This window comes from Prevotella sp. Sow4_E9_plate (assembly GCF_052116205.1).
Lineage (GTDB): Bacteria > Bacteroidota > Bacteroidia > Bacteroidales > Bacteroidaceae > Prevotella.
Genome location: NZ_JBQKLN010000013.1, coordinates 1 through 91589, shown reverse-complemented (window position 1 = coordinate 91589; position 91589 = coordinate 1). Strand labels below are relative to the sequence as shown.

67 protein-coding genes and 1 pseudogene are annotated in these 91589 nt (G+C 44.9%); 35 read left to right on the top strand and 33 right to left on the bottom strand.

Translation table 11 applies throughout. The features are described from left to right. Positions 1 to 298 precede the first annotated feature (298 nt). A complete protein-coding gene (locus ACTQ53_RS07215; protein WP_441932577.1) occupies positions 299 to 802 on the bottom strand; it encodes a hypothetical protein in 504 nt (167 codons plus the stop codon). A gap of 84 nt (positions 803 to 886) precedes the next feature. Further along, positions 887 to 2605, bottom strand: coding sequence for an AAA family ATPase (locus ACTQ53_RS07210; protein WP_295345933.1), 1719 nt, complete (start codon positions 2603 to 2605; stop codon positions 887 to 889). Positions 2606 to 2887: 282 nt separating this feature from the next. On the opposite strand from ACTQ53_RS07210, the gene pdxS reads away from it, so the two are divergent. Together pdxS and pdxT are read left to right on the top strand one after the other, a co-directional pair. Beyond that, positions 2888 to 3763, top strand: coding sequence for a pyridoxal 5'-phosphate synthase lyase subunit PdxS (gene pdxS, locus ACTQ53_RS07205; RefSeq protein WP_117587530.1), 876 nt, complete (start codon positions 2888 to 2890; stop codon positions 3761 to 3763). Next, entirely contained in the window at positions 3763 to 4332 is a 570-nt protein-coding gene (gene pdxT / locus ACTQ53_RS07200; RefSeq protein ID WP_295345934.1) for a pyridoxal 5'-phosphate synthase glutaminase subunit PdxT, read from the top strand. The genes pdxS and pdxT overlap by 1 nt, the downstream gene beginning before the upstream one ends. Positions 4333 to 4521: 189 nt before the next feature. Here the strand turns inward: pdxT and ACTQ53_RS07195 are convergent, their stop codons facing one another. Continuing rightward, positions 4522 to 5823, bottom strand: coding sequence for a UDP-N-acetylmuramoyl-tripeptide--D-alanyl-D-alanine ligase (locus ACTQ53_RS07195; protein WP_264950910.1), 1302 nt, complete (start codon positions 5821 to 5823; stop codon positions 4522 to 4524). 143 nt (positions 5824 to 5966) lie between these two features. Here ACTQ53_RS07195 and ACTQ53_RS07190 point away from each other — a divergent pair, with 143 nt between their 5' ends. The 6 genes from ACTQ53_RS07190 (at position 5967) to ACTQ53_RS07165 (ending at position 11881) form a co-directional block, all read left to right on the top strand. Further along, entirely contained in the window at positions 5967 to 6188 is a 222-nt protein-coding gene (locus ACTQ53_RS07190) for a hypothetical protein (RefSeq protein ID WP_006847579.1), read from the top strand. A gap of 347 nt (positions 6189 to 6535) precedes the next feature. Continuing rightward, positions 6536 to 7381 (top strand): dihydropteroate synthase, encoded by an 846-nt coding sequence (folP, locus tag ACTQ53_RS07185; RefSeq protein WP_441932576.1) that lies wholly within the window; start codon positions 6536 to 6538, stop codon positions 7379 to 7381. Further along, a complete protein-coding gene (cdaA, locus tag ACTQ53_RS07180; RefSeq protein ID WP_294969323.1) occupies positions 7378 to 8148 on the top strand; it encodes a diadenylate cyclase CdaA in 771 nt (256 codons plus the stop codon). Before folP ends, cdaA begins: the two co-directional genes overlap by 4 nt. A 300-nt stretch (positions 8149 to 8448) precedes the next feature. Beyond that, positions 8449 to 9495 (top strand): phosphate acetyltransferase, encoded by a 1047-nt coding sequence (gene pta, locus ACTQ53_RS07175; protein WP_294969320.1) that lies wholly within the window; start codon positions 8449 to 8451, stop codon positions 9493 to 9495. 46 nt (positions 9496 to 9541) lie between these two features. Next, a complete protein-coding gene (locus tag ACTQ53_RS07170; protein WP_441932575.1) occupies positions 9542 to 10744 on the top strand; it encodes an acetate kinase in 1203 nt (400 codons plus the stop codon). Between the two features lie 90 nt (positions 10745 to 10834). Continuing rightward, positions 10835 to 11881, top strand: coding sequence for a sugar kinase (locus ACTQ53_RS07165; protein WP_441932580.1), 1047 nt, complete (start codon positions 10835 to 10837; stop codon positions 11879 to 11881). 94 nt (positions 11882 to 11975) lie between these two features. Here the strand turns inward: ACTQ53_RS07165 and ACTQ53_RS07160 are convergent, their stop codons facing one another. The 5 genes from ACTQ53_RS07160 to efp all read right to left on the bottom strand — a co-directional run bounded on the left by ACTQ53_RS07160 (position 11976) and on the right by efp (position 15641). Continuing rightward, positions 11976 to 12740, bottom strand: a complete 765-nt coding sequence (locus tag ACTQ53_RS07160) for a UDP-2,3-diacylglucosamine diphosphatase (RefSeq protein WP_294699038.1) — start codon at positions 12738 to 12740, stop codon at positions 11976 to 11978. A gap of 61 nt (positions 12741 to 12801) precedes the next feature. Next, positions 12802 to 13122, bottom strand: a complete 321-nt coding sequence (locus ACTQ53_RS07155) for a metal-sulfur cluster assembly factor (RefSeq protein WP_153122355.1) — start codon at positions 13120 to 13122, stop codon at positions 12802 to 12804. Between the two features lie 132 nt (positions 13123 to 13254). Further along, a complete protein-coding gene (radC, locus tag ACTQ53_RS07150; RefSeq protein WP_294969314.1) occupies positions 13255 to 13944 on the bottom strand; it encodes a RadC family protein in 690 nt (229 codons plus the stop codon). An 8-nt stretch (positions 13945 to 13952) separates the two neighbouring features. Then, positions 13953 to 15011 (bottom strand): glycosyltransferase, encoded by a 1059-nt coding sequence (locus ACTQ53_RS07145; protein WP_441932574.1) that lies wholly within the window; start codon positions 15009 to 15011, stop codon positions 13953 to 13955. A gap of 63 nt (positions 15012 to 15074) precedes the next feature. Beyond that, positions 15075 to 15641 (bottom strand): elongation factor P, encoded by a 567-nt coding sequence (gene efp / locus ACTQ53_RS07140; RefSeq protein ID WP_294969307.1) that lies wholly within the window; start codon positions 15639 to 15641, stop codon positions 15075 to 15077. 221 nt (positions 15642 to 15862) lie between these two features. Here efp and rpmH point away from each other — a divergent pair, with 221 nt between their 5' ends. From rpmH to ACTQ53_RS07065, 15 genes are all read left to right on the top strand, one after another. Further along, complete coding sequence (gene rpmH, locus ACTQ53_RS07135) at positions 15863 to 16018, top strand: 50S ribosomal protein L34 (RefSeq protein ID WP_004351099.1); 156 nt, start codon at positions 15863 to 15865, stop codon at positions 16016 to 16018. A 161-nt stretch (positions 16019 to 16179) separates the two neighbouring features. Then, complete coding sequence (locus ACTQ53_RS07130; RefSeq protein ID WP_441932573.1) at positions 16180 to 16902, top strand: PASTA domain-containing protein; 723 nt, start codon at positions 16180 to 16182, stop codon at positions 16900 to 16902. Positions 16903 to 17053: 151 nt separating this feature from the next. Continuing rightward, positions 17054 to 18115: an RluA family pseudouridine synthase gene (locus tag ACTQ53_RS07125; RefSeq protein ID WP_441932579.1), complete on the top strand. Its 1062-nt coding sequence runs from the start codon at positions 17054 to 17056 to the stop codon at positions 18113 to 18115. Positions 18116 to 18120: 5 nt separating this feature from the next. Further along, positions 18121 to 19116, top strand: a complete 996-nt coding sequence (locus tag ACTQ53_RS07120) for a D-alanine--D-alanine ligase (protein WP_264950905.1) — start codon at positions 18121 to 18123, stop codon at positions 19114 to 19116. A gap of 165 nt (positions 19117 to 19281) precedes the next feature. Beyond that, positions 19282 to 20430, top strand: coding sequence for a 1-acyl-sn-glycerol-3-phosphate acyltransferase (locus tag ACTQ53_RS07115; RefSeq protein WP_441932572.1), 1149 nt, complete (start codon positions 19282 to 19284; stop codon positions 20428 to 20430). Between the two features lie 452 nt (positions 20431 to 20882). Next, entirely contained in the window at positions 20883 to 24134 is a 3252-nt protein-coding gene (locus tag ACTQ53_RS07110) for a SusC/RagA family TonB-linked outer membrane protein (protein ID WP_441932571.1), read from the top strand. Between the two features lie 19 nt (positions 24135 to 24153). After that, positions 24154 to 25962 (top strand): RagB/SusD family nutrient uptake outer membrane protein, encoded by a 1809-nt coding sequence (locus tag ACTQ53_RS07105; protein ID WP_441932570.1) that lies wholly within the window; start codon positions 24154 to 24156, stop codon positions 25960 to 25962. 32 nt (positions 25963 to 25994) lie between these two features. After that, positions 25995 to 27518: a hypothetical protein gene (locus ACTQ53_RS07100; protein WP_441932569.1), complete on the top strand. Its 1524-nt coding sequence runs from the start codon at positions 25995 to 25997 to the stop codon at positions 27516 to 27518. 167 nt (positions 27519 to 27685) lie between these two features. Beyond that, positions 27686 to 28891, top strand: coding sequence for a PDDEXK nuclease domain-containing protein (locus ACTQ53_RS07095; protein ID WP_441932568.1), 1206 nt, complete (start codon positions 27686 to 27688; stop codon positions 28889 to 28891). Between the two features lie 393 nt (positions 28892 to 29284). Further along, on the top strand, positions 29285 to 29902 hold the full coding sequence (locus tag ACTQ53_RS07090) for an HU family DNA-binding protein (RefSeq protein WP_264950898.1): 618 nt from the start codon (positions 29285 to 29287) through the stop codon (positions 29900 to 29902). 23 nt (positions 29903 to 29925) lie between these two features. Beyond that, entirely contained in the window at positions 29926 to 30510 is a 585-nt protein-coding gene (locus ACTQ53_RS07085; protein ID WP_294969286.1) for a DUF4369 domain-containing protein, read from the top strand. A 58-nt stretch (positions 30511 to 30568) separates the two neighbouring features. Next, a complete protein-coding gene (locus ACTQ53_RS07080; RefSeq protein ID WP_294969283.1) occupies positions 30569 to 32140 on the top strand; it encodes a DUF6057 family protein in 1572 nt (523 codons plus the stop codon). Continuing rightward, entirely contained in the window at positions 32137 to 33606 is a 1470-nt protein-coding gene (locus ACTQ53_RS07075; RefSeq protein ID WP_294969279.1) for a hypothetical protein, read from the top strand. The genes ACTQ53_RS07080 and ACTQ53_RS07075 overlap by 4 nt, the downstream gene beginning before the upstream one ends. A gap of 27 nt (positions 33607 to 33633) precedes the next feature. Then, entirely contained in the window at positions 33634 to 35469 is a 1836-nt protein-coding gene (locus ACTQ53_RS07070) for a DUF6057 family protein (RefSeq protein ID WP_441932567.1), read from the top strand. Between the two features lie 27 nt (positions 35470 to 35496). Then, positions 35497 to 36990 (top strand): hypothetical protein, encoded by a 1494-nt coding sequence (locus tag ACTQ53_RS07065; protein ID WP_294969273.1) that lies wholly within the window; start codon positions 35497 to 35499, stop codon positions 36988 to 36990. A 111-nt stretch (positions 36991 to 37101) separates the two neighbouring features. On the opposite strand, the gene ACTQ53_RS07060 is transcribed toward ACTQ53_RS07065, so the two are convergent. The 6 genes from ACTQ53_RS07060 to ACTQ53_RS07035 form a co-directional block, all read right to left on the bottom strand. Beyond that, positions 37102 to 38577, bottom strand: coding sequence for a TolB family protein (locus tag ACTQ53_RS07060; protein WP_441932566.1), 1476 nt, complete (start codon positions 38575 to 38577; stop codon positions 37102 to 37104). A gap of 39 nt (positions 38578 to 38616) precedes the next feature. Further along, positions 38617 to 40311, bottom strand: a complete 1695-nt coding sequence (locus ACTQ53_RS07055) for a DUF6057 family protein (protein WP_441932565.1) — start codon at positions 40309 to 40311, stop codon at positions 38617 to 38619. Positions 40312 to 40414: 103 nt separating this feature from the next. Further along, the gene (locus ACTQ53_RS07050) at positions 40415 to 41434 is read right to left on the bottom strand and encodes a Rid family hydrolase (RefSeq protein ID WP_441932564.1); all 1020 of its coding nucleotides are present in this window, start codon (positions 41432 to 41434) and stop codon (positions 40415 to 40417) included. 122 nt (positions 41435 to 41556) lie between these two features. Further along, positions 41557 to 42519, bottom strand: coding sequence for an acetylornithine carbamoyltransferase (locus ACTQ53_RS07045; protein ID WP_441932563.1), 963 nt, complete (start codon positions 42517 to 42519; stop codon positions 41557 to 41559). A 230-nt stretch (positions 42520 to 42749) separates the two neighbouring features. After that, positions 42750 to 44081, bottom strand: coding sequence for a glutamate-5-semialdehyde dehydrogenase (locus tag ACTQ53_RS07040; RefSeq protein WP_441932562.1), 1332 nt, complete (start codon positions 44079 to 44081; stop codon positions 42750 to 42752). A 233-nt stretch (positions 44082 to 44314) separates the two neighbouring features. Beyond that, on the bottom strand, positions 44315 to 45472 hold the full coding sequence (locus ACTQ53_RS07035) for a PDDEXK nuclease domain-containing protein (protein ID WP_441932561.1): 1158 nt from the start codon (positions 45470 to 45472) through the stop codon (positions 44315 to 44317). A 518-nt stretch (positions 45473 to 45990) separates the two neighbouring features. On the opposite strand from ACTQ53_RS07035, the gene ACTQ53_RS07030 reads away from it, so the two are divergent. After that, a complete protein-coding gene (locus ACTQ53_RS07030) occupies positions 45991 to 47118 on the top strand; it encodes a lactonase family protein (RefSeq protein WP_441932560.1) in 1128 nt (375 codons plus the stop codon). A gap of 33 nt (positions 47119 to 47151) precedes the next feature. On the opposite strand, the gene ACTQ53_RS07025 is transcribed toward ACTQ53_RS07030, so the two are convergent. Further along, positions 47152 to 48768 carry a DUF6377 domain-containing protein gene (locus ACTQ53_RS07025; protein ID WP_441932559.1) on the bottom strand — a complete coding sequence of 539 codons (1617 nt, stop codon included), beginning with the start codon at positions 48766 to 48768 and terminating at the stop codon, positions 47152 to 47154. Positions 48769 to 49098: 330 nt separating this feature from the next. On the opposite strand from ACTQ53_RS07025, the gene ACTQ53_RS07020 reads away from it, so the two are divergent. Together ACTQ53_RS07020 and ACTQ53_RS07015 are read left to right on the top strand one after the other, a co-directional pair. Continuing rightward, positions 49099 to 51378, top strand: a complete 2280-nt coding sequence (locus tag ACTQ53_RS07020; protein WP_441932578.1) for a TonB-dependent receptor — start codon at positions 49099 to 49101, stop codon at positions 51376 to 51378. A 64-nt stretch (positions 51379 to 51442) separates the two neighbouring features. Beyond that, positions 51443 to 53623 carry an alpha-galactosidase gene (locus tag ACTQ53_RS07015; protein WP_441932558.1) on the top strand — a complete coding sequence of 727 codons (2181 nt, stop codon included), beginning with the start codon at positions 51443 to 51445 and terminating at the stop codon, positions 53621 to 53623. 460 nt (positions 53624 to 54083) lie between these two features. Here ACTQ53_RS07015 and ACTQ53_RS07010 read toward each other — a convergent pair whose 3' ends face one another. The 12 genes and pseudogenes from ACTQ53_RS07010 to ACTQ53_RS06955 form a co-directional block, all read right to left on the bottom strand. Further along, on the bottom strand, positions 54084 to 54857 hold the full coding sequence (locus ACTQ53_RS07010) for a transposase (RefSeq protein ID WP_441932557.1): 774 nt from the start codon (positions 54855 to 54857) through the stop codon (positions 54084 to 54086). 212 nt (positions 54858 to 55069) lie between these two features. Next, on the bottom strand, positions 55070 to 55492 hold the full coding sequence (locus tag ACTQ53_RS07005) for a DUF6398 domain-containing protein (protein ID WP_006847547.1): 423 nt from the start codon (positions 55490 to 55492) through the stop codon (positions 55070 to 55072). 92 nt (positions 55493 to 55584) lie between these two features. Next, positions 55585 to 56613, bottom strand: a complete 1029-nt coding sequence (locus tag ACTQ53_RS07000; protein WP_441932556.1) for a virulence RhuM family protein — start codon at positions 56611 to 56613, stop codon at positions 55585 to 55587. A 26-nt stretch (positions 56614 to 56639) separates the two neighbouring features. After that, a pseudogene (gene proB / locus ACTQ53_RS06995) lies at positions 56640 to 57407 on the bottom strand (glutamate 5-kinase); the annotation flags it as partial. Between the two features lie 9 nt (positions 57408 to 57416). After that, a complete protein-coding gene (locus tag ACTQ53_RS06990) occupies positions 57417 to 57926 on the bottom strand; it encodes a hypothetical protein (protein WP_235391047.1) in 510 nt (169 codons plus the stop codon). Positions 57927 to 57939: 13 nt separating this feature from the next. After that, on the bottom strand, positions 57940 to 59598 hold the full coding sequence (locus ACTQ53_RS06985; RefSeq protein ID WP_294972494.1) for an AMP-binding protein: 1659 nt from the start codon (positions 59596 to 59598) through the stop codon (positions 57940 to 57942). Positions 59599 to 59608: 10 nt separating this feature from the next. After that, entirely contained in the window at positions 59609 to 60163 is a 555-nt protein-coding gene (locus ACTQ53_RS06980) for a helix-turn-helix domain-containing protein (protein ID WP_117587364.1), read from the bottom strand. Between the two features lie 23 nt (positions 60164 to 60186). Next, complete coding sequence (locus ACTQ53_RS06975) at positions 60187 to 60969, bottom strand: pyrroline-5-carboxylate reductase dimerization domain-containing protein (RefSeq protein WP_295345922.1); 783 nt, start codon at positions 60967 to 60969, stop codon at positions 60187 to 60189. 123 nt (positions 60970 to 61092) lie between these two features. Continuing rightward, positions 61093 to 63168, bottom strand: a complete 2076-nt coding sequence (locus ACTQ53_RS06970) for an outer membrane beta-barrel protein (RefSeq protein ID WP_441932555.1) — start codon at positions 63166 to 63168, stop codon at positions 61093 to 61095. A 21-nt stretch (positions 63169 to 63189) separates the two neighbouring features. Then, entirely contained in the window at positions 63190 to 64248 is a 1059-nt protein-coding gene (locus ACTQ53_RS06965) for a tetratricopeptide repeat protein (RefSeq protein ID WP_441932554.1), read from the bottom strand. A 12-nt stretch (positions 64249 to 64260) separates the two neighbouring features. Next, positions 64261 to 64782: an energy transducer TonB gene (locus ACTQ53_RS06960; RefSeq protein ID WP_441932553.1), complete on the bottom strand. Its 522-nt coding sequence runs from the start codon at positions 64780 to 64782 to the stop codon at positions 64261 to 64263. A gap of 5 nt (positions 64783 to 64787) precedes the next feature. Further along, positions 64788 to 65156, bottom strand: coding sequence for a LytTR family DNA-binding domain-containing protein (locus ACTQ53_RS06955; protein WP_089544447.1), 369 nt, complete (start codon positions 65154 to 65156; stop codon positions 64788 to 64790). Positions 65157 to 65934: 778 nt separating this feature from the next. Between ACTQ53_RS06955 and ACTQ53_RS06950 the strand changes: the two genes are divergently transcribed. The 4 genes from ACTQ53_RS06950 to ACTQ53_RS06935 all read left to right on the top strand — a co-directional run bounded on the left by ACTQ53_RS06950 (position 65935) and on the right by ACTQ53_RS06935 (position 71135). Further along, a complete protein-coding gene (locus ACTQ53_RS06950; protein WP_298560046.1) occupies positions 65935 to 67506 on the top strand; it encodes an ATP-binding protein in 1572 nt (523 codons plus the stop codon). A 101-nt stretch (positions 67507 to 67607) separates the two neighbouring features. Continuing rightward, positions 67608 to 67871, top strand: a complete 264-nt coding sequence (locus tag ACTQ53_RS06945; RefSeq protein WP_246031356.1) for a nucleotidyltransferase family protein — start codon at positions 67608 to 67610, stop codon at positions 67869 to 67871. Beyond that, a complete protein-coding gene (locus ACTQ53_RS06940) occupies positions 67855 to 68064 on the top strand; it encodes a HepT-like ribonuclease domain-containing protein (protein WP_294970991.1) in 210 nt (69 codons plus the stop codon). The genes ACTQ53_RS06945 and ACTQ53_RS06940 overlap by 17 nt, the downstream gene beginning before the upstream one ends. A 944-nt stretch (positions 68065 to 69008) precedes the next feature. After that, entirely contained in the window at positions 69009 to 71135 is a 2127-nt protein-coding gene (locus tag ACTQ53_RS06935; protein WP_337946726.1) for an outer membrane beta-barrel family protein, read from the top strand. 161 nt (positions 71136 to 71296) lie between these two features. On the opposite strand, the gene ACTQ53_RS06930 is transcribed toward ACTQ53_RS06935, so the two are convergent. The 5 genes from ACTQ53_RS06930 to argR form a co-directional block, all read right to left on the bottom strand. Beyond that, positions 71297 to 72439 (bottom strand): aspartate aminotransferase family protein, encoded by a 1143-nt coding sequence (locus ACTQ53_RS06930; RefSeq protein ID WP_441932552.1) that lies wholly within the window; start codon positions 72437 to 72439, stop codon positions 71297 to 71299. A gap of 108 nt (positions 72440 to 72547) precedes the next feature. Next, complete coding sequence (argC, locus tag ACTQ53_RS06925; protein WP_441932551.1) at positions 72548 to 73549, bottom strand: N-acetyl-gamma-glutamyl-phosphate reductase; 1002 nt, start codon at positions 73547 to 73549, stop codon at positions 72548 to 72550. Position 73550: 1 nt separating this feature from the next. Further along, complete coding sequence (locus ACTQ53_RS06920; RefSeq protein ID WP_089544441.1) at positions 73551 to 74753, bottom strand: argininosuccinate synthase; 1203 nt, start codon at positions 74751 to 74753, stop codon at positions 73551 to 73553. 75 nt (positions 74754 to 74828) lie between these two features. Next, on the bottom strand, positions 74829 to 75434 hold the full coding sequence (locus tag ACTQ53_RS06915) for a GNAT family N-acetyltransferase (protein WP_203041610.1): 606 nt from the start codon (positions 75432 to 75434) through the stop codon (positions 74829 to 74831). 32 nt (positions 75435 to 75466) lie between these two features. Continuing rightward, positions 75467 to 75955 (bottom strand): arginine repressor, encoded by a 489-nt coding sequence (gene argR / locus ACTQ53_RS06910; RefSeq protein ID WP_153121964.1) that lies wholly within the window; start codon positions 75953 to 75955, stop codon positions 75467 to 75469. Between the two features lie 293 nt (positions 75956 to 76248). On the opposite strand from argR, the gene ACTQ53_RS06905 reads away from it, so the two are divergent. The 5 genes from ACTQ53_RS06905 to ACTQ53_RS06885 all read left to right on the top strand — a co-directional run bounded on the left by ACTQ53_RS06905 (position 76249) and on the right by ACTQ53_RS06885 (position 89111). Beyond that, positions 76249 to 77598, top strand: a complete 1350-nt coding sequence (locus ACTQ53_RS06905; protein WP_441932550.1) for a glycoside hydrolase family 28 protein — start codon at positions 76249 to 76251, stop codon at positions 77596 to 77598. A gap of 101 nt (positions 77599 to 77699) precedes the next feature. Further along, positions 77700 to 81059, top strand: coding sequence for a SusC/RagA family TonB-linked outer membrane protein (locus ACTQ53_RS06900; protein WP_441932549.1), 3360 nt, complete (start codon positions 77700 to 77702; stop codon positions 81057 to 81059). A gap of 24 nt (positions 81060 to 81083) precedes the next feature. Further along, positions 81084 to 82703 carry a RagB/SusD family nutrient uptake outer membrane protein gene (locus tag ACTQ53_RS06895; protein WP_294970979.1) on the top strand — a complete coding sequence of 540 codons (1620 nt, stop codon included), beginning with the start codon at positions 81084 to 81086 and terminating at the stop codon, positions 82701 to 82703. A 103-nt stretch (positions 82704 to 82806) separates the two neighbouring features. After that, positions 82807 to 85521 carry a GH92 family glycosyl hydrolase gene (locus tag ACTQ53_RS06890; protein WP_441932548.1) on the top strand — a complete coding sequence of 905 codons (2715 nt, stop codon included), beginning with the start codon at positions 82807 to 82809 and terminating at the stop codon, positions 85519 to 85521. Between the two features lie 29 nt (positions 85522 to 85550). Continuing rightward, positions 85551 to 89111 (top strand): GH92 family glycosyl hydrolase, encoded by a 3561-nt coding sequence (locus ACTQ53_RS06885; RefSeq protein WP_441932547.1) that lies wholly within the window; start codon positions 85551 to 85553, stop codon positions 89109 to 89111. Positions 89112 to 89357: 246 nt separating this feature from the next. Here the strand turns inward: ACTQ53_RS06885 and ACTQ53_RS06880 are convergent, their stop codons facing one another. Continuing rightward, positions 89358 to 90107, bottom strand: a complete 750-nt coding sequence (locus ACTQ53_RS06880; protein WP_153121954.1) for a Bax inhibitor-1/YccA family protein — start codon at positions 90105 to 90107, stop codon at positions 89358 to 89360. Between the last annotated feature and the right edge of the window lie 1482 nt (positions 90108 to 91589).

Below are 91589 nucleotides of genomic sequence, written 5' to 3'. Positions count from 1 at the left end.
AAATTATGTAACTTTGCAGCCGAAAAGGCTTCCCTGCTGGGGGCATGCCCCCAGCAGGGAGTGGGAATGAAAGTTAAGAACAAGCCTTGACACAGTTTAAATTACACCCCCCCATTTTATTATAAATAGAATAAATGTACCTGATAATCAGTTGTATTGTGTTTTTCTGCAGACTTTGTATTTTAGACCGTGTTTAGTTCTATTATTGAAAAATATTTCCACCTGTACGGTTGACTTTTTTGTATAGCTTCATTTTGCTAATTACTTTTCCACCAAAAAGTAGTGTATTTACTTTTGCCTATGGATTTTTTTTTTGCGGAGTAAAAATTTCCACATATGTTTTTAAGTTACTTTTTCCGTAGCTCAAATGAAGTTCTCGATATGGGATAAATATCTCTAAATTAGTATAAGTTGTAGTATCCCACCCTGGTGTGATGTAAGTTCCTGCACTAACTTGTCCATCCGCAGCACGATAGGAGTGGTTGATATCCTTCAATGCTTTCCCATCTTCGTAAAAGAAGTAGGCATTTACTTCACATTTTTGTTTTTTATAGCCTTCTATATCAAATGATACAACGACTTTCATCCCTTTTTGACCATTTTGATACAAATTATGTTCTGTTGTAATATTTTTGAATACAACTTTACTTATTGATGTACTAGGTCTATTTGGCTTAATAAAACTATAACGAGATTTGTTCGCATTTAAACATGAGGCAAGCTTGTCAAACATTGCATTAAAAGCTGTTCCGACCAAATCGTAGTCCTTGACCAGGGAAAGGTGGTTGAGGTTGGCAACCATGAATCTTTAACCGCCAAGCGAGGGGCATATTATAATCTTGTGAAGAATCAGTTGGAATTGGGAAACTAGTTGCTAAGGCCGGCTTTAGCATTCCTCTACCTTCCATAACTCGTTACCTTTATATATAATAGCAATCTTGTGTATTGGCTTGCCGCTCATCATCTGTGGCAATCTTGCGTCTCGCGCATATTGGTCTAATTGCGCCTTTGCTTCTTCTAAAGCCTTCATGCCTTCTTCGTCAGTATCGCCCGACTTCAGGTATTTCAATTCCAAGAGATAAGTATGCGCTACCTCTGGGAAACGGGTAAGGTCAGGAATCATTGTCAAGTCGCAATAGCCACCATTCAGTTCCATCTCTTGGATAATATAATAGTAGCCGCTATGGTTGAGATAGGCTGCGATGAAACCCTGCAGGTTGCGCTCAGCCTGGATGCTGGAGTGGAGGCTGGTGCAATTCTTATAACCTTCGGCGATATACTCGATGGCAGGTTTGATGTCGCCATCCAGTGCCATCACATCGTATTGGTCGGCAAGATGGTTGTTGTTGATCTTTGAAACGGAATCGTACTCATCCAATACATAGTCATAGTATTGGCGGCGTACATTCTCGTTAGGGATTCCTAGCTTCACTCTTCTGCCACGCTTGCCGATAATGGTCAGCATACCGTAATAATAAAGCAGGCTAGGGAAGAGCCCCGGGTCTATCAGGGCTTCCGCAGGAAAGCTCTCTCGCAGTTCTGCCCAAATGTATCCTTGGTTGATGATTTCCTTCAGCACGCTCTTGCGGTCGCCCTGCAATTTGTCTAAGAAGATAATCTTCTTCATCTTGGCATAGTCGGTCATGGTGTTCGGATCAATCATCTCTTCCGGAGCCTTTCCGAAACGGATATAGTTGCGGAGATAATAGATTACCATATCCGAATTGAACATCTTTGGGTCTGTCTCCAAACTGTCCTTTGCGAAACAATAGTTGTCATACCAAGGCTTCATGTCTGTAATCAGCTGGTCGGTGGGAACCTTGATAAGACCTACTTCTCTGTAATATTCTATCATCTCTCGCACCTCGTTCTCGCTGAATCCCAGCATCATATTGAACATCGGGTCCATGGATAGGTTGGTTCCGATGTTATAGCCGCTATTGAGGTCGTTCACTGTTACAGGACTTACACCCATCATCAGGATACGATGGAACATTCCCTTGAATAACTTGAAGAAATCACGATAGAAACCCTGGGCATGGGTTAAGGCATGATATACGGCTTCGCCCTCATTGCTCAAGACATTGTTGGTGAAGTTGTCGTACTCGTCGATGATGAGATAGAGTTGTATGCTTTTGGCATTCGCCCAGACGTTTATCAAGTTCAATTTCTGTGCTGCATCCTTAGCTGCCTTAAACTCTCCTAAGAAAGAAGGCTGATAATACTTGGCGTATTTTTCTGCAAAACCATTCAGCACAGTTTCGCAATAGGCATTAAAGTTCTTCTCCAGTCCGTCTTTTCCGGCAGCTGCCTTAGAGAAGTCGAAGAACAGTACCTGATATTTACCTTGTTTTTCTGTGGGTTGTTTTTCTATCCAGGTATCTTTGAATGTGGTATGAAACGAGTCTTTCTTCTCGATGTCGTAGTATGCCTGAATCATGGTAAGGAATACGCTTTTGCCAAAACGGCGTGGGCGGATGAGATAGAGAAAGTCTCCTGCTTCCTCCATCTTGGGTATAAACATCGTCTTGTCTGTCAGAAATCTGTTCTGATTCTGAATCCAGGTAAAGTCGGCTATGCCGTAAGGTAATCTCTTGTAATCCATACGCTTCAAAGTTTATTTGGGGCAAAGTTACAACAATTTATTGAATGCCGCAAGTTTTTTGAGAGAAATCTGATGGACTAGTGTTTCATCCCACATTCCTGTCGGTTTATCTTAGCAGCACCATCTGTGTAGAGCTTTGTATATTTCGGAATATAGCTTATACTTTTGCGAATCATCCTTTATACAAAATGACTCAATGTTTGCAGAATTTGGAACTTTTTTCTGCTGTTTCTCCGAAAAGTGTTTCCTTTGCAGCCGTAAATAGATAAAATTAAAAGAATTATGGCAGAAAATAGACAAGAATTGAACCGCAACTTGGCTCAGATGCTCAAGGGTGGTGTGATCATGGACGTAACAACTCCAGAACAGGCAAGAATCGCAGAGGCAGCAGGTGCATGCGCAGTAATGGCTTTGGAACGTATTCCGGCTGACATCCGTGCAGCAGGTGGTGTTTCTCGTATGAGCGACCCTAAGATGATTAAGGGTATTCAGGAGGCTGTTTCTATCCCTGTAATGGCTAAGTGCCGCATCGGTCACTTCGCTGAGGCTCAGATTCTTCAGGCTATCGAAATCGACTATATTGACGAGAGCGAGGTGCTCTCTCCAGCAGATAACGTTTATCACATCGACAAGACTCAGTTTGACGTACCGTTCGTTTGTGGTGCCAAGAACCTGGGCGAGGCGCTCCGCCGTATCGCTGAGGGTGCTACCATGATCCGTACCAAGGGTGAGCCAGGAACAGGTGATGTGGTTCAGGCTGTTACCCACATGCGTATGATGCAGAGCGAAATCCGTCGCCTGGTTTCTATGAGCGAGGATGAACTTTACGAGGCAGCCAAGCAGTTGCAGGCTCCTTACGACCTGGTGAAGTATGTTCACGAGAACGGCAAGTTGCCAGTGGTTAACTTCGCTGCTGGTGGTGTGGCTACTCCAGCTGATGCTGCCCTGATGATGCAGCTCGGTGCTGAGGGTGTATTTGTAGGTTCTGGTATCTTCAAGAGCGGCAATCCTGCTAAGCGTGCACAGGCTATCGTGAAGGCTGTTACCAACTACAACGACCCTAAGATGCTGGCTGAGTTGAGCGAGGACCTCGGCGAGGCAATGGTAGGTATCAATGAGCAGGAGATTGCTTTGCTCATGGCTGAAAGAGGTAAGTAATGAGAATAGCAGTTTTAGCTTTACAAGGCGCTTTTGCTGAGCACAGACAGAAGTTGGCTCAGCTGGGCGTGGATAGTTTTGAGGTTCGCCAGTTAAAGGATTGGGATCAGCCTAAGGATGGCTTGATTATTCCGGGCGGTGAGAGTACCACCCAGGCGAAGCTCTTGAATGAACTGGGATTGATGGAGCCTGTGAAGGAGGCGATTGCTGTCGGCTTGCCTGTTTATGGAACCTGTGCCGGTTTGATTCTTCTTGCCAAGAAGATTGAGGGCGAGCCTAGTCAGCGCATAGCTTCGATGGACATCACGGCTTTGAGAAATGCCTACGGTCGCCAGTTGGGCAGTTTCTACATCGAGGCTCCGATGAAGGGCATCGAGGGCAACATCCCAATGACTTTCATCCGTGCTCCTTATATTAAAGAGGTGTGGGGAGATGCTGAGGTTCTGGCGGAGGTAGATGGCAAGATTGTGGCTGCCCGCCAGGGTAACCAGCTGGTTACTGCCTTCCATCCGGAATTGAACAAAAGTCTTGAAATTCATAAGTATTTTCTGGGGATGTGCAGCAAGTAGGCTTCATCCTATATTGGAACTTACTTCGTTGACCGATGGAATAGGCTTCATGGGCACATGAAGCTACATAGCAAAGTATCTTAGGATACATTGCCAAGTATCTTAAGATACATGAGCAAGTATCCTAAGATACTTTTTTGTTCTTCTTTATATCCTTGAAATCAATTTTTCAGGGTGCATTCAAATGTCTTATAACAACTCCGGAAGCTGGAAGAGCTTCACGCTGTTACTGCCCTTGATGAGGATGTAATGGTCGTGAGGCTGGTTCGCCTTGAGCGCTTCCTTCACTTCCTCTACATTCTGGAACTTGCGGTAGCTGCATGGAATATCCTTGAACTCATCGCCTACCAGCCATACATTCTCCAGACCGGCTGCCTGCAACTGGTCTACTACCTTCTGGTGCTCCTCGTGGCTCACTTCGCCGAGTTCGCCCATCTGTCCGAGAATCGCCATCTTGTGAGGTACATCCATCACGCGGAAGTTCTCGATGGCGGCAGCCATACTTGATGGGTTGGCATTGTAGGCATCTACCACCAGCTTATTGTGCGCCGTCTCTTCCAGCTGTGAACGGTTGTTGCTTGGGATGTAGTTCTCCAGAGCATGATCTATCTGCTGAGGCTTCACGTCGAAATGAAGACCGATGGTGATGGCGGCAAGCATGTTGTCGATATTGTAGGAGCCGATGAGATGAGTCTGAACCTCATGCCAGTCGAAACTCTCGGTGCGCCAGCGGAACTTCAGGAATGGAGCGCAGGAGATGACTTCTCCCCATACATCGCAGTTTTCGTCCTTGCCGTAGGTGATGAGGCGGTTGATGTTGCGCTGCTCAGCCATCTGCATCAGATGCTCGTTATCTGCATTAATGAAGACGAGGGCATCGTTGGCTGCGAGGTAATCATAGAGCTCTCCCTTGGTCTTCTTCACGCCTTCGAAGCTTCCGAATCCCTGCAGATGGGCACGGCCCACATTGGTAATCATACCGCAGGTAGGTTCCACGTATTCCACGAGCTTTCGGATGTCATCAGGATGGGAAGCACCCATCTCTACAACGGCAATCTCATTCTCTGGTGAGAGACGGAAGAGCGTCTTTGGTACGCCTACATCATTATTGAAGTTACCCTGGGTGAACATTACGTTGAACTTCTCGCCGAGAACGGCAGAGACGAGTTCCTTGGTAGTAGTCTTGCCGTTGGTTCCGGTGATTCCTACTACAGGAATATCGAAGTGGCGGCGATGTTCACGGGCTAGTTCCTTGAAGGTGGTGAGGCAGTCCTCTACGAGGATGTAGCGCTCGTCGCCCTCCTTGGCATACTCTTTTTCATCTACAATCACATAGGCACAGCCTTTCTCCAATGCCATGTCGGCAAACTTGTTGCCATCAAACGATGCGCCCTTCAATGCCAGGAAGATGCTGCCCTCTGGGCAGTCGCGGCTGTCAGTGGTAATCACTGGGTGCGCTTGGTAAATCTGATAGAGTTCTGAAATATCCATAGTCTATAACTGTTATTTTGGGTGCAAAAGTAATCTAAATTATGGACATAACAAACAATTTTCCCAAAAAATGATGGTAATCTCGAATATTCTTTCTATTTTTGCAGAAATATTCGATGAATCTTTAGAAAGTGAGGCTCTTTATGGGTAGTAGAGATGAAAAAGATAAAACGAAAGTAAGGAAGGAAAAGCTGGCAGGCTATTTCTATAATCTATCCCAGTTGATATTTACGGGAACTGGGGTTGGAGGTTTCTTGCCGTTGCTGAAAGGTGAAGCTACGGTCGGTGATGTCTCTGTGTTAATTTTTGGTGTTTTGGCTACAGCTGTTTTTGCAGGTATAGCTAATAAAATTTTAAAATATTGATTATATGAGTTATTTAGCATTATTTTTTCTGATTTGCTGTATCGTCGGTGGAAGTTTTTTAGCTTGGTTATATACAAAACCAGGCGAGAAATGGTTGAAAGATTTGTAAAATATTAAGTTATGGAAGTTTACAATGGACTATTGTTTTTCTTTGTGGTTGGAACAATCATAAGTGGATGCTTTCTTGCCTGGACTTACACAAAGCCAGGGAAAAAGTGGCTTAAAGAATTGTAGTATTATGAGCTATTTGGCATTGTTCTTTTTAGTTTGCTCAATTTTTGGCCTAAGTTTTATCGCCTGGACTTACACCAAACCAGGCGAAAAATGGCTTAAAGAGTTATAATCCGATGGAATATACGATCAATATTAAGGGGCGCTTGATGAATTTGAGTACCCCTCAGGTGATGGGCATCCTGAACGTTACGCCCGACAGTTTCTACTCAGGAAGTAGAAAGCAGACAGAAATGGAGATAGCTCAGAGAGCTAATCAGATTATAGAAGAAGGTGGAAGCATCATTGATGTGGGCGCTTTCTCCACGCGTCCCGGTGCTGATGAAGTATCGGAAGAGGAGGAGGGAAGACGACTGAAGTTCGCTCTCGACATCGTTCGCAGGGAGCAACCGGATGCTGCCGTCTCCGTAGATACCTATCGCCCAACCTTGGCACGCAAGTGTATCGAGGAGTGGGGAGCTGACATCATCAACGATGTATCAGAGGGTGGAATCACAGGCATCGCCAATGTGCCGCTGGAGCAGAGACAGGAGGAATATCCTGAAATGTTCCGGGTGGTGGGCGAACTGAAGGTACCTTATATATTAATGTCGGTGCAGCCTACGCTCGAAACGATGATGAAGGGCTTTGCCAGAGAGGTGCAGCAGTTGCGCGACCTGGGAGCCAAGGACATCATCCTCGACCCAGGCTTCGGCTTTGGCAAGAATCTCATCCAGAATTATCAGATCTATAACGAGATGGAGAAGTTGAACGTGATGGAACTTCCGGTTCTGGTAGGCATCTCCCGCAAGAGTATGATATACAAACTGCTGGGTGGAGATGCTACGACATCGCTCAATGGAACTTCCGTTCTCGACACCATCGCCCTGATGAAGGGCGCCAGCATCCTCAGAGTTCACGATGTGAAGGAAGCAGCTGAGGCAATCAAGATTGTAGAAGCAATGAAGGAGGGACGCACATGATAGAATTTGGAATTAAAGACGTCATCGATATCCTGTTGGTAGCCTCTCTGCTATTCTACGTCTATCGCCTGATGAAGGAATCCCGCTCACTCAACATCTTCGTGGGCATCATGCTCTTCGTTCTTATCTGGCTCTTTGTGAGTCAGATATTGGAAATGCGCCTGCTGGGTTCTATCCTGGATAAACTGGTGAGCGTGGGAGTCATCGCTCTCATCGTCATTTTTCAGGAGGATATCCGTAGATTCCTTTATGAGATAGGTTCGCAGAAAGGTATGCGCCGGCTGGTTCGCTTCTTCCACTCCAGCAAGGAGAGCCAGAAGGAGGCTAACAAGGCGACTATCATCCCTATCGTAATGGCGTGCATGAGTATGGCGAAGAAATACGTGGGGGCGCTCATCGTCATCGAACGGGGTGTACCTTTGAAAGATATCATGGATACGGGCGAAGAGATAGATGCAAAAATCAATCAGCGTCTGATAGAGAACATCTTCTTCAAGAACTCGCCTCTGCATGATGGTGCCATGGTGGTAAGCAACAAGCGAATCATGGCTGCCGGCTGTATCTTACCGGTGAGCCATAATCTCGATATCCCGAAGGAACTGGGACTCCGTCACCGTGCAGCCTTGGGTATCTCGCAGAGCAGTGATGCCATCGCCGTCATCGTTTCGGAAGAGACGGGACGAATCAGCGTTGCCATCAAGGGAGAGTTCAAACTCCGACTCTCGGCAGAGGAACTGGAAAGCATCCTCACCCAGGAAATGCTATAAGTTAAGTGAAGAGTGAAGAACGAAGAGTGAAGAATTCATGTGCTTTCGTTCTTCTCTTTTCACTCTTAAATTCTTCCTTTTTCACTCTTCGTTCTTCACTTTTCTTGGAACGTAAACCTTTACGATGATTATTATCTACCATTTTAGCTTTTTTTACACATTTTAGTAGGTATTATTTCAAAATAAATATGTACTTTTGCAAAGTCGATGTGGCAAAAAGCTAAAATCTATGCGAAGAGGCTTTACACTTTGACAAACTTACTTTGGAGACAACAAAAATATATAAAACAATAAAGTAAAATGGATTTATTACAGCAAATCGTAGCTCGCGCTAAAGCTGACAAGCAGCGCATCGTGCTCCCTGAAGCAGAAGAGGAGCGTACATTGAAAGCAGCCGATAAAGTTTTGGCTGATGATCTCGCAGACATCATCCTCATCGGTAACCCTGCCAACATTAAGAATCTCGCTGCACAGTGGGGTCTTAACAACATCGACAAGGCTACTATCGTTGATCCACAAAACAACCCTAAGACTGAGGAGTATGCAGAGAAGCTCGCAGAACTTCGCAAGAAGAAGGGCATGACCGTAGAACAGGCTCGTGAACTCGTTACAAAGAACAACCTCTACCTCGGTTGTATGATTATCAAGACTGAGGGTGCAGACGGTCAGATTTCTGGTGCTTTGAGCACAACTGGCGACACACTTCGTCCAGCTCTTCAGATTATCAAGTGTACTCCAGGTATCACTTGCGTAAGTGGTGCTATGTTGCTCATCTCAGACCAGAAGCAGTATGGTCAGGATGGCGTAGTGGTAATGGGTGACGTTGCTGTAACTCCAAACCCTACAGCTGATCAGCTTGCTCAGATTGCTTACACAACAGCTCAGACTGCTCACTCTGTAGCAGGTGTCGCAGAGCCTATTGTAGCCATGTTGAGCTTCTCTACAAAGGGTAGCGCTAAGGATGCTATCAACAAGGAGACTGGCAAGAGCGTTTATATTATTGACAAGGTAAAGGATGCCGTAGCTATTGCTAAGGAGAAGTTCCCAGAGCTTCATCTCGATGGTGAACTTCAGGCAGATGCAGCCCTCGTTCCTGAGGTTGCTGCCAAGAAGGCTCCAGGTTCTGACGTAGCTGGTAAGGCTAACGTTTTGGTAGTTCCTAACCTTGAGGTTGGTAACATCGGCTACAAGCTCGTTCAGCGTTTGGGTGGTGCCATCGCTATCGGTCCTATCCTCCAGGGTATTGCCCGTCCTGTAAACGACCTCTCTCGTGGTTGCTCTGTTGATGACATCTACTACATGGTAGCCATCACAGCTTGCCAGGCACAGGATGCTAAGAAGGCGTAATTGAGACTAACTTTATTCAATCAATAACATTACAAAAAGTAACATTATGAAAATATTGGTTCTGAACTGCGGTAGTTCATCTATCAAGTACAAGTTATATAATATGGACGATGAGTCTGTATTGGCACAGGGTGGTGTAGAGCGTATCGGTCTTGATAATGCTTTCATCAAGGTGAAATTGCCTAACGGCGAGAAGAAGCAGATCATGCACGACATGCCTGACCACAAGGAAGGTGTGAACTTCGTGTTCAAGTGCTTGCTCGACCCGGAAATCGGCGCTATCAAGGATTTGAAAGAAATCGATGCTGTAGGACACCGTGTCGTACAGGGTGGTGACAAGTTCAACGAGAGTGTTATCGTTGACAAGAGCGTAGAGGATGGTATCGAGGAACTTTGCGACCTCGCTCCTGTTCACAACGCAGGTCACCTGAAGGGTATCCGTGCCGTTGACTCTTTGATGCCTGGCACTCCTCAGGTTTGCGTATTCGACAACGCGTTCCACAGCACAATGCCAGATTACGCTTACCTCTATGCTATTCCTTACGAGTTGTACGAGAAGTATCACGTACGCCGTTATGGCTTCCACGGAACATCTCACCGCTATGTTTCTAAGCGTGTTTGCGAGATTCTCGGTCTCGACCAGAACAACTCCAAGGTCATCACTTGCCACATCGGTAACGGTGGCTCTGTAGCTGCAGTATTGAACGGTAAGGTATTGGATACCTCAATGGGCTTGACTCCATTGGCTGGTTTGATGATGGGTTCACGTTGTGGTGACATCGATGCTTCTGCCGTTACCTACTTGATGGAGAAGTTGAACATGAAGCCACAGGAGATGGCTGACTTCCTGAACAAGAAGAGTGGTGTGCTCGGTATTACAGGTATTTCTTCTGATATGCGCGACATCGAGAACGCTGCCAACGAGGGTAACGAGAAGGCTCAGCTGGCTCTCCGTATGTACGAGTATCGCATCAAGAAGTACATTGGTGCTTACACAGCAGCTATGGGTGGCGTTGACGCAATCGTATTTACTGCTGGTGTTGGTGAGAACCAGACCGACCTCCGCGAGGAAGCTTGCAAGAACCTGGAGTATCTTGGCATCAAGATCAACAAGGAAGTGAATGACAAGGTTCGTGGTGAGGAAGCTATCATCTCTACTGACGACAGTAAGGTGAAGGTTGTAGTAGTTCCTACCGACGAGGAGATCGTTATCGCTCGCGATACAATGGAGTTGGTTGCTAAGAAGTAATCCAGCACAAAGATATAATATAATAAGGTGAAGACTAAAACAAATGTGATAGGTCTTCACCTTTTTAATTTTTTGAGATTTTTGAGAATGATGAAAACAAAGATTGTAACTTTCGGAGAAATATTGCTTAGAATTTCTAAGCCCGGTTATCAACGTTTATTCCAGGGGCATCGTATGTTTGGCAACTATGGTGGCAGTGAGGCAAATGCAGCTATTTCTTTGGCTTATTTGGGTGATAATGTCGAGTATGTTACCCGTGTGCCATACGGTGAGATGGGTGAGGCAGCATTGATGCACCTCAGGGAGTATGGTCTGAATGTTTCTCATGTGGTGCATGGTGGCGACCGTCTCGGAACTTATTATTTCGAGGAAGCTGTGGCGATGCGCAATTCTCGTGTGGTCTATGACCGCAAGAATTCTTCTTTCTATACCTTGAAGCGGGGTATGGTGAAATGGAATCAGGTGTTGGCGGATGCTGCCGTGTTTCATTGTTCGGGCATCACCTGTGCTATCAGTCGTGATGCAATGGAATCTACGATGGATGCCATCAAGCTGGCTGTAGCCGATGGCCTGACCATTGCCTGCGACATCAACTATCGCAAGAATCTCTGGGGATATGGTCTGGAGCCTCATGATGTGCTATTCCAGATGATGCAGTATAGCGACATCATCTTCGGTGACCAGAACGAGTGGGAAATAGCCAGTGGTGTGCCTCATATTCCTTTTGAGGCTTTGGATGCAGACTATGAGATTGACAAGGAGGCTTATCAGGAGTATTTCCGCAAGATGCACCATCTCTTCCCTAAGTGCAAGAAGATGGTGATGGCAGTAAGAAATCAGATTGCCAGCAGTCATCATACACTGAGTGGTCTGCTCTATGATGCTGTGGAAGATCAGCTCTATACAACAAGAATATATGATATAGAGCCGATTGTTGATCCGATGGGTGTAGGCGATGCCTTCGTTGCTGCCTATATTCACGCACATCAGAAGTGGGGCGACAAGAACCAGTATTGCCTGGATTTCTCGCTGTCGGCTAGTGCCATCAAGAATACGATTCCGGGCGATCAGAACCTGGTAAGTGAAGAGGAAATCATCTCGAACATGACTTCTTCGGGAGGAAGAATCCAGCGTTAAGAATAAGTAATAAGAGTACTTGCCAATAATAAAGGGCAACCTGTTTGGGCTGCCCTTTATTATTATCGTTTTTTTTTGTTCTTGTTTTTTGCTTTTACGGTTGGCTTTCGCCTTCCACATATTCTTCCATAAACATGTGTTCGCCATCAAACACGGCATAGGTGAACTGCCATATCCAGTCACCCAGAATCATCAGGCGGGTCTTCTTGCTCAGCATCAGGTCCAGTTCGATGTGGCGATGACCGAACATGAAGTAATCTACATCCTTATGGCTTTGCATATACTGTTTGGCAAAGCGTACCAGAAATTCCTTCTTTTCGCCCATATAAGGCTCTTCCTTGCCATCGGCACGCTTCAGTCGGCTGTGCTTCGCCCAGTTCAATCCCAGCGCCAGTCCCCAGCGAGGATGGATGGCATTCAGAAGGCGCTGGCAGGTGTGGTTGTGGAACATTGCCTTTAGAAGCTTGAACTTCTTGTCTGGGTCGCCCAATCCGTCGCCATGGGCAAGGAAAAATACCTTGTCGTAAATCTCAACGGTCTGTGGCTTATAGTGCACAATCATGCCGCACTCTTCTTCCAGATAGCCATAAGTCCATAAGTCGTGGTTACCGGTGAAGAAATGTACTTCCACTCCCATATCGGTCAACTCTGAGATTTTTCCCAGGAAACGGGTGTATCCTTTTGGAACTACATTCTTGTATTCGTTCCAGAAATCAAACATGTCGCCCAGCAGATAGATGGCAGCGGCCTTGTTCTTGATACTGTCAAGGAAGCGGACGAGACGGCGCTCCTGCATGCGGGCATGCGGAATGGCTAATGAGCCAAGATGCGCATCTGAGAGGAAATATACATTTTTCATAAGCGGTTCTTTTTAAGTGAAGAGTGAAGGATGAAGAGTGAAGAATTCAACGGCTTTGTCTTTATTCAAAGCCGAGTTCTACGCGGGCTTCTTCGCTCATCATGCTCTGGTCCCAAGCTGGTTCGAAAACGAGGTTTACATTGGCTGATTTCACGCCTTCCACGCTATCTACCTTGCTGCGTACATCCTCCAGGATAAAGTCGGCAGCAGGGCAGGATGGGGCTGTAAAGGTCATGTCCAGCTCTACAGTGGCATCGTCCTTTACGTCAATCTTGTAAATCATACCGAGGTCCCAGATGTTTACGGGAATCTCTGGGTCGTAAACGGTTTTGAGAACATCAACGATTCTTTCTTCTATCTTTGTCTTTTCTTCTTGTGTCATAATTTTATATTGTTTTCTGCAAAGGTAACAATAATTATAGACAATGCAAAACAAATGGTGATTTATTTTTCTTGTTTGCGCACAAAGACATGAAAAATTCTTGAATTTATGATGAATATGGAACTTTGGCTTTTACAACTTTCCTTTGTCGTGATAGGAATAAAAGGCGCCATCGGTGATGATGACATGGTCCATAAAGAAGAGACGCATGATTTCGCACGCCTTCTTTATCTGTAGGGTGAGCTGGTCGTCAGCCTTGCTGGGTAATGGACTGTGACTAGGATGATTGTGACAGAAGGCGATGATGGTGGCATTGTTGAGTACGGCTTCCTTGATGAGCAATCGGATGTCTACGGCAGTTTCGGTGATGCCGCCATGAGAGATACAGGTTGCTTTGATGAGTTTAAAGTTCTGGTTCATCATCAATACCCATGCTTCTTCGGTATCAAGATCCTGCATCTTGGGAAGCATGTAGTTGTAGATGGCAAGGGAAGAACCCAAATCCGGGCGACTTCCTATTTTGTCAAGGGCACGACGCTTCCCTAGCTCACAGGCTGCAAGGATGGTGATAGCCTTGGCGGGTCCCATTCCTTTGTAGTGGGTGAGTTCCTTGATGGTCATCTTGCCGAGAGTATTGAGATTGTTGTCGCAGTCTTTCATGATGTGTTTCATCAGATCTACTGCACTCTCGTCTCTTGAGCCGGAACCTATTAATATGGCTAGCAGTTCGGCATTGGATAGTGCTGATGCTCCTAGTCGCTCCAGTTTTTCACGAGGTTTGTCTTCCTCTGCCCATTGCGAAATAGAAAGCTTCTCACTCATAGTGTAATCTATTTATAGAAAGTCTTGTTGTATGCGCTGAATTCGCTCTGTCCGAGCAGGCATCTCTTCCACCAGGCTGAAAGGAATCCGCAACCGTAACCCATCAGTTGGGTGAAGGCGGCACGGATGCTCAACAAGCCAATCTTTACGCTGTGATTCTCCCTGCTGCTGTCAATGAACAGCGCAATGATATAGAGAATGATGCCCAGCAGACCGATGCAGCCCAATGCAGCCAGTGCATTGCCCAGGGTAGGGAATACGTGGACGGTGCCCAACGTATACGGCAGAAATCCGAAGAAGAGCAGCAGGAGAGTACCTATCACGCCCACGGTGAAGACCATCGGCAGGAGATGTACGAGCTTGAGACTCTCTGGATACTTCTTGTAAAGGTTGATGCGGGCGATACCGCTGTTGTAAACCTGTCGCCAGAATTTGCGGAAGTCGGTGCGGCGCTTATGCCATACCCATGCTTCTGGGAACAGACGGCAACGGCAGCCTGCCTTGAAGATACGGATAGAGAAATCGATGTCCTCACCAAAACGCATGTTAGAAAAGCCATTCAACTTGAGATAAACATCCCTGCGGATGCCCATGTTGAATGAACGAGGGTAGAACTTATCCATCTTCTTCTTTCCGCCACGGATACCACCGGTGGTAAAGAAAGAAGTCATGGAATAAGAAATGGCTTTCTGAGTATCTGTAAATGATGAGTGCGCCTTGTCGGGACCGCCGAAAGCATCGGCAGGTTCGCGGCTCAACTCATCACTTACAGCCTTCAGATAACCCTCTGGCAAGACCACGTCGCTGTCGAGTATCAGGAGATACTCGCCCTTGGCACGCTCGGCACCATAGTTGCGACTCTGGCCCGGACCAGAGTTCTCCTTATAGTAATAATGTATATCCATCAGGTTTTCGTACCGGTTGCACACATCCTCGCAAGGAGTCTGTGAGCCATCCTCTACGATGACTACCTCGAAGTCCTTCTCCGTTTGACGGGTTAGACTTTCCAAGAGTTCGTCCACTTCGTCCGGACGATTGAAAACAGGTACTATGATGGAATATTTCATTCTTCTTACTATTAAGGGTTAAGTTTGCTCGATGAGAGCGTAATCTTTTGAATCAGAAACAGATTACTCGCTTACACGACCGAGGTAGCTACCGTCACGAGTGTCAACCTGGATAGTCTCGCCCTCGTTAACGAACAAAGGAACACGAACCTCAGCACCAGTCTCGAGAGTAGCTGGCTTGGTAGCGTTGGTAGCAGTGTTACCCTTTACACCTGGCTCAGAATGAGTAATCTTCAAAGTTGTCTTTACAGGCATTTCTGCCAAGAGGATAGTACCATCAGTTGTATCAGTAACAACCTCAACAACGTCACCCTCCTTCATGTACTGACCGCCAGTAACGTTCTCCTTAGCGATAGGCACCTGCTCGAAAGTCTCCTGGTTCATGAAGATACAGCCAGTAGCATCCTCGTAGAGGTACTGGTAAGGACGGCGCTCAACGCGAACATCCTCCAACTTGAAACCTACCTGGAATGTACGCTCCAATACACGACCATCGGCAACATTCTTCAATTTAGTGTTCATTACGGTGTTACCTTTACCTGGCTTTCTGTGCTGAAAGTCGATGCAAACCCATACTTTGCCATCCATGCGGATGCAAGTACCAATCTTAATTTCCTGTGAATTAATCATTTCTTGTTTATCTTGAATGTTATTATAATAATCTCAAAATCGGGTGCAAAGTTACGGCAAAAACATGAAAAAACAAAGGGAAAATCGAAAAAAACATAAATATTTAAGCTAAATTTGGTAGTTTTCTTGGTTATTTCAGAAAATATGCGTAATTTTGCAGCCCAAAAAGGGCGTATTTTGCTCTTTTGTGAAGAATATTAATTAAAAAATAAATAAGAAAAATGAAAAGAACATTTCAGCCTCACAATCGTCGTCGCGTGAACAAGCATGGTTTCCGCGAGCGTATGGCAACAAAGAATGGTCGTCGCGTATTGGCTTCTCGCCGTGCTCATGGCCGTAAGAAGTTAACTGTATCTGACGAGCACCACGGAAAGTAATTTCCTGTAGGAAAATTCGTCGGACGACGATGACATTAAAAGCAGCAAAGAGAGATTCTTTGCTGCTTTTTGTTTTTTTATGCACTTGTGATGCGCAAAAACTTTGTGTTTTATTTTGTATTGTCTTCGATTATTCCTATCTTTGCACCAAAAAAGTAAGAATGACTTTATCTGAGTTTATAAATAAGTTTAAGAGTAAGTATCTTTGGGGCAATCTCATAGCCATGTTCCTGGTCTTTGTTTTGCTCTGTGTCGGTGTCAAGTTTGGCATCGATATCTATACCCATCACGGTGAAGCCATCAGGGTACCTGATATCAGATACAAGAAAATTGAGGATGCTACCCGCATCCTGGATGATGCCGGATTGCAGATTGTGGTTACGGATACGGGATATATACGTTCCCTGCCTGCTGACTGCATCCTGGAGCAGACGCCTATATTCGGAGAATTGGTAAAGTCGGGGCATGTCATCTATGTGACCATCAATTCCGATCATTCTCCACGCATCACCGTTCCTGATATCATCGACAACTGCTCCCTGCGTGAGGCAATGGCAAAGCTGACGGCTATGGGATTCAAGCTGGGCTCGCCTGAATATATTCCGGGTGAAGAGGATTGGGTATACGGTATCCTCGTGAAAGGAAGGCATGTGGTGGCTGGCGACAAGGTGTCTATTGATGATACCTTGATTATCCAGGTGGGTAACGGCCGACGCGATGCTTCCGATTCTTTTGATATCGTTGATCCTATCTCGCATAGTGAAAAGGATGTCATTGAAGGGGAGGGTACCGGAGAAACCGAGACGGATAATTTCGAGGTGGTTCCTGGTACTGAACCTGTTGAACCGACACACGAACAGCAGCAGAATGAGGTTGTGGAGTAGGAGTAGTGAGAATGAATAATTAATAATGAATAATTGATAATTAAGAGTGGAAATTCTGAATTATATATATAATAAGGTATATGCTCCTGTAGAGGAAGACTTCGGTTTTGATGATGCGGGAGATATCGATGAACTGGATGGCGAACTCCAGATGGAGGAAGGTGGAGCTGTGCCGGCTGGCGAAGGAGGCGATGATCTCTATGAGCACTGGAAGGTGCAGGTGGACGCCAATCAGGATCCTGTCCGCATCGACAAGTATCTGGCTGACAAGATGGCTTACCAGAGCCGCAACCGCATTCAGCAGGCTGCCGATGCTGGTTTTATCCATGTAAACGGCAAACCGGTGAAGAGTAATTACAAGGTGCGTCCGAACGACATCGTTACGCTGATGCTCGACCGTCCCCGTCATGAGACCAGTATCAAGCCGGAGAAAATCGACATCAATGTGGTATATGAAGACGACCAGTTGATGGTGGTGAACAAAGAGGCAGGAATGGTGGTTCATCCGGGAGCCGGCAACTTCCATGGTACCTTGATTCAGGCAGTAGCCTGGCATCTGAGAGATATGCCGGAGTTTGATGCCAACGACCCGGAAGTGGGATTGGTGCATCGCATTGACAAGGATACCAGCGGATTGCTCGTTGTTGCCAAGACACCTACTGCCAAGACGGCATTGGGCAAGCAGTTCTTCAACAAGACTACCCATCGCAGCTACAACGCCCTGGTATGGGGAAACATCGTAGAAGATGAGGGACGCATCGAGGGTAATATCGGACGTGACCCGAAGAACCGTCTCCGCATGAAGGTCTTCGACCCGGATAGCGGTATCGGCAAGAGTGCGGTTACTCATTATATGGTGTTGGAGCGTTTCGGCTATACCACCTTGGTGCAGTGCATCCTGGAAACGGGTCGTACCCATCAGATCCGTGCCCACATGAAGCAGATAGGTCATCCACTCTTTATGGACGAGACTTATGGAGGTGCTGAGATTCTGAGAGGTCAGCGCAGTAGCGGTTACAAGGCATTCATCCAGAATTGCTTCAAACTCTGTCCACGTCAGGCACTCCATGCCAAGACCCTCGGTTTTGTTCATCCTACAACAAAGGCGCAGATGGACTTTGACAGTGAGTGGCCGGAAGATTTTAGACAATTAATAGAAAAGTGGCGCGGCTTCATCGCTGGCACCACAAAAGATACATTCAAAAATATTTAGTAATTATGGAAAATAGCAAGAGAACGATAGCCATCGTATGCGGTGGTGATTCTTCTGAGCACGACGTTTCATTGCGCTCAGGTCAGGGGTTGTACTCATTCTTCGACAAAGAGCGATACAATATTTACCTGGTCGATGTAAAGGGTACCGACTGGCACGTGGCTTTCGATAATGGCGAGACTGCCGAAATCGATAAGAACGACTTTTCTTTCGTAAAGGATGGCAAGCATGTATACTTCGATTATGCTTATATTACCATCCACGGACAGCCTGGTGAGAATGGTGTGATGCAGGGATACTTCGACCTTATCCACCTGCCATACTCTACAAGTGGTGTGCTGGTAGAGGCAATGACCTTCGACAAGTATGTGCTCAACAACTACCTGCGTGGTTTTGGCGTGAACGTGGCTGACAGTATCTTGCTCCGTCGTGGTGAACAGTATGATGAGGACGAGATTGCCGAGCGCATCGGTATGCCTTGCTTCGTAAAACCAGCTGCTGACGGCAGTAGCTTCGGTGTGAGCAAGGTGAAGAATGCCGACCAGTTGGCTCCAGCCCTCCGTGTGGCATTCATGGAGAGCAACGAGGTAATGATTGAAGGCTTCCTCGATGGTACCGAGATTTCCCAGGGTATTTACAAGACAGCAGAGAAGACCGTTGTCTTGCCAGCTACCGAGGTGGTAACCAGCAACGAGTTCTTCGATTACGATGCTAAGTATAACGGTCAGGTACAGGAAATCACTCCAGCCCGTCTCTCTCCTGAGACTGCAGAAGAGGTGGCAAAGACCACATCCCGCATCTACGATATCCTCCATGCCAACGGTATCATCCGTATCGACTACATCATCTCTAAGGATAAGGACGGTAAGGACAAGGTGAATATGCTGGAGATCAATACCACTCCAGGAATGACCGTTACCAGTTTCATTCCTCAGCAGGTCCGCGCTGCAGGCCTTGACATCAAGGATGTGCTCAGCGACATTGTGGAGAATCAGTTCTAATAATTGGGGAATTTATAGAAGTTAAGGGAATTTATAGAAGTTAAGGGACAATAGTTGTGAAACCTATTGGTTTGGAAAAAAGCATTTGTCCCTTAACTTCCCAAACGACCATAGGGTGTGATAACTTCTCTTTACTTCTCTAACTTCCCATAAAACCATAAAGTTATGAAGATCCCTCAAGAATTTGATACCATTCGACCTTGGGAACCGGAAGACCTTCCTGAGGTGTTCGACCGTTTGCTTTCAAACGATCAGTTCAAGCAAGTACTTGCTTATCTCTATCCACAAGTTCCTTTCGAGATGATTGCCCAGAAGTTGAAGGCCTGCAAGACCAATCTCGACTTCCAGTTGGCTTTCGCCTACGATTTTGTTCATGGCATCCTGAAGAAGGCAGCAACGGGTTGTGAGATGGATTGCGCTGCCATCGATAATACCCGCAACTATTCCTTCATCAGCAACCACCGCGACATCGTGCTCGATTCAGCCATCCTCGATGTAATGCTTATCGACAATGGCTTCAAGACCACCTGCGAGATAGCCATCGGAGATAATCTCCTGTCTCTTCCTTGGGTCAAGGACCTGGTACGTGTCAACAAGGCTTTTATCGTGGAACGTGCCTTGAGCATGCGCCAGATGCTGATGTCGAGCAAGCGTCTTTCCGACTATATGCACTTCGCCATCAAGGAGAAGAACGAGAATATCTGGATTGCCCAGCGAGAGGGTAGAGCCAAGGATAGCGACGACCGCACACAGAAGAGCATCCTGCAGATGATGGCGATGGGCGGAGAAGGCAGCGTTATCGACCGCCTGAAGCAGCTTCATCTCGTTCCGCTGTCTATCAGCTATGAGTATGATCCTTGCGATTTTCTCAAAGCTCAGGAGTATCAGCTCAAGCGTGATGTGGAAGGCTGGAAGAAGGGACCTATGGATGATCTCGTTAGCATGCAGACCGGTATCTTCGGTTATAAGGGACATGTACATTATCATGCAGCCCCATGCCTAGACGAATATCTTGATTCCCTCGACCCGGAGATGCCGAAGCAGGAACTCTTCACTACCATCGCTTCGCATATCGACCATGAGGTTCATAGCAACTATCGCCTCTATCCAGGCAATTATGTGGCACTTGATCTTTTGGAGAATACCGAGGCACATGTAGCGGAATATTCTGCAGAAGACAAGGCACGATTCGAGAAATATATCGCAGGACAGTTAGCAAAGATTCAGCTTCCAAACAAGGATGAAGCCTTCTTGAAAGAGAAGATTTTAACGATGTATGCCAACCCGGTTCGCAATTTTCTTGCTACAAAGTAACGAGAAGAATCAAATAGGGTGATACTTTTTTGCTCTTTATGCGAAAATGTACCACAAAAACTGCTAAAATGTTAAGTGTACGATAAACACTGAAGGTTAACAAACCTTTCGTGTTTATCGTTATTTCTTAAAAAAAATAACCTTAGTAACGAAAAATACATAAATTAAGCAAAATAGTATCAGCTTTTTTCAAAAAAGAGTTGTACTTTTGCAGCCGTGATACTATTGCAACTGTTACCACTGAATGATATCTACTTACAATGTGTCACAAACAAAGAGCTAAAATAACAAAACTAACAAATTAAAATATTTTGACCTATGAACATGAATTCAACTTGAAAGTTAAAAATCGTTTCCCTGCAGCTGGTAGTTGTAAGGAAGCATAGAGAGTGGCTATTTACTAGTCAATCACAAAGATTTAATTCTATTAAACCTAGAAAGTACAATAAGATATGAATCTAAACTTAAGAAAATCAGTGCTGCTTGTTGGAGCGTTGGCATCCTTAGGCTTGAGTTACACAACTGAAGCTTTGGCAACATCTCCTAATCAGACTGTAAATGCTGTACAGCAAGCTAAGAAAGTTACCGGTAATGTAAGTGACGCAGAAGGTCCTATCATCGGTGCAAGTGTAGTAGAAAAGGGCAATCCTAACAATGGTACAGTTACCGACTTGGATGGTAACTTTACATTGAATGTGAAGCCGGGCGCTACTATTGTAGTTACCTATATTGGTTATCAGAAGCAGGAAATCGCTGTTGGTAACCAGTCTAGTTTCAAAATCACAATGAAGACAGACGACAAGACTCTCGATGAAGTTGTTGTCGTAGGTTATGGTGTGCAGAAGAAGAAGCTCGTTACCGGTGCAACTGTACAGGTAAAGGGTGATGATATCTCTAAGCTTAATACTACTCAGGCGCTGGGTGCTTTGCAGAGCCAGACTCCTGGTGTAAATATTCAGGCATCATCAGGTCAGCCAGGTGATGGCTTTAAGGTTATGATCCGTGGTGCAGGTACCAATGGAAATACCGCTCCTCTTTATGTAATTGATGGCGTTTCTGGTGGTGATATCAACAACTTGAATCCTGCTGATATTGAATCTATTGACGTATTGAAGGATGCTGCATCTTGTGCCATCTACGGTTCTGCTGCTGCCAATGGTGTTATCTTGGTAACTACTAAGCAGGGTAAGCAGGGTAAAATACAGGTTTCTTATGATGGTAATGTAGGATGGTCAAACGTATATCGTTTGCCACAGATGTTGACTGCCAAGCAGTATATGCAGGTAATGGATTTGGCTCGTTACAATAGTGGTGAACAGCCACGCGATTGGTCTCAGTATTTTAAGGGATACGAGGACTTGTATCAGTCATATCTTGATGGTTCTAATTCCGGAACAGATTGGATAGAGGCTATCCGCAATAAGAATGCGGTTACTACTAGTCATTCTTTGAATGTAACTGGTGGTAGTGAACGTAGTAAGTTCTCTATTGGTGCCGGTTATCAGTATCAGGACGGTGTTTTTGGTGGTCAGTATGCTAAGTCTGATTATCGCCGTTTCACTTTCCGTATCAATTCAGAGCATGTAGTTTATCGCAACAGTAAGGGACTTGACGTTATTAAGGTAGGTGAAAATGTATATTATAGCCACAAGCAGAATCAAGGTATCCAGATAGGTAATCAGTATAGCAATGCCATCTCTAACATGTTGCGTGCTAATCCATTGATTCCTATCTATAACAAGGAGGGTGGTTTCTTCGGTTACAATGACTTGAAGAGCACAGGTATGTTCAATTATACTTCTTATGCAAGTAACCCTATTGCTGCTCTTACTTATAGCCAGAGTGCAAACAACAAGAGCATGAACTTTGGATTGAACGTTGTTGGTTATATCGAGATTCAGCCTATCAAGGGATTGACCTATCGTGGACAGATTAACTATAGTCATAACTCAAATTCTTGGCGTTGCTATCTTCCTGTGTACAAGTTGAATGACCAGGGAGATCAGCGTACATCAGACCAGGCTACCAATAATGTAGGCCTCGGTTGGGGTTGGGGTACAACCAATACCTTGAATTACAAGTTTGATATCAACAAGAAGCATGACTTCGATATCCTCTTGGGTACAGAGTATGGTGAGAGCCGTCCTGATTTTGGCTATAGCCTGAATGCTACAGCTTCCAGCTCTATCTTCGGCGATTTGTCTCATGCATACATGACATTGATGAAGAACAACAAGGCTGCTACAGTTACAGGTTTGCCATATACCGATTCACGTGGTATGTCTTACTTCGGTCGTTTGAACTACAATTACGATGAGAAGTATATGTTCACAGCTATTATGCGTGCTGATGGTTCTTCAATGTTTGCTCCAGGTAAGCGTTGGGGATATTTCCCTTCATTCTCTGGTGGTTGGGTTGTTTCCAACGAAAAGTTTATGGAGCCTTTGGCTAAGTGGTTCGACTTCTTGAAGATTCGTGCTGGTTGGGGTCAGAATGGTAACAAGAATATTTCTGCATTCCAGTATGAGGCTGCGTTTGCTTATAACGAGTATAGCAATTATTCTTTCGGCAATACAAAGGATGATCCAGTTCGTGGTGCTGCTCTTACCCGTTTGGCTAACGATGAACTTACATGGGAAACATCTGAACAGCTTGACCTTGGTTTCGATGCCCGTTTCTTGAATAGCCGCTTAGGTTTGACTTTTGACTGGTATCGCAAGACTACCAAGGACCTTCTGTTGAATGTTCCTGTTTCTCCTACTACTGGTTTCAGCACTCAGATGAAGAATGCCGGTACCGTTCGCAATACCGGTGTTGAGGTTGCCTTGACTTGGAACGACAAGATAGGAAAGGACTTCAAATATAATGTGGGTTACAATATTGCATACAATAAGAATGAAGTAACCAAGGTAAATAGCTCACAGAAGTACAACTCTGGTGGTTCTGATTTGCTTGCTCAGGGTACTGGTTATATGGCTCGTTTCGAGGAAGGACATCCTATCGGCTACTTCTGGGGTTACAAGACAGCTGGTCCTATCCAGAATGAGCAGGAACTGAAGGAATATATCAGCACATTGAAGGATCAGGATCCTGCAAACTCTCATCAGGGTTCTGGTTTGAAGGTTGGTGATTTGCGCTTTGTAGACACAAATGGTGACGGTATTGTCAATGATGCTGATAAGACCGACTTGGGTAATCCTAACCCAGATGTAACAATGGGTATCACTTTGGGTGCTTCATATAAGGGCTTCGATATCAACGTTACTGGTTATGCTGCATTGGGTCAGCAGGTGGCTCGCTCTTACCGTAAGTTTACTGATGGTGAGTATGAGAACTATACTACAGAGGTATATAGTTATTGGAATGGCGAAGGTACATCTTATAAGTATCCACAGTTGGCAGCCATGAACCGTGGTGTGAACTGGCAGTCTATTTCTGACATTTATATTGAGGATGCTGGTTACTTCCGTTTGCAGAACCTGACAGTCGGTTACGACTTCAAGAACATCTGGAAGAATTGTCCATTCCAGCAGCTTCGTCTCTATTTTGCAGCTCAGAACCTTTTCACAATCACAGATTACAAGGGTATGGATCCTGAAAATGGTATGGCACTCAACGGCTCAGAACCTTGGGTTACTGGTGTTGATGTTGGTAACTATCCTCAACCACGTACCTTCATGGTTGGTGTAAATGTTAAGTTCTAATCTTATTAAATGAATAGCAATGAAAAAGATATTTATATTTGCAGTAGCCCTTGCAACCTTAGGATTGACCTCTTGCGATATCGACGACGTAAAGAATGTCGGCGAGATGTCAACAAGTGAGTTCCCTAAGACTGATGCAGATGCTGAGGCTATCTTAGCTGGTGTTTACCAGAACTTGAATACGATCAATGCGAATCCGCAGATGTCATTCTTATATAATGCTGCTCTAGCAAGTGATGACCAACTTGGTGGCGGTGGTACCAACGATAAGTTGATGCAGGCAGAAGATTTGCTTTGTAACTATAACGCTGATATGACGAATCAGTTCTATGCTGATCGTTATGCCGGTATTGCTCGTGCCAATAATACAATTAAGTATTTGGGGCTTTCCAGCAATATGTCTGAAGACACCAAGAATCAGGCTATTGGTGAGGCCAAGGCTCTTCGCGCCTATTACTATTATGAGTTGGCTTCTATGTATGGTAATGTGCCTTTGGTAACAGACCCGGATGCTGATTCTTCTTCTCAGGGGGATGTCAAGGTACTTTGGGGGCAGATTTTACAGGATCTCTATGAGGCTTATACTGCTATGCCTGATGTAAAGAAGGACAATGGCCGTTTGGATAAATATACCGTAGCTGCAATGCTGGGACGTGTATGGTTGTTCTATACTGGCTTCTATTGCAATGGTACAACGACCGCTGATTTGGTAAGTACCAATTACTCTCCTTTGACATCAGTAGAATTGCCTAATGGTACAACTCTAACAAAGGAGGATGTTGTGAAGGCTATTGATGATTGTGTGAACAATTCTGGATACGAACTGGTTCCTGATTTCCGCAATCTCTGGGCTTACTCTAACAGCAAGGTAGCTAAGGATTATCCATATGCAAAGGACAATAACCTGAAGTGGGTAGAGAATGACAATGCTGTAAATCCAGAGACTATGTTCGCTATCAAGTTCAATAAGTTCGCTTCTTGGAGTACTACCATTGGTTATGCTAATGGTTATGCTCTTCATTTTGGTGTTCGTGGTGGTCAGGATTATTCTAACACATTCCCATTCGGTCAAGGTTGGGGTGCTGGTCCTGTAGCTCCTAACTTGGTGAAGGATTGGAAGAATGCAGACTCTGAAAACAAGGATGTTCGTCTGAAGGCTACAGTCTGTGATGTTAATGACAAGGCTGAAATGCCTAATTATACCCGTGGTGGATGGGCTGACTTCGTTCAGGAGACTGATTACTATTCTAAGAAGTGGGCTCCTATCTGTGCAAAGAATGATGGTTCTTTTGTTGTCAAGAATGATGATGGTACAACTTCAACTCCTGCTTATGTTGCATGTTTCGAGACCTTGATGTACCCAGGCAATTGGGATACATCTGGTGAGAACAACTTCCAGTTGAGTAATATTCACGATTTGGTTTTGATTCGTTTTGCCGATGTGCTTTTGATGCAGAGTGAGTTGAAGGAAGATGTTACTGGTATGAATAAGGTACATGAGCGTGCTACTGGTGTTGCTAACTATTATTCTTCTTACTCTTTGAAGGATTTGCAGAACGAGCGTCGTTGGGAGTTTGCCTGTGAGGGTATCCGTTGGAATGATATCCGTCGTTGGCATATTGCTCAGGTGGCTTTGGCTAAGCAGGAAAATCAGGATGTTTACTATTGTGGTAATCCTGGAAAGAACACAGCTCATAATGGTGGTTATGCAGCTCGTTATAATGCTACTGCTGGTTTCCAGAAAATGCCTGAAACTCAGGTGGCTTTGGGTACGGTTAAGCAGAATGACGGTTGGACTGCTGCTGATGCAGAGTACACTGGTTGGTAATCAACAATGTCGAATCTTAAAAATGAATTACAATGAAAAAATCAATATTATTCATGGTAATGGCAGCTGGTTTGCTTACTGCTTGTGATCCTTCTAAGGATGATGTGAGCGTATCAGTCAGTAGCCTAACCTCACAACAATTGCAGGATGGTTTCTCTTTCACCCAGTATGGTGATGAGGAATATACTACTGAAGCACAGGATGGTAATTACTTCACCTTCTTTACTTCTCCTTCAAGAGTGGTTTCTATCTATCAGGTAGATGCTGAAGGCACAAAGAACATTCTTGTTTCTGGAGTTGCTAATGGTAAGTTTAAGATTGTTCCTAAGCGCGGTCATCCTACAGAACAGAAATTTTATATTGAGACTTTGAACTTCGATGGTTCTACGGTTACAGCTGAAAAAACAGCTAACGTATATGTTCCTTCAGAGTTGACTCCTGAGATGCGCTTGCTTGCAAGTGATGCTTATGGAAAGAAAATCTGGAAATGGGATACTGAATTCCGTTCAGATGGTGGTGCTTGGGGTAACTTAGGTTATGCTCCTGGTGATGGTGACTCTTTCTGCAATGATGGCAATGGTATCTGGTGGGGATGTCCTCCTGCAGATTTGACAGGTCAGTTGCAACATTCTGATACGGGTGTCGCTACTGGTGAGGAAGATCCTAATGCTTATATGGAATTCTATGATGATGGTAATATTATCACCTATGATGGTGGTGGAAACCAAATTCGAAAGGGTAAGTATTCCGTAGAAGGTTGGACTGGTCAGAGAGATAAGGCTTCTATTGATGGAAGTCAATCAAATTGGTCTTATGGTACATTGAAGACTACAGAAGGCGCAATCCTCTTCCCATTCAAGATTAATGGTGGTGGCGAGAAACCTACCAATTTTGAAATCATGCAGTTGGATGCCAATCACTTGAAGTTGATTTATGCAGCTCCTGGCGCTGCAGCCTGGGGTGAAGCCACATGGTGGGCATTCAAGAGTGGCTCTGATGCGGAGTCTGCTTTGAATGGCTTTGATACAAAGGCTTGGACTTGGGATACTGATTGGCGCGCAGATAAGGGTGCTTGGGGTAATTTAGGTTATGCTCCTGGCGATGGTGCCTCTTTCTGCAATGATGGCAATGGTATCTGGTGGGGATGTCCTCCTGCAGATTTGACAGGTCAGTTGCAACATTCTGATACGGGTGTCGCTACTGGTGAGGAAGATCCTAACGCTTATATGACATTCGATTGGAAAACAGCGACTGTTACATCTTTCGATGGCTCAGGCAAGCAGATTCGCCAAGGCAAGTATGAGATTCAGAATTGGGGTATGGGTGAGCGTACCATAGCTTCTGTTGATGGCTCTCAGACTAAGTGGGCATTGGGTAATCTCCATACAGATGCTGGTTCTATCCTCTTCCCATTCAAGATTAATGGTGGTGGCGAGAAACCTACCGATTTTGAAATTATGCAGTTGGATGCTAATCACTTGAAGCTGATTTATGCAGCTCCTGGCACAGCTGGCTGGGGTGAAGCAACCTGGTGGGCATTCAAGGCTAAGAAATAGAACATGAAAATAATCTGATTATAATATAAATAAGGTTAGGCCTCGGCTGTAGTGATACAGTCGGGGCTTTTTCGTGCTTCTCTCTTTTCTTGAAATATTCCTCTAAAAGTTTGGCAGTTAGGAATATTAATCGTATCTTTGCAGCGTACTTTTAAGGAACGAACTTTATGGCAGACAACACGATTGTATATAATCATGATGGACTGGAACTTCCTGTTTCTGATTGGATGCATGGTAGTCACTCTTTCTTGGAGTTGACTCATGTAATCCAATCGACTCATGATGCAGCACAAACCTGTGCAGTAAAGGCTATCAATAGAATGCAGACTATGCGTAACTGGCTCATTGGCTATTATATCGTGGAGTTTGAACAACATGGTAAGGATAGGGCGGAATATGGAGATCACCTTCTCAAGAGACTTGTGGAGAAAGTGAATAGGAAGGGATTAAACGTTACCCTCTTCCAAAATTCACGTAACTTTTATCTTTATTATCCCCAAATGATGGAAAATCTTTGGGTTAGAAAATCTTCTGATCAAATAATGCCTTTTGCCTCAATTTATCCGACACTGTCGGATAAATCTATGTTTGGCTCATTTGTGGAAAAAAGTCCGACAGTGTCGGATAAATTCCGAACCTCTGGTAGGTTGTTGATTTCACGGTTGTCGTTTTCTCACATTGTCGAAATAATGACGCAAAGCGACCCTCTTGCTCGCTATTTCTATGAGCAAGAGTGTATCAAGTGTACTTGGTCTGTTCGTGAATTGCGTCGACAGATTAGTACCAACCTTTATGTTCGTGCAGGAATAAGCACTAACCCTGAGAAAATGATGTCTTTGCCTACAATGAAAGGTCATGATTCTAATGCCTTGCAAATCAGAGAACCATTTACTTTTGAGTTCTTGGGATTGAAAGCGCAAGAGGTTGTTACTGAACACGACATAGAGGAAGCTCTGATTTCTCATTTGCAGGAATTCTTGTTGGAATTAGGAAAAGGCTTTTGCTTTGAGTCACGCCAGAAGAGAATCGTGATAGATGATGAGTATTACTATCCAGACTTGGTATTTTATAATAGAGTGTTGCATTGTAGTGTTATCTTAGAATTGAAAGACGAGGAATTCTCTCATGAGAATCTTGGTCAACTCAATGCGTATGTTTCGTATTATAAGGAAAATGAAATGCAGCCTGGGGATAATCCGCCAATAGGAATATTGCTTTGCACAAGAAAGGGTAAGAAAATGGTGGAATATGCGCTTGCCGGTATGGACAATCAATTGTTTGTTTCTACCTATATGCTCCAATTGCCAGATAAGAAGACTTTAGAGAATTTCTTGATGAAACAGTTGCAAGAGCAAGAAAATAAAGGTTTATAAATAAGGTTAGGCCTCGGCTGTAGTGATACAGTCGGGGCTTTTTTATACCTTTTAGTAAACAGAATTTGACCTTTTTTGCTTTTCTTCTGTACTTTCTTGTATAATTGCTGAAAAGATTTGGTGTTTACGAGTTTTTATTGTACTTTTGTATGCAGTAAAACAAGTACATTTATACGGGGTTACTTGTACAACCAGAAGCTTATACTTCCCCAACTCCATGACTCACACCGAACGGTGTAAGCGCATGCATCGGACGAAGTAAGAGCGTGCTGCGTTCGAAGTGAGCTCGTGCACCGTTCGATGCACGTCGCACAGTTCTAGGACTTGAAGCGTATGGCTTACGTACTTAACTGGCTATAACGTACTTGTATGAACAACTAACAATACTAAGCTATGGCAATAAAGTATGAAATCCATTCCATCCATAACTCGAAGGGCGAAGGTGGAGAACAGAAATTTGTCCGGTTGCGAGACCATGAACCGATGACCAGTAAGCAGATAGAAGAGCATATAGAGCAGGTCTGTTCGCTTACCAGAGCTGATGTGCAGGCTGTGATGACTGCGCTGCATGGGTTGATTGTGACCGAACTGTCGCAAGGTGCCCGCTTCTATCTTCCGCAAGTGGGCTATCTCTCCCTGTCTGTTACAACAGAGTTGCCGGAAGGCAAGACGATGGAAAAGGTGACAGGTAATGACATCCGTCTGCGTAATATAAACTTCAAGCCTACTGCCGAACTGCTGAATGAGGTTTCACGGCATGTCAAGTTTGAACGTTCCAAATTCACAACAAGGTCACGGCAATATACCGAAGAACAGTTGTGGAACAAGATGGTAAATTTCCTGAAAGAGAATGAATATATTTGCCGACGTGACATGGAATTCCATTTTTCCTTGCGCCAGCAGACTGCCTTGAAATGGTTGAAGCATTTTACGGAGAAAGGGCTTCTCGTTAAGAAGGGCGCAAGCAATGCTCCTATCTATTTCCTGGCTGAAAAAGAACTGAATAAATAAACAGATTAAACCTAAAGAGAACAATGAAAAAAATGATGTTATTGATGGTTATCGCTCTGATGACCGTTACGAGTATGGTAGTAATGGCAGGTTGCAAGTCTGCCGAAAAGGGAAATTGCCGTATCCATGGTACGATGGAGTCGAACCGTTGGGATGGCAAGAAGATTTTCCTTGTGCCTATGTTCGGACTGCAGGATGCTGCCCATGTAGACTCTGTTGTCATCAAGGACGGCAAGTTTGAATTTGTTGCCGATACTGTTGAGATGAAAGTGATTCGTATAGATTATCACTATCGTGATGGCGTGCAGGACTTGCTGGTTGTTTCTGAACCGGGCGACATCAAGGTTACGATTGGTGCCAACAGTATTTCCGGGGGAACTCCTCAGAACGATTCTCTCCAGGTATGGAAAGATCAGATCATGAAGTTTAACAGTGCCTACAACCAGCTTCGTATGCAGGCCCGTCAGGAAGGCTCTGACCAGTTGCTGATGACCAAGGGTAAGGAGATACAGAACCAGTTGAAGGAATATAACATCGCCTTCCTCAAGCGTCAGCCTGTCGGAGTGTTTAAGAATTTTCTTCAGACTATGTATCCTTCAGCAAAGTAAAATATTTGCTGTAGGGGATGTTGATAAATATGGGTACCCCGACTAATCTATTAAGTGCATGAAAAAGTTCATTTCTAGATATGGGAAAATGACTCTGGTCGCATTGTTCGGCTTATGCATCTTCCTTTTTTGGTATTGTGGTTATCCACAAGCCTTATGTTACCAAGAGCAGAACCAGCTCTTTCTTTGGTCTGCCGACTACTTTTGGCATGACCTGAGTGTGGCAGGTGGTTTGGCTGATTATATCAGCGAGTTCCTGGTACAGTTCTATTATGTTACTGTTTTGGGTGCTGCCATTCTGGCTTTTCTCTTCGTGGCTTTCCTGTCGCTTACCCATCAGGTAATCAGGAGTTATACAGCCAAGCCGTTGAAGTGGTATGGGATGCTCATAGCTCTTCTTCCTTCTATCCTGTTGCTGGAAGTGATGGGAGATATCGAAGTGCTCCTGTCTTTCCCGATAGCTCTGACCTTAGCCCTGCTGTCAACATGGCTCATGAATCTTGCTACCCGGAGATGGGGAGCAAGGATTGCGTGGGCAGATGTGCTTCTGATACCCATTCTGTTCTGGCTGATTGGAGGCGGTGCAACCTGGCTTTATGTCTTCCTCCGTCTGGCTTTTTTCCTGATGCAGGTGAAGAAAGGCAAGCTTCCTTCCGTTGCGATTGCCTATCCTTTGTCTATACTCTATCTCTGGGCTATACAGCTGGTTTGTTATAGTACCCTTCTGGTGCAATATCCATTGATGTCTGTGATGGCAGGTATCAACTATTATCGCGTGCCTATGCGGTATCCGGGTCAGAAATGGGGATATGACAAGGACCTCTATGCCTTGGTCAAACTGAACGAACAGGTGCGTAATGGGAAGTGGGAAGATATCATCCATGATGCGCAGGAGAATCAGGTGCAGGTGTTCTATACCAGCAACTGCGTGAATCTTGCCCTGGCTCAGACCCGTCAGCTTGCCGACCGCATGTTTTCTTTCTATCAGAGTGGGGAAGATGCCTTGCTGGCTCCCCGTTCCCGTGATAACATGTCGATGTATCCTACGATGGAAGCCTTTTGGCGTCTGGGTCTCGTGAACTCTTCTCTTCGCTATGCCAGCGATTTGCAGGCTTCCATCCTGAATGGAAAGATGAGTGGCAGATTGATGAAGCGCATTACCGAATGTCAGATTGTAAATGGCAAGTATGCCGTTGCCCGTAAGAATATCGATCTCTTGAAGCAGTCGCTCTTCTATCATGACTGGGCTGTGAAGATGGAGGCGATGCTGGGCAATGATACGGCTATCAGTCATGATCCTGATTTGGGAAGGGCTAGAAGAATGCGCTTCAAGACGGAAATGATCTATAGCTATGATGAGATTGACAAGATGATGGGACTGCTTTTCATCAACAATCCGGATAACAAAATGGCGCTCGACTACTTCATGGGGCAGATGCTGTTGAAGGGAGATATCCAGGGATTCATGCGTTATGGCAGTTGGGTACAGCAATATGGTGGCTATATGCAGATGCCTGTGGGTTATCAGGATGCCGTGAAGTGCATACAGAATCAGGGGAATGTACCGGGTTCGCCATACGCAGAATACGTGAAACGAATGATGAGTAAACAGAAAGGAGGCGAAGAATGAAAAAGATTATTTATACTTTGATGATAGTATGGATGGGGATGACCGCCTGTACTCCGTCGGTTGAGAATCCTACTATGGTGAACCGTAAGCCTAGCATCTATCCCGACTATATCGGGGTGACCATTCCGGCTGATATTGCTCCGATGAACTTCAATATCAAAGGTGATACCGTTGATGTGGTGGATGTCGTGGCAAAAGGAAGCAAGGGCGGAGAACTGCATGTCTGTGGTGAATGGGCTGACTTCGATGTGGAAGACTGGCATCAGCTTACTGAGCAGAACGTCGGTGGCAGCATCTCTTTTACCGTCTGTACACGTAAGGATGGTAAGTGGAAGCAATATCAGGATTTCCAGATGATGGTGAGTCCTTATCGGCTGGATGATTACGGTTTGACCTATCGCCGTATTGCTCCCGGCTACGAAGTGGGTGGCAACATCGGCATCTATCAGCGCGATATCCATACTTTTGATGAAACGGCTATCATGACTGAGACCGCCCTGCCGGGAAGATGTTTCAATTGCCATACTGCCAATCGTACAGATGCTCGGCAATTGACCTGCCAGATACGTGGCGAGGGTGGAGGTACCTTGATTATGAAGAATGGCAAGCAGCAATGGATTGATACCAAGACCGATTCTACCAAGGCTGCCGGAAGCTATGCCTACTGGCATCCGGAAGGCAACTATGTGGCTTATGCTGCCAATGCCGTGCACCAGTGTTTCTTCGTGGGAACTTACAAGCCAATAGAAGTTTATCACGACTTCAGCAACATCGTGGTACTGGATACACGTAACAATCAATTGGTAACAGACCAGAAACTGATGACTCCCGACTGGCTGGAGATATTCCCAGCTTTCAGTGCAGATGGCAATACCTTATATTATAGTACTTCGAAGGCTTGCCGTGTGCCGGCAGAGTATCTGAAAGTGAAGTGCTCGCTGGTAAGTATTCCTTTCGATCCCAGAACGGGGAAGTTTGGAGAAAAAGTGGATACGCTGCTGAATGGTCCGAAGACGAATATGAGTTACGTCTTGGCTCGTCCGTCGTATGATGGAAAATGGCTGATGTATACACGGTGCAGCAGAAGCAATTTTCCTATTGTGCAACCTGATGCAGATCTCTGGATGATGAACCTGAAGACTCGCCAGACCTATCCGCTGGCTGCGGTGAACAGTAAGATGAGCGAGAGCTATCACAACTGGAGTAGCAACTCGCATTGGTTTGTCTTTGTCAGTAAGCGAGGAAACGGAAACTATACCCGTCTCTACATTTCGAGTATTGATGATCAGGGTAAGGCAACTAAGCCATTCCTTCTTCCGCAGCGCAATCCGTGGAAATATTATCATGGGCTGTTTGATGCCTATAATGTACCGGATTTCACCAAGACCAAGGTGGAGCTGGATATGAAGGAAACCCGCAATCAGATCTTTTCGGATGAACGTCCGAAAGTGACGGTGAGAGAATAAACGAATAAAAATTTAGATTGGAGAATCATGAAGAATTTGATGATAAAATCTTGGAAACCGCTGTTGTCGCTGCTCTTCGGTGTGGCGGTAGTGATATTCTGGTCTGTTCCTTACATGAGTGGCTTGTGCTTTCAGGAACAGTATCAGATGTTTCTCTTTGATATCGGCTATTTCCTGGAGCGCATTGTGCTGCCGGGAGGATTGGCTGACTATATCAGTGAGTTTTTGGTACAGTTCTATTATATGCCTGTCTTGGGCGGTACCATCATCGCCCTGCTCTTGATGAGCATACAGGCTATCTCGTGGGGACTAATGAAGCAATATGGAATGAAAGCCGTTTTCCCGGGATATCTGTTGAGCTTTGTACCTAGTATTGTTTTATGGTGTGCCATGGGCGACCAGAATCTGTTGCTTTCTTTCGTTGTGGCACTGTCGGGCGCCTTGCTGATGGGCTGGATTCACAACCGGTTCCACAACCGGTTAGTGAAGGTGGTGTTCGAACTGGTGAGCACGGCATTGGTTTATTGGTTCCTGGGACCAGTGGTATTCCTTTATGCCGCCCTGATGATTGGAGATACGCTGATGAAAGGCAAGCAGAATGGACACATTCTTTCCAGTCTGGGTTATTCTGCCTGTCTGCTGATACTCACCGTAGCCTGGATATTGCTGACCACGCAATCGTTGCAGTATCCATTGTACCGTATCTTTAGCGGACTCAATTATTATCGCTATCCGGGTACGGTTTCTCCGTTGCCTTTGGGTGTGATGATATGGACCGTCGTAGTCGTTTTCTTTGGTATGGTTCCTGATGGACATGCCTGGATTAAGAAGCTGCAGCAATCCAAGGTGGTGATGGTTTTGGCGTATGTATTGGTGATTGTGGCTTCATGGTTCGGCATCAAGGCTTCTTTTGATGCAATGACCTACGACCTGATAGATTATGATTTCCTGGTTCGCACCGAACAATGGGATAAGATCATTGAGAAGGCTGAGAAGAAGCCGGCTACCACACCGCTGGGTGTATCGTGTGTGAATCTTGCCTTGAGCCAGAAAGGACAACTTGCTGACCGTCTTTTCGAGTTCTATCAGAATGGAGGCGAGGGTTTGTTCCCTACCTTTACCCGTGATATGATTTCACCGGTATCTACTGCAGAAATCTTCTTCCGTCTGGGAATGGTGAATGATGCCGAAAGGTATATGTTCGAGGCGCAGGAAGCGATACCGAATCATCGCAAGAGTGCCCGCTTGACCCGCAGGATTATAGAGTGCGAAATCATCAACGGCAACTATCAGGTAGCTGCCAAGCTGCTCCGCCGACTGCAGAAGACGCTCTTCTATAGCAACTGGGCTAACCAGATGATGGCGCTGCTGGGTAATGAGAAGGCTATCAACCGGCATCCTATCTATGGCAAGCTGCGCAAGTATCGTGAGAAGAAGCAGGACTTCCTCTTCAGCGACCGGGAGATGGACCAGATGCTGGGCTTGCTCTTCCTGAACGATAACCATAACAGGATGGCATACGAATATCTGATGTGCTACGAACTTCTGCAGCGTGATTTGGAGAAGTTCGTGCAGTATTATCCGCTGGGTAGATTCGTGGGTTATGACCATATTCCACGCTCCTTCCAGGAGATTCTCATCGGCAACTGGATGAAGACGCATAGCGATCCCCGTACCATCCCGTATAGTGTGGATGCACAGAACGTGAACAATACGCTCAACTTCATCCAGCTCTATATGCAGAATCCGAAGGATCCTCAGCTTTGTCAGCAGCCGTATGTATCCAATGCCTGGCACTATGTGATGGTGCAAGGGGCTGATGAGGCTGCCGGAAAGAAGGAGGGAATGAAAGAGGTTTATTAGAATGTAGAATGATAATACTGGAATGATATGAAAACGATAAAATCTTTATTGTGCTCTCTGTTGGTTGGAGTGGTGATGGCTTCGCTTAGTGCATGTTGTTACCCTCCGGCGTGGAAAGATGCCAAGGAAATCAATCAATTCCCTAAGATATTCCCCGATTATGTTGGGGTTACAGTTCCTGCCAATATTGCACCGCTCGATTTTAACATGGCGGACGAGGATATTGAGGATATGTATGTATGTGTGCAAGGTCCAAAAACCATAGAGGGGCTATATTCTTACGGCAAGAAGTATGCGGAGTTTGAGGTAGATGAATGGCATGATTTCTTGAAAAAGAACAAGGGTGAAAAACTCATAGTTTCTGTGTTTGTAGAGAAGAATGGCGAAAAATTGAAGTACAAGGACTTCAATATCTATGTAAGCCCCTACGAGTTAAAGGACTGGGGCTTGACTTATCGTCGTATTGCCCCTGGTTATGAGGTGTATGGCAAGTTGGGCATTTATCAGCGAAACTTGAGTAACTTTGAGGAAACGGCAATCCTAGAGAATACGGCAGCACCGGGTGCCTGTCTCAATTGTCATACGGCAAATAGAACCAATCCAGACCAGTTTACCTTCCATGTGCGTGGTGACCATGGTGCTACCTTGGTTTCGCAGAACGGCAAGCGGGAGTGGCTGAAGGCGAAGAATGATTCCCTGAAGGGTTCGATGGTTTATCCTTACTGGCATCCGTCGGGCAAGTATTGCGCCTATAGTACCAATACCACTCATCAGAGTTTCCATGCCGTGAAGGATGAACGCATCGAAGTCTTTGACCAAGCATCGGATGTCTTTGTCTATGAACCTGCAACCCATGAACTGATATTGGATCCTCTCCTGATGACGAAAGACCATTACGAGACTTATCCGGTATTCTCGCCTGATGGCAAGACGCTCTATTTCTGCTCTTCTACGGCAGAGCCTATCCCTAGCGGTTACAAGGATATCAAGTATAATATCTGCAAGATTGGTTTTGATGGGGCTACGGGTAAGTTTGGCAACAAGGTGGATACCATCTTCAATGCCCGTGAACTGGGCAAGAGTGCCACTCATCCTCGTCCTTCGTATGATGGCAGGTACATCATGTTTACGATGAGCGATTATGGCTGTTTCCCTATCTGGCATAAGGAAGCGGATAACTGGTTGCTGGATTTGAAGACAGGTCAGGCTAAGCCTATGACTGCTGCCAATAGTAAAAACACGGACAGCTGGCACAACTGGAGCAGGGATTCCCATTGGTTTGTCTTTACATCCCGCCGTGGTGACGGTCTCTATACCCGTCTTTATCTCGCCTGCATCGATGATAAGGGCAATGTAAGCAAGCCGTTCCTTTTGCCTCAGCGCAATCCGAAGAAGTACTACGACGAGTTGCTGGATTCCTATAATACCCCAGATTTCACATCCAAGCCTGTAGAACTGGATGCCCGTGCGGCAGGAAATGAAATCATGAGTGACAAGAGGATTCCGACGAAAATTAAGTGAAGAGTGAAGAACAAGGAAGTGAAGAGTGAAGAACGAAGAGTGAAGAATTCAAATGTATGTTTATAAAAAACGCTCCTGTTGCAATATGGTAACAGGAGCGTTTTTGTTTTTTTATTTGAACTGTTCTGCTTCTTGCTTCATCACATTCTCTACATCGATGGCATCGAATGGAACGGGACCGTAGCTCAACTCCGGTACGTTGAAACTCTTCAGACAATCATCGTAGAAGGTTGGTTCCTTCTGCGGCAATACGAAAGGTTTGTGAGCCTTGCCTTGGCTGTCTACGTAGCAGAAGTAAGGCTTGCCGTAAAGACCATCATCGCGCTTGCTGGCAAAGACAAACCATCTGCCTGTATGCGACCAGCTGTGATAGGTATCGCTCTTGTTGCTGTTCACGATGCTGAGGCTGTCTGTCTTACCCGTCTGCAGGTCTAGCATGCATAGATCTGCTTCTGGATGCCAGATAGGGAAGGTGCCGTAATCGGCTACGGTGAAGAGGCAGTATCTGCCATCGGGACTTATCTTAGGATGGCAAACGGAACGGGCAGAATAGAGGGTATCTACCTTTTCACCAAATCTGCCGTTTTCTTCATTGAAAGGAATGCGTACCAGCGAATATTTCAGTCCCTTGAGGTTCTTCGTATTCAACCCTTTCCGGTCGGCTACACAATAATATATATAGGCACCATTAGGCGAGAAGGTCGGGAATGTCTCCAGCTTCGTGCTGTCGCTCGTCAGGGGCGATGAGATGATGGTGTTGTTGTCGAGGTCGGCAACATAGACATCGCTCTTCGAATCATATACTTCCAGACGTTTGTCGGGATCGGCATGGAAGGCCGGAATAATGATATTGGTAGAGAACGTTACGTATTTGCCCGATGGACTGAAACCGTAATATACACTTGAAGAAATCAGGTTGTCGTTCTTCAGGTTCAGCTTGCACAACTTGCCATTGCGGTTGAGGATGGCTCCACCGCCTTCTCCTCTAACATATAGCATGCTGAGGTTCGGATTCTGATTGCCGAAGGCATGACAGTTCATGCAGCGGTTCTCCTGCAGATTGTGGTCGGCGAGTATCTTCTCCTCCCAGTTCTCGATGCAGCGCTGCTTAATCTGGATTTTATTCCATACCTCGTAATCGGGCTCTATGAGTCGGTAGGTGAGGTATGAGTCGATGCTGTCGCCTACTACCTGCCAGGTGAAAGGCTTGAATGCGGTCCAGTCTCCTTCATCGCTTTTGGAATAGATCTGTACCTTGATGTTCTTGTTTACAGCCTTCTGGAGAAAGGCTTTCCACTCTTTTATGTCAAACTTCAGATTCTGACTGTTGCTGGTTGCTGTCAATGTGTTGGCTGCATCATTGGCATCTGCTCCTTCAATGGTGAGAACGGTCTCGATGTTGGTAAGATGCTTGTCGCGTATCTCGAAGTTGAGTGGTGCGATGTTTACCGGAATGGTTACATCGGCATAGTCGGGATACATGTTGGGCAGATGGCTAACCTGCTCTGCGTTCTCATGTGTCTGGGCACATGAAGCGAAAAGGAGGAGACCCGCCAGGGAGCTATATAGAATGTTTCTGTATTTCATTGTTCTTGTTTTTGATGCTGATAGAGTCTTCCGGGCTCTTTAGTTGTTGTTCAACTTAGGTGTCTTTGCCTTGTCAAAGTAATACCAGTAGGTATCTTTGAAGGCAGGGTTACCGCGTTGTTCATTATATTGGCTGAACTGTTGCAGCACATCCTGTCGCTTGATATACTTGGCCCATTCGCTTGGTGGCGCCTTGGTTCCTGCCAGATATATCGTGAGCGCTTCCTGATACAATTCGTCGTATTGCACGTGCTTCTGCTTGAGATAGTAAGCATCGTAGTCATGCTTGAAGGTATCCATGTCCTTCAAGAGAAGGTCGCTGCATAGCATGTAATTGATGGCGTTATTGTTTGCCGGATTGCTTTCCACCAGCTCTTTCATGATGATATAGCTGTTGTCGCTGAGGCGAAGGGTATCCTGGGTGTTGACAAACGGGCGCTTGTCAAGATAGGTCTGAAGGAGGGCTTTCTCATCGGGCAGGGCATGAATGCCCAGGGATGCAAAAACACGGTCGGCCCATCTTTGCCATACGAATGTCTTCTGCAGGATGCGCAGATATTTGCGGGTTGCCTGGTAGTCGCCTTTGACGAGATTGACTTCTGCCAGTCGCTTGATCATGCGGATGTTGCGGTTGTTGGGAGAGCAGACATTTGCCAGCATGGCTGCTCTTTCGCAGAAGGTCATGTCGCCCAATACCCAGTACAACTCATTGAGTGTCTTGATGGTGAGTGTTGGAGCGTTGGGACCAAGGGTCTCAAAGGTGCCGAGGTTGTTGTCGGGGAATTTGAGAAGGTTGGCAGAAAGACAGTGGTTTTGTGCCATGATGAGATTATAGTAGAACTTCATGTACTGGTTCGGATTCTCTTCTTTCTCTACGATGTGCATCACCTTGTTGTAGTTGCCGAAATAATATTCGCAGTCTACAGCCAGTGTCTTTTCCAGATCCATCTGTGGGGCAACCAGTTTGCCGATGCCAGGATAAGTGTAGATGGTCTGGAAATCGCAATAGTAGAGTCGCTTGGTGAGCATGAGGAGGAAAAATGGGATGATCAGGGCGGCAAGACGATAGTAGATGCCTGCTATCATGATATTGGCAATGCAGCCGGCAAATGTCAAGGCGCCATATACCCATACACCGTATCCGAAGAACCAATGGCAGACGAATACGGAGACGAAGATGCTGATGACGGATACCCAGTTGGCAATTCCTGAACCATTGAGGAAGAGACCCTGCTCGTTCCCTCTTTCTATCTTCTTGATAAACATTCGGGTAGAGATGAGCAGCGAGGTGCTGACACGGAACACGCTGGCTCCACCTGCCACGGCAAGGATGCTGCTCAGACGGTAGTCGTAATGGAAACTGAAACAAATCAGCAGAATCATCACGATGAAGGCGACGGAATGTGCCACCCATCTTCCCTTGATGTCTGCCATTTCTACAGCACATCTGATGTTGTATCCTGTCAGGAGGATACAGAGGGTAAGGATGATAGGACCTGCATAACGGAAATAGTAGAATTGGGTCAGGAAATCGCCTGCCAGACAAGCCAGCCATCCCGGTTTGTCAAGGTAGGTGGTTACATGATCCCACGACATCAGAAACAGCTGATTCTGCTCCTGATAGAACAGGTGATAGGGATAGCAGAATTGGAAGAATGCAAAACATGCTATCGCTCCCAGCACGTATAATGTGTATATGCCTATGCTAGGTTTGTTTGTTTTTTGTTTATTCATGTCTGTCAGTTTATTTCTGCAAAGGTAACAAAAATATATTAGAAAGGCACATAAAAAATGCAGAAACTTACTCTTTGAAAGTAAATTTCTGCATTTATTGCTGTTATTGCTTTTCTGCAATACATTCCATCTCTATCAGCCAGCCTGGTCTGCATACTTTTGCCTCTACGATGATATGCGGTATCTGGGGATAGAACTGATTCATCAGCATTTCTACGGTATGATAATCAGACATGTCGCGCAGATAGATGATAAAGTACTGGATGTCGTTCATAGTGGCATCGCCATCCTTCAGTAAGGCTCCTATGTTTTCAAGGAGTCTGCCGGTCTGTCTTACTATATCGCCTTCGTATACCACCTGTCCGTGCTTGTCAATACTGGCAGTTCCGGAGATGAAGTATTGCTGCTGGCTGGGTAGGGTAAGACGGGTTCCGCGCTCAAAGGCTACTCTATATTCGTGGGTAGGATTCAGATGTTCGAGTGCCTGCAGATACTTCTTGTCTGATTCCTGTATGTCAGGATAGGTCAGGAAGTCGATGGCTACAGTGGCATGGCGAACGGGAGTTGCTCCTCCGATACCTGTGCTGGCTATGTAGTGGGTATCTGCTGTAAGACCTTCTTCATCGAAGACATCGTTGCGTGCTTCTACTACGCCTTGGTAGTTCACGTCAATATGGGCTACGTATATCCAGGTGCGGACGAGGTTGCGCTCCATTGTCATACCTGTCTTGCTGATTGCCTGCTGGTATCTGTCGAAAATCATACGGGTTTGTTCGTATGAATTCTTATCCTTCGCTTCCTCCTCGGTGAGGCGGATACTATGAAACAGCATGGGGGTATGAACATCTGTGGTTTTTACAAGAAGACTTATCTTACTGCTATTCAGTGGAGTCTGTTCCACGATAGTAAGATTCGTATCCTTGAGAAATTCTTGATAGAGAAGAGATTCCTGCAGTTCTTCTATCTGGTTCTGGGAATCGCTGAGAAACACCTTACAATATTGCAAGGTGCGATGTTCCATCTTCTCTATATCGAGATGATTACCTAGTTTTAGATACAGAAAGTTCAAGCGGTCGTTGAACGAACCCTTGGCTTCCGGTGATAGTATTATGTATTTGTCCATCTTGTTCTTTTCTAATCTTCTGCAAAGATAATGATAATTATCGAGAAAAGAGAAAAACAAGATAGACTTTTTCTAAGAATACCTAAATATGGTGATAGGATTCTACAAAAAACTGCAAAATACTATAGTGATTCGAGCATGCGCTTGATGACAACTTCGGCTGAAATCTCACGGTTGGCTGCCTCTGGAATCACCAGACTGTTCTTGCTCTCGATGACATCATCGGTAACAATCAAGCCACGGCGAACAGGCAGGCAGTGCATGAAGCAACCATCGTTGGTCCAGCTCATGTGCTCCTCGTCGATGGTCCAGCTCATATCCTTGCTCAGAATCTCACCATACTGTGCTGGGTCTTTCACACCCGGACAGCTCCAGTTCTTGGCATAAACGAAGTCTGCACCTTCCAGCGCCTTCTTCTGGTCGTACTCCACTTTGGCATTGCCTACGAACTTAGGATCAAGCTCATAGCCCTCTGGGTGAGTAACCACGAAATCAACATCGGCTGCGTTCATCCACTGGGCGAATGAGTTTGGTACAGCCTGAGGCAAGGCACGGCAATGAGGAGCCCAGGTCAGGACTACCTTAGGACGAGCCACCTTCTTATGCTCCTCGATGGTGATGAGGTCGGCAAATACCTGGAGTGGATGAACGGTAGCTGTCTCCATAGCGAAGACTGGGCGGCCGCTGTATTTTACAAACTGGTTGACGATGGTCTCGGCATAATCGTAGTCACGGTCTTTCAAACCGGCAAAGCTACGAACACCGATAAGGTCGCAGAAGCTACCCATTACTGGGATTGCCTCCAGCAGGTGCTCGCTCTTGTCGCCATCCATGATAACGCCACGCTCTGTCTCCAGTTTCCAGGCACCGGCATTTACATCGAGTACGATTACATTCATGCCCAGGTTCATCGCAGCCTTCTGTGTACTCAGTCGGGTACGGAGACTGTTATTGAAGAATATCATCAGCAAGGTTTTGTTCTTGCCCAACTCCTGATAACCGAAACGGTTTGCTTTTACTTCCTGTGCCTCAGCGAGTGCTGCTTTCAAGTCGCCAAGGTCTTCAACATTAAAGAATGTCTTCATTGTTATTTCGTTTTTTATTTGTTATTTCTGATATATATTGCTCTTGGATCTTTCTTCTTGAATCTTGATGTTTGCAAAGTTTGCATGCAAACCTTGCAAACATGGCAGAAACTAAGACTTGGTACGGAGAGGGTACGGAGTTGGTACGGAGCGGGTCCAGAGAAGCGCTATTGAATTGGCTTTCCCTTCGGCCGCCGAACGTTGTTTCTTCACTCTTCGTTCTTCACTCTTCACTTCCTCGTCTGTCCATTTCCTGTAATCAACCACTTGTAGGTGGTAATCTCTTCGAGTGCCATAGGTCCGCGGGCTCCGAGTTTCTGGGTACTGATGCCAATCTCTGCGCCCAGTCCGAACTGTGCACCATCGGTAAAGCTGGTAGGAGCATTCACATAAACGCAGGCTGCATCTACCATTGCCTGGAACTTCTTCTGGGCAGTTTCATTGTAGGAAACGATGCTCTCGCTGTGTCCGCTTCCGTAGGTAGCGATATGGTCGAGCGCCTCATCTTCCGAAGCCACGGTCTTGATACCCATCTGCATGCTGAGCCATTCGGTGTTCCAGATGCTCTTCATGTTGGCATTTGCTTCTGTTGAGTCTGCGGATTTGCAATCCGCAGTCAGCAAACCTGCCTCCTTCATCTTCGCTTCGCTTTCCTCTGCCTTATATAATAAGGTGTCAGGATAGTGTCCCTTTAAAGCTTCGTAAGCTTTGGCATCAGCATGAATCTTGGTCTGTTTCTCGGCGAGACCTTCGCAGAGGGCAGGGAGGTCGCTTAATCTGCTTTCGTGAATCAGCAGACAGTCGAGTGCATTGCATACGCTCACTCTTCTGCATTTGGCATTGGTGATGATGCGCTTGCCCATCTCCAGATCGCCATCCTTGTCGAAGTAACAGTGTACCACGCCGGCTCCGGTTTCGATAACCGGAACTTTGGCAGTATCACGCACGAAGTTGATGAGCTTCTTTCCGCCACGAGGAATACAGAGGTCGATATAGCCCACTGCATTGAGCATTTCGCCGGTAGCCTCATGGGTGGCAGGTAAGAGCGTAACGACATTCGGGTCAATACCGAAAGTTATCAACACCTTGTGGATAAGTTCGACACCCGCTGAGTTTGAGGAGTTTGCATCCTTACCACCTTTCAGTACGCAAGCATTTCCACTCTTGAAACAGAGAGAAAAAACATCGTAGGTTACGTTAGGGCGAGCCTCGTAAATCATGCCGATAACTCCGAAAGGAACGGCTACTCGCTGCAGGTGCAAACCATTTTCGAGTGTTTTGTCTTTGAGAACTCTTCCGAGAGGTGAGGGCAGGGTACTTACGTGTCTCATATCCGAAGCGATATCCACGAGTCGCTGCTCTGTGAGCTGCAATCGGTCGTAGAGCGGGTTTGTTTTGTCCATCTTCGCCAAGTCTTCTGCGTTCGCTGCAAGGAGCGCAGGAGTCTCTGCGATGATAGCGTCAGCCACCGCCTTTAGCACTTCATTACGTTGTTCGTCGCTGAGCAAGCCCAGTGTCTTGCTAGCTGCCTTCACTTTTTGGAAAGTCTCTTTCAGTTCCATTTGCTATTTCCTTTCTTATTTTTATGATAAGATATTTGGTAATGTGTTATGAGTTCCCTCTTAACAACGGCAAAGGTAAGCATAAATATTGGAAATTGCAAACTTTATGCAAGAAAAAGTGATGATTTTATAGATAAATGGATAGTTATACGAAAATGAGATACAAAAAGGTCAGACAGCGTCTGACCTTTTTGTAATGGTTCCTTCTAATTATTCTGATACTGCCAGAAGAATTACTCTTTATCGTTTTCTTCAGGATGAGCCATTAGATACAGTTCCTTCTGTCGTTCGATTTCTCTTCTCAAGTCTTCCTTGTCTGGCAGGTAAAGCTTGTATTTTGCAGCGAACATCTGGTCGTTTTTGGCGAGGGTAGAGTATCGTGCCACATCCGAATCGGTCTCGGTACAAAGAATGATGCCGATGGTAGGGTTGTCGTCTGGTCCTTTTTTCATCTTGTCGTACATCTGAAGATACATATCCATCTGTCCTACATCCTGGTAAGTGATGCGATTTACCTTCAAGTCGACCAAGATAAAAGATTTGATGAGGTAATTGTAAAATACCAAGTCGATATAGTAGTCATTCTCCTCGGTTCGGATATGTTGCTGGCGAGCCACAAGCGCATATCCCTTTCCCATTTCCATCAAGAATTTCTCTAGGTTGTTGATGATGGCAGTCTCTAATTTTGATTCAGCGAGGGATGTGTCTTCTGGCAATCCAAGAAATTCCAAGACAACTGGTGATTTGATGTATTCGAGTTTGTCTTGTTGATAAGCCTTTGTCTTGTCTTGCATCTCGTTAACGACTGGCTGCTTCTTCTTTGACATAAGAAGACGTTCATAATATAGGGTGTTGATATTGCGGTTCAAGGTTCTGAAACTCCAACCTTGCTCGAATGCCTCCTTTGCATACCATTCACGAGCCTTCTTATCTTCTACTCGTATAAGACGCTCGTAATGAGACCAAGGAAGAAGGCGTAACTCGGATTGGGCAGACTGTGTCTGACCTTTTTGGGGTAGCAAAGAAAATTCATCAGACAGTGTCTGATGTTTTTGCTTTTTGAATTCCTCAGACACTGTCTGAGGAATTGTTAACTCTTTGAATTTCAGGTAGAACTTCTTGAAATTCATGATGTTTGTCTCTGAGAATCCTTTTCCGAATTCCTTGGTCAAAGCAGCCGAAGCAACCTCTATCACATGCTTCCCGTATTCTGCACGTGATGCTCCGTTCTGTTCCTGTTCCACAATACGTTGTCCTATTCTCCAGTTTCTTTCCACCAGAGAATAATTGACGGCAGCAAATGCTTTGCTGCGAGCCTTGCTGACGATGGAGCGCAAGTCGTTGACGAGCATATTGTCTTCATCGTTATATTTCTTGCCGGGTTGTTTCATGATGCTACTGATTTTAGCTATTCAAAGTGCAAAGATACGATTTTATATCGAAAAAGCAATCTTTCTCTTCACTTTTTTCGATAAAAGTTGCAGATAAAAAATGTATTTCCAAAAGAAAGTAGTATCCTTCTAGTGTGGAATTCTATGACTGTGGCTGATGCAATATCTATGAAAATGTGCTTTAAACGTGCGGAATCTATTTTTTTTAAGCACATTCCGCACGTTTAAAGCACATTTTCTCTGTCGCAGAAATACTCGGGACTTTCATAACCTTGGTAGATGAAAGGATTTGCTAATTTCTTGTTACTTAGTTTCATACGCCATTACATCTTTAGTGTTACAACTTTTATGTAATGGCAAAGGTACAACTATTTCTTGAATGAGCAAAAGAAAATGGTAGAAAGTTGAGGATTATTCTCAATTTTCTGCCATTTCATTTGCCCGTTTCCTTTTCTTTTTGTATTTTTGCCCCTCTAAACATTATATATACTATTGACTTGATAATAAATATAGCAATTATGTGCAATATAAAGACGATATTGGCAGGCTTGTCCTTGACAATGGCTGTGGGGATGCCGGCAGCGGCGAGTGATGAACTTACAATGGTAGTAGGTACCTATACCGACCAGAGTACTTCTGACGGAATGTATATTTATCGTTTCAACCAACGTACAGGGAAATCGCAATTGGTTAGCAGTGTACAGGCAGGCAACCCTTCGTTTCTCATGATGAATCATGATGCAAATCGGGTTTATGCCGTGAGCGAATATGATGATGGGCGACAAGGACTCGGGGCTTTCATTCTCAATAGGACGAAGGGAGAGATGACTCCTCTTGGGTATCAGAAGTGTGGAACAAAGGCTACTCGACCTGAAAACAAGATGCCGGGTGCGGCACCATGCAATGTGATGCTGTATGGTGGATATGTGGTGACATCCAATTATAATGGGGGTGATATTTCCGTATTCCCAATCAAGGAAGATGGAAGTGTGGCGCCAGAATCGCAATATTTCGATATGCATCGTGAGGGGAGTGGTGTGGTATCGCATATCCACTGCTGCCAGATGACTCCTGATCATCAATATATGCTTGCCAATGATTTGGGGAACGACTGTATCTGGCGCTTCCAGGTAAATGATGGCAAGGTATTTTTATCTAATCCTGTTCTTGCCTATCAGGCACCTAAAGGAGCGGGACCACGCCATCTTGTATTCAACTCAAAAGGCAATGTGGCTTACCTGATAGGCGAACTGGATGGCACGGTAACCGTATTGGGATATAACAAGGGTACATTGCAGGAGTTGCAGCGCATACAGGCTTCGAAGACCCGTACGCTTGGAAGTGCCGATATTCATCTGTCTCCTGACGGTCGCTTTCTCTATGCATCCCATCGGTTAACCGATGAGGGCATCTCGATATTTGCCGTAGATAAGAAATCGGGTCTGCTCACAAAGATAGGCTTACAACCTACAGCTGCCCATCCTCGCAACTTCGCCATCACGCCTAACGGACAGTTTATGCTTGTGGCGTGCCGTGACAGTCATGTGATTCAAGTTTTCAAGCTCAATAAGAAAACTGGAATGATGGTTGATACGAAGCAGGATATAAAGGTTGGAAAACCTGTCTGCGTGCAGTTTGCAAATTAATACGCTTGGGGTCTTGCCAAGCATTTGCTCTGATTAGCCTATCACATTGCATAGTTGGTTGATGGCTGCATCAAAAGTGGTGAGGTCTTTGGCTCGCTTTCTGATGGCTGCCTTGTAATTATAGATGGTTTGCGTAGAATAGAACAGAAGGGTGGCCAGTTCCTGACCATCCGTAATTCCCAGTCTCATCAGTGCATAGATACGCAGTTCCTTGGTGAGACTGTTAGGGGCAGGGAGTACAATCTGCTTTTCAGGCAACAGCAGTTGGTTGAACTCTTCCACAAAATTCGGATACAAGTCAATGAAGGCCTTGTCGAAGCGAATATAGAAGTTGGCAGCCTCTTCTTCTGCCAGCTTGTAGCTGTTGATGGCAGTCAGAAGATCGGCAGTTTGTTTTGCCTTGATTTTGCGGCTTACCAATTTGCGATAATCATCCAGTTTCTTGATATATACGGCACTGATGTCCATAAATAAATGCATATAGGTCTCTCTTCGCTTATTGGTGTTGAGCAGCTTCTGGTTCAGTTCGTCCAAGAGTGTATTCTGGCTTTTTATCTCCCTACGGCTCTTGGCTAGACGCTTGTTCATCTTGAACGCAAAGAAAGCCATGGCAAGGAATCCTAGCGACAGGATGCTCACGATGACGAGAGATGCTGTTACGATGCGGTTCTTGCGTACTTCTGCCTGATGGTTCGTTTCTGTGATAAGGGGAAGTATGCGTGAAATCTCAACCATGCGGAGACGGTTGTTGTAGAATTGGGCATCCTCCATGGAACAATAGATGTATTTGGCAACCCTCTTTGCATAGGAGGCATCCTTATTATATAGATAGGTGGAAAACTCCTGAAGGGCCAGATTCTCCTTCAGGGGACATATCTGGTCTGAGATGGCTGCTTCTACAATATACTTTTCATATAAATCCTTTTGGTCAGTATCATAATAATAGCGGGCAATGCAATAAGCCGATGAGGCATGCACACGGCTGTTCAGGGGACTGGCTGAAAGTGCCTTCATGTAGAACTGAAGCATCTTTTTGCTTGTACGCTGCTTTAGATATTCAAACTCTCCTGAAAGATAGTAATAAAGAGCGGATTCCTTGTTGCCGATATGTTCAAGAGTCTTGCCTAAATAAAAACGTTTTTTGGCTGCCAATCCTTCTTGAAACTCCGACTTGTTGCAGAATGTTTCCCAATAGCTATATACCCAAGTCAAGGTATAATAATAGTATTGCAATAACTTAGGTGACATTTTCTCCACATCCATTGTGAGCATTAAGTCTTCTGCCTGGCTGTAGAAACCACCCGTCGATAGCACTGCAGCACGATTGATTTTATTCAGGTTAACGAAATAATCATCCTGAAGTTGTACAGCCAGCTGGTAGCCTTTCTTGGCGTATGTCATGGCAGAGTCGTAACGGTAGGTATAATACTCCCTGTAGATTTGGTTATAGAGACTAAGCTGGCTGCGCTTGTCTGAAGTCATGTATAGTTGCTTTTTGAGTCTTAGCAGTTTCGCTTCTTTTCTTTGGGTAAACTTGCTTCGCTGAGCGATGTAACTGTCTAAACGATGGAACAGCTGTTCCTCGTTTACGGATGAAGCATTTGCCATTAATGGCATAAACATCATTAAGAACCACAATACTACTTTCATAACTATCCTTTTAATTGTTATTGTTTCTATCAGATAGGCTATAAGAAAGCCTTAAAGTTGTATTTTTCTGCAAAGATACTACTTTTGTTCCTCTTTTTATCATCTACTCTATTAAAAAGTATTAATATCTTAGATAGCTTGATTATTAATAGGTTATGAACTTGAAAACCCTGGTATTTATCTACTCGTAACCTACACACGATGCCAATGTCTGAAAAATCTCCTTAACTTTGCAACCGCAATCGAATCGCATTCGGTGGCAAGTGAAATCATGACAAAATAAGAATAAACAACTGTAAGATTATGAACTTAAGAATCCGTACATTTTCTATGGCTTTGGTAGCGATGTCTGCTGCAAGCCAAGTGTATGCACTTCCTTCCGACGAATCTGAAAACAAGGAGAAAAAGGAAGAGCGTAATGTGATGCTCAACGCATCTGATGCCAACAAGCCTCGTGAAATCCAGATAGGATTGCCAAGCGAGGATGTAACCGTATATGAGAACGGTCTTCCTGCCGTTTACTCTTCTTCCGTACACAGACTGTCTGCCCATTGGCGTAGCGATGCCTCACTGAAAGGTACCGACTTGATGACTCCATCTGAGTCTGCCATTGCTACTGGTAATATTGCGTACGCAGTTTCTTCTTTCAGCGAGTTGGGACAGAAAGAGTTCAAGGGCAAGCTCAACTATAAGGCAAACCATTTTGGTATGCAGAATGTAGATCTCAACCTGTCTGGTGGAATCGGTGACAATTGGCTTTATACTGCCAGTATGTATCAGAATTTCGATCCAGGTAGTTTCAAGCTTCGCTTTACCGATTATGCCGACCGTACCCAACTTTATCATTTCGGCATCACTCGCATCTTGAATGATGGAAAGGGACGTATCTCCTTATTATATAAGTATTCCAACAGCAAGAACCCTGGCAATTTTGCCAATGCAGCCCCATTTATCTATTCTGGCGACGGAAGTATCAAGAAGATTGATGGCTTTGATCCGGGTATGGACTCATACGTGCAGCGTCAAGGTTCTTTCCAATACTTGAATACAAAGTCAGGAAAGATGGAGACATGGAACATGAGCGATGGCAGTGAGAATCATGCCAACGAGATTGCCCTCATCAGCCAGTATCAGTTTGATAATGGATGGTTGTGGAAATTCAACGCCAAGTATATGAATGCTCCACGTGCCAATTTTGTGGATTACGGAGGAAGTACCATCTCTCAGGTGAGCGAGGCTGATGGCTATCAGCTTTATGAAGGGTCTGCCTACAGTGGTTACATAGAAGGTCGTCGCACCTGGTTGCATGTTGGTAAGGTGAGCAATGCGCTTTTGACTACCGAAATCACCAAGAAGTTGAACAACCATAAGTTAATGATTGGTTTGAACGAGTGGTATTACCATCTCAATTACTATTCGTCTTCGTTCCAGTGGGCAGGCACCGTAGAAGCTTATCCACGCACATTGAGCCAGATGTATGTCAATCCGCTTGATCCTACGCAGACAGCTCATCGTTCTGAGACGTTCGGCTATAATGAGTTGAGTCCTGAATACACCAAGGGTTCAGAGAACAAGTTGGCACTCTACTTCACTGACGAATGGAAGGTAAGTCCTACGTTCAAGGTGTTCTATGGTGGTAGATTGGAGTACTACCGCATGTCTGCCGAGCAGATTTCTACTCCACGTTTCTCTGGATTCCACATGGGTAACTATAATACATACGCCACTGCTGCTGATGGTTCTGTTGTTGCTACCGAGCACAGCATTGAAGCAAAGAACGTAACCAAGGATAAATTGAATTATGCAGCCACCTTGCAGTTGACGTATAACCTTACCCGCCAGTTTGGTTTGACAGCCGATGCTACCATCGCCACCCGTTTCCCACGCATCAGCGAGTATGCAGGAACAGGACCTACCGAGGAGCAGTATAAGCGAGTAACCATCCCACTGATTCGTGGTGGTATTTTCTACAAGAACGATTGGATTGACCTTTCTTCAATGGTGACCTACATTTCAAAGTCGAACAATATCGACCAGCAGAATCTTACCAAGCCTGGCACTACAGAGGGCAAGACCGTGTTGCTCATCTATAACATCCAGACTTTGGGTTGGACAACCTCGGCAGAAATCAATCCGTTCAAGAACTTCCACATGCATGCACTCTTCACCTATCAGAAGCCTGTGTATAAGAACTATAATGCGAGCGTAACGTTCAGTGATGGTCAGTCTATGGGTGTGAATGCCAATAACATGATCGTCAAGGAGATTCCTCAGGTTCTTATAGAGTTGGACCCTAAATACGACATCACCAAGAATCTGAATGCCTGGTTGAGTTTCCGTTACTTCGGTAAGACCTATGCCAACCTTCAGGAGGCACTCTATTTCAATGGTCACTGGGAGACTTTCGGCGGAATCAACTGGAATGTGAACAAGAAGCTGAGCCTTGGCGTGAGTGTCATCAATATCTTCAACGAGAAGGGTGCCAAGGGTACCATTAGTGGCTCTGAACTGATTACCAAGCAGGAAGCCGGAAAATATGAAGGCAAGTACATGAGTGGTAGCTATCTCCGTCCGTTCACGGTGGAATTCTCTGCAGGAATCAAATTCTAAGATAATAACGAAAGAATTATAGCGTTTAATTATAACAAAACAATCACGTAAAAACCAAAGAACGATGAAAAAGGTATTTATGATTATCGCAGCGATGTGCATGACATCTATCATGGCATCTGCTCAAAAGACCATCCGAGTGTCAACCGACAAGACCGACCTCGTGATGCAGGTTTCTCCTAAGGGTCGCCTCTACCAAGTGTATCTGGGTGACAAGTTGAAGAATCCTTCAGATTACAATCATCTGAAGTGGGATGTATATGCGGCCTCTGATGGTTCCGTCTGCCAGCGAGGTCATGAGGTTTATGCAACCTCTGGTGCTGAAGATTTCTTCGAGCCGGCAGTGGCAGTGACCCATGCAGATGGTAACATGACCACCTATTTGTATTATCAGTCTTCTGAAGAAAAGGCTATCAGTGGAGGTGTTGAGACCATCATCACGCTTAAGGACAAAGTGTATCCGCTGACCGTGAAACTCCACTATGCAGCTTACCCTAAGGAGAACGTCATCAAGGCATGGAGCGAAATTTCTCATAAGGAGAAAGCTCCGGTTACGCTTTGGAGATATAGCTCTACAATGCTTTATTTCAAGGCAAACAAGTATTTCGTTACCAGTTATCATAGCGACTGGGCTAAGGAAGGACAGCCTGAGACTTGCCAGTTGACTGCTGGTAAGAAGATTGTTGATACCAAGTTGGGTACCCGTGCAGCCATGCATGAGGAGCCGTTCTTTGAACTGGGATTCGATGAGCCAGCCAAGGAGAATGAGGGTAAGGTGATGCTTGGAACCATCGGATGGCCTGGCAACTTCCGTTTTACCTTCGAGGTAGATAACGTGGGAGCCCTTCGTGTTATTCCTGCCATCAATCCATACGCCTCTAATTATAAGCTGAAGGCTGGTGAGACGTTCACTACTCCTGAGTTTATCTTTGCCATGAGTGATAATGGTATCGGTGAGGCTTCCCGTAATTTGCACAATTGGGCTCGTCAGTATCAGGTAAACATGGGTAAGGAAGATCGCCTTACGCTCTTGAACAACTGGGAGAATACCGGCTTCGACTTCAACCAGCAGAGTCTTGCTGAGTTGATGAAGGATGCCAAGGACCTGGGTGTAGATATGTTCTTGCTTGATGATGGTTGGTTTGCCAACAAGTATCCTCGCAAGGACGACCATGCAGGTCTCGGCGACTGGGAGGCTACCAAGAGCAAGCTGCCTGATGAAATACCAGGATTGGTAAGAGATGCCAAGAAGGCTGGTGTAAAGTTTGGTATTTGGATTGAGCCAGAGATGGTGAATCCTAAGAGTGAACTCTTTGAGAAGCATCCTGACTGGGTCATCATGCAGCCAAAGCGTGATACCTATTATTACCGCAACCAGCTGGTGCTTGATATCAGTAATCCTAAGGTACAGGATTATGTGTTCAGCATCGTGGATCGTATCATGACGGAGAATCCGGATGTGGCTTACTTCAAGTGGGACTGCAACAGTGTGATTACCAATATCTATTCTCCATATCATAAGGAGAATCAGGGTAATTTCTATATCGATCATGTCCGTGGTATCTACAAGGTGCTTACCCGTATTCATAAGAAGTATCCTAAGTTGCCGATGATGCTTTGCTCTGGTGGTGGCGGCAGAATGGATTACGAGATGCTGAAGTATTTCACTGAGTTCTGGTGTTCAGACGATACTGATCCATACGAGCGCCTCTACATCCAGTGGAGCCTGTCAAAGTTCTTCCCAGCCAAGACCATGGGCTCGCATGTAACTAACTGGAACAAGAATACCAGTGTGAAGTTCCGCACCGATGTTTGCAGTTCATGTAAGTTGGGCTTTGATATCGACCTCAAGTCGCTTACTGCTGATGACTATAAGTTTGTGCAGAATGCAGTTAAGAACTACGATAGCATGAAGCCGATGATTCTTGAGGGCGACCAGTATCGCCTGGTTTCTCCATACGAAGGCAACCACTGTGCCATTAACTATGTAAGTAAGGACAAGCAGCGTGCCGTTCTCTTTGCATACGACTTGCATCCACGCTACAAGGAGCCTGTGATGAATGTGAAGATGCAGGGATTGGATGCCGATAAGGTTTATACCGTAAAGGAGACTAATCTGATGCCTGGCAAGGAATCTGATTTGGAGTGCAATGGCAAGCAGTATAGCGGTGACTATCTCATGAAAGTCGGTTTGAATGTATTCAGCCAGACAGATGGAACGAGCCATGTGTTGGTATTAGAATAAAGTTTCTCTGTAAGCATCCTATAATAAAGAAGTTAATCAAGACTGGTTTAATCTTATGCATAAACCAGTCTTGATTTTATTTGTTTTGTTAAGCACCTCGGTATGTCACCTGCCCTTATCGCATGGCTGGGGAAATGGTGATACATTCTAGTATTCCAAAAAAGTGTTGTTTTTGGGGGATTTTCCAACGAAAGTATGTACTTTTGCATCATCTTAACAATGGAATAAAAATATGATTAATAGATATTTAGAGTCAATTATAGAGGGTAGAATGAGACAAGGCAAGGCGATAGTTGCCACCATTAGTGCCTTTTATATAACAAACAATACCTCAGTTCGGGATAACGAGCTCTATCTAAAGGCTTTATAATGTTTTTATATAAGGGACACAGAGGCTTGGCAACCATCTATATATCTTGGATGGTTGCTGAGACAAAATCCTCATGTAAAATATGCAATGTTAGAAAAGACTCAGCTGTTTCGTATCTTCGATAACGTATCCAGTAAGTGCCTTGGGCTTGTTGTCAAAGAAACAGTATGCCCCTAATGCAGAAATAATATTTATGATGAAATTCGAAACAGACCTGTGACGTGAATGTACTATCTGAGCCGTATTTTTCAACAGGTCATTAATCGTTTCAAAGATGTATCTTTTGCGTAGCATCATCTTGTCATAGAACGGCATTAGTTTGTTCTTCATGTTCACTCTCAGTCCTGTAACCAACTGGATGCCTTCCTCAAAAAGCGAATCGAAGAGTTTTTGCGAGATATAGCCTTTATCTGCAAACAGCTTGCCATACAGACGTTTAGCCAATACATCGAATACCGCTGGATCTTTGTCGCTAACGTTTGCACCAGTGAGAACAAAAGCAATTATCTCACCTCTATCATTACATCTGCCAAAAGCACGGAGATTCAGGAAGAACATGAGAGGGAAGAATACGCGACTTTCAAGTTCTACAAAACGGTTATAAGACACTGCATTTGGAAAATATGACTTCAATGTTCCTCTAATAAAGAATAGGTAATAATGCTTGAAGTTTCGGAATGAGCCGAAATGAAAATACAGCAAAATCGGCATGATTTCACTATCAGATAAAGAGGCTTTACGTCGTCTGCGCTTTACTCCATCTTCACTCAAAAACAATTTTCCTGCATTTTCAGCATCAAAAACTTTGTAAAATTCATCAATAATACAAAATAATTCTGTAACTTTGTCCTTGGTAATCTCCATAATGATATCTTTTTATGTTTGTAACTAATTGGATTTCAACTACAAAGATACAAAAAATATCGGAGATTACCAACTTTTTTAGGCACTATTTCTTATCCCGAACTGAGGTAAACAATACACCATGCCAAAAAGGTGGAACGTTGTCCCACTTTTTGGGCATGGTGCATTGTTATTGGCAAGGAATGCCCGTAATGTAGCCTTGTCTTTTGACATTAGTCGAAGAAGAAAAATCCATTTGACATTCGAAGACGATTGAAAGGATTGTTTGTGGCAATCTCTTTCAATGAAAAGTTGGGATCGAATACTTGACTTATCTTCAGCAAGTCTTTTATCGTCCTCGACTTTTGCGCCGTGGTAGAGTTGCTTGTGCCAAAATATTCACAGATGTCATTCGATGTCAAGCTTAGTCGGGAGTCCTTGCTGAATATGAAGTTGATGCTGCATATGGTGTAAACAGCTGCTGCTGCCCAAATCTCTAATCTTCCAGACTGGAGAGGATTGGTGCGTTTCCTTCCAAGTTTCTGTATCAGCTGGGTGCATAGTGTGGCACATTCCTCGTCCAACTTCTCGTTGCAGAAGTTCACAGCAAGTTCTGTTACCTTCACTTCTCTTTCTTTCAATTCTTTTTTGTCCATATTTTCTGATGCTTTTTATTTTTATTCATTAATCTTCACCTCGAATGGTTCATGCGTCTAAATATATTTATGTAATGCCTTCAAAGAAATACTTACTCCTTGAAATCCAAAGATGGCAAGTCTTCGTTGCCGTCAAACTTGTCGAAGTCGGAGCGGAAAAGGCGGTCTTGGATGATGCGGTATTTTTCAAACTCAGTCTCGGCATATTCCTTTGCATACTCTGCCGTCACCTCCCCAGCGTCTTTCAAGACGGCATCTCCACCAGCTTCTAAAACGATATCTATACGTTTCGCCCAATCCTCCATTGTCATGGGAATGTGACGGTCTGCCATGCGTTGGGCAAAATCCAAAATGGTGTTGACAAGTTTTCCCATATCATCAAGCTCCGATTCCTTGAGATAGTTCTTAGCTATGCTCACATCTGCTTTTACTATTTTTCCGTTGGGAGCTTTCTCCCATGTAGTCAACCCCATGTGTTCCTTGTCAGCATCGGCACGGTCAACGATAAGTTCTGCCTCAGTATGACCATGTACGGCAAAATGCATCTTGTTTTGCATTTTCTTATAAAATAGGCGGGTCGTTGGTGCATCCTTATTGTAGTCGATACTTGTGGCATAGATGTCCGTCAATTTCTGGTAGAACCGCCTCTCGCTCATTCTGATCTCGCGAATCTCGGAGAGCAGGTGCTCGAAGTAATCCTCCCCGATAAACGATCCGTTCTCCATTCTCTTCTTGTCTATGATGTAGCCACGCAGTGAGAATTGGCGGATGACATAAGTACACCATTGGCGGAACTGGGTGGCACGGATGGAGTTTACACGATATCCTACACTGATAATAGCATCGAGGTTGTAGAATTTGGTTTGATACGTCTTGCCATCTGAGGCAGTTGCCGAGTTTTTCTCGGTAACTGAATCTTCCTGCAGTTCACCAGACTTGAAAATGTTCTTTAAGTGCAAGCTGATGTTATCGGTTGAGCAGTCAAACAATGTCGCCATTGCCTTCTGTGTAGCCCACACCGTCTCGTCTTTATACAATACCTGTACGCCTTGTTCCTTACCCTCTGCCACGAAGGTAAGAAACTCTGCAGTACTGTTACGTATTTCTTTTTTCTTTGCCATTGCTTGTGATTCTATTATTTTTCCATCGGTCTTGGAGCAAACTCTGTATGTAGGGTCTCCATCGGATGCTCTTTGAGGTCGATGAGGATGTTTGGGGTATTACCATTGGCAATGATCACCTTGATGCCGGCATTCGCTACATCCTGGGCGGTCTTCAATTTGGAAATCATGCCGCCTCTGCCGTGGCTACTCTTCTCATCGCTCACATATTCGCTCACATCTCGGTCGTAATATACCGAAGGGATGATGCGAGAGGTTGGGAGAGATGGGTCGCCATTGTAAATGCCATCTACATTGGAGAGCAAAACGAGGGCATCGGCATTCAGCATTCTTGCAATCAAGCCAGATAATTCATCGTTATCCGTAAACATTAGCTCGGTGAGGCATACGGTATCATTCTCGTTGACGATAGGGAGTACGCCATTCTCCAACATCAGTTCCATACAAGCCTTTTGGTTCTGATACTGTTCCTTGGCAAGGAAGTTCTCCTTCATGGTCAATACCTGTCCCACCTTGATGTTGTATTCTCTGAACAGGTCATAATACAATCTAATCAGCTTGCCTTGACCTACGGAAGAGAACAGCTGTCGCTGCTCTACACTGTCCAGCTGGTGGTCTACCTGCAATTCGCCCCTGCCTGCCATCACGGCACCAGAAGATACGAGTATCACCTCGTAGTCGTGCCTTCTCAACCAAGCCAGTTGGTCAACCAAAGCCGACATTCTAGTTACGTTCAAATGTCCATCCTCTCGGGTCAGCACGTTGCTGCCCACCTTTACTACTATTCTTCTCATGCTTGCATTTTAAAAATTATAACCGACACTAACGAAAAAGGCATCTTCATCTACACCATAGTTTCCACTTATGTCGTAACCACAGTTGATGTAAAGATGTTTTTTATTAAAGCCTACTCCCATTCGGCATCCAAAATCAATTTCATCTTCATCAAATCCGTATGCAAGGAAAGGACCCATAAAAGGTTGGATTGACATATTCTTTTTAAGATGTATGTGATAGGATAATAGGGCTGGGGATAAAATAGAGTGATTATCCCAATCAGAATAATATCTGTTGGTGTAATATAATCCAGTCTCGATATAGAATGGAAGTTTTGCTATACTGAAACTAGCAGCTAAGCCTGCGGTAGGGAAAACTTCAATGTTGGAACCATCCCAATCTGTTGGGGCAAAAGTGATACCTCCTCTAACTCCGAGTATCACTTTTGGGGCATTTGCCCATTTCTGTGCTTTCACACTATTGCCAATTAAGAGCAATAGTGTGAGTGTAAATATCATCTTATTTAATTTCTTCATCTTGCTTCGTTTTTCACTTAACCCCGTCTTTTTCCCGAATCTCTACTCTTCGAATCTTGCCCGAGATGGTCTTTGGCAGTTCATCTACGAATTCGATGATGCGAGGATATTTATAAGGAGCAGTCTCGTGCTTCACATGATCCTGCAGCTTCTTGATGAGGTCTGGACCTGCCATACTCTTGTAGTCATCCTTCAGCACGACGGTTGCCTTGACTACCATACCGCGGATTGGGTCTGGCACACCGGTGATGGCGCACTCTACTACGGCAGGGTGAGTCATCAGGGCATTCTCTACCTCGAAAGGACCGATACGGTAGCCCGAGCTCTTGATCACGTCGTCGATTCTGCCCTCAAACCAGAAGTAGCCTTCCTCATCACGCCAGGCCATATCGCCCGTGTGATAGAAACCATCATGCCAAACAGATTTTGTCTGCTTCTCGTCACGATAGTAATATTTGAAGAGGCCGATAGGCTTGTCATCGCCGATGCGGATGCAAATCTCACCTTTTTCACCATCCTCGCATTCCGTCATGTCTGGACGGAGAATGTGAACATCATATTGTGGGTTAGGCTTGCCCATGCTTCCTGGCTTTGGTTTGATCCAAGGGAAGGTTCCGAGTGTCATCGTGGTCTCTGTCTGTCCGAAGCCCTCGTAAATCTGAACACCAGTAAGCTTCTGGAAGGTTTCTGCCACGGATGGGTTCATAGCCTCACCCGCAGTGGTGCAGTATTCAAGACTGCTGAGGTCATACTTAGAGAAATCCTCCTGAATCATGAAGCGGTAGATAGTAGGAGGGGCACAGAAAGAGGTGATATGATACTTCTCAATCTGGCGCATGATCTTATCCGCCGTAAACTTCTCGTGATCGAAGACGAAGACGGTGGCTCCGGCAAACCATTGTCCGTAGAGCTTGCCCCATACAGCCTTGCCCCAACCGGTATCGGCTACGGTAAGATGGATGGAGTTCTCGTGGAGATTGTGCCAATATACACCCGTGGTCAGATGACCGAGCGCATAGAGGTGATCGTGTGCCACCATCTTTGGCTCGCCTGTGGTTCCCGATGTAAAGTACATCAGCAGGGTATCTTCGTTAGAGTTTACATGCTCCGGACGAACGAAAGGAGCACATTCGTTCCATTCCTTCATCCAGTCGTGGAAACCTTCAGGGATATCCGGACCGATACTAATCAATGTCTTGACAGTCGGACTCTCTGGCATTGCCTGATTAACCTGCTCTACCACGTAATCATCGCCGCAGCAGATGATAGCCTTCACGCTTGCTGCATTGTTGCGGTAAACGATGTCGTGCTTGGTAAGCATGTGGGTGGCAGGGATGGCTACGGCACCCAACTTGTGGAGACCGAGCATGGCAAGCCACCACTGATAGTGACGCTTCAGAATCAGCATCACCTTATCATCGTGACCGATGCCGAGACTCTGGAAGTAAGCAGCAGCCTTGTCGCTCTGCTCCTTCAGGTCCTTGTATGTAAAACGGATTTCTTCGCCACGTTCACTTGCCCAAAGCAGCGCCACGTGGTCTGGTTTGATCTTTGCCCATTCGTCCATCACGTCGTAGGCAAAGTTGAAATCTTCTGGTATGATAAACTCCAGATGCTCCTTGAAGTCTTGCTCTGAAGTAAATTTTGTCTGTTTTAGAAATCTCTCGATCATAGTTACTCTTCTAGATAATTATACAAAGGAACTTGGCAGGCTCATTGTTGAGTGAGCGGAAACAATGCGACTTTCTACTGTCGAAATAGATGCTGTCGCCCGGATTCAGCACCATCACCTTCTCTTCGATGGTTACTTCGAGCTGTCCCTCAATCACATAATCATATTCCTGCCCGTCGTGTCCGTTCTTGTTCGGCTTCTTGTCGCCTGGCAACGGATCCACCTGTACCATGAACGGATTCACCTTTCTATCCTTGAATCCTACGGCAAGGCTCTGGTATTTATACTGGTTGTTGCGGTCTATCTCCGGTCCCTGTCCCTTGCGGGTAACGTAGTATCCCTTCATGCGAGGTTCCTCACCGAAGAGCAATACGTCGAGGTCGATGCCGTATCGCTTAGAAATCTTTGAAAGTCGATACACGGATGGGTCGGCTTCTCCCGACTCAATCTTGAGATAGTGGTCAAGACTGATTTCGCAAAGTTCTGCCACTTCCTCAGCTGGAATGTTGAGAACCTCGCGGAGACCTTTCAGTCTTTCACCGATTTGCTTGATTGCTTCGTCCATAATCGAATATTTTATTGGTTGTTTTATCTTTTACCTGCCAGCAAACCATTGATGACAGCGCTGGTAAAGCCGCCCTGTTCCATGGTGTTGAGGCCCTTGATGGTGCAGCCGCCTGGAGTAGTAACCTTATCAATGGCAGCCTCAGGGTGTTCGCCTGTTTCCTGAAGCAGCTCTACGGCACCCTTGATGGTCTGCAAGACAATCTTCTGGGCATCCTTAGCCTTGAATCCCATTTCTACACCGCCTTCCACATTGGCTCTTACATAGCGCATCGCATAAGCAATGGCACACGACATAGCGGTAGCTGCTGGGAAGAGACGTTCTTCCATGATGAGGCTTTCGCCCAATTCATCGAAGATTTCTGTAATCTGCTGGATTTCTGTGGCAGATGCATCTACAGGAGTGATGAAGGTCATCGACTGCTTGTAGGCGATGGCGATGTTTGGCATCACGAGGAAGAAGGTTGGGGTGATACCATCCTTGTCTAACCACTCCTTGATGTTGGCTGATGGCACACCGGCAGCAACGACTACGAGTTTCTGATTCTTGTAGTTGAGTGCCTCCTTGATTCCTTTCAATGTCTTCTCTACGCACCAAGGTTTTACTACCACGCATACGATGTCTGCGCCGTGGCAAGCCAACTGGTTGTCGAGAGTTACGCTGGCTCCTTCGCTTGCGAAGTGATCCAATACTGGTTGGTTATGGTCTGATACCGTAATATCTGATGGAGTGAACTTCTCGCTCTGCAAGAGTCCTTCAGCCATAGCACCGCCCATGGCACCTGCTCCGATAATTGTTATTTTCATTGTCGTCTTATAGTTAAAATGCAATTACGGTGCAAAGATACTACTTTTATCTGAAAATAGCGTGTCTATAGACGATTTTTTAAGAAAGTACGCTTGTTTACTGACGATATTTTAAGAAATTCGCTAGTTTACTCCCATTCTGGAAGTATCTACGTCCTTGGTTCTCTTTTCCTTGTACTTGCCTATCTTACAGATGATGGAGATGGAGGCTGATGCCCAATCTTGCTTGATGTTCATGTGGTAGTCTTGATTGCCTTGTACTGATTTTGTAGAGAATCCCTCGTTGAAGATGTTGCTGCCTTTAACCACAATGCTCCATTTATCATTATCGGGAGCCCATCTCAACATAGCATTCAAAAGAAAGACTGATTTGATGTCATAGAGTCCTTGAATGGCTTTTGACTGATAGAATGGGTTAAGTATGAAATGGATGTGATGGCTTCGGCTAAGCTGGGCGGATAGATTTCCGGCAAGAATGGCAGAGATATGTTTGCGATTGAAGGGCAAGTCAAAGAAATCGTTACTCTTGTCATGTCTGTAGATTCCTGTTGCCGAAACACTTCCGTTCATCCAATTGCCTATACCGAAAGTCGTCGATGCTCTAATGCCCATAGTATGGTTATAGTCGAAATTGGTCTCCTTCATAATGACTGCCAGGTGGTCGGTAGTCTGATAAGGCAACTGCACAGAATAGTTGGGTTGGAACTCTGCAAATGCCATCAATGCATGGCGACTTTTGATAGTCCACATCAGGTTGGTCTCGTATGTAGAGTAAGGCTTGAGATGAGGATTTCCCCATATTTCCATATAGGTAGAGGCATAGTAAATGCTGCTCATAGTTGACCAATAGCTAGGAAACTGTGAGCTGGAACTGAAGGATAAGTTGAGTATGTTGCCAGGATTGGCTTTCCACGATGCATTAAGTGTGGGATAAATATGCCATTTGTTCCATTGTGGAGAATGGTACTGCTCCGCTTCGACAGAGGCTTCCAAGCTGATTCGCTCGTTTATCTGTTTGCTTATGCCGCCATAGAAACTCAAGATTCTTTCTTCGATATTCACCTGGCTGGTTGCATCTGGAATGTCTGCTCCATCCTTGTTGGTCGTGGTTTGGTAGCTTCTGTTGTTGCTGTTTTGGAATTTCATACCATACGACAGTTCCCAACCCTTCTTCAATGAGTGGGATTGATCGGCGGTGAAAAGCCATTTGTCTATTACCTGCTTGCTGTTTGTGTATAGAATACGTTCTTCGTCAAGTATTGTTCCTTCCAGATATTGCTGGCTGGGATTTTGGTAGTTGAGATAGGATATGCCTATTTGTAGTCCAAAGGGCAGGTTGTAGCTGGCATCTACATTGTGCAGGTAGGTATGTTCATTGCCCTGTTGCTGGGATGTCCCTGTTCCCATCGTTTCATGATGAGGATGACTGCTGTCCCATTTTCCTGTATATGCCAGGGATAGCTGGTGGTTATCAGCAAATGCATAACTCAGTCCCAAGCGATAGTTGTGAGTCAATCCAAGGGTTTTCTGTGAGGTCTTATCATGATACGCTACTCGTTTCCCTTGAAGGGGATGATTGGCATTGGTAGTAGTTTCACCGTATGATGTTCCATCTGTAAATGAATACATGGCATCCAGTCCGAATTTTCCTTTTTGGAACAGCAGGTTGCCTTTGCCTTCCCCTTCTCCGTATTTGCTTTGGCTCCAGATGCTTTGTATTTGTCCTGAAAGTAGGTTCTTTCCTACATAGTCTTTGGTAATCAGGTTGATGACCATTCCACGAACATGTAGGCGTGCTAGCGCTGCCAGCATCACTTCGGCTTTGGCTAATTGTGAGGCGGGCATGGCTTTTAATCGCTCTGCCAGTTGTGCGTAATTGAGCGTGGTTGGTTTGCCGTTGATGATGAGAGTCAGTTCCTTTCCTGCATAATTGATGTTGCCGTTTAGTTCGTTTACTCCTGGTATTCGGGTAAGGGCATCATAAGCGTTGTCTGCCGGCATTTTCTCTATGAGCAGTGGCATGTTGTAAACCAACTGTCCTCTTTCTGCCTTGACGATAGGACGTGTCGCCTTGACGAAAACCTCTGGCAGGTTTTGCATCATCATCTGGGTGGTAAGCGTGTCTTTTGCCTCTTCGTTTTGAGCGCAAAGGGACTGGCTCAGCAATAATGCTGAACCTAAGATAAAATTTATTTTCATGTATTTATGTGAGTTTGATGGTTATTGCTTGAGCTGCTCTTTGGCTTTGGATATGAGTTGCGCTGCCTCTTTTTTATCTTCTAGTCTGTTTGCATTTGCTAAGAACATCTGGAGATGCTGTTTCGCTTTCAGCTTGTTCTTGGAAGCGATGAACATTTGGGCGGCATTGTAATGGTTGAGAGGATTATCTTCCTCATCGTATAAGGTGCATAACTCAAAGTCACGGGCTGCGTCTGCATATCGGTTGTGTTGAAAATGTAAGTCGGCTAGCCATTTATAGGTTCGCAAAGCTCTGTCTTTTGGCAAGGAAACCTCTAATGACTGGTTGAAATGAGCCATAGACAATGAATCCATGCAGAAGGATTTCTCTATCAAAGCCAAGTGGAAAAGGCAAGTGGCATTGTCGCTTTTGAACTGAACTGCTTTCTGGTAATGTTTCAGCGCTTTTTCATTGTCCGGCAGGTCCTCATAACAGAGACCAAGGATGAAATTGGATTCGAAATTATCAAATCCTTGCGCTATCAGTTTCTCATACAAGGGTATAGCCTCATCGTATTTGAATTGCATGAATAGGGAATAGGCGTATTCCTTGTTGACATATAAGTTCGTGGAATCACACTGGGAGATGTAATTCTTTGCCACTTCCTCGGCTCTGCCAGGTTGGTTTGCTCCATTGTAGTGGGAGGCAAGCGAAGCGATAATTTCACTGTCGTATGGGAATAGGAATGCGATGCGTTCACCCCAGAGAGAAACCTTGTCATTGTTGTTCTGATTGAGATACGCATAATAGAACATTCGCATGTCTTCGTGGTTGATGCTATCTGATGGAATCTTGTCTAGGCAAGAAATGCAGGCGGTGTAGTTGCCTACTTTCCGATAGCAGGAAGCCAGTTTCCTGCGTGCTCCCAGGTGAGATGGATTTGCTTCCAGATACTTTTGGTAGTATTGGGTTGCATGAAACACATCATATCTACTCAGACAGCTATCTCCTTGTTGAAGTAAATTAGCTGTGGTCTCGTTGGCCTTGGCATTCATTGCCATACATAGCCATAAAATAAGGATCAATCTAAACTGTTTCATCGTTTTTGCTGATTATTTCTTTCTTACTTCGGGAGTGAAAACGACAGGCAAGGTAAACTCCATGTTAACTTCCTCGCCATCGGAGAGTCGGGCAGGCTTCCAATGAGGGCTTCTTTTGAGAAGTTCAATCACAGTCTGCTCGTAGGCTTTTTCTTTGGGAGCTTCGAGAACTTTAAACAATCCCAATGTTCCATCCTTTTGAACGGTGAAGTTGATGACGACTCGCGCAGGTTTGTCTTCCAATCCTTTAGGATATTGGATGTTTGTCATCACCCATCTTAGGAAATCGTTGATGTCGCCATTGCCGTTGAAGACAGGCATCTGACCACCTTCCGGTAAAACAGCTATCGTCTTTAACACATGAGGTTGTGATACGCTTTGCGGTTTGCACATAAGGACGATGGTTATACCTATTATTGCTATCACGCAAGCGGCTATCCCAAATACCTTTTTATATAAATGAGATTTTGTGTATCTTGTTTCCTGTGCTTTGCCCAGGAAATAAGTTTCTTCCTGATTGTTTTTTTCTTTCATACCTTTTACGATTTTATGGAGTTGTCTAAAAGTGCTTTTAATTGTTTGAGTGGTTCCTTGCTGACGTGCAGAGTGAATTTCTCGCAAAACCGTTCGTTGTACAAAACTAGTTCTGAAGTGTTGAGGTTGATACTGAAAATGTGCTGACTATTAATAATGTAGTTTCTGCCAACACGAGCGAAGAAGTGTGCCGTTTGGGCAAGTTGCTCTACTATTTTCTTCTCAAAGACCACAAGGTTGAACGAGAAGGTGTATTCATCGCCGTTGGTGAGTCGGAGATTGCAATAGCTTCCTTCCGAACAGACGTATGCTATCTGTTCGGAAGCCACTCTGAGCAAGAAGTTGGCATTTGATATGATGAGATATTCTTCCATACTGATAAGTTTGGTGCAAAGATAAGCAAAATATTTAAAAAGTATGGCTGGAGGTAGCGTGTTTTTTGTGAACCAGTGGACTTGCTTTGTGGAGAATATGAAGTCAAACTCCAGATATGACTATCTATTTAAGGTGGTCTACTAAAAATATGACTAAGCTTCAGGAAAGTCAACGTGAATTATAAATAAGTTTTAACCGAGTCAACTCGTCTTACAGATAAAACTAAAAGTGGTCACCTAAAATCGTTAAACCACAGAGGTTTGCCATCCCACGTACTTGAGCAAGAATGACCGACGTAATGAGCAAAGATGACCGACGTAATGAGTAAACATGCCCGGCTGTGCCGGGCACATTTGCCCAAGGCTTCGGGTAAAACTGGGCAACGCCTTTGGTGAATATCCTTGATGCCATGGAGCTGGCTCAAGAACCCTAGTTGCCTGACCTGGAGCGTGGCATTAGGTGACAATAAAAATACCGCTTATTGCCATGCGTTATTCGTTTATAATCAATGAGTTAAATTCATGTGTGGCAGATGTGGCAATAAAAATAGAAAAACATTTTTCTTGTATGTAGTGAACTTGCTGGACAAGGCGATTTGCAACATTGTAGTTTCTTGACGATATGAGGTAGGAAGCGTTAGTAATCTTTTATTGCTTTTATTCGAAAGTAGAGACATTTAAGGTGATTTTTCGAGTTATCGGGCTAAAAGGCTACAAAAAGTTTGGTTAATCAAGAAAAATACCTTAACTTTGCCACCATAATTAAAGGGAATAGCTTATGAAAGGTAGAAGATATCCTCTCGGAATACAGACTTTCAAGAATATCATAGAGGGAAATTATGTATATGTAGATAAGACCGACTTAATCTATGAGTTGGTGCATGAGAAGAAATATTGCTTTCTGAGTCGTCCTCGACGATTCGGAAAGTCACTCCTTGTCACAACCCTACAAGCATACTTCGAAGGAAAGAAAGAGCTATTCAAAGGACTAAAGCTGGAAGCTTTGGAAAAAGATTGGGAGAAACACCCCGTTATCCATCTTGATCTTAGCAAGGGGAAATATTATAATATGGAAAGCCTGATAGAAACTCTTGATAAGATTCTTGAAACATACGAGGATTTATACCAAATAACTTCTGTTAGTACCGAGGCTTTTAATGTCCGATTGATTCGCATCATCAATGCCGCCAAGCAAAAGACCGACAGGAATGTGGTTGTGCTCATCGATGAATATGATGCGCCGATGCACGACTCTATGAAAGACAAGGACTTGCAGGACAAGATACGTGACATCATGCGCAACTTCTTCAGTCCTTTGAAGTCAGAAGAGGACAATCTTCATTTTGTCTTTTTAACAGGAATCTCCAAGTTTAGCCAGTTGAGTATCTTCAGCGAACTGAACAATATCACGAATATCAGCATGTGGGATAAGTACAGTTCTATCTGTGGCATCAGCAAGGAAGAACTCTTGGAAAATTTCCACGATGACATAGAGGAATTGGCGCAGGCCAATGATATGAACTATGAGGAGGCCTTAGCTGAGCTGAGATATAATTACGATGGCTACCACTTTAGTGGGAAAGGTGCCGATATGTATAATCCTTACAGCATGTTCAATTGCTTAGAGACCCATGAGTTTGATAGCTATTGGTTCTCTACGGGTACTCCTACCTTCCTGATAGAACTGCTTCAAGAGAAAAATGTTGATATGCTCCAGTTGGACGACATTTGGACAACCTCCGACCGCTTCGATACTCCAACAGAGAAGATTGTTGACCCTGTGCCGGTATTATACCAAAGCGGCTATCTCACAATCAAGTCATACAATCGTTTGGCGAAATTATACAAGCTTGCCTTCCCTAATGAAGAGGTGCGCAAGGGCTTCTCCAACAGCCTCTTCCGCTATTATGCCCCAGACGGCATGGGCGACCGTGATGCTATCTACATGGCATGGGCAAAGAACTTCATCCTGAGTGCCGAGGACAATATGGAGGCATTCCTCCCTCATCTCCAGACTTTCTACAAGAAGTTCCCATATACATTGGTCAACAACAACGAACGCCATTACCAAGCCGTGCTCTACACCATATTGTTAATCCTCGGATGTGATGTTACTCCAGAGGTGCCTACATCTGATGGCAGAATCGACATGGTGCTGAAAACCAAGCGCAGCATCTATGTATTGGAACTTAAATATAAAAAGGATGCTGAGGCAGCGATGGAGCAAATCGACAGCAAGGACTATCTCGCTGCCTTCGCCGATGACAGCAGAAAGAAATACAAGGTGGGTATCAACTTCTCGGAAGACCGTCGAAGTATCGATGACTGGAAAGTGGAGGCATTGGCATAATACTGCTTGTGATGAATGGGTTAAACATCTTCTTATTACTATTTAAATATGAGGAGGTAAATATGGATAGATATCAAATTATACGTATAATCCATGACTATATGTCTAGGAAACCTGTGTTGAAGGCATGGATCTTTGGGTCTTTTGCTCGTGGTGAAGAAAAGGCTCAGAGCGATATAGATATTCTCTTTGTCCCCGATTTTGAGCATGGTTCGTTTACTTTGCTTACTCATGGAGGAATGTATGAGGATTTGAAGCAACTGCTAGGTCGTGAAGTTGACTTGGTTGTTGATGGCTCTTTGCGTCCGTATGCTCAGGAGAGTGTGGAACGAGATAAAATCTTGGTATATGAGAGAGCTAGTTAGGGAATTCAATGCAAGTCACCCGGAGATTCCTTGGAAACAGGTGGAAGGTATGCGCCATGTTTTGGTGCATGGTTATTCGCAGGTGTTACCTCGTATTCTTTGGGCAACAGCAAAAGAGAATATTCCCGAAATCAAGGCTCAAGTGGAGAAATACCTGAACGAGATAGATTGGGAACATTATTGTGGGGAATGACGAATCTGTTCAGCAATCATAACCAACCATTATATCAATGATGGAATGCCTCAGTCTGAGCGTTCTCCTTCTCGAAGACAATTCCTTCTTTTATGAGATGCAAGGCGGTTTGCAACTCCATGGCATTCTTTCGTCTAGTCCATTGTATTTTGAATTTAAACTGATGGGGGCTTCTCGCCCCCAAACCCCTCGGTGTTTTCTGGTATTAGATTATTTATTCTCATCTACCAGAAAATTACAGTTCTATGTTGAACTTGCGATCCTTCTTTTACATAGCTTCTACTTTACCATATCCGCATACCTCTTTACCATATCCGCCACTCCGATAGGTTTTCCCATATTTTCAAGTGAAAATTCCACTTCTATCCCTTTCTCAACAGCAGCAGATTGTGCGACTACGGCAAAAGTGCTACGCTCCGTTGCACTTTCTCATTATGCCCTGCATAAAAATCGATATGTCGGGCTATTTCTGTCCTGGTATGTTCAATTACTGCGACAGCATGTCGCAGTATCTCGGCATAATCGCAGTTCTCTATTGAAATCCAGTTTGTTGTCTGTTGTTGTCTTGGTTTTATGTTTGTTTACAGTTCATTTTTGGGAAACTGCTACAAAAAAGTAGAAAGTCCCTCATAAAAGTGTATGGATAGCTCGAAAAGTCCCTCATAAAAATGTAATAGATTTTGCTATTTCATTGTTTTTCAGTCTTTTGCAGCAAGAATACAATAATAATACCATGAGTATATGAAGGAGATGATGTCGCATCGCAACCTTTTTGATGGCTTTTCTGTCTAATAACTAGACAGCAGTGTCAAGTATTTAGACAGATCATCTTATGGCCTTTTTCTATATATTCTGATAATCAGTCGCTTATGTTTTTGGCATAGCCGTTGCCTTGCTATTTTGCAACAAATAAGAATAGTAACAACATAAAGAATAATAAGACAATGAAAAGACTTGCATTAGTAGCATTCTTCAGTGGCATTGCCATAACACAGATGATGGCACAGAACATCAACGGCGAACAGATTTCCGACACGACCCTATTTGATAAGTTCTCCAAAGAACTTGGCGAAGTGGTGGTGAAAGCTCATCTTCCTCAATATAAGAAGACCCACGAAGGACTGCTGACCAACGTGGCAGGAACCGTGCTTGGCAAGATGGGTACGGCAGAAGATGTATTGAAGCATGTGCCGAGCATCGTGAAGAAGAAAGATGGATATGAGGTGGTCGGCAAGGGTACACCTATTATATATATCAACGGCAGGAAGATGCAAGACATCAGTGAGTTGGATAACATCAAATCTTCCGATATCAAGAGTGTGGAAGTCATCCAAAATCCAGGAGCCGCCTACGATGCTTCGGTAAATGCGGTAATCAAAATCAAAACCATCAAGAAGAAAGGCGAAGGCTTCGGCTTTGATACTCGCTCTGTGTATTGGTACAATAAGCATGACAATACCATCCAACAGGTTAACATGAACTATCGCCATAATGGACTGAATCTCTTTGCCACTTATAAGTTCTCTGATGCAACATGGATGCAAAAGGCCTCCTACAATCAGACTGTACATGTAGATACGCTTTGGCAACAGCATAACAACAACGAAGTAACAGGTCGTATAGAATCGCATCGTCTTATCAGTGGTTTTAGCTATGATTTCAATGCCAATCATTCCATTGGTGCGAGATACACCTTGACCTCGCCAGGCTATTCTCGCTCAAAAGATTTTTTCGATAGTCAGGTGACTGCCGACGGTAAGTTTTACGACTATATCAAAACCGATGGTCTGACGGTCGACAAGGACAGCCCTAGCCATCAATTGAATGCCTACTACAACGGCACATTGGGCAAGACCACTATTGATCTGAATACCGACCTCTATTTCAGTACAAACAGGGCTTATGCCTATAGCGATGAACAGAGCCAGGAGCACGATTCTCGTAACATCAACTCCAAGAATCGTGTGAGCAACAAGATGGTAGCTACCAAACTCGTAATTACCTCTCCTCTCTTAGGCGGTAATCTCTCTTATGGAGCTGAGTATATCAATACTCATCGTAACGATGACTACGAAGTGAATCGCACCGACCTCCTCGCCAACTCTTATAGCAAGTTGGAGGAGCAGACGGCAAGTCCATTCATCCAATATGCGCGCCTCACCCCGATAGGAAACATCACGGCAGGGTTGCGATACGAGTATGTAAGATTCAAGTATTATGATGCAGGCATCTATCAGCCCGAGCAGAGTCGCTCCTTCCGTAACCTCTTTCCTACCATCAGCTATGGTGCGAAGATAGGTAAGGTAATGGCACAGTTGAGCTATTCGGTAAAGACCTCTCGTCCTTCATATAGTCAACTGAGCAACAATGTATCTTATATGAATCGATTTACTCGCCAGACTGGTAATCCTTATCTCGACAACGAAACCAATCACAGAGTGGAATTATCGGGTGTATGGAAGTTCATCCAGTTTATGGTCAACTACAAGGACTCTCGCAATGCCATCATCTATTGGGCAGAGCAAATTCCTGAGGACGAAGCTATTACCATGATAAGTCGTAAGAACGTGAAGAGTCTCAAGAGCATGACCGCCTACATCAGTGCCGCTCCAAAGATAGGCATTTGGGCGCCACAAATCAACTTGGGCATGCAGAAACCCTGGTTCACCCTCCATACTGATGTGGCATCTTATCGCTTGAATCGTCCTATCTTCATGGGCAACTTCAATAATGCCTTCTCCTTGCCATGCGGCATCATCCTTAACGTGGATTATCGCTATCAGAGCAAGGGTAACACGATGAATGTATATCTTGCCAAAGAGCAGCATGTACTGGATGTCAGCATCAGTAAGTCATTCCTAAAGGATGCCCTTACCTTGGAAATAAAAGGCAACGACCTGCTTTATAAATGTTGGGATGCCGACTTGCTCTATAACCAGAAGATGGAACTCTTGCAAGTGTCTAAGCGAGGTACGAGAGACCTGCAACTCACCCTTCGCTATAAGTTCAATACCACACGCAGCAAGTACAAGGGAACTGGTGCCGGCAATGCAGAGCTGAATCGACTATAAATATCTTTTATTACTTTTATTCGAAAGTGGAGACATTTAAGATGATTTCCTATAAGGGGAACAAAAAAGCAGCAAACCGCAAAGGGCTTGCTGCTCACGATAGGAGTGATTCCTATTTCTTTTATGGGTTGAGTTTTCTTTATATTCTTATCTCAATGGGTTTATACTTCTTTTAATACGGTTTCCAATCTTCCGATGAAGTCATCCACATTCTCCTTGGTCAATACCAATGGAGGGAGGATGCGGAGGATGTTGGTGCCAGCGCAACCGGTGAAGCAGTGCTGCTCGTGGATGAGCTTGCTGCGAACTTCCTTGTGAGGAATATCGAGTACGGCTCCTACCATCAAACCACGGCCACGAACCTCTGTGATGTGGCTGTTGCGCTTCTGCAACTCCTTCAGCTGGGCGATGAGATATTCACCAACCTCATGCGCATTCTGTACCAGGTTCTCCTTCTCGAAAATATCGAGAACGGCGAGAGCTGCTGTACATGCCAGGTGGTTGCCACCGAAGGTAGTACCCAACTGACCATATACAGGAGTAAACTCAGGAGAAATCAACACGCCACCCATAGGGAAACCGTTACCGATACCCTTGGCTACGGTGATGAGGTCAGGCTTGATGCCCAACCACTGGTGAGCAAAGAACTTACCGCTTCTACCATAGCCGCACTGGATTTCATCGCAAATCAGGAAAGTGCCGTATTTCTTGCAGGCAGCCTGCAAGCCCTGAGCAAACTCAGGAGTTACCATGTTGCAGCCACCTACGCCCTGAATAGCTTCGATGATACAAGCACATACATCGCCCTTGGCGAGTTCCTTCTCCCAAGCCTCCAAATCGTTGATAGGAAGATAGGTTACGTGACCATTATCATTGATAGGAGCGATGATCTTTGGATTATTTGTTACCTCTACGGCAAGGGATGTTCTGCCGTGGAAAGCCTTCTCTATAGAAAGCACGCGGGTTCTTCCGTTGGTGAAGGAAGCCAGCTTCAAGGCATTCTCGTTTGCTTCGGCACCAGAGTTGATGAGGAAGAACTGATAATCTTCATAACCGCTTATCTTGCCCAGGCGCTCAGCGAGTTTCACCTGCAACTTGTTGATGACAGAGTTGGAATAGAAACCCAGGTTGTTCAACTGGTTGGTGAGCATCTCCACATAGTGAGGATGGCAATGACCGATGCTGATAACGGCATGACCGCCATAGAGGTCGAGATATTCCTGACCCTTGTCGTCCCATACCTTGCAGCCCTGTCCTTTTACAATATTAATATCGAAAAGAGGATATACGTCGTAAAGTTTCATGTTAAATCTATGTTTTAAGAAAGACAACTCATAGAGTTATCTTATTACAAACTATTTTTATGATAGAAGAACGAATGATTTTTCATCCGTTCTTCCGTATTCTTTTATCTAAAATGCTGATGGCTTGAGCTTTAAACCTGCAGTCTGGTCGAGACCAAACATGATGTTCATGTTCTGAACAGCCTGACCTACGGCACCCTTCAAGAGATTGTCGATGCAGGAAGTGATGAGGAGCTTATCGCCATACTTATCCACATGAACCAGGCACTTGTTGGTATTCACCACCTGCTTCAGGTCGATTGCCTTATCCACATAGTAGGTAAACTTGGCATCCTTGTAGAACTCCTTGTAACCTGCTACGATTTCCTCGATAGGCTTGTCGGTCTTCACCACTTCAGTAGCGAAGATACCGCGGGCGAAGTCGCCACGGTAAGGGATGAAGTCGATGGCAGCATCGAGATAACCCTGTGTCTGCTTCAGACTCTGACGAATCTCTGGCACGTGCTGATGGTTGAATGCCTTGTAGATGCTCATGTTGTTGTTGCGCCATGAGAAATGAGTAGTGGCGCCTGGCTTCTGACCAGCACCGGTGCTACCGGTAATGGCGTTAACAGATACATCGCTGTTGATGAGGCCCATCTTAGCAGCAGGCAACAAACCAAGTTGAATGCAAGTTGCAAAACAACCTGGGTTTGCCACGTGCTGAGCTACGGCTATTTTTGATTCATTTATTTCTGGAAGACCATATACAAAATCGTGAGCTGCTGGGGTTGGCTGCTGGGTAGCAACCACAGTTTCAGGGGCAAGACGGAAGTCTTGTGCCAGGTCGATAATCTTCACGTTCTCCGGAACATTGTGCTCCTTCAGGAACGCCTCGCTCTTGCCGTGACCGAAGCAGAAGAAGATGACATCCACCTGGTCGAAAGGCATCTCGGCGGTAAACTTCAAATCAGTCTCGCCATACAATCCCTCGTGAACCTCAGCCACCAGGTTGCCGGCGTTGCTCTCGCTATTGGCGAATACAATCTCTGCCTCAGGATGGTTGATAAGGAGGCGAATCAACTCACCTCCTGTATAACCAGCTGCTCCTAAAATACCTACTTTTACCATATTATCTTTCCTCGTTAGGGTGCATACCATAATAAACACGGAGTGGGGTAGAGCTTACCTTGATGAAGCCCTTCGCATCCTCGGCTGTCCAACCATGCTGCATCTCACCATACTCACCGAGCTTAGACTTGGTCAAATCGTCTGGTGAGTCGATACCTACAGTCTGGAAACTGTATGGACGGAGCTTCAGGATAGCTGTACCGTTTACGTTGCGCTGAGAAGAAGTCAGCATTGCCTCGATATCCGGCATTACAGGCTCCAGGTACTGGCTCTCGTGGAGGAACATTCCGTACCAGTTGCCTACCTGGTCCTTCCAATACTGCTGCCACTTGCTCAATGTGCTCTTCTCCAACAGGCGGTGAGCCTCGATGATGAGCTTAGGAGCTGCAGCCTCGAAAGCTACACGACCCTTGATACCGATGATGGTATCACCCACGTTGCAGTCGCGACCGATGGCGTAAGAAGCACCAATCTCCTCAATCTTCTGGATGGCAGCAATCTTATCATCAAACTTCTCGCCGTTGACAGCCACGATTTCACCCTTCTCGAAGGTAATCTTAAGTTCAGCCTCTTCTTCCTTGGCAGTAACGTGCTTCAGATAAGCCTCCTCTGGGAGACCCTGGGTTGGGTCGAGAATCTCACCACCGCAGATACTGGTTCCCCAGATACCTACGTTATAAGAATACTTCAACTTGGTGAAATCTGCATAGAAACCATGCTCGTTCAGATAGTCAACCTCCTCCTTACGAGAAAGTGCCTTGTCACGGGTCAAGGTGATGATCTCTACACCAGGAGCCATTACCAGGAATGTCATGTCGAAACGGATCTGGTCGTTGCCGGCACCTGTACTTCCGTGAGCGATGGCGTCAGCACCAATCTCCTTGGCGTAACGAGCGATGGCGATAGCCTGGAAGATACGCTCAGAAGATACAGAGATAGGGTAGCAGTTGTTGCGGAGCACATTACCGAAAATCATGTATTTCAATGATTTCTCGTAATACTCGTGGGTAACGTCGAGAGTGACGTATGCCTTGGCACCCAACTTATATGCGTTCTCCTCGTTGGTCTTCAACTGCTCGGCAGAGAAACCACCTGTGTTAGCGCATGCTGCATAAACATCCCAGCCATCCTGGGTCAACTTCATTACAGTGTATGATGTATCGAGACCGCCGCTAAAAGCGACTACTACTTTCTTATTTGCCATTTTATTTTATGTTTAATATGTGATGAATAATGTTTAGATGGCATTCTTGCCAACACCTTAATTATATATAAGGATTTAAATTTCTGCAGAAGGTCCGTCAATCTTTCTGATTCTCTCAATCACCTCCTGAGGAAGCTTGATAGGCAGATGCTCCTCTGGGTCGAAGAGCATGGCGGTGCAGATGCAGTATTTGCGGTTGGTACGATGGAGGACATCTACGTTGATGCAACCCTCGCAACCACGCCAGAAAGACTCGTCATCGGTCAGGTCGGCGAAGGTAACAGGAAGATAACCCAGCTGGGTGTTCATCTTCATGACAGCCGAACCGGATGTCAAAGAGAAAATCTTGGCATGAGGCCATCGCTGTCGGGCGAGCGTAAAGGTCAGGTTCTTGATGCGTTTAGCCAGTCCCATACCACGGAAGTCTGGGTGAACGATCAAACCTGATGTGGTGACATAGTGCTTGTTGCCCCAAGTCTCGATGTAGCTGAAGCCTGCGAACTTATCGCCCTGAAGTGCGATAACCGCCTTTGCCTCTCTCATCTTGGTAGCCACATATTCAGGTGAACGCTTGGCGATACCTGAACCACGTTTCTTTGCTGCTTCTGCGATTGTAGTCAGAATGGTGTCGATGTACTTGATGTGACTTTCGTCAGCCACCATTACTTTTACTTCTTCCATTTTCTCTGTATATTTATAATGTATTTGTATTCTTATTTATTATCTTTATGAATGTCAGGAATAACTTCAGCCAAAGCATTGATTACTTCTTCTTCGGTAGTTCCTTTTTTCTTTACCAGGAATATCGTATCATCACCAGCGATGGTTCCCAGTATTTGAGGAATATCACTGTTATCTATGTTGTAGGCGATACTGCTGGCGTAGCCTGGTCTTGTTTTGATAACAACCATGTTGCCAGAGAAGTGGACAGACTGGAATCCTGTACTCACCATCATCTTGGCAACAGATGAAGGATGGGAAACTCTCTTATACAAGGTGTCGTTTGGCAAGACATAAGCATATTTACCGCTGGAAGAAGCGGCTTTCGCAACCTTGAGCAGTTTCAAATCTCTACTCAATGTTGCTTGCGTTATCTGGAAGCCTTCTTTGTGAAGAGCTTGCAGGAGTTGCTCCTGCGAACTGAGCTCCTGGCTTGAGATAAGCATCTTTAATGTTTCTAATCTGCTATTCTTTACCTTCATGTGATGTATTTTTATACGTTTGCGGTTGCAAAATTACAATAAATATATGAAAACGCCAAGAATATATGAATAAAATTTGCATAATTAACGATAATTTGTTGTTTGTTATTGTATTTATGCATGAAATATGCAGAATAAATATGCATGTTATGCATTTTACGGTTTTGAGGAGGAGGGAATAAAACGTATTTTTGAGATATTTTGCATTTTTCTTGCTTAAAACTTGCAGTTCTTAATTTTTTTGTTTATTTTTGCAGCAACTAATCTTTAAGCCTATGGTAAATAAAATAACTATGAACTTATTGATTCTGTTGGCCATACCCTGTATTCTCTATGGTCGTAGTTTCAATGTGATGGATTTCGGTGCTCGAGGTAACGGAATCAGTGATGACGCAATCGCCATTCAGAAAGCTGTGGATGCCTGTACGAATGCCGGAGGGGGAGATGTGGTCTTTTCCGCCAATCATGTTTTTCTTTCAGGACCCGTACAGTTGAAATCAAACGTGAACATCGTTCTTGAAACCAATTCCGTCTGGAAAGCCAACCCCGATGAGAGTATCTATCATCTCAGCGCCTTCGGCAAGAACGAGGGGGAGGGTATGATGTGGATATGGGCGAAGGATGTGGAGAATCTTTCGTTCTCTGGGCATGGTACGATTCATGGCAATGGTATCAAGTTTATGGGGGCTGAACTTTTTGATAGTTATGAGCTCAAGCCGGTCACCACTTTCGATCCCCGTCCGCATGTGCTTACCCTGATGGGAGTCAGGAATCTCAATATCCGTGATATTACCATTCGGGAAGGTGCTTACTGGACGGTGCATCTCATCGGTTGCGATGGGGCAGTGATTGATGGAATCAATCTGCTCAACAATCTCAAGATCCGTAATGGTGATGGCATTGATATTGATCATAGCAAGAATGTGCGCATTGCCAACTGTCATATTACCAGTGGCGATGATGCTATCTGCCTGAAAAACCGCCGTGAGTTTGAAGAATATGGTTCTTGCCACGATATCGTTGTAACGAATTGTGTGATGGAGAGCCGCAGCTGTACAGTGAAGATTGGCAGTGAGAATATGGATTCCATCTATAATGTGGTTATCGACAATTGCGTGATCAAAGGTAGCAACCGTGGTCTCGGTATTCAGAACCGTGACGAGGGAACCGTGAGCAATGTGGTTTTCTCTAACATCATTCTGGATTGCCAGCTGTGGAGCGATGTATGGTGGGGCAAGGCAGAATCTATTTACGTTACTTCTTACCCTCGTGCCAATGGAAATCACAAGGATGCCAACTGGCGATTCCCTAAAGGTCAGACGGTAGGAAGATGTGGCGAGGTGAGTCATATCTACTTCAATCATATTTATGCCACTTCAGAAAACGGATGCTTTATCGGCGGAGATACTCCGGATAAGGTAAACAATATCTATCTCAACAATGTACATCTCAACTTGAAGAAACTGACAGGCTATGATGGCGGCGTGTATGACAAGCGTCCATGTCGTGGCGAGGGCTTTATATATAATAAGGTATATGGAGTCTATGTGGAGAATGCCAGGGATGTAGAGATTGATGATCTGCGAGTTCAGGTTGGACCGAAAGTAAACTATGGAGGAAAAACTTTCGGTATAGAAGACTAGAAAAACAATCTTTTAATAGAATTGAAACTAAAATCTTAAACAGGTGTAATAAGGTAGTACTACCTTTGCATCCGATTATTTATAACAAAATCTAATAAGTTATGCAAATAGTACAAAAGACAAATGGAAGAATCATGAAAAGAGTATTGCTTTCTTCCGCCCTTCTGCTGGTGAGTACACTCACATTTGCACAAAGTAAGGTCAGCGGTACCGTAAAAGATGCCAATGGCGAACCTCTCATAGGCGTAAGCGTCATGGAGGTAGGTACTAACAATGGTGCGGTTACCGATATAAATGGTAACTATACCTTGAATGTGAAGCCGGGAGCAAAGTTGAAGCTCTCTTACATTGGATTTACGTCAAAGACCATTAAGGCAAGTGGCAATAGTCAGATTGTGTTGGATGAAGATAACACTGCCCTCAACGAGGTGGTTGTGGTAGGTTATGGTACGATGCGCCGTAAGGATGTTACCTCTTCAATTACTACCGTGAAGGCTGAAGATTTGAACCAAGGTGTGTTCACAGACCCAGGTCAGATGCTTCAGGGAAAGGTTCCGGGTTTGGTGGTTTCTTCTACTGCCGATCCTAACGGTTCTCCTACCATTACACTTCGTGGTGCTTCTACTCTCCGTACAGGTGCCATGTCACCTTACTATGTAGTGGATGGAATTCCTGGAGTTGATATTTCTATTGTGTCTCCAGAAGATATCGAGTCCATTGACGTTCTTCGAGACGCTACAGCTACGGCCATCTATGGTTCCAAGGCTGCCAATGGTGTAATCATCATTACTACCAAGAAGGGTGCTGAGGAGAAAACCAATGTCTCTTACAATGGCTATGTGGCTTTTGATAATATTCTGAAGAAATATGATGTGTGTACAGCTGATGATTTGCGTCAGTATGCAAAGGACAACAATATAACTCTCAAGGATGGTGGCGCCAATACGGATTGGCAAGACGAGGTGCTTCGTACTGGTATCAGTCATAATCATAATGTAAACATTAGTGGTGGAAATGGTTCTACTAATTATATGATTAGTGCCGATCTCAGAAAGCGTGAGGGTGTCATCAAGATGACAGGCTTTGACCGTTTCAATGTCCGTTCTCTTGTGTCAACCAAGACATTGAAAGACCACCTTACTGTTTCTCTTGGTGCGAATATGATGTATGGCAAACACTTTGGCGTACCATCTGGCAATGAGGGTGCATCTGTGCTTGATGCCATGAACTACTATTCTCCTACAAATGCCATCAAAAATGCGGATGGAATATGGACAGTAGGCTCTGGTTCCAAGAACTATAACCCTCTTGCATTGATGGAGGAAAATAAGTCTGAGACTGTATGGAAACGTAACCAGTTTGTTGGTAAGACCGCCCTCGAACTTTGGAAGGGATTCGTTTGGAGTGTCAACTATTCTTGGAGTAATTATCAAAGTACTTATAGTGCCTATAATACCCGTAACTCTCAGTTGGAGGGTATTGGCAACAAGAATGGTCAGGCTACCCGTAATACTTATTTTGGTCGTGAACAGACTTTTGAGACTTATCTCAACTACGATTTCAAGGTCGGAAAGAGCAAGTGGGGCTTGATGGGTGGTTATTCTTGGGAAGAAAAGAAGAATAACGATGGATTCGGTCTCAGTGTTGAAGGTTACTATAATGATGATCTTGGATGGTATAATATGTCATACGCACAAACCATCTTGGGTGTTCAGAACTCCGTTCAGAGCGGCTATTTGGAGAAGGTACGTAATATCTCTTTCTACGGTCGTGTGAACTACTCTTTTGACAGTCGTTATATGCTTCAGGCAACCATTCGTCGAGATGGCTCTTCTGTATTCGGCAAGAACAATCGTTGGGGAACTTTCCCTTCTGTATCTGCTGCCTGGAATATCACTGAGGAGAAGTTTATGCAGAACCAGCATATCTTCGATAACTTGAAACTTCGTGCGGGATATGGTATTTCTGGTAATGCCATGGGCTTCGATGTGTATTCTTCTTATAATACGTATGGTGCTTCTGGTACATTCGTATATGATGGTAAGACTTATCGCACATACGGTGCAACCAAGAATGCAAACCCTGATTTGAAGTGGGAGTCAACAGGTATGTTGAACATTGGTCTCGACTTCGCATTCTTGAAGGGACGTCTGAATGGTACTGTAGAAGTTTATCATAAGAAGACCAAGGACTTGATTTGGAGCTATCCTGTTTCTACAACTCAGTACATATATGGTTGGATGGATGCCAATGTGGGTGAGATGACCAATAAGGGTATTGAGTTCACATTGAATGCGGTGCCTGTTCGTACCAAGAATTTCATGTGGAGTACTACCCTCAACCTCTCTCATAACAAGAATACTGTCGATAAGATGCAGAATGAGACATTCCATACTACTAATCTCACCCAGGGTGACCCAATGGTAGCTGGTGTTTCTGCTGATGGTTGGACACAGAGAATTATGGAGGGCGAACCTATTGGTACATTCTATACGTATCAGTATGCAGGAATTGTAAATGGACGCTCAGAGTACTACGTTCTTGATGAAAATGGTAATCGTACAGGCGAAACTACCAATAATCCAAGTTTGAAAGACCGTTCTATAACTGGTTGTGCGCAACCTAAGCTCAATGCAGGTTGGAATAATACGCTTACTTATAAGAACTGGAGTCTGAACGCATTTATCACAGGTGTGTTCGGTAATGACGTTTATAATAGTGCTCGCGCTCACTATACGGCTGCTCAAATGTTCTCAGATGGTAAGAACGTATTGAAAGAATTCCTTTCTAATCCTGTTGGCGATGCTTCAAGCTCACTTCCTTCGGACCGTTATATAGAGAAAGGATCTTATGTTCGTCTTCAGACGCTCTCTTTGAGTTATACATTCCGTAATTGCTTTAATGACTGGATTCAGGATTTGACTCTTTATGGCACAGCCAATAACCTCTTTACGATCACTAACTATAAGGGACTTGATCCTGAGGTGAATATGGGTGGCATTGATCCGGGTATCGATTATCGTTGGAGCCGTTATCCACATACACGTACCTTCATGGTGGGTGTTAAGATTAATTTCGGTGGAAGCAAGAAGAAAAAGGCTACGCCACAGTATATCGACCGAGAGGTAATCAAGGAAGTACCAGTAATCAAGGAAGTGGTTAAGGAGGTTCCAGGAAAGACAACATTCGTACAGAGCACATACGTTGTGACATTCCCTGTAAATTCTGCAGAGATTGGTAATACTTCAGAACTTGATGGCATCAAGAGTGGCTCTAATGTCGAGATTGTAGCATACGCTTCTCCTGAAGGCAAGTCTTCTGTAAATCAGCAGTTGTCTCAGAAACGTGCAGATGCAGTAGCTAAGTATCTACAGAATAAGGGCGTGAATGTGACTCGTATTATCGCCAAGGGTGCGGATACCAATCATGCTAACCGTATCGCTATTGTGACTGTTAAGTAATAACATTTAATCAGATTACAGAATATGAAACTAAATAGATTGTTTATTTCAGCTGGATTGTTAGCTATGACACTTACCGGCTGTACGGATTTGGACATGAGTCCAAACTCGCAATATACTGAGGATCCTAGTCAAAACTCAGGAGTTGATCCTATGATTGTTGTGGAGGCAAAAATGGCGGATGTATATTACCATCTTGCAGGAACATTGGGTCGCCGTTATATGGAGGCGCAATGCTTGGCTTCCGATGAGTTTACTTCACTCGCTTTTGCTGGCGGTTATTATGACAGTGGTACCTATGCTCACCAAGCACTACATTGTAGTTCTCCTAATGATGCCTCTATCGGTTGGTATGATGATGTGACGGCTGGTATTACAAAGGCGAATACCATCTTGGAGGAATTGGGTAGTGGAGCTTCTGCCCAGATGAAAGCGCCTGCTCGTGCCATACGTGCTTATTATACCTGGATTTTGATGGATAATTATGGTGATACGCCTATTTTGGATAAAGTTCAGGCTGAAGGTTCTGTGGTACCTCGTTCTCCACGTAAGGAAGTTGCGGAGTGGATTGAGAGTGAGCTTAATGACATTATCCCTGCATTGACGGATGATGTTACTGAAAATACATACGGCAAGCCTACTAAATGGATGGCAGAGGCTCTTCTTGCCAAGCTATATATCAACTGGCCTGTTTATACGGCGGAGTCGGTTGACCAATATGATGCAGCAACTGCTGCAAATCCAAAGTTGGATGCTTGTATTGCTGCTTGCGATGATATTATCAATAGTGGTAAGTTCAATTTGGGTTCTGTTGACTATCTTCATAAGTTCTCATACGACAATAGCTGGAAGGTGGAAGACTTCATATACGCAATACCATATGATGCCATCAATCGTCAGGGTATGCAGTATGCTCGGCCTCGTACATTCAAGGATATGAAAAATTTGTTGCCAAATGTCTATGGTTCAACAGATAAGTTTACTCAGTCGTTTGGTGGTAACATGGTAGTCACTCCTGAGTTTGCCAAATTGTTCTCTCTGGATGGGGATATTCGTAATCTCAGCATTCTTCGTGGTGATGTCTATGTTCGTGACCCAAAGACTTTACGTCCTACAACTGAACCTTTTATGTATAAAGGCAACCAGGTACATTTTACGGAAAACATCACTCTTGCTAAGAAAGATAACACCATTGAAGTTGGCAATGACGCAAATGCTTATCAGCAGGGTTGTCACTCCATCAAATGGTTTACTACTCCAGCCGACTATAATAATGGTCGTAACCAGTCTAATGACCTGCCGATTTTCCGTTATGCCGATGTTCTCCTTATGAAGGCTGAGGCTCTTACTCGTCAGGGTAGTAGTGGTGCAAAAGCTCTCTTCAACCAGATTCGTTCATACGCAGGTGCTCCAACGATAGCTAACGAACCTACCTTGCAGGAAATCTATGATGAGCGTGGTCGTGAATTCTTTGATGAGAACTGGCGTCGTAATGATATGATTCGTTTCGGTCATTATGAGGATGAGTTCTTCCCTCATTACAAGGACTTCCCGGATGCAAGCTTTGACAAGCGTCATCGCATCTTCCCAGTGCCACAAAACACAATCAATTTGAATGGTTGGGAGCAGAATCCTGGATATTGATAAATCATGTGATTTAGATAGCAATAAGGGAGGGTGGCAGTCTGCTGCTCTCCCTTTATTATTACAGTAACGCACTCTTTTACCGCAAATTCAGAAATAAAAAATGAAGCGAATCTTGGCCTTAGCATTATATTGCGTCCTTGGGCTATCCTCATTGATAGCGCAAGATTTTTCCCGATACGTTGATCCACGTATCGGAAGTGAGGGATTGGGTAGAACTTTCCCCGGACCTTGCATGCCATACGGTATGGCGAAGCCGGGACCGGATGCCGTGTCTATGCCGAATGCGGGATGGGCGCCGATGCCTGAGCCTCTCAAAGGATTCTCGCAGATGCATGTCAGTGGAACGGGAGGTGGACAGAAGTATGGCAATATCCTGATTCAGCCTTTCTTGGATGCAGGGGAAATCATCCAGAAACGGGTGGATGAGAAGATAGCCCTGGGATATTATGCCTGTACTTTTGAGAATGGAATCCGGACGGAGATTACCGCCTCAGAACGTTGTGCCTTCTATCGATTGGATTATGGCAGAAAACAGAAGGGAAAACTCCAGATAGATGTGGCTACCTTCCTGGGTATAGATACGATTCCAGATAAGCGCGAAACTCAGCAGTATGTGGATTCGTATGTTACTTGTGATGGGAAATATGCCGTCTCAGGATGGAGTACTGTAAGGGGTGGCTGGAACAATGGAGGCCCTTATACCGTTTATTTCTATTTGCAGAGCGATACGCCTTTATCTAATAGCGATGTCCCTTTAGCTAATGGCGAAGCGCCTCTATATAATAAGGTGAAGGAATCAAAGACAAGATTGGATGTTGCCTTCTCGAAAAGTACCGTCAATCTGAAGATTGGTATTTCGCATATCAGTATTGCCCAGGCAAGGAAGAATATCCCTGCCTGCGGCTTCGATGCCCAGTTGAAGAATGTGCGGAAAACCTGGAACGGAAAGTTGGGAAAGATAGAAATCGCAGGAACCGAAAAGCAGAAGCGGATGTTTTATACAGCTCTTTATCATACGATGCTGATGCCTGTGGATAAGTCGGGTGAAAACCCTCATTTCTCCGCTACGCCTTATTATGATGATTACTATGCCATCTGGGATACTTACCGTACTTCCATGCCTTTGCTTACGCTGATAGAGGAACCGCAGCAGCGTGATATGGTCAATTCCCTGCTCAATATCTACAAGCATGACGGTTATATGCCTGATGCCAGAAGTGGCAACTGGAACGGTAGAACGCAGGGTGGCAGTAATGCGGATATTGTCATAGCTGATGCCTTTGCCAAAGGAATGAAGGGTATCGATTATGAACTGGCGCTGAAGGCGATGATCAAGGATGCCGAAGTGCCGCCAACGGATGATGATGGCTTTGTGGGCAGTGTGCCTGAGGAAAAGCATGGTAGAGGTGGATTGATGGAATATAATACGCTGGGCTATATTCCGTATGGAATAGACCGTGCCGGCAATCGTACCGTGGAGTATAGCTATGATGACTGGTGTATTGCCCAGGTGGCAAAAGGACTGGGTTATCCGGAACTCTACGATAAGTATATGAAGCGTTCGCATAACTGGCGCAACCTCTGGCGCTCTGATTATGAATGGCAGGGGATGAAGGGATTTATCATGCCGAGAGATGCGGATGGCAGATGGCTCGACTCTGTGCCTTGGGGCAAGTCGAAGGTCTATCATCCTGTGATTCCTTATCATCCGGATACCAAGGTGGCGCCCTGGTATCTTCCATGGTGGTCAACCTTCTTCTACGAGGCTTTGTCGGCAGAGTATAGTCTCAGTATTCCGCACGATGTGCCGGGACTGATTGAGGCTTGTGGTGGCAAGGATGCTTTCATCAAACGACTCGATACCTTCTTCGCCAATGGTCATTTCAATGTGGCGAATGAACCGAGCTTCATGACTCCTTACCTGTATCATTGGGTGGGGCGCCCTGACTTGAGCGTTCAGCGAATCCATCAGATTGTGAACGATAACTATGATGATTCTCCTGGTGGTTTGCCGGGTAATGATGATGGGGGAGCGATGTCGTCCTGGCTTATTTTCAATATGCTGGGTTTCTATCCTATTGCAGGACAGAATCTCTATATCGTAGGTTCACCGATGGTTCCGGAATACACCATCCATCTGTCTAATGGAAAGGACTTGAAGGTGGTGAGAGAAGGAGAGCAATGGAAGCAGATGTTCATAACTCACGATGTGTTGATAAATGGTGGAAAACTGGTGTTCCCTCATTCTTCTGCTGTGGAAAAGGTTGTTGATAAAGCTTTCAAACCGTTGAATATAAAGGAGAAAGAGAAATTCACACTTTGTGAACAACTTGTGGATAAATACGGGAAAACTATTCCTGTGCAGTTTATATCTCACTTCATTCTTAATCGTCAATATCGTCAATGGGAAGTGGGTGTAGATTCCGTGAGTATCCCTGATACCCTTGTGCTGAAATGTAATCAGTCGGTCTATCTCATCCCTCGTCAACTTGTGGCTGAGGCTGACGGATTCTGTTGGGATAGTCCGCAGAAAGGAAAGAACCTGTATGTTTGCAACCAATGCTCCAATCATGGAATGCGGGATGGCACCTTCCTGTTTATCTCCCGGAAAGCCCTGCAGCAACTTCTGGGTACAGGCTCATTCGTTTATAATGGGATCGTATGGCGTAAGGTTTCGCAAGATGCAGAGAGCGTCACCGTGAAGGCAGAACAGGATGATACCGTGATGCAGATAGCCACCACCGGAAATCTCCCTTGGGTGCTGCGTATGGAAGGAAATCCTTTAGGTATTGATTGGAGGTTGGAAAAACAATAAATGGGAGTATTCTCCGTTTCATATATTATATGAACAGAAAAGTAACATTATTATATATCTCTTTGGCTTGCGTGCTATCCATGCAAGCTCAGACCCGCCAGCAGATGGGTGGCGTCTATTATGCTTACCCGGAAGGACCTTCTGCCAAGACAGGAACTTTTGGTACGGCTACCTATGTGCTGTCTGATTCTCCGAGTGTTCCTCAGGGATACGCACCTTTTTATATCAGTCATTATGGTCGCCATGGTTCCCGTTGGATGCCGAAGGATGACCGGTATGTCTGGATCTGCAAGCATTTTGAAGATGAGAGTAATCTCACTCCGCTGGGTCTGCAGGTGAAGGGAATGCTGCAGCGTGTATGGGAGAATGCCAAGGGTAATGGTGGAAAACTGAGCAAGTTGGGTGCTCTTCAGCATCAGGGCATCGCTCATCGTATGTTTGAGCGTTATCCACAGATTTTTGCTGCAGGCAATGCGGTGAAGGCCCGCTCCAGCGTGGTGGATCGTTGCGCCAGGAGTATGCAGGCTTTTACTTCGGAGTTGCATACCCTTCAGCCGGGTTTGAATCTTGATGTCAAGACCGATTCTGCCGATATGGCTTGGATAGCGTATGTCTCTCCTAAAATAAAAGCTTTGGAGAATCGTACGCATGTGCAGGCACATGTATCACCTCGCCGTTTCCTTCTTCAGTTATTTAAGGATGTCTCTCAAGTAGATGAACCCTTGAAGCTGATGACCGAGATGCATACGGTAGCCTCTTCCATTCAGGATGTAGGCTTGAATTTCCCTACTTATCCGCAGGATATAGAAGATGGATTGAATGCGCTGTTTACGGATGAGGAGTTCCGGGCTATCTATGATGCCAACAACCGTCGCATGACCATCAATAATGGCAACGACCCGACCAACGAGTCGATTCCGGCACGCTGTGCCATCTCGCTCTGGCAGAATATCGAGGCTGAGGCTGATGCAGCATTGCGTTCTCCCCGTTCTTCCGCGACCCTTCGCTTTGGTCACGATACGGCTCTTTACCGTCTTCTGTCGTTCCTTTTCGATACGGCTTCTCTTCCGCAGAGTGCCAGAGAGGATGAGGAAAAGGTGGTCTTGGGTAATGGGGTAGACAGGATGGACCGTGTGGTTCCGATGGCTGCCAACCTGCAGATGGTATTTTATAAGAATGCTCAGGATTCGGTCCTTTTCAAGTTCATGCTCAATGAGCGGGATATCCAACTCAGTGGTCTTGCTCAGGTAGAATACGGTACTTGTTATTATTCCTGGAATACATGGAAGCAGATGATGCACGAACGCATCCACAATCTGGAACATATCCGCCAGCTCAATGCCCTCAATACGATGGTGGGTACAGCACCGGCGAATACCCAGACTGCCGGCATGTTTGGCAAGGGTAGCGAGGAACATGGACAAACCCTTCCGGCTGTCCTCGTTCCGAACGGACAGAACTTCTGGACGCCGCAGACACAGGATACCGAACAGAAATGTATTGCACCTTATTATTATAAGGATACCCACTTGCAGGGTTTCCGCAACAGCCATTGGATAGTGGGAGGCTGTACGCAGGATTACGGTTCCTTTACCGTAGCTGCATTGGGTGGTAACCTGCGTCTTCAGCCAGAGCAGCGTGCCACGCCATTCAGTCATGATGATGAAATATCCCATCCTCATTACTATGCTGTTCACCTCAAGCAGGAACATCTCAAGGCAGAGCTCACGGCATTGAGTCATACTTCCATCCTCCGTGTCACGCCCGACAAGGATGAGCTGGTGCATCTGGTCATCAATCCGAACAGTGACGAGGGACAGGGGTATATAGAGATTGATACCGTCAACCATGTGGTATATGGCTATAATCCTGTTCACCGCATTTATCAGGGATGGGGAGAGCCGGCTGGCTTCAGCGGTCATTTCGTTCTGGCATACGATGAAGATGAGCTTGTGGATTACGGTGTCTTTGACGGTGATAACAGAATAAGTAGGGGATTGAAGATGCAGGACAAAGCGCGTATTGGTGCCTGGCTCACCTTCCGTGGCAAGGCAGGCAAGTCGATGGAGTGGCTGTCGGCTTCTTCCTTCACTTCCCGTGAGAATGCACTGGGAAATCTCAATGGCGAGAACTATATGTTCGGAGGCTTGGACTTTAACAGTATGATGCAGTTTGCTGCTGAGTTCTGGTGCGAGCGTTTCCATACCATTGATGTTGAGAGTAAGAATCAGTCCAAGGTGAACCAGTTCTATGGTGCCCTTTACCGTTCTTCATTCCTGCCTCATGAAATCAGTGATGTGAATGGTGATTATCCGGAGTTCTCTACCGGTACTCAGGTTGATTATTCTATTTATGGAAACTATTCTCCATATAATGCCCTGAAGAAGTATGGCGATTTCTCGATGTGGGATATATATCGTGCAGAGTTGCCGCTCTATAGTCTCATCACTCCGAAGCTCTCTGGCGAGATGATGCAGTCACTGGTCCAGATGTATCGGGAGGGTGGCTGGATGCCTATCTTCCCATGTTGGAACAGTTATACGGCAGCGATGATTGGCGATCATGCGAGTGCTGCTCTTGCTGATGCCTATGTGAAGGGCATTCGTAACTTTGATGCAAAGAAGGCATACGACGGCATGCGACAGAATGCCTTCTCCACTCCTTATTACATCAGGGATTATAAAGACGGCAAGGGTCGACGTGCCATTACCTCGTATATTGAGAACGGATATATTCCTCTGGAGAATCCGGTGGCAGATGCTTTCCATACCAACGAACAGACATCCCGCACTTTGGAGTATGCCTATGATGATTTCGCCGTGGCTCAGATGGCGAAGGCTTTGATGGATTCTTGTCAGAATATTTCTCAACGTCAGAAGTATCAGGAAGATTATCAGCTGTTGATGCGCCGTTCTGAAAACTGGCGCAATGTCATCAATCCTTCTACGGGTTGGGCTGACGGCAGGACAGAGAAAGGTAAGTGGGAAAACAATCGTGATCTGGTTCATCGCAAGAGCTATATCACCGAGGGTGCTACCTGTCATTATACCTGGTATGTGCCACAGAATCCGGAAGGACTGTTTGAGGTAATCCGCAACAGCAAGTCGGCTAAGGGCGATGATCCTGTGGTTACCCGTCTGGATGATATGTTTGACAAGGGATGGTATTGGCATGGCAACGAACCATGTCATCAGATACCTTATCTCTATGATGCGGCTGGTGCACCGGAGAAGACTCAGGAGCGTGTTCATCATATCCTGAATACCGAGTATAATGATACGCCGGGTGGATTGTCGGGCAATGATGATGCGGGCCAGATGTCGGCTTGGTATGTTTTCTCTTCCATCGGTTTCTATCCGGTTTGTCCAGGTACGCCAGAGTATTATATCGGAACGCCAAGCTTTGATAAGGTGACGTTGAATCTGGAGAACGGCAAGCGATTTGTTCTGTCGGCTCAACGTAGGAAGGCAGATGATTATCTCATCCAGTCTACCACCTTGAATGGAAATCCTTGGAGTGATTATCGCATTTCCCATCAGCAAATCTTGCAGGGTGGTGAACTGCTCTTCGAGATGAAAGCCATGAAATAAATGTTAAAATAATAGTTTCATTCCTATATAAAAAAGTTTCATTCCCCCCAATGAAACACCTATTTGATAGGAATGAAACTATTTTTTTGCCGAAAAATTTGGAGCTTTACGATATTTTCGATAACTTTGCATCACGAATATGATAAAACAGTATAGACTTTATCATTTGCTTTTTCTAAAAAAAATAAAGTTGGTTAACCCGTTGATGGGCCAGCCAACTTTCTTTTTTTATATGATTTTTAAAACTTAATCCTTGTTGCTTCCTCCGAAGATGCGGAGCAGATAGAGGAAGAGGTTGATGAAGTCGAGATACAGGGTCAATGCACCGAGCAAGGCGAGCTTCTGGGCTCCTTCACTTACGTCGTATTGTGTCTGGAGCATCTGCTTGATCTTCTGGCTGTCCCAGGCTGTCAGACCCGTAAAGACTGCCACACCCACATAACTCAGGATGTAATCAAATCCTGGACTCTTCAGGAACATGTTGACTACGGTCGCGATAATCAAGCCAATCAGAGCCATGAAGAGGATCTTGCCGATAGAGGTCAGGTCCTTCTTGGTGGTATAACCGTAGAAAGCCGTTACGCCAAAGGTTCCCGCTGTGATGAAGAATACCTTTGCGATGACCATCGGACTGTAGACGTAGAAGATGGATGAGAGCATCGCACCGTTCAGTACCGAGTAGCCGATGAACATCAATGTGGCTGTACCCAATGACAGGCGGTTGATGGCACCGCTCAAGGCGAAGACCAGAACCAGCTCTGCGATAATCAATCCCCACATCATCTTATGAAGACTCATGAAGAGGGTAGGACTGGCAGCAACACCAAAGGCGGTGACACCGGTTATCAGGAGAGCCAATGTCATCCAGGTGTAAACCTTGCGCATCAATACAGGGAAGGCACCGCTCAATCCGCGCTCTCGTTCGTTGAATGCAAAGCCATTGCTCTGCTGATTGTTCTGATTATTTATCAGATTGTACATTTCTTTTTCTGTCATAATTTATCTTACTTATTTGTTTGTAATCTTAAAGAACTAAGCGCAAAGATAATGCCAATTATTGAAACTAGCAATTATCTCTGCGCTTTATTAACATTTATTCCGTAATATTACGTTATTGCGACTGTCTTTTTACAGTTTACCATCCCTTCACTCGGATGAAACCTCTTTCTACGGTACTGACGGTGACAACTGACTTCATGTCAGTTGTCATATGGTTGAAGCTAACTATCGTTACTGTCCTTTGGAACGTTGCTATATTCTGCAATCTCTGCCTGGTTGACGTTGATTCTCCCTTATAGGAGATAATGGATTATCTGCAGTCCTATATCTCTGTAAGATAGAAATTTATCTCTGTGAAATAAAAAAATATCTCTGTAAGATAGAAAAATATCTCAGTAAGATAAATCCTGTTCTCTGCTTCATATTTCCCAGCTGGAGTGTGGTAAAAATATTTGAACCCCCAAAAATGCAGTATTTTTGAAGGAGAGAATCGTGAAAACTGAAGGTTCTGAAGGATGGGTATCACAGAATGTGTAAATTCTGATAAAAAGTAAACAGTTTGGATAGATTTTTGGACTGAAGGAACTGAAGGCAGTTTTCAAACATAATAATATCATATCAAAAACAGCATTTTAACATATGGTCAAATATATTGTAATTACTTGATAATCATACAATTGCGTCTTTTTGCTCTACGATGCATATAAAAATGATTTTTTAATTTCATCCTTCAGTTCCTTCAGTGTATCCTATCTTTTCAGTTTTTTGAAGGGTATCCTTTGTTGTCTTTTTCTTACAAATCTACATTGAATGTAATACCATGCTTCCACTCGAGGTCTACTGCAAGACCTACGTTGATGCCTGATGTTCTGAGGTCAATATTAGGTTTGTAAGTACTATATTCTGCACTATCCGCCCCCTCGTTCAGAACCTAATTTAATTTGTGCGTATGTATGCACACCTGTGTGCCTGTGCCAGTACACGCACAAATATTATAATGTGTCTTTTAGAATTTGAGTTATTAAAGTCTTTATAAGTGTTAAAATGAGACTAAAAAACAAACTTTTTTCGGAAAAGATTTGGTGGAATGGAAAATAGTTAGTACTTTTGCACTCGCTTTTGAGAAATACACTTTCTCTTAGCAATTAAAGAAAGAGTTCTTTGAAAGATTTTACATAAACAGACAAGTAGTACAAGAAGCGGTTAACTTCTTAGAAATAAGGAAGTTGACTGGGTAAAAGAAATGAACCGTCAAGCAATTGACAAGTCAGGTTTACTAAGCTTCAATAAACGAAAAGGATATTCGTCCTAAGTACAGACAACAAACACCGATTGCTTCAGCAATGAGGCAAGACGTAAAAATGATATTTTACAATGGAGAGTTTGATCCTGGCTCAGGATGAACGCTAGCTACAGGCTTAACACATGCAAGTCGAGGGGAAACGACATCGAAAGCTTGCTTTTGATGGGCGTCGACCG

Coding starts and splice junctions, on each gene's coding strand:
- ACTQ53_RS07215 (WP_441932577.1), bottom strand. CDS start 802: ATGGTTGCCAACCTCAACCACCTTTCCCTGGTCAAGGACTACGATTTG.
- ACTQ53_RS07210 (WP_295345933.1), bottom strand. CDS start 2,605: ATGGATTACAAGAGATTACCTTACGGCATAGCCGACTTTACCTGGATT.
- pdxS (WP_117587530.1), top strand. CDS start 2,888: ATGGCAGAAAATAGACAAGAATTGAACCGCAACTTGGCTCAGATGCTC.
- pdxT (WP_295345934.1), top strand. CDS start 3,763: ATGAGAATAGCAGTTTTAGCTTTACAAGGCGCTTTTGCTGAGCACAGA.
- ACTQ53_RS07195 (WP_264950910.1), bottom strand. CDS start 5,823: ATGGATATTTCAGAACTCTATCAGATTTACCAAGCGCACCCAGTGATT.
- ACTQ53_RS07190 (WP_006847579.1), top strand. CDS start 5,967: ATGGGTAGTAGAGATGAAAAAGATAAAACGAAAGTAAGGAAGGAAAAG.
- folP (WP_441932576.1), top strand. CDS start 6,536: ATGGAATATACGATCAATATTAAGGGGCGCTTGATGAATTTGAGTACC.
- cdaA (WP_294969323.1), top strand. CDS start 7,378: ATGATAGAATTTGGAATTAAAGACGTCATCGATATCCTGTTGGTAGCC.
- pta (WP_294969320.1), top strand. CDS start 8,449: ATGGATTTATTACAGCAAATCGTAGCTCGCGCTAAAGCTGACAAGCAG.
- ACTQ53_RS07170 (WP_441932575.1), top strand. CDS start 9,542: ATGAAAATATTGGTTCTGAACTGCGGTAGTTCATCTATCAAGTACAAG.
- ACTQ53_RS07165 (WP_441932580.1), top strand. CDS start 10,835: ATGAAAACAAAGATTGTAACTTTCGGAGAAATATTGCTTAGAATTTCT.
- ACTQ53_RS07160 (WP_294699038.1), bottom strand. CDS start 12,740: ATGAAAAATGTATATTTCCTCTCAGATGCGCATCTTGGCTCATTAGCC.
- ACTQ53_RS07155 (WP_153122355.1), bottom strand. CDS start 13,122: ATGACACAAGAAGAAAAGACAAAGATAGAAGAAAGAATCGTTGATGTT.
- radC (WP_294969314.1), bottom strand. CDS start 13,944: ATGAGTGAGAAGCTTTCTATTTCGCAATGGGCAGAGGAAGACAAACCT.
- ACTQ53_RS07145 (WP_441932574.1), bottom strand. CDS start 15,011: ATGAAATATTCCATCATAGTACCTGTTTTCAATCGTCCGGACGAAGTG.
- efp (WP_294969307.1), bottom strand. CDS start 15,641: ATGATTAATTCACAGGAAATTAAGATTGGTACTTGCATCCGCATGGAT.
- rpmH (WP_004351099.1), top strand. CDS start 15,863: ATGAAAAGAACATTTCAGCCTCACAATCGTCGTCGCGTGAACAAGCAT.
- ACTQ53_RS07130 (WP_441932573.1), top strand. CDS start 16,180: ATGACTTTATCTGAGTTTATAAATAAGTTTAAGAGTAAGTATCTTTGG.
- ACTQ53_RS07125 (WP_441932579.1), top strand. CDS start 17,054: ATGGAGGAAGGTGGAGCTGTGCCGGCTGGCGAAGGAGGCGATGATCTC.
- ACTQ53_RS07120 (WP_264950905.1), top strand. CDS start 18,121: ATGGAAAATAGCAAGAGAACGATAGCCATCGTATGCGGTGGTGATTCT.
- ACTQ53_RS07115 (WP_441932572.1), top strand. CDS start 19,282: ATGAAGATCCCTCAAGAATTTGATACCATTCGACCTTGGGAACCGGAA.
- ACTQ53_RS07110 (WP_441932571.1), top strand. CDS start 20,883: ATGAATCTAAACTTAAGAAAATCAGTGCTGCTTGTTGGAGCGTTGGCA.
- ACTQ53_RS07105 (WP_441932570.1), top strand. CDS start 24,154: ATGAAAAAGATATTTATATTTGCAGTAGCCCTTGCAACCTTAGGATTG.
- ACTQ53_RS07100 (WP_441932569.1), top strand. CDS start 25,995: ATGAAAAAATCAATATTATTCATGGTAATGGCAGCTGGTTTGCTTACT.
- ACTQ53_RS07095 (WP_441932568.1), top strand. CDS start 27,686: ATGGCAGACAACACGATTGTATATAATCATGATGGACTGGAACTTCCT.
- ACTQ53_RS07090 (WP_264950898.1), top strand. CDS start 29,285: ATGGCAATAAAGTATGAAATCCATTCCATCCATAACTCGAAGGGCGAA.
- ACTQ53_RS07085 (WP_294969286.1), top strand. CDS start 29,926: ATGAAAAAAATGATGTTATTGATGGTTATCGCTCTGATGACCGTTACG.
- ACTQ53_RS07080 (WP_294969283.1), top strand. CDS start 30,569: ATGAAAAAGTTCATTTCTAGATATGGGAAAATGACTCTGGTCGCATTG.
- ACTQ53_RS07075 (WP_294969279.1), top strand. CDS start 32,137: ATGAAAAAGATTATTTATACTTTGATGATAGTATGGATGGGGATGACC.
- ACTQ53_RS07070 (WP_441932567.1), top strand. CDS start 33,634: ATGAAGAATTTGATGATAAAATCTTGGAAACCGCTGTTGTCGCTGCTC.
- ACTQ53_RS07065 (WP_294969273.1), top strand. CDS start 35,497: ATGAAAACGATAAAATCTTTATTGTGCTCTCTGTTGGTTGGAGTGGTG.
- ACTQ53_RS07060 (WP_441932566.1), bottom strand. CDS start 38,577: ATGAAATACAGAAACATTCTATATAGCTCCCTGGCGGGTCTCCTCCTT.
- ACTQ53_RS07055 (WP_441932565.1), bottom strand. CDS start 40,311: ATGAATAAACAAAAAACAAACAAACCTAGCATAGGCATATACACATTA.
- ACTQ53_RS07050 (WP_441932564.1), bottom strand. CDS start 41,434: ATGGACAAATACATAATACTATCACCGGAAGCCAAGGGTTCGTTCAAC.
- ACTQ53_RS07045 (WP_441932563.1), bottom strand. CDS start 42,519: ATGAAGACATTCTTTAATGTTGAAGACCTTGGCGACTTGAAAGCAGCA.
- ACTQ53_RS07040 (WP_441932562.1), bottom strand. CDS start 44,081: ATGGAACTGAAAGAGACTTTCCAAAAAGTGAAGGCAGCTAGCAAGACA.
- ACTQ53_RS07035 (WP_441932561.1), bottom strand. CDS start 45,472: ATGAAACAACCCGGCAAGAAATATAACGATGAAGACAATATGCTCGTC.
- ACTQ53_RS07030 (WP_441932560.1), top strand. CDS start 45,991: ATGTGCAATATAAAGACGATATTGGCAGGCTTGTCCTTGACAATGGCT.
- ACTQ53_RS07025 (WP_441932559.1), bottom strand. CDS start 48,768: ATGAAAGTAGTATTGTGGTTCTTAATGATGTTTATGCCATTAATGGCA.
- ACTQ53_RS07020 (WP_441932578.1), top strand. CDS start 49,099: ATGGCTTTGGTAGCGATGTCTGCTGCAAGCCAAGTGTATGCACTTCCT.
- ACTQ53_RS07015 (WP_441932558.1), top strand. CDS start 51,443: ATGAAAAAGGTATTTATGATTATCGCAGCGATGTGCATGACATCTATC.
- ACTQ53_RS07010 (WP_441932557.1), bottom strand. CDS start 54,857: ATGGAGATTACCAAGGACAAAGTTACAGAATTATTTTGTATTATTGAT.
- ACTQ53_RS07005 (WP_006847547.1), bottom strand. CDS start 55,492: ATGGACAAAAAAGAATTGAAAGAAAGAGAAGTGAAGGTAACAGAACTT.
- ACTQ53_RS07000 (WP_441932556.1), bottom strand. CDS start 56,613: ATGGCAAAGAAAAAAGAAATACGTAACAGTACTGCAGAGTTTCTTACC.
- ACTQ53_RS06990 (WP_235391047.1), bottom strand. CDS start 57,926: ATGAAGAAATTAAATAAGATGATATTTACACTCACACTATTGCTCTTA.
- ACTQ53_RS06985 (WP_294972494.1), bottom strand. CDS start 59,598: ATGATCGAGAGATTTCTAAAACAGACAAAATTTACTTCAGAGCAAGAC.
- ACTQ53_RS06980 (WP_117587364.1), bottom strand. CDS start 60,163: ATGGACGAAGCAATCAAGCAAATCGGTGAAAGACTGAAAGGTCTCCGC.
- ACTQ53_RS06975 (WP_295345922.1), bottom strand. CDS start 60,969: ATGAAAATAACAATTATCGGAGCAGGTGCCATGGGCGGTGCTATGGCT.
- ACTQ53_RS06970 (WP_441932555.1), bottom strand. CDS start 63,168: ATGAAAATAAATTTTATCTTAGGTTCAGCATTATTGCTGAGCCAGTCC.
- ACTQ53_RS06965 (WP_441932554.1), bottom strand. CDS start 64,248: ATGAAACAGTTTAGATTGATCCTTATTTTATGGCTATGTATGGCAATG.
- ACTQ53_RS06960 (WP_441932553.1), bottom strand. CDS start 64,782: ATGAAAGAAAAAAACAATCAGGAAGAAACTTATTTCCTGGGCAAAGCA.
- ACTQ53_RS06955 (WP_089544447.1), bottom strand. CDS start 65,156: ATGGAAGAATATCTCATCATATCAAATGCCAACTTCTTGCTCAGAGTG.
- ACTQ53_RS06950 (WP_298560046.1), top strand. CDS start 65,935: ATGAAAGGTAGAAGATATCCTCTCGGAATACAGACTTTCAAGAATATC.
- ACTQ53_RS06945 (WP_246031356.1), top strand. CDS start 67,608: ATGTCTAGGAAACCTGTGTTGAAGGCATGGATCTTTGGGTCTTTTGCT.
- ACTQ53_RS06940 (WP_294970991.1), top strand. CDS start 67,855: ATGAGAGAGCTAGTTAGGGAATTCAATGCAAGTCACCCGGAGATTCCT.
- ACTQ53_RS06935 (WP_337946726.1), top strand. CDS start 69,009: ATGAAAAGACTTGCATTAGTAGCATTCTTCAGTGGCATTGCCATAACA.
- ACTQ53_RS06930 (WP_441932552.1), bottom strand. CDS start 72,439: ATGAAACTTTACGACGTATATCCTCTTTTCGATATTAATATTGTAAAA.
- argC (WP_441932551.1), bottom strand. CDS start 73,549: ATGGTAAAAGTAGGTATTTTAGGAGCAGCTGGTTATACAGGAGGTGAG.
- ACTQ53_RS06920 (WP_089544441.1), bottom strand. CDS start 74,753: ATGGCAAATAAGAAAGTAGTAGTCGCTTTTAGCGGCGGTCTCGATACA.
- ACTQ53_RS06915 (WP_203041610.1), bottom strand. CDS start 75,434: ATGGAAGAAGTAAAAGTAATGGTGGCTGACGAAAGTCACATCAAGTAC.
- argR (WP_153121964.1), bottom strand. CDS start 75,955: ATGAAGGTAAAGAATAGCAGATTAGAAACATTAAAGATGCTTATCTCA.
- ACTQ53_RS06905 (WP_441932550.1), top strand. CDS start 76,249: ATGAACTTATTGATTCTGTTGGCCATACCCTGTATTCTCTATGGTCGT.
- ACTQ53_RS06900 (WP_441932549.1), top strand. CDS start 77,700: ATGCAAATAGTACAAAAGACAAATGGAAGAATCATGAAAAGAGTATTG.
- ACTQ53_RS06895 (WP_294970979.1), top strand. CDS start 81,084: ATGAAACTAAATAGATTGTTTATTTCAGCTGGATTGTTAGCTATGACA.
- ACTQ53_RS06890 (WP_441932548.1), top strand. CDS start 82,807: ATGAAGCGAATCTTGGCCTTAGCATTATATTGCGTCCTTGGGCTATCC.
- ACTQ53_RS06885 (WP_441932547.1), top strand. CDS start 85,551: ATGAACAGAAAAGTAACATTATTATATATCTCTTTGGCTTGCGTGCTA.
- ACTQ53_RS06880 (WP_153121954.1), bottom strand. CDS start 90,107: ATGACAGAAAAAGAAATGTACAATCTGATAAATAATCAGAACAATCAG.